Here is a 115,002-nt window from a genome sequence, read left to right on the forward strand (position 1 = left end):
GCGATCGCCTCGGCCACGGTCGGGTCGTCGGCGAGCACGCGCAGCACGTGCAGCGCGTCGAGCTCCCGCTGGCCGCGCCGCAGCGCATAGCGCCCCGCCCTCTGCAGCAGCTCCTGGGTACGGGCGCTGAGGTAGCGGGTGAGGTCGACGGACCGTGCGGCGCGTGCGCGCTCGCCCTGCAGGTAGCGGGCGAGGAACTCGTCGAACGCGCTGGGGCCGTCCTGGCCGAATCCGAAGGGAGTGCTGTCAGGCATCGCCGGATCTCCTCCTGAAAGTTGCGTGGAGTGCCATCAAGTTCCGAACTTGAGTCACACGATATCAACTTCAACGCGGTCTCGGCGAGGTTATTCCCGCCCGTGGCGACTACCTCGCGGTGCGAGGTATGGGTTACCTTGAACTGCAAGGTATTCCCAGGAGGCTCCATGCGCATCGACAAAGACCTCGTCGCGGCATCCGCGACCCCTCTCGTGCTCGGCATCCTGGCCGAAGGCGAGCTGTACGGCTACGCGATCCTCAAGCGCGTCACCGAGCTTTCCGGCGGCCGCATGTCGTGGAACGACGGCATGCTGTATCCGCTGCTGCACCGCCTCGAGCGCCACGGACAGGTCTCCTCGTCGTGGGGCGTCTCCCCCACCGGGCGGCGCCGCAAGCACTACGCCATCACCGCCGAGGGCCGCGCGGCGCTCGCCGACCGCCAGGCGCAGTGGTCGGTGGTGGTCGACGCCCTGCGCGGAGCCTGGCACGGGGGCGACACGGGCCTGCGCGTGGCGGGAGCCCCGGCATGAGCGGCGCCGCGTCCGAGGCCCTCGAAGCCCGCATCGCCGACTGGCGGCGCTACCTGCTCGCGCGTCGCACCATCTCCGCCCGCGACGTCGACGAGCTCGAGGACCACCTGCGCGAGCGGATCGCGGATCTGCGTCAGCGCGGGCTGGACGACGACGAGGCGTTCCTGATCGGGATCCGCCGGATGGGCGACGCCGACGCACTGTCGGGCGAGTACGCCCGCGAGCACTCGGACCGGCTGTGGAAGCAGCTGCTCGTCGCACCGGCGAGCGAGCCCGCGGCAGCATCCGGCTGGCGCGACGCCGCCGTGGCGATCGCCGTCGGCGCCGCAGCCGGCCTCGCGTTCAAGCTCGCCCTCACGCTGTTCGGGTTCGCGTCTGACGACGTACCGAGCGAGGGCGCCGCCGGCGCGCTGATGCGCACCCTCACGCTGTACGTCGCCCCGTTCCTGGTCGGCTATCTGAGCTGGAAGCGACGCCTCAGCTGGGCCTGGATCGCGGGGCTGGGCGCCGGCCTCGCCCTGCTCGCTGCGCTGGTCGCGATACCGCCGTTCTCACCGTTCGGACAGACATCCGTGCTCGCCGCGCTCCACGGCCCGGTGGTCGCGTGGGGTCTCGTCGGCGTCGCCTATACGGGCGGCCGAGTCCGCTCCAGCGACCGGCGGATGGACTTCGTGCGCTTCACGGGCGAGTTCGTCGTGTACTACGTGCTGATGGCGCTCGGCGGCGGCGTGCTGCTCGGCCTGACGTACGCCGTGTTCGCGATGGTCGGGGTGGATCCCAGCCCCGTCGTGATCGACTGGATCCTGCCTGTCGGCATCCCGGGAGCGGTGCTCGTCGCCGCCTGGCTCGTGGAGACAAAACAGGCGGTGGTCGAGAACATCGCCCCCGTGCTGACGCGCATCTTCACGCCGCTCACGCTCATCATGCTGGTCGCACTGCTCGCCGTCGTCTCCACCGCCGGCACGCTGCTGACCGTGGACCGCGAGCTGCTGATCCTGATGGACGCGATCCTTGTGCTGGTGGTGTGCCTGGCGCTCTACGAGATCTCGGCGCGGGATGCCCTCGACCGCCCGGGGTGGTTCGACGGCCTGCAGCTCGCCACCGTCCTGGCCGCGCTGGCGGTCGACGCCATCATGCTGGCCGCGATGCTGGCCCGCATCGCCGAGTTCGGCTTCAGCGCCAACAAGACCGCGGCGCTGGGCCTCAATCTGCTGCTGCTCGCGCATCTGGCCGGTCATGTGTGGCTGACGGCTCGGGCGTTCCGCGCACGCCGCGGCCTCGCGCGCATCGTGCGCTGGCACACGGCCTTCGTGCCGCTGTACGCGGTGTGGGGGCTCGTAGTGGTCGCGGTGTTCCCCGCGCTGTTCGCGTTCGCCTAGCGTGGACGCGTGCGCGAGTTCTGGCGGGGTGCCGGCACCCTGATCGACGGCTTCCGTTGGTGGCGGCGTCGCCCCGGCGTGATGGCGGCGGGTCTCGCGCCCGCGGCGATCGTCGGAGCGGTGCTCACCGGCGCCCTGATCGCACTGGGCTTCGCCCTGCCGGGGCTCGTGGAGCTGCTCACCCCTTTCGCCGACGGGTGGGGCGAGCTCGCCGCGAGCGCGCTGCGCTGGGCGATCGGACTCGCCCTCATGGGCGGCGCCGTCGTGCTGGCGATCGTGACGTTCACGGCGCTGACGCTGGTGGTCGGCGAGCCCTTCTACGACCGGATCTGGCGCTCGGTCGAACAGGATCTCGGAGGCCGGGTGCCCGATGTCGCGTACGGCATCGGGCACTCCGTCCGCGACGCCGTGGGGCTGTTCGGCAAGGGGCTGCTCGCGGCCCTCGCCGCGGGCGCCGTCGCGCTCGTCCCCGTCGCGGGAGGCGCGGCGGGCGCGGTCGTCGGCGCGCTGCTCAACGGGCGCGTGATCGCCGACGAGCTGTCGTCGCGCGGGCTGACCGCGCGTGGCCTCGACGCGCAGCAGCGGGCCGCGCTGCTGCGCCGCAGTCGTGCGCGCGTGCTCGGCTTCGGGGTGGCCGTGCACGTCTGCTTCCTCGTGCCGTTCGCCGCCATCGCCGTCATGCCGGCTGCCGTCGCCGGCGCCGCTCTGCTCAGCCGGCACCTCGCCGGCGAGGTCGGCACCCCTCCGCGTCGCGCGCAGCCCTGACCCCGCTTCGGCCCAGTGCACACCAATGTGCGTGTGCACTCGGCGCCCCGCCCGGGAACAAGCGGGCGATCAGTCCTCGCGCGGTGCCTCGCTGTTCGCCTCGCGCGCCGCGAGCACGATGAGCACCAGCACAACCGCTGCCGGCACTCCCAGCGCCAGCGCGACACCCAGGTGCGGATACGCGCCGGTCACGGCCCCGACCGCCACGGCCAGGATGAGCAGCTGTGTCACCACGCCGCCCGAGCGGCCCCACGAGCGGCCCGCCCATGTCGCTCCGGCGAAGGCGGCCACGGCCACGGCGCCCACGACCGTGAGCACGATCAGCGCGATCGCGCTCACGGGCGAGGCGGTGTCGGCTCCCATCAGCGCCACCACCTGCCACGCCGCGAGAGCCAGGATGCCCAACGCCTCGACTGCGATCACGACGGCGGCGATGCGGGCGATCCTGCGGCGCATGAAAGCTGCTCTCCTCGCCGCCACGGCGGCTGACGCGTCGACCGGTATCCCGAGCGGGCAAGAAAACCCTTGCGTTCAGAACCCGACTGTACGACCATTGTTAACGGCATGTTTCCCACAGCGTGGTGGGTCGCGAGCACAAACTCGCACCATGACCAGCGTATCCGACCCGAACGGATGCGCTTCTCACCTCGAATCCCGGGCGCCATGCGCTCGCTCGAACCCACCACATCTGCGAGGAGCATCAGCATGGATTGGCGCGACAAGGCGGCCTGCCTGACAGTCGACCCCGAACTCTTCTTCCCGGTCGGCAACACCGGCCCGGCAGTCGACCAGATCGAGAAGGCCAAGTCGGTCTGCGCCCGGTGCACCGTCACCGAGGTCTGCCTGCAGTACGCCCTCGAGACCGGACAGGACTCGGGCGTCTGGGGTGGCCTGAGCGAGGACGAGCGTCGCGCTCTCAAGCGCCGCGCGGCCCGCGCCCGCCGCGCCGGCTGACCGCCGCACCGCAGCAGCACCACAGCAGCACCACAGCAGCACCACAGCAGCACCACAGCCAAGAGGCGCCTTCCCCGCGGGGAAGGCGCCTCTTGGCATGTGCGTGCGCGGAGCGCGCTACCGCTTGATCCACCGCAGCGGGATCTCGATGACCACCTCGGTGCCCGTCGCGATCTCGCCGCCCGCCGACGGCTCGTCCCCGCCCAGCGTGCGCCAGTCGATCGATCCGCTCAGCTCGCCCTGGATGAGCGTGCGCACGATCTGCGTGCCGAGGCCCCGCCCCACCGTGCCCTCCGGCAGGCCGCTGCCCGAGTCGCGCACGCGCACCAGCAGCTTCTCGTCATCGCGCTCGGCGATGATCTCGACCTTGCCCTCCTGACCCTTCAGCCCGTGCTCGACCGCATTGGTCACGAGCTCGGTCAGGGCGAGCGCGAGCGGCGTGGCGTACTCGCTCGGCAGCACGCCGAACTTGCCGATCGAATGCGTATGCGCCAGGGTGTTCGGCGCCGCGGCGACCTCGGCCACGAGTCGCAGCACGCGGTCGAACACCTCGTCGAAGTCGACGTTCTGCGACAGCCCGCTCGCGAGGGTGTCATGCACCACCGCGATCGCGGCGACGCGCTGCATGGCCTGCGTCAGCGACTCGCGCGCCTCCTCCGACTTGGTGCGCCGGGCCTGGATGCGCAGCAGCGACGCCACGGTCTGCAGGTTGTTCTTGACGCGGTGATGGATCTCGCGGATCGTCGCGTCCTTGGTCAGCAGCTCCTGCTCCTGGTGGCGGAGCTCGGTCACGTCACGGCACAGCACGATCGCTCCCGTGCGGTGGCCGTGGTCGCGCAGCGGGATCGCGCGCAGCGACACCGTCACCCCGCGGGCCTCGATGTCGGTGCGCCAGGGAGCGCGCCCCGTCACGACCACGGGCAGCGACTCGTCGGTGTCGCGCGACGCCGGCAGGATGCGACTGGTCACCTCGGCGAGCGACTCGCCCTCGAGCTCATCCGCGAACCCGACGCGGTTGAAGGCCGACAGCGCGTTGGGGCTCGCGAACGTCACAACCCCGTCGACGTCCAGCCGGATCAGGCCGTCGGCCGCGCGAGGGGCACCGCGACGGGGGCCCGTCGGCGCCGACAGGTCGGGGAAGTCACTGGTGGAGATCATCCGGAAGATGTCGTCGGCGCAGTCGTTGAACGTGATCTGCTGACGCGAGGGCGCGCGCACGTCCCCCAGGTTCGTGTGCCGCGTGAGCACGCCGAGCACCGCGGTCTCGCCGTCGAGGGCGCGCACGATGGGCACCGCACGCACGCGCGTGGGCGTCTCCTCGAACCACTCGGGGCTCGACGAGTCGATGATCTTCGCCGTGCCGAACGCCTCGCGCACCTGCGCCTGCCACTGCGGCCGGATGCGCTCGCCCACGATGTCGCGGTAGAACAGCGTGGCAGCACCGCCGGGGCGGGTGTGCGCGACGGCGACGAACGAGTCGTCCGACGTGGGCACCCACATCACGATGTCGGCGAAGGAGAGATCCGCGAGCAGCTGTCCGTCGCCGGCCACACGATGCAGCCACTCGACGTCTGCCTCGCTCGCGATGCCCTGGGCGTAGACGAGGTCACTGAGAGTCGACACGCGTCAAGCTTATGGGGCTGGGCTCACGCCGATCGGCGCCGCAGGACCGGACGACGATCCTCCTGGCGGTCTGCGCGCCGGCCCGGGCGACCCCGCAGCTCGGCCGCCAGCCGACGCATGGCCTGCGCCAGCGGCGAGCGCGGTGCGACCTCCCCCACGGGCCGGGCGGCGAGCAGCGCCGCGTCGGCGGCACGCCGATCCTCGGGCACGAACGACACGTCGACGATGCCCGAGAAGCGCTCGAGCGCCCGCCGCACCTGTCCGCGCGGATCGATGCCCACCGGGCCCGAGCGCAGCCGGTTGACCACGACGCGCACGGGCGTCGTCGTGCCGATCACCTGCCGCAGCTCGGCGTGACCGCGCACGAGCCGGGAGAGGCCGACCGGGTCGCCGGCGCCGACGGCGACGACCTGATCGGCGACGCGCAGAGCGGCGAGCGTCGCGGCGTTGCGGCGCGGGCCCTCCAGGTCGCTCACGATCTCCTCGTCGGCTTCCAACGACGCCGCGACGTCGACGACTGCGACGTCCGCCCAATCCCGGATGACCGCGAGCGCGGTCTCGACGCGCTTCGCCGAGAGCTCGGGCCAGCGCGCGGGGCGATTGATTCCGGTGAGCACGTCCACGCGACCATCGAGGTCTCCCAGCGGCACGCTCACCCGCAGCAGCTCCCCGGCGTCGAGCAGGCCGAACTCCGCCTGCCGACACGCCGCCGCGAAGCCCGGGGTCTCGTCCGCCAGGCCGAGCGCGACCGCGAGGGAGGGCGCCCGGCTGTCCGCCTCGACCAGCGCGACGTGCTCACCAGCCCGGGCGAACTCGAGCGCGAGCTCCGCGGCCACGGTCGAGCGACCGGGTGCTCCCTCCGGCCCCCACACGACGACGATCCGCCCGCCCTCCTCGGCCGGATCGGGCTCCGCCGTCGCGGCGCCCGGGCCATCCGCCGCGGCGACGATGCGCCATGCCGGGGCATCCGACGGCAGCGGATCGCCCAGTCCGAAGGCGCGCGCGGCCCGCACGTCCGCCTCGCGCTCGGCGAGCGTCACGATGCGCACGCCCCGCCGGTCGCATTCCGCGACGAGCTCCGACGACAACGCGCCCGCGGCCGCGAGCACGAGCGTGTCGACCTCCTGGAACAGCGCTGCGATCCTCGACGCGGGGTCGTCGACATCGGCCAGCCCGTCCACCCCGATCGCGGCCCGCACCTCCACGCCTTCATCCCGCAGCTCGTCGGAGATCCGCTCCGCCTCGGCCGGCCCGGCCACCACGAGAGCGATCATTCCGCGTCCCCTTCGCCGGGTTCCTGCGCGTCCTCCGCGGGCGCCGATTCCGGTGCCTCGCCGACGCCCGGAACGGCCGACAGCACCGAGCCCGCCGCCACCGCCGCGAGCACGGCGGACACGTGCGCCCGGTCGATCACGAGCTCCAGCGACGCACCGCCCGCGGCCATGACGCCTTCCTCGCTCACCACGCGGGCCACGACGGCATCGGCGACCAGCACGCGCGGCGCCTCGTATGCGCCCGGCTCGCCGGCAGGGGGTGTCTCCCACAGCTCCACCACCGCGCCGCGCTCGACGCCCGCGGGGACGTCGACCGAGCTGCGCACGACCACGGACGTGCGGTCGCTGAGGGCGGCGGGTCCGGCGGCCGCCGCCGGCAGCAGCTCGCCCGCGCCGACGACGCGCAGCGCCACGACGCCCTCGTCGAGCGCGCCCGGCGCCACGTACGCGTCGCCGGCCTGGCCGAGAGCGACATCGACGACCGTCACGTCGCTGGCCGTGATGGTCTGTCCGGGCACCAGGGCGTGGGCAGCGGCCAGCACCGGCACGGTCTGCCGCGCGGCCGCCACGACGAACCAGACCGCCGCGATCGATGCGGCCACGAGGACGATGCCGATCACGAAGCGCGCATCGGCCCAGAACGCGGGGCGCGCCGCACGGGTCGGTGAAGTCGCGGCGCGGCCGGCACGGCCGCCGCTTGCTGTGCCGCGGGAGGCGGTCGTCATGCTGGTCATGCTTGCATCGTGGCAAACCGCGCCGACGCGTCTGCTCTGTTGTCCACAGGGGGGCGGCCTCCCCCGATTCGGGCGCATGCCCGGGCACCATAATGGGGGCATGGTCGAGGATGTCGCACGCCGCCACGTGCCGCCCGCTCACGTCGCGGAGCTGCTCGACATCTCGGTCGACGAGGTCATCGAGCTCGTCCATCAGGGCCGCCTCCGCGGCGCGCGCGTCGGCTCACCGGCCCGGTGGCGCATCGAGCGCGACAGCATCGCCGAATATCTCGATGCGCAGGTGGAGGAGGCCCGCCGCATGGCCCTGTGGCGCCAGTCCCACACCGCGAGCTTCCCCGAGCTCTGGGGCAACGGCCGCTGAGGGCACCCGCGCGTCCGCTCAGACCACGGGCGCCCCGGCCCCCGCATCGACGCGCACCCACGCGACTCCGGCGAGGGGCAGCATCCGGTATCCCCGCACGTCCGCGGCGCGACGAGGAGCACCGGCGTCGTGCATCGCCAGATCCAGATGGTCGGCGCCCACGCGGTCGATCGTGCCGGTGAGCGTGCGTGCCGCGCCGGCTTCGCCTGCGGCCGCGACGCCCACCGCGACGCCCACGCGCCGGCGGGAGAGGTCTCGCAGGGCGAGGGCGAACGTCACGCGCTCGGCCAGCCGGTCCCGAGTCTCGGCGGGGCGTGCGCTGCGCAGCAGGTCGCCATGACCGACCTGGATCCCGCGGATCGCCCCGATCGGCACCAGCAGCATCCGCCGCGCGTCCGCCGCCTCCGGCGCCGCGATCCAGTCGGCCCCGACCGCCGAGATGCGCACGTCGCGGACGAACCCGTCGAGGAGTTCGAGGGCGACGGGCCCCTCCGCCTCTCCGGCCAGGCCGGCCAGACGCGAGCGCAGGTCGAGCCGTGCCACGCGCAGCCGCTCGGCCTCCGACTCCAGGGCCGCGCGTTCGGCCTCCCACTCGGCGGCGAGCTGATCCTCCAGGTCGTCGAAGAAGCGCTCCCATCGCACGGGGCGAGCGTAGAGCACCGTGCGATGTGTCCTGTTCGGCTCTCCACAGGCGGCGGATGCCGCTATCCCCTCGGATCTCCCCAGACATAGGTGCCGACTCGGGGCGGTCGAGACGCGGTGTTGGACTGACGTCTTGTCCCGCACACCGAGAACAGGGGGATCTCGATGTCCCAGCCCATGTCGTCCGCGCAAGGGGTCGCCCGCCGGCCGCTCCGCAAGCTCGCCGACGTCGAAGAGCACTTCGCACGGCAGCGCACATCGTCGGAGAGCCTGCCCGATCCCGAGCCGCTGCTGACGGCCCTCACCCGCGGCGTGCTGGAGGTGCTCGCCGGGGTACGCGAGCCTGAGCAGCTGGCGCGCTGGCTCACCGACGAGCCGTACCGGTCGCTGGTCACCCGGGCGGGCATGGCCGTCCGCGCCCGCAGCGCTCGCCGCACGCCGGCGAAACGGCCCGTCTACGCCATCCGCTCCATCCGCCACTCCTCCCCCGCCGACGGAGTGGTCGAGGGCGTGGTGGTGGTCGAGACACCGCAGCGCACGCGCGCCGTCGCCATGCGCCTCGAGGGCATCGACCGCCGCTGGCGCGCGACGAGCCTCGCCATCCTCTGACTCCGCCCGCCGCGGGCCGCGCCCGCTACTGCCTGTAGGAGCTGAGGAAGTTGCCCAGGCGCTCGATCGCCTCGCTCAGCACGCGCGCCTCCGGCAGCGTCACGATGCGCAGGTGGTCGGGCGTCTTCCAGTTGAATCCGGTGCCCTGCACAAGCAGGATGCGCTCGGCCACCAGCAGGTCGTACACCAGCTTCGCGTCGTCTCGGATCTCGTGCACCTCGGGATCGAGCCGGGGGAACGCGTACAGCGCTCCCTCGGGCTTCACGCACGAGACGCCGGGGATGGCGCTGAGCTTCTCCCACGCCACGTCACGCTGCTCGTGCAGGCGCCCTGACGGCGCGATCAGCCCCTCGATCGACTGCACGCCCGTGAGCGCGGCGAGCACCGCGTGCTGGGCCGGCACGTTGGGGCACAGACGCGTGGAGGCCAGCAGGGTGATGCCCTCGATGAACCCCCGGGCGTGCTCCTGGGGCCCCGTGATGACGAGCCAGCCTGAGCGGTAGCCCGCCACGCGGTACGTCTTCGACAGTCCGTTGAACGTCAGGCACAGCAGGTCGGGCGCGACGGAGGCCGTCGGGATGTGCTGCGCATCGTCGAACAGGATGCGGTCGTAGATCTCATCGCTCAGCAGCAGCAGCGAGTGCTCGCGGGCGATGTCCGCGATGCCCTCGAGCACCTCGCGCGAGTACACGGCCCCGGTGGGGTTGTTGGGGTTGATGATCACGATCGCCTTCGTGCGGTCGGTGATCTTCGAGCGGATGTCCTCGAGATCCGGCTGCCAGCCGTTCTGCTCGTCGCACAGATAGTGCACCGGCGTGCCGCCCGACAGGCTGGTCATGGCCGTCCAGAGCGGATAGTCGGGCGCGGGGATCAGCACCTCGTCGCCCTGGTCCAGAAGGGCCTGCATGGTCATGGTGATGAGCTCGGACACGCCGTTGCCCAGGTAGACGTTCTCGGGGTCGACCGCGGGGAATCCGGGCGTCTCCTCATAGCGGCTCACGATCGCGCGCCGCGCCGCCAGGATGCCGCGGCTCTCGCTGTAGCCGTGCGCCGTCGGAACCGCGGCGATCATGTCGCGGACGATCTGGTACGGCGCCTCGAAGCCGAACACGGCCGGGTTGCCGGTGTTGAGCTTGAGCACCGTGTGCCCCGCCGCCTCGAGCCGCGCCGCCTCGTCCAGAGCCGCGCCGCGGATCTCGTAGAGGACGTTCTTGAGCTTCGAGGACTGGTCCAGCGTGCGCAGCCGGGCCGTGCCGGTGCCGCTGGAGGGAACAGGGGTGGTCATCGCCCCAGGATATGCCGGGCCCCATCGGTCCACGCGCGCATGCGTGGACCGATGGGGCCCGGGTGCATCACTTCTTCTTGGCGGCTCGGCGCTGCTCGCGGTTGAGCGGCGCGTCCTGCGCGGCGTCCGCGGCCTGGCCGAACGCGCTCGCGCCGGGAGCCTGCGCAGCCGCGGCCTGCGTGCCGCTGCGGCGCACGCGATCCGTGGCGGCCTTGTTGACCTGCCCGCGGTCGTTGCGCACCTCGACCTCGCCGGCGTCGTTGGGCGCCGAGTACTCGAGCTGCTGGTCGCCGGGCTGGTCCGAGAGGCCCTTGGCCTCGACCTCGGCCGGCGCGTCGTCGCCCTCGCCCACGCGGCGCACCTGCACCTCGAGGTTGAAGAGATAGCCGACGGCCTCCTCCTTGATCTGGCCCATCATCGCCTGGAACATCGAGTACCCCTCGCGCTGGTACTCGATCAGCGGATCGCGCTGCGCCATCGCGCGCAGGCCGATGCCGTCCTTCAGGTAGTCCATCTCGTACAGGTGGTCGCGCCAGCGGCGGTCGAGCACCTGCAGCACCACTCGGCGCTCGAGCTCTCGCATCGCGGCCGTTCCCAGAGACTCCTCGCGCTTGGCATAGGCGATCTTGGCGTCGCTCAGCAGCTCGCGCTTGAGGCCCTCGGCTGTGATGCCGCCCTTGCGACCGCCCGCCTCGGCCACGACCTCGTCGATCGTGACCCCTACGGGGTACAGGGTCTTCAGCTCGGTCCAGAGCGCGTCGAAGTCCCAGCTCTCGTTGTGGCCGCCCGCGGTGTGCTCGTCGATGACCGCCGTGATGGCGTCCTCGATGAAGTGCTGGACGCGATCCTCGATGTCGTCGCCCTGCAGGATGTGCCGACGGTCGGAGTAGATCGCCTCGCGCTGACGGTTGAGCACGTCGTCGTACTTCAGGACGTTCTTGCGCGCCTCCGCGTTGCGCGACTCGATCGCCGCCTGCGCGTTCTTGATCAGATTCGACACCAGGCGCGACTCGATGGCGACGTCATCGGGGAGGTCGCTGCGCGCGAGCAGCGCGTCGGCGGCGCCCGACTGGAAGCGGCGCATCAGGTCGTCCTCGAGCGACAGGTAGAAGCGGCTCTCGCCGGGGTCGCCCTGACGGCCCGCACGGCCGCGCAGCTGGTTGTCGATACGGCGCGACTCGTGGCGCTCGGTTCCGAGCACGTACAGGCCGCCCGCCTCGACGACCTTCGCAGCCTCCTCGGCCACCTCAGCCTTGACGCGCTCGAACACGACGGCCCACTCGGCCTCGTACTCCTCCGGGTCGGTGCCGGAGGGGTCCATGCCCTTCGCCTTCATCTCCTGCACGGCGAGGAACTCGGCGTTGCCGCCGAGCATGATGTCGGTGCCACGGCCGGCCATGTTGGTCGCCACCGTGACCGCGCCACGGCGGCCGGCCCGCGCCACGATCTCGGCCTCACGCGCGTGGTTCTTCGCATTGAGCACCTCGTGGCGGATGCCCTTCTTGGAGAGCAGGCGCGAGAGGTACTCGCTCTTCTCGACGCTCACCGTGCCGACCAGCACCGGCTGCCCGGCCTCGTGGCGCTCGGCGATGTCCTCGACCACCTGCGCGAACTTCCCCGCCTCGTTGCGGTAGACGAGGTCGCGCTGGTCCTTGCGGACCATCGGCTTGTTCGTCGGGATGGGGATGACGCCGAGCTTGTAGGTCGCCATGAACTCGCCGGCCTCGGTCTCGGCCGTGCCGGTCATGCCCGACAGCTTGTCGTACAGGCGGAAGTAGTTCTGCAGCGTCACGGTGGCCAGCGTCTGGTTCTCGGCCTTGACCGGCACGCCCTCCTTGGCCTCGATGGCCTGGTGGATGCCCTCGTTGTAGCGGCGGCCCACCAGGATGCGGCCCGTGTGCTCGTCGACGATCATGACCTCGTCGTTCATGACGACGTAGTCGGTGTCGCGCTTGAACAGCGCGAGCGCCTTGATCGAGTTGTTCAGGAAGGAGATCAGCGGGGTGTTCGCCGACTCGTACAGGTTGTCGATGCCGAGGTAGTCCTCGACCTTCTCGATGCCCGCTTCGAGCACGCCGACCGTGCGCTTCTTGATGTCGACCTCGTAGTCGACGCCCTCCTCGAGCGTGCGGGCGATCTTGGCGAACTCCACGAACCAGCGGTTCGCCTCACCCGACGACGGTCCCGAGATGATGAGCGGCGTGCGCGCCTCGTCGATCAGGATCGAGTCGACCTCGTCGACGATCGCGAAGAAGTGGCCGCGCTGAACGAGGTCCTCCTTGCGCCAGGCCATGTTGTCGCGCAGGTAGTCGAAGCCGAACTCGTTGTTCGTGCCGTACGTGATGTCGGCGGCGTACTGCTCGCGACGCACGGCGGGCGTCTGGCCCGACACGATCACGCCCGTCGTCATGCCGAGCGCACGGAACACGCGGCCCATCAGCTCCGCCTGGTAGGACGCGAGGAAGTCGTTCACGGTGATGACGTGCACGCCCTTGCCGGCGATGGCGTTCAGGTACGCCGGCAGCGTCGCGACGAGCGTCTTGCCCTCACCCGTCTTCATCTCGGCGATGTTGCCGAGGTGCAGAGCCGCGCCACCCATGATCTGCACGTCGTACGGGCGCATGCCGAGCGTGCGCTTGGCCGCCTCGCGCACCGCCGCAAACGCCTCGGGCATGAGGTGGTCGAGCGTCTCGCCGGCCTCGTAGCGCGCGCGCAGCTCGGCGGTCTCGCCGCGCAGCTCCTCGTCGCTCAGCTGCGTGTAGTCCTCCTCGAGCGCGCCGACGGCGGCGACCACCTGCTGGAGCCGCCGGCGGACGCGTCCCTCTCCGGCGCGGAGCAGCTTCTCGAAGGGATTGGCCACGTGATATCTCCTCGTTCGATCGGCGCCGCGCCCGGTGTGGACGGCGCCGCATGCCGCCGCCTCGGGCGGCGGGCACACGGACTCATGTTATCCGCCCGTGACCTCTGAGTCCTCTGGGCCCGGTGGGAGCGTCACCGCGGGACCGCATACGGGGCGCCGCTAGTCGCGACATGTGACGCGACGGAAACAACAGGACCCTACAATCTGGGAACCGGCTTCTCCCGCCGGCTGCACTCCCGCCGCTCGCCTCGCTCCCCCCGGGCCCCCGCCCATCTCCGCGAGCGGCCCGCCGGTCTGCCGACCAGGCGGCTCGCGCATTCCTGAACAGAGGTGATCGATGACGCTGCTCTCCCCGTCCGCGGCCATGCCCGCCGGCTCGTCCTCGGCTGCTGCTGCCGCCGCCGCTCCTCTCGCCGCATCTCCCGCGGCCCCGCTCGCGCACGCGGGCCTTCCCCACCTGATCGACGACGCGACGCCCGCCGAGGCCGAGGAGCGCGACCTGGTCGCCCTGGCCGAGGTGCTCGCGCACGCCGGCGTCGAGCCATGGCTCCTGCGCCGCTCGAGCGGCCGCCCCGCGCTCGCCGTGCCTGCCACAGCCCGCGACGCCGTCCTGGCGGCGCTGGACGAGGCGGCCGCGACGGAGCCATGGGCCGCCGCCCGTCGCGAGAAGAGCGTGGCCCGCCCGCTCCGCGCCGGCGCCGCGCGAGCCTTCGGCGGCGGCGACGTGGCCATCCTGTTCCGTCCCCGCACCGTGCCGTCCGGCACGCTGCGGTACGGCGCGGAGCGCGGCATCCGCCTCGAGTTCTGGCGCCGCGAGGGCCGCACGCTGCACGCCCCTCGCCCCAACGCGCTCACGCGCCGCACGATCGCGGCCGACGATCTGGCGTTCGACACGGTGCGCCGTCACGGCCGCTCGTGGCGCACGATCGCCGGCATGTGGGAGCCGCGCGCGAACGACTTCACCGAGGAGGTCGACATCGTCTTCTCCTGGGTCGACGGCGCGTCCAACGACTTCCAGCGCGAGCGCGCCAAGCGCATGAACGCGTATGTCGTGGGCGACGGCGACGACCACGCCGCCCGCTACCGCCAGGTGGACGAGCTGCGCTACGCGCTGCGCAGCGTGCACATGTTCGCGCCGTGGATCCGGACGATCTGGATCGCGACCGACAGCCCCGCGCCCTGGTGGCTGCGTGAGCACCCCCGCGTGCGGATCGTGCGCAGCGAGGAGTTCTTCGCCGACCCATCGGTCCTGCCCACGCACAACTCGCATGCCGTCGAGGCGCAGCTGCACCGCATCCCCGGCATCGCGGAGCACTTCCTCTACTCGAACGACGACATGTTCTTCGGCCGCCCCGTGCGGCCCGAGCTCTTCTTCACATCCGCCGGCATCAGCCAGTTCGTCGAGTGCGACGTGCGCATCGGCGTCGGCGCCGCGAACCCGTCGCGCAGCGGGCACGACAACGCGGCGCGCGTGAACCGGGAGGTGCTGCAGCGCCGCTTCGGGCGCGTCATCACCCGCGACCTGGAGCACTGTGCGACGCCGCACCGGCGCAGCGTCATGTTCGAGCTCGAGCGCGAGTTCCCCGAGGAGTTCGCTCGCACGGCGGCCGCCCGCTTCCGCAGCGCGACCGATGTGTCGGTGACCAACTCGCTCTACCACTACTACGCGCTGATGACGGGGCGCGCGTTGCCCACCACGGCACCGCGCACCGCGTACATCCAGACCACGATGCAGGAGTCGCTGCATCGGATGGAGCGGCTCCTGGCCCGCCGCGACGCCGACATGTTCTGCCTCAACGACGGCAGCGTGCCGGAGATCCCTGAGGACCTGCGAGAGCGAGCGGTGCGCGAGATGCTGGAGGCGTACTTCCCCATCGCCGCCCCCTGGGAGCGGACGTCGCCCGACGAGGAGTGACCGATGCGCGGCGGCGGGCCGCTCAGCGCATCAGCGGCAGCCGCGACGAGAGCGGCGAGATGCGGTCGACCCGGGCCCGCGCGGCCGAGCCCGGGATCACCACGCCGGCCGCCGCGAGCCGCCGGCGCGACTCCTCGGCGCTCGTCACCTCGGCAGGCGGGGCGGACGTGAGCGGCACCACGGAGTGGACCACCGTCTCGTCGTAGACGTGCACGAGGTTGTACGACTGGGCGGCATCGCGCGGCCGCATGCCGCCGTCGAGGACGCCCGGGTCCTGCGTGTAGCAGGTCGCCGAGGCGACCGAGACGGGGATGCCCGCGAACGTGGCCGATGTGGAGAAGTGCACGTGACCGGCCAGGATGGCGCGTACGTCGCTGTCGCGCAGCACGGGCGCCAGCCGCTTCTGGTCGCGCAGCTCGACCAGCGTCGCCAGGTCGAGCACGCAGGGCACGGGCGGATGATGCATCGCGAGGATGGTGCCGTGGGGCGCGGCGACGGCCAGCTCCAGCGCCAGCCAGTCGAGCTGGGCGTCGCTGATCTCGCCGTGGTGCTCCCCGGGCACCGTGGTGTCGAGCACGATGACGCGGAGGCCGTCGATGTCGTGGACCGCGTCGACGGGGCCGTCCCCGTCGTCGTCGAGCAGCTCCCGGCGGAAGACGCCGCGGGAGTCGTGGTTTCCCATGACCCAGATGACACGCGCGCCGAGCCGCTCGGCGGCGGGCTCCACGATGTCGCGCAGCCGCCCGTAGGCGTCCTGCTCGCCGAGGTCGGCGAGGTCGCCCGTGAAGACGAGGGCGTCGGGATGCCCTCCCGCCCCCGCGAGGTCGGACAGCACCCGCTCCACATTGTCGGCGGCGTCGATGCCGAAGACACCCCCGTGTGCGCGCAGATGCGTGTCGCTCAGGTGGACCAGGGTGTGGCTGGGGCGTGCGTACTCGGCGATCCGGACCTCGGGCGCGTCGGACATGGCCGCGATGCTACTCCGCCGGGCCGGACACGCCGTGAACACACGCGTGAACCGCGGATGAACGCGACTCGCCGCCCGGTTCGCCGCGGCGCACACCATTCCCGGTATGCATATACCCGGAAAGCAGATACGCACCTCGGTGCGGAACGGAGACACCGGATGAGCGTGCGCCAGAGTCTGCTCGCGATCCTCGACCAGGGCCCCTGCTACGGCTATCAGCTGCGCACGGAGTTCGAGCGTCGCACGGGCGGCACATGGCCCCTCAACGTGGGGCAGATCTACAACACCCTCGAGCGCCTCGAACGCGATGGGCTCGTGGTGCGGGGGGAGCCGGACGCGCACGGCCACGTCTACTGGCAGATCGCCGACGCCGGCAGGGCCGAGGTGCGCGACTGGCTCGTCTCGGCGGTCGAGCGCGGTCAGGCGGCACGCGACGAGCTCGCCGTGAAGCTCGCGCTCGCCGCCACGCTGCCCGGCGCGGACGTGACCAGCCTCATCCGCGCTCAGCGCTCGGCCACGCTGGCCCGCTTGGAGGAGCTGCGGCGCACCGAGCAGCCCGACCCGGATGGCCCGGAGTCGATCGCCCGGTCGCTCGTCGTGGACGCGATGATCTTCGCCGCGGAGGCCGAGGTGCGCTGGCTCGAGCACAGCGAGACGCGACTCGCGGCGCATCCGGATCACGCGCTGGCGCTGGACCTGTCGACCGAGCGTCCCCGTCGCGGCCGCCCGGCACGGATCGCAGCACGGGCGGTGGCATAGAAGCGGGCGAGAGCGCCCCGCCCCCGCGGCGGAGGGGCGGCGCGCGAGACGCGCTCGCGTGGTGCGCAGCACGGGTCGCGGCCCCGCACCCGCGCACAGCACGCGCGCATAGGATCGACCCATGGCCGGATTCTGGGGCAGGCGCAGGCGCGAGGAAGAGCAGGCACGGCAGGCGCAGGACGACGACCTGGCACGGCGCGCGCGGGCCGCACTGGTCGAGGCCGATGAGCGCATCCGGTCGACCGCGGACGAACTGGAGTTCGCCGTCGCCGAGCTCGGGGAGGCGGCCACCAAGGATCTGCGCGAGGGCCTGAACGCGGTGCGCACCCATCTGGGAGAGGCGTTCCACCTGCATCAGCTCAACCACGACGAGATACCCGACACGGCCGAGGAGCTGCGCACGCGCAACGCCCGCATCGTGCAGCTGTGCGACTGGGCGCAGGATGTGCTCGACGAGCGCACCGAGGCGCTGCGCGAGAAGATCGCGATGGTGCGGCAGGCGCCGCAGATCATCGAGGGGATCCGCACCGACGTCGAGCGGCTGCGCGCCCGCCTCCCGCAGACCCGCGAGACCGTGCAGCGCCTCGCAGGCCGCTACAGCGAGGCGGCGCTGCACCGCGTGGCCGCGAACCCCGACGAGGCCGAGCAGCTGCTCGACTTCGCCCTGCACAGCGCCGACGTCTCGGTGCGACGGCGCGAGGCCCGCCGGCCCGAGGAGGCGAACGTCGCGCTGGAGACCGCAACGGAGGCCGTGCGACGCGCGGGCACGATCATCGACGGCGTCGAGGACTTCGAGATCGAGGCGCTGCGCGCGCAGTCGACGCTCGCCGACGTCATCGCCGACTCGCGGGGCGACATCGTCGCGGCTCGGCCGCTGATGCAGGCCGGTGCGCCGCACGCGGCCGAGGTGACCGCCGCCGTGGCGGCTCTCGAGAACGCCCTGGCCGCACTCCCCGGCCCCGGCACCCCGAGCGACCCGTTCGCCGATCTCGCGCAGCTGCGCGATGCCAACGCGGCGCTCGACGCGGCCGTCGAGAAGGCGCGCGCGCGGGCCGCGCGGCCGGTGCCCGCCCTGGAGCAGGTGCGGCACGCCGTCGACGCCGCCGACCACGCCGTCGCGGTGGCACAGAGCGTGATCGCCGGGCACCGCGGGTGGATCGGCGCCGATGCGCGCACCCGGCTCGCCGAGGCCCAGCGCCTGCGCCCCGAGGTCGACCCGCTCGTCATGCCCGAGGACACCCGCGACCAGGCGCTCGCGATCGCCCGCCGCGTGCAGCAGCTCGCGACGGAGGCCTTGCAGGCCGCGCAGCGCGACATCGACTCCGGGCGCCCCGACGGGGACGACTGGGGCGGCTACGGCGGCTACGGCGGACGCGGGCGACCGCGCTCCGGCTTCGGCGGCGGTGGCGACATCCTCGGCCCCGTGATGGGCGGCCTGCTGCTGGGCGGCCTGATGGGCGACCTGTTCGATTGACAGCGCACGGCGACGGCAGCGCCCGCGACCGACGGCAGTCGGAGCCGCAGTCATGACAGAGGGGCCGGTCCGGGACCGGCCCCTCTGTGTGCGGGTTACGAGGCGAGCTTCTCGGCCTCGGGCGGCGCGGTCGCGGTGAGCGAGATCACGCCGTAGTCCCAGCCGCGGCGACGGTACACGACACTCGGGTGGTCGGTGCGGGCATCGATGAACAGGAAGAAGTCGTGCCCGACCAGCTCCATACGGTCGACGGCTTCCTCGACGGTCATCCACTCGGGTTCGAAGGTCTTGGTGCGGATGACGACGGGCGAGTAGTCCTCCTCGTCCTCGCCCTCGGCGACGATCGGCACCTCGCCGGTCGCCACGGCGCGGATGACATCGGCCGGAGCGGGCTGCACGTCGATGCCTTCCAGCGCACCGGAGCCCTTCTCGTAGTGGGCGCCGCGCGGGTGCAGCCGCCCCGTGACGCGCTTGTCCTTCGCGCGGCGCAGCTGCTCGGCGAGCTTGTCGAGCGCCATGTCGAGCGCCGCGAACTTGTCCCCCGCACATGCTTCCGCGCGCACGACGGGCCCCTTGCCGATGACGGTGAGCTCGACGACGTCATCCTCGATGCGCCCGTTGCGGTGAGCCTGGTGAGTGACCTTGACCTCGAGACGGAGCGCGCGGGGGGCCAGGCCCGCGATGCGCACGCTCTTCTCCTCGACCACGGATCGGAAACGGTCGGTGATCCCGACGCCGACTCCCGAGATGTTCGTTTCCATCGTGCCTCCCTGTCCGGTCCGCCCGGTCCCCGGCACCTTGTCCGGACGTGCGGACCTCGGTCGCGATCCCCCGGAGAGCCCGGGGCTGTGTGATGCCCTACCGTAGACCCGGCCGCCGCCGGTGTCACGCGGAATCGACCGGTATGACGCACAGCGTGGCGGTGAGGCCGGACAGATCCCGCTCACCGCGAGGGAAGAAGCCGCCGGAGCGGTCATCTATGCCGACGCGCAGCCGTCCGGGGGCGATCTCGCAGCGGTGTCGCCGCCACGACGGCTGCGCCGATCACGTGCGCGCCCTCGCGCTCGAGGGCGCGCCGCGCCTCCTCGAGGGTCGCACCCGTGGTCACCACGTCGTCGACCAGCACCACGGCGAGGCCCGCCGCCTCCGCGCGGGCCCGCATGCTGCCGGCGACGTTGCGCGCACGCTCCTCCCGTCCGAGCACTCGCTGATCGGATGTCGCGCGGGCCGGGGCCAGCAGCCGCATCGTGCGCACACCGGCGCGACGAGCGAGCAGCTCCGGCACCCGGTACCCCCTCCGCCGCATCGCGGTGCGGGAGGTCGGCACCGCGACCGCGACGACGGGCGGCTCGGCCCCGGCGACCGCGGCCCTCACCGCAGCGCGCAGGGCCGGGGCCAGCGCGGTGGCCACGTCGGTGCGACCCGCCTGCTTGAGCGCCCGCACGGTCCGCGCACAGGGCCCCTCGAACGACAGTCCGCTCCAGACGACGAGCGACCCGATCGAGTGCGCCTCAGGCCGCGGCGCGAGCAGCGCTCGGCACGGCGCGCACAGGGCCACGCCCTGCAGCCCGCACCCGGCGCAGGCGACGGGCAGCAGCAGCGCGAGAGCCTGCGCGCACGCACGGCGTATGACATCGCGCGCGGGAGCCCATCGGTCGTCCATGGCGCCATGCTCGTCGACGACGACCGCGCGGGTGCGTACCGCGGCCGGCGACGGGGCCTTTCGGTCGCGGCGGGCCGCTGTGGACGAGCCTCAGCCGTCGGCGTTCTGCGGAGCGCCCATCTGCGTCGCCAGCACGGAGACCTCCGAGCCCGTCTGCTGCCACGACGACCCGCGCCGCATGTACAGCAGCCCCTCCGCGCCGAGCAGCCGCACCGACGAGTCCTGCGTGCCGAACTCGATGGCACGGGTCCCGTTCGGAGCGTTCGAGCGCTCGGCCTGACCGCCGACCTGCTGCTCGATGACACTCGCCTCGTCGCCCTCGCTCGTGACGATGCCGAGCCGGGCGTCCTCGATCCAGGCGATCGACACGCCCGGCTGTGCGAGCTCGGCGGTGCGCATGGCGTCGCCCAGCCCGGTGGGCCGTCCGGCACGATCTCGGCGGACGCTCGCGACCATCGCGAACTGCTCGCCGCCCACCGTGACGAGCGCCGCGACGCGCGAGCCGTCGCGCGACATCGCCATGGCGTGCACACGCGACGCCTCGGACCAGCCGCCGGCAAGAGGGAACGGCTCCAGATCGGGATCCCACGCCACGACGGCGCCGGGATCGTCGGCCGGCACGGTCCAGACGTACCCGAACGGGTCGATCACCGGCGCGATCAGGTCGTCGCGCTCGTCGACTCGATCCGGACTGTCGGCGGTCACGCGGTAGACGAGCCCGGTCGACTGCTGCACGGCGGCCACCTGCCGGTCGGGGGCCACCGCGATGGAGTCGATCTGCCCCTCCATGTCCTCGATCGCGTCGCTGAGACCCTCGAGCGGCGTCAGCTCGGATCCCGACAGGAACCCCAGCTCGCCGTTGCGCAGCACCAGCGCCCGCGAGTCGGGCCGCGTCTGCGCGGGCTGCACGGGGTCGACCTGGACCGGACTGCTCTCGCCCGCGATCGTGAGACGCACGCTCTGCACGCCGGTATTGGCGAGGCTCGCGTCGAGCTGAGCCGCCATCCGGCTGAGGGCGGTGGTGTCGGCACCGGCGGCCACCGCGTTCAGCTCGATGTGCGCGACCTGGTCGGTGTCCACCGGCACCGCGCCCGTCGACAGGTCGATGTCCTGCGCGAACGCGCTTGCCACCGAGCCGGCCAGCCACGGGCTCGGCGCCCCGTCGACCAGCTCCCGCACGATGTACGTCGCGGTGTTGCCGCTCGTGGGGAACCAGCGCACGTCCGGCACCAGGTAGGTCCAGGTCGGGTCGAAGTACGCCAGGCGATGGTCGCTGTAGACGTCGGGGAAGTTCTGCCGGTCGAGCACGATCCCGTCGGGCGCCTCGACGATGCGCCACTCGCCGTCCTCCCGCTGCGTCAGCCGGAACCCGAGCTCGACCGACCCGGAGGCGGCCGTCGTATACGTGCCGTGCTCGTCGACCGTCGCGGTCGGGGTCAGGTTCAGCGTGACCGAGTCATCGCCCGTCACCTCATAGCGCCGGTCGTCGGCCACGTCCACGATCACGCCGGCCTCCGGACGCCATGATTCGGCGAGCGAGTCGGCCAGGAACAGGCGTGCGGTCTCCCAGCTGCTCAGCGGCGAGATCGCCGCCTCGACGAAGCCCGTGACGATCTCCTCGGGCGTCGCACCGCGCGCCGGAGCGTATGCGAAGAACTGGGTGGGCGGGTCCTCGGCCGCCTCGCCCGGTACGCGACCCGCCGTCACGGGGCCGGATGTCGGCAGCCCCGTGCACCCGGCGAGCGCCAGCACGAGCGCGAGCAGCACCGCGATGGCGCGGCTCCGGTGCACGGTCGCGGGCCTCATCGCGCCTCCCCCTTCTCGCCGGCGTTCGCGGGAGCGTCCTGGTCGACGCTGTCGACACCGTCGACGTCGCGCAGCTCGCGCACCTCGCCGACGTCGTCGAGTCCCTCGGCCTGCGCCACGTCCATTGTCAGGATGGGCTGCGTCGGCCCCAGCTCGCCCTGCAGCGGCTCGTCCGACGGCTCGAGCGGCACGGGCGACTGGACGTCGGGCGTCGCCCGCTCCCCCATGGCGGCCTGCGCGCGGAGATTGCGCGGGAGGGTGAGCACGAAGTTCGTGCCGCCGCCGAGCTGCGACCACACCTCGAGAGTGCCCCCGTGCAGCTTCGCGTCCCCGAGCGCGATGGACAGTCCGAGACCGGTGCCGCCGAGCGTGCGCTTGCGCGACGGATCGGCGCGCCAGAACCGGTCGAAGACGCGCTCGGCGTCCCCGGGCGACATGCCCATGCCGTAATCCCGCACGCCGACCGCCACGGCCTGCGGGCTGCTGTCGACCGTCACGACGATGGGCCGGCCCTCGCCGTGCTCGATGGCGTTGCCCAGCAGATTTCGCAGGATGCGCCGCACGCGCCGGGGGTCCATGTCGACCGGCGAGTAGCCGCCGGGCGCCACGAACCGCAGCTCGGTGCCGTGCTGCTCGGCGAGGTGCCGCATCGACTCGATGACGTCCTCGGCCAGGTGGGCGAGGCTCGTCGCCTCGAGCTCGAGCTGCACCGATCCGGCGTCGTAGCGGCTGATCTCCAGCAGGTCGGTCAGCAGCTCCTCGAAGCGGGCGACCTGCGCGTGCAGCAGCTCGGCCGCGCGCGCCGTGGCCGGATCGAACGCCTCGCGCCGGTCGTTGATCATGTCGGCCGCGAGCCGGATCGTCGTGAGCGGCGTGCGCAGCTCGTGCGAGACATCGGACACGAACCGCTGCTGCACGAGCGACAGCTCGGCGAGCTCGTGGATCTGCGACTCGATGCTGTCGGCCATCGCGTTGAACGAGCGGCCGAGCGTCGCGAGCTCGTCCTCGCCGTGCACGGGGATGCGCACCTTGAGGTCGCCCGCGGCCAGACGCGCACTCGTCGCGGACGCCTCGATGATGGGCGTCGACAGCCCCCGCATCACGAGCCACAGGATGGCCACGACGATGAGCACCATGGAGACACCCGACGCCCACAGCGTGCGCTGCACGAACAGCAGCGTCTCCGCCTCGTCGGCGAGATCGTAGGCGAGGTAGATCTCGTACGGACCCACGGTGGGCACCTGCAGCTGCTGCCCCACGATGATGCCCGGCACCTGGTCGCCGTCGGCGTCACGCAGGGCGATCGACTGCCACCACTGCGACTCGGGCTGCGACCGCACGCGCTCGCGCAGACCGGCCGAGACCGCCTCAGCCGTCAGCCCTCCTTGCCCGAAGTCCGACGGCGCCAGCGGCACGGGCTGCTGGTCGATGCGGAAGCCCGCGATCTGGTCGGTCGACGAGAGCTCGGTGATGTCGTCGCGCACCGACGTCCAGAGCACCTGCATCTGGGCACGGCTGCCGGCGACCTCGGAGGCGTCGAGCGTCTCGCGCGCGGCCTGCACGGCCCGCGACGCGTCGGCGAGCACCTCGTCGCGCCGCGTCTGGAACAGGTCGTTCTGGATGGCGAGCGCCATCCAGAGACACGCGACCGTGATCGTGATCGCGGTGAGAGCGGTCGTCACGAGGATCGTGCGGAACTGCAGTGAGCGATTCCACAGCGACAGCGCGGCCCCCGGCCACGTGCGCGGCGAGTGCCACGCGAAGAGGGTCGGCGCCGCCGCGGAGGGCATGGCTAGGACGCGGCGGTGCCGGAGACGGCGCCCGCGCGGTAGCCGACACCGCGCACGGTGGTGACGATGCGCGGGTTGTCGGGATCGAGCTCGATCTTGGCCCGCAGCCGCTGCACGTGCACGTTCACGAGGCGGGTGTCGGCCTTGTAGTGGTAGCCCCACACCTGCTCGAGCAGCTCCTCGCGCGAGAACACCTGCTGCGGCTTCGAGGCGAGCGCCACGAGCAGCTCGAACTCGAGCGGCGTGAGCGCGATGGGGGTCTGCCCACGGCGCACCTCGTGAGCCGCGACATCGACCGTGAGGTCGCCGATGCGCAGCACGTCGTTCGACGCCTCGGAGGTCGGCCGCAGTCTCGTGCGGATGCGGGCGACCAGCTCCTTGGGGTTGAACGGCTTGACGATGTAGTCGTCGGCCCCGGCCTCCAGCCCGCCCACCACATCGTTCGTGTCGGCGCGCGCCGTGAGCATGATGATGGGCACGCCCGACTCGGCCCGGATCTCGGTGCAGATCTCGATGCCGTCCTTGCCCGGCAGCATCAGGTCCAGCAGCACGAGGTCGGGTCGCTCCTGTCGCCACATGTCGACGGCGAGCTCGCCGTCGGCGCAGAAGACGGTGTCGAAGCCTTCGGTGCGCAGGACGATGCCGATCATCTCGGCGAGGGCGGTGTCATCATCGACGACCAGGATGCGGGCGGTCATACGGGGCGGAGATCCTTTGCTTGGAATCCTGGCGGGGATCAGATCCCGATCAGCCTAGACGACCGGCCGGGTTCTGTAACGTTGGTGCCATCCTGCGTCGCAGCCGGCTCACGAGGGGAATCGATGTCTCACGCACCGACATGGCGACCGGCCCCCCGCCCCGGGCTCGTGCCTCTGTACCCGTTCGGCTTCGGCACGGCGCTCGGTCGCTCGTTCGCCGTGCTGCGCGGCAACCCGCGGGTGCTGCTGGGCTTCGCGGTGGGCGTGCAGGCGGTTGCCTCGCTCGTCGGTGTCGCGATCATCGGCGCGGCGGCCGGACTGACCTTCTCGCGGCTCGACACGGTGCCGGAGTTCACCGACGAGTTCGATGCCATCATGGCGGGATCCATCGCGATCACGGCAGTCGTGACCCTCGTCGTCACCCTCGCGCTCAGCGCGCTGAACGTGGTCGTGCAGGGCGTCGTCGTCGCCGAGGTGTCGCGCGCCGTGGTCGGGGAACGCGCGACTCTGGGGCAGCTCTGGTCGCTCGTCAAGCCGGCCTTCTGGCGGCTGGCCGGCTACTTCCTGCTGCAGCTCGCGGTCGTGCTGGTGCTCGTGGTCGTCGTGCTCGCCCCGCTGTTCATCGGAGCGGTGACCGAGCAGTGGGGGGTCGCCCTGATCTCCTTTCCGCTGATGCTCGCCATGATCCCGCTGTGGGCGTGGCTCGGCACCAAGCTCTACCTCGTCCCGAGCGCGATCGTGCTCGAGCGCCTCGGGGCCTTCGGCGGCATCCGGCGCTCCTGGCAGCTGACGCGCGGGCGCTTCTGGCCGACGTTCGGGGTCATGGTGCTGATCTCGGTGATCGTGAGCGTGGCGGCCGGCGTGGTGTCCACGCCGTTGCAGCTGCTGACGACGTTCCTGCCGACGATCCTGATGCCGCTCGGCGAGAGCGAGTCCGATCCCGGTCCGGCGATCGGCGTGGCCGTGGCTGTCTCGCTGGCGAGCGCCGCGCTGCAGGTGCTCGTGTCGGCGATCGGCACGATCGTCACGGGCGCCGGCGGCGCGCTCATGTACGTGGACGCGCGGATGCGCCGTGAGGGCCTCGACCTGCGGCTGCAGTCGTACATCGAGCAGCGCGAGCTGGGTGCCGTGGCGCTCCCGGACCCGTGGGCCTTCGATCCGTCGCAGCTCGCGCCCCCTCGCCCCGAGTTCATGCCCGTCGCTCACGCGCCGTATCCGGCACCGTATCCCGCGTCATATCCCGCGCCGCCGCCCGGGCACCCGCCGTACGGACAGCCGCCGTACGGGCAGCCGCCGTACGGGCAGCCGCCGTACGGGCAGCAGCCGTACGGGCAGCAGCCGTACGGGCAGCAGCCGTTCGCCGCACCGTACCCGCCGTATCCGCCCGCTCCCCCGGCTCCCCCGGCAGGCGGATCGTGATCCCGGGCCGCCTCGTCGGTCTCATCGCGAGCGGACTCGCGCCCGACCGCGACGAGGCGCGCGAGTGGGCTGAGCGCGAACTGTCCGATCCCGTGTACGCCGAGGCCCAGCCGACGCCGCTCGACCGGCTGGCCCAGGCGATCGGCGAGTTCCTCGGCGACCTGCTCACCCCGCGCGGCGACGTCGAGTGGAGTCCCGTGCTCGCCGTGGCCGCCGTCGCGGTGGCCGTGGGCCTCGTGGTCGCGGCCGTGCTGATCTGGGGGCGGCCCCGCCTCGCGCACCGCGCGGACGAGCGGTCATCGCCGCTGTTCGGGGAGACCGAGACCCGATCGGCCGCCGAGCTGCGCGCGGCGGCCGCCGCGCACGCCGCGGCGAGCGAATGGGATGACGCCATCGTGGTGCGCTTCCGTGCCCTCGCGCGCGGGCTCGAGGAGCGCGGCGTCGTCGAGGCGCCTCCGGGCACCACGGCGCACGGACTGGCCCGCCGATCGGCTCATCCGTTCCCCGCGCACGGCGGCGCCCTGGAGTCGGCCGCACGCGCGTTCGACGACGTGCGCTACCTGCGCCGGCACGGCACGGCCGACCTGTACGCCGCGATCTCCCGGCTCGACGAGGACCTCGTCCGCACGACGCCCGCACGCGCCCCGGAGGCCGTGAGCGCATGAGCGACCCCACAGCGACATCGACCACAGCGACATCGACCACAGCGACATCGACGCCCCGCGTGAGCGATGTCGCCGCGCGAACTCGCCCCGCGGACCCGGCCTTGCCCGACTCCTTCGCCGGTCCCTCCTTCGCCGATCCCTTCGCCGCCGATCCCTTCGCCGCCGAAGCCGCCGAGCAGAGGTCACGCCGCCGCTCAGGTCTCGGATGGCTCGCTCTGGCGGCGGCCGTGATCGCGATCGGCGCGCTGGTCGCGATGCTCGCCGCCGGAGACTGGATGGCCCGCCCTCCCTTCGACCCGGACGGGCCGGGCGAGGACGGCGCGCGGGCCATCGTGAGCATCCTGCGCGAGCAGGGCGTCGAGGTCGTCGCCGCGACGGGGAGCGACGCAGCGCTCGCCGTTCTCGACGACGAGACCACGCTGGTGCTCACCGACACGCGCTCGCTGACGGACGCGGCCATCCGCGAGCTCGTCGCCGCCGCCGGCGACACGGTCGTTCTCGATCCGTCGGGCGCGATCGCCGACCTGCTGGTGCCGGGAGCCGCGCACGCGGGATACGGCACGGGCCCCGTCGCACCGGGGTGCTCGCTGCCCGTCGCACAGCGAGCCGGCGAGATCGAGCCCGGCCGCGCGTTCACCGCACCCGCGGGCGCGACGGGCTGCTATCCGGTCGACGACGGGTTCGCACTCGTGCGCGCGCCGGGTGTCGGCGCCGGCGCCGTGACCCTGATCGATGGCACCGTGCTGTTCGACAACGCCGACCTCGCCACCGAGGGCAACGCCGCCCTGGGCCTCGGTCTGATCGGCGGCACCGGCCGCGTCGTCTGGCACATGCCCTCGCCTGACGACGCCGCGGCGGGCCGCAGCGTCGAGCCCACGCTGGGCGATCTCGTGCCGCCCTGGCTCACCCCCGCCATCGTGCTGCTGCTGACGGCCGGCGTCGCCGCCGCGCTGTGGCGGGGACGCCGCTTCGGGCCGCTCATTGCCGAGCGCCTGCCGGTGACGGTGCGCGGCAGCGAGACGCTCGAGGGCCGGGCCCGGCTGTACGCGCGCGCGACGGATCCGGCGCATGCCGCGGACCTGCTGCGCGCCGGCGCCGCTGCCCGTATGGCCCGCGCCCTTGGCCTGCCGGCCGGCGCGACTGCGCGCGAGGTCGCCGACGCCGCGGCCGCGCGTCTCGGCGCACCGTCCGAGGTGACGCGCGCGATCCTGACCCACGTCCCATCCACAGACACCGAGCTCGCCTCGTTCGGCCGCAGGCTGCGCGACCTCGAGCGCGCCGTCGACGCCGCACGCGCCGCGGGCCCCCGCTGACCCGTCCCACCCGAGAGGATCACCGCATGGACAACACCGCGATAGACCAGGCCGGGACGCCCGGTGCCCCCGACGCCGACCGGCGACCGGCCACCGCAGACGCCGACGCGCTGCGCGCGGCCATGCACCGCGTGCGCCTCGAGGTCGGCAAGGCCGTGGTGGGCCAGGAGGGTGCCGTGAGCGGCCTGCTGATCGCGCTGCTCGCGCGGGGCCACGTGCTGCTCGAGGGAGTTCCCGGAGTCGCGAAGACGCTGCTCGTGCGCACGTTCAGCCGCACCCTCGGCCTCGACACCAAGCGCATCCAGTTCACGCCCGACCTCATGCCGGGCGACGTCTCCGGCTCGCTCATCTACGACGCCAAGGCCGGCGAGTTCGAGTTCCGCGAGGGACCGGTGTTCACCAACATCGTGCTGGCCGACGAGATCAACCGCACGCCGCCCAAGACGCAGGCGGCGCTGCTCGAGGCCATGGAGGAACGCCAGGTGTCGGCCGACGGCGTGACCCGCCCGCTACCCGATCCGTTCCTCGTCTGCGCGACGCAGAACCCCGTCGAGCACGAGGGCACGTACACGCTGCCCGAGGCGCAGCTCGACCGCTTCCTCATCAAGCTCGTGATCGACGTGCCGCCGCGCGAGGCCGAGGTCGCCGTGCTGCGTCGCCACGCCGACGGCTTCTCGCCGCGCGAGCTGGCGGGCGTCGCGCCCGTGGTGACGCCCGACGACATCCGCGCGGCGCAGCGCTCGGCGGCCGCGGTGACCGTCACGGACGACGTGCTGGCGTACGTGGTCGACCTTGCGCGGGCGACGCGGCAGAGCCCCTCGGTTCAGCTCGGGGCGAGCCCCCGCGCCTCGACCGCGCTGCTCGCGGCCGCGAAGGCATGGGCATGGCTCGGCGGCTACCCCGCCATCACGCCCGATCACGTGCAGGCCATGCTCGTGCCGGTGTGGCGTCACCGCATCCGGCTGCGACCGGACGCGGAGATCGAGGGCGTGTCGGTCGACGCGGTGCTGAACTCGGTCGTGCAGCAGACCCCCGTGCCGCTCTGAGCCGGCCCGCCGAGACATCCGGATGTACGTCACCGCCCTCCTCCCCTGGGTCGTCGCCGCGGGCCTGATCCCGCTCGTGCCGCTGAGCGCGATGGGCGCGGACCCGTGGCTCGTGCTGGCCGCGTGGCTTGTGCTGTGCGCCGCGGCGGTCGCCGTCGACGTGCTGGCCGCGCCCGACCCGCGCTCGGTCGCGCTGGAGCGTCTCTTCCCGGGTGGCGCCCGCCCCCCGCGCGTGCGGCTGGGGGATGCGGTCGACCTGCGGCTGCGCCTCGTCAACCGCGGCCGTCGGCGCATCCGGGCCACCGTGCGCGATGCGTGGCAGCCGACGGCGGGCGCGCGGACCGTCCGGCTGCGGTTCGACGTGCCGCCTCACGAGGCCCGCACCGCTCGCCTGACGCTGCGACCGCGGCGGCGCGGCGAGCCGCGCTCGGAGTTCGCGGTGATCCGGTCCGCGGGGCCGCTGGGCCTGGCCGGGGTGCAGCGGCGCATGGACGTGCCGGGTGCGATCCGGGTGCTCCCGCCGTTCCACGCGCGCCGCCACCTGCCCTCGCGCATCGCCCGGCTGCGCGAGCTCGACGGCAGCACCAGCGTGCAGGTGCGGGGCCAGGGCACAGAGTTCGACTCGCTGCGCGAGTACGTGCGAGGCGACGACGTGCGCTCGATCGACTGGCGTGCCACGGCACGGGCCGGCACCACCATGCTGCGCACCTGGCGTCCCGAGCGCGACCGTCACGTCGTGATCGTGATCGACACCGGCCGGACGGCGGCCACGCGCGTGGGCGACGGCACGCGTCTCGACGCGGCGTTCGAGGCCGCGCTGCTGCTGGCCGCGCTCGCTGCGCGGGCCGGAGACCACGTGCACCTCGTGGCGTTCGACCGCGTGGTGCGGGCCCGCGTCACGGGGGCCGAGGGCTCTGGGGTGCTGCCCGCGCTGGTCGACGCGCTCGCGCCGGTGGAGGCGCAGCTGATCGACACCGACTGGGATGCCGCGTTCGCCCAGGCCCGCGCGCTCGCCCCGCATCCCTCGCTGCTGGTCGTGCTCACCGCCCAGGAGGCTCCGGACGCCGCGCGCGGCTTCCTGGGCACCCTGCCCCACAGCGTGCGCGCCGGGACGGTCGTGCTCGTCGGCACGGCGACGGACGCCGACCTGGAGCGCACGGCGCGTGCGGGCGGCTCGGTCGACGACCTCTACCGCGCCGCGGCCGCCGAGGCCGCGCTGCGCTCGGCCGGCGGAGTCGCCCGCGCCGTCGTGCGCGCCGGAGCCGAGGCCCTGACCGCCTCCCCTGACGAGCTGCCCCCGCGCATCGCGGACCGCTACCTGGCCCTGAAGGCGGCCGGGCGCCTCTGAGCCGGCCGCGGAGGCCTGCCCGCGTCCCGGCGACACGAACCGGAATACCTGCGTGACACTCCTTGCAGGGGCACGGACGCCCCTGGCACCATGCGGAGCAAGACGATGACGAGAGGAACGCGCATGTCCGATCCGAATCCCGAGGCCCCCGTCGAGCCCACGGAGCTGGCCCACACCCCTCCCGCCGCCCCCTCGACGACCGCCAAGCTCGTCGCCGAGGCGTTCGGCACGCTTCTGCTCGTGTTCGGCGGCGTCGGCACCGCCGTGTTCGCGTCCAACCACTTCACCGACACCCCCGCCGCCGTCTACACGGCGGTCGCCCTGGCCTTCGGGCTCACGGTCGTCGCCGGCGCCTACGCGTTCGGTCCCGTCTCGGGCGGTCACTTCAACCCCGCGGTCACGCTGGGTCTCGCGGCCGCCGGACGGTTCCCGTGGCGCGAGACCGGCGGATACATCGCCGCGCAGGTCGTCGGCGGCGCGATCGCCACGACGCTGCTCGTGCTCATCGGCCTGTTCGGACCGGCCGGATGGCTGCAGACCGCTCAGGACGGCGGCTTCGCCAGCAACGGGTGGGACGCCCTCTCCCCCGCGGGGTTCGGCATGGTGGCCGCGATGATCGCCGAGGTGGTGCTCACGGCACTGTTCGTGCTGATCATCCTGGGGGTGACGCACCCCACGCGCGGCACGCCGCTCGCCGGTCTCGCGATCGGCCTGAGCCTCACCCTGATCCACCTCATCAGCATCCCGGTCGACAACACGTCGGTGAACCCGGCGCGCTCGATCGCCGCGGCGATCTACGGCGGCGGCGAGGCGCTCGCGCAGCTGTGGGTGTTCATCGTGTTCCCCATCGTGGGCGCGCTCATCGCCGGCTTCGCCTACAAGGCCCTGTTCGACACCACGAAGCCGACCGGACCCGTGGGCCGCTAACCGGCGACCAGGCGGGGCGTGCCCGACTCGTACTCCGTGAGGTCGCCCGTCTCGCCCGCGCGCGCCGCGCGACGCCCCAGCACCAGCATCCAGAACAGCAGCACGCCCAGCGCAAGCGCGCCGATGCCGATCTTGAGCCACCAGGGCCACGGCTGCCCCGTGACGAAGCCCTCGACCGCGCCGGCGAGCGCGAGCGCGAACACCAGCCCGATCGCGACCGCGGCGAGCGCCCGCCCCTCGGCGGCCAGCGCAGCCCCGCGCGTGCGCGGCCCGGGGGCCACCCACGCCCAGAACGTGTGCAGACCCGCGGCCCCCGCGACGAAGATGCATGTCATCTCGAGCAGCCCGTGGGGCAGGATGTACAGGATCATGACGTCGAGCCGGTCGTACGCCGTCATCACGGCGGCCGCCGTGCCGAGCCCCACCGCGTTCTGCACGAGGGCGTAGAGGGGGAACACGCCGGTCACCCCGAACAGCACGCACTGCACGGCGATCCAGGCGTTGTTGGTCCACACCATGCCGGCGAACACCGCGGCGGGGTTCTCGGTGTAGTAGTCGGTGAACTCGTGCTCGGCATAGCGCTCGAGCGCGGCCTCGGGGCCGAGGGTGGCGATCAGCGCAGGGTCTCCGGCGATCCAGGCGCCCGACACCGCGACCACCAGGATGAACGACAGCGCGATCGCGAGCGTCGTCCACCGCACCCGGTACAGCGCCGCCGGAAGCTGGTGCAGGAAGAAGCGCGGCAGCTGCCGCAGCACGTTGTCCGATGCCCCCGTCAGCGCGAGCCGCGCACGCGACAGGATGGTCGACACATGGTCGCCCTGCGGCGACCGTCCCGCCGAGGTCTTGATGTCTGCGAGGTCGGCTGACGCCGCCTGATAGCGAGCGATCAGCTCGTCGACCTCATCCCCTCTCAGCCGGCGGCGCTTCGACAGCTCGTCGAGGCGCGCCCATTCGGCCTGTCGCGCAGTCGCCAGGGCATCGAGGTCCACAGTGATTTACTGTACGCATGTCGACCGCCGCCGTCCCGGATCGGGGAACGACGCCTGCCCGGCGCACGCCGCGAGCCGTGGTGGTGGAGCACGACGAGGTGCTGACCGGTGAGGCCGTCGCGCTGGACGTGCAGCCGATCGGCCTCATCCTGCGGGTCGCGGGTGCCGCGATCGACATCGCCGTCACCGTCGTCGTGTACCTGCTGCTCCTGCTGGCGCTCGTGGGTCTGCTGAACGCCGGCGTGATGCCCGAGAGCGTGATGCGGATCCTGTCCATCGTGCTGCTGGTGCTGCTGCTCGTGGTCGTGCCCACCGCGGTCGAGACGATCACCCGTGGTCGCAGCCTGGGCAAGCTGGCGGTCGGGGGCCGCGTCGTGCGCCTCGACGGAGGGGCCATCTCGTTCCGCCACGCGTTCATCCGCGCCGTGACCGGCGTGCTCGAGGTGTACATGACGCTCGGCGGGCTGGCGCTGCTGGTGGGCATCTTCACCCCGCGCTCGCAGCGCCTCGGCGATCTCGTGGCGGGCACGTACGCCGAGCGCACGCGGACCCCCCGCCTCGTGCGGCACGACGTCCCGGTGCCCCCCGGACTCGAGGCCTGGGCGGGCATCGCCGACGTCGCGCGGCTTCCCGACCAGCTCGCGCGCCGCGTGGCGCAGTTCGTCACGGGCGCCGCGACCATGCATCCCGCCGCCCGGCAGCGGGTCGCGGCAGAGCTCGCCGCCGAGGTTCGTCCGCATGTGTCGCCGGTGCCGCCGGTCGATGCCGAGACGCTGCTGGGCGCGGTCGTCGCTGTGCGCCGCGAGCGCGAGCTGCACGCGCTCACGGCCCGCGCCGAGCGGGTGGCCCACCTGTCTCGCTGAGCGCGCGGCTCAGCGACGCCGAAGGGGAGGAATCGGCAGCGGCGTCAGGATGCGCGGAGAGTCTCGTGCCGCACGACGGTCCAGCCCTGCGGCACCGACAGGCGGTCGGTGTGGATGGCGCAGAGATCGTGGGCATGGGGGTCGTTCGCCGCCCCGAGCGGGCCCACGGCCGCCATCTGGTCGCGGTAGTCGTAGGTCAGGGTGGTCACGGCCTCACGGGCGCAACCCACCTTCGAGCACACTCTCTCACGCATCGCCCCCACCCTACGGCCCGGCTGCGGGGGCTCCCGGCAGCCGCGCCGTGGCCCGCCCGCTCCGACACGGATTCGGACGTCCGCACGGTTCAGGACGGCGCAGGCCCGGACCATCCTGAGCCGTGCAGAACTCCGGAACCGTCCAGAACTCCGGAACCGTCCAGAACTCCGGAACCGCAGAACTCCGGAACGTGCCGACCTGCCCAGTCGTGCGACCGCGGCGGACCCTCGTCGCAAGCATGCCTGCGTAGGCTGGTCGCATGGCTCTCTTCGGGCGTTCGCGCCGTTCCACCCCGCGCGGGCGCGCAGCCCGGCACGGGCGTCACGGCCGAGTGGGCCGCAGCCCCGTCGTCCGGCCGCCGCTGCCGCCCATCGACACGCGCGTCGAGCGCTTCGACGTCGCGGTCGGCGGCGCGGCCGAGTACCTGCGGAGCGCGTGGCCCGAGCTGCGCGAGGTGAGCTTCGAGATCGGCCGGCTGCCCCGGCAGGCGGACGAGGACGGCATCCCCCGGTGGACCGTCGACCGCGACGCGCGGCGCATCGTGCTGTACCGCGTGCCGATCGAGCGCCTCGGGCGCCTGCACCGGGTGGACGACACGCACCGCCGCATGATGATCGAGGGCGAGGTGTTCCGCGCCGCGGCCGACTACCTCGACCGCGACCCGTGGGATCTCGGGCCCGACCGCTTCCGGTTCCTCTGAACCACACCGGCGGCCCGCACCGCCGGTGCGCCTCACGGGTAGACGGTCACGGGCTCCGGGCGCGCCGCGTCGGGCCAGACCGCGACCGAGGCGAGGGCTGACTCGTTCGCGAAGCCGACCGACACATGGACCGCCGAGCCGCGCGGGTCGATCGAGTAGAGCTTGTCGTCGCGCACGTCGATCACGACCGTGTCGCCCGCGGCGATGTCGACATCCTGCGGGTCGTCCCCTTGACCGGCGACGGACACGGTGACGTCCTGCGCCGCCGGGTTCGCGATGTTCAGGCTCGCGTCGTCTCCGTCGGGCACCGCGACGAGAGTGGTGTCGGAGATCGGCGGCGCGGCGGTGTGCCACGCGTAGTCCGACCCCGCCCCGAAGCCCGTGGTGTGCCAGACCGCCGCGACCAGCGGCGCCTCGCTCGTGACCGTCACGGTGTACTCGCCCTTGTCGAGAGCGCCGAGGTCGACGTCGAGCGGTGCGCCCGCCGTGAGCGCGACGGACTCGGGGGCGCGAGCCGGCTCCGCACCGTCCCCCGCCTTCGTGACCGTGATGGTGGCCCGCGTATCGCTCTCGGACAGCAGTCGCGCGATGGAAGACGCGCCCTGGGCGCCGTCGGCGTCCGTCACGACGCGCAGCCCGGGGATGACCTGCACGGTCGCCGGCCGCACGGCCGACTGGGTGTCGATGCCGCCCGGCTCCAGGGTGCGGACGATGCTCGACTGCAGGCTCGCGCGCACGGGAGCACCCGTCGCCGTGACGCGGAGGCTCGGACGGCTCTCGCCGCCCGCCAGACCTGCGAGCGGCAGCGCCACCTGGGTGCGCGGCGGGATGGGCACGGCCTCGGCGCCCGGCGGCGTCACCGCCCCGGCGACGCCGTACACCGTGACCTGGACGGTCGCCGAGACGTCCCCGGGATTGGCGAGCAGCAGGATGCCCGTCGAGCCCGTCTCGGTGTCGCCGCCCACGATCCACGACTCCATCTGCGGCGGGCGGCACGCGGACGCCGAGTAGCCGCCCAGGTCGTCTTCGTCCACGCGCACGGACGACGCGGCCGCGACCGACACCGGCTCTCGCCCGTCGGGCTTCTGCACGAAGCGTGCCGCGGCGGCCTCGCCGGCGACCGCGGGCTGCGCGAGCGCGTCGGACGCCGGCTGCTCGCCGCGGTCGTTGCCGGCGGTCTGGCGGCTGGGAGCCGCGGCCGAGAGCCCGCCGGCATCCTCGACCGTGCGGCCGAGCGCGAGCACCGGACCGTCGCAGGCGAGGATCGTCTCCGCGGGCACGGGCGTGACCTCCAGCGCGGGCGGCGGCGTGGCGACCGCAGGCCAGGGCAGCGCGGCTGCCGCGGTGACGGCGACGACCGAGCCGGCCGCCACCAGCCCGCCCATGATCAGGCGCGTCCCGAGGGTGCGCTGGGCCGCCGTGATCCTCATGAGTCGCTCCCCTCGTAGCCCCGGCCGACCACGCGCGGCATCCGACGCGCCTCGCGCCGCGAGGCGAAGGTCGGCACGGCCAGCAGCAGCGCCACCAGCAGCGCGAGCGCCTGCGCCGTCGCGATCCACCGGGCGGTCGACTGCTCGTGGTCGTCGAGGGACGCGCGCGGCTGCGGGTCGGCCTCGAGGCGCCAGAGCACACCCTTCGCGGTCTCACCCACGCGCACGAATCCCGAGCGCTGGTCGATGGCCGCCACCGCGTCCAGTCGCCGCGTGCGCGAGGCGTCGGTCTCGGCGTCGTCGCCCGACTCGAGCAGCACGAAGCGCACGCCGAGCTCGCCGAGGCGCTCCTGCACCTGCCCGGAGCTGGCGCTCACGAGATCGCCCGCCACCTCGGCCAGCAGCCGGTCGCTCTCGTCCGGCCGCGGGTCGGTCGACTGCAGCGTCGACTGCCCGCCGAGTGTGTCGCCCGCGCCCCACACGAGCCGGGCGGCGACCGCTCCGTCCTGCTGCGCGGTCAGCACGACCGTGCCCACGTCGCGCTCGTCGGCGGCGCGCGCGGTCACGTACGCCGGCAGCGTCGACTCCGGGCCGTTCGTCAGCAGCGCCTCTCCGCGCGCCAGCGCCGTGAGCGACGGCACCGCGACGATGGCGACGCACAGCGCCGCGACGACCGCGGCGAGCCGCGCGAGAGCGGGTCGTCGGATGCCCGCGTCGAGCGTGACCGCCGCCGCTGCCACGACGCCGAGCCAGGCCAGACTCAGGGCCGTGCCGGGCCACACCGGAACCGGGTGCGACTGCGTGAACGACACCTGCACGCCCGCGACCAGATGCGCGGACACGAGCCCCGTCACCGCGATGGCCACGGCGCCGATGCCCGCCCGCCAGCGCGGCGTGAGGGGGGCGGCGAGTGCGAGGAGGGCGACAGGCGCGAGCAGCAGCGGCACCCAGGCCGTCTGCGGCTCGGATGCGCCCATCCACGTGAGCAGACCGCCCCATCCGGCCGGGTCGGCGCCGGGCAGACCGAGCGCTAGCAGCAAGGAGCCCGCGGGCTCGGGGCCGACCCACGGACGTCCCGGGTCGGCGAGCAGGGCCCACGGCGTGCCGCGCTCGAGCTGCGCCCGGACGAGCGGCAGGAAGAACACGATGCTCGGCACCACGATCCACAGCACGCGCGCCAGACCGCGGCGCACGCGGAAGAGCACGGTCAGCAGCACGGCCAGCGCCCAGAGCAGCGCGAGCGCCGGCGCGAGCGAGGGCGCGCACGCCAGCACCGCGATCAGCAGGATCGACGCGGAGCCGGATGCCCCCCACGAGCGGTGCGCGACCGCGGCCGCGAAGAAGAGCCACGGCAGCAGCACGTGAAGCAGCACGGCGGCCGGGCGCCCCTCGACGAGCGCCGTCAGGAAGGAGGGCGCCAGGCTCCACAGCCCCGCCAACGCGGCGCGCACGCCGGAGCGATCCGTCACGCGCGTGGCGGCGAACCAGCCACCGAGCACGGACAGGGGCAGCGCGAGCACCCACAGCAGCACGAGCGCGAACGACGGCTGCGCGGGCCACAGCGAGCCCACCACCGCGAGCAGCGACGCGAAGGGGTCGGCGGGCGAGACGACGTCCGCGCCCGTCGCGCGGAGCCCGTACGCGGCGTCGGCCCACAGCGCGTCGACCGTGTCGCGCAGCGGCAGCAGACCGCCCCCGCCGATCACGGGCCAGGCCAGCAGCGGCAGGAAGCCTGCCACCGAGACGACGAGCGCCGCGAGCACGGCCCATGCGCCGCCGCCCGAGAAGAAGCGCAGCTCGCGGCGCACGGTGGGTTCGCCGCCGCCCGGGTCGTGCCGTTCACGCAGCTGCGCCTGGGTCGCTCGCAGCGGTGCGATCTGCGCCCACGAGCCGGTGCGCGCGGCGCGGATCGCTGCGCGCGACCGGGCGATCGCGGCGATGCGCGCCATGACGGTGACCGCCGCGGCCCACTCCGCGGGGACACGTGCCGGCGCCTTGGCCACCAGGTGCAGGAACGAGCGCCACAGTGCCAGGGGCAGCAGCGAGAGCCAGTGCAGCGGCACCGCCCATGTCGGCGCGTACGCGAGGCGACGGTGCAGCTGCGCGACGCGCACGGCGAACGCGCGGGCCATGGGACGGCGCGGCAGCCCCGCCGCCGCACCCACGAGGACGCGGGCGCCAGGCGCGAGCGCGACACGCCGTCCGCCGAGACGGGCTCGCACGCCCATGTCGAGGCCCTCGTCGGCGCCCGCCAGCGCGGGATCCGGCAGCAGCTGCCGGCGCGCGTCGCTGCGCAGCAGCAGTCCGCGCACGTCCGCGCCGAGCACGTCGTCGTCGCCGTCGTGCTGGCCCTGGTCGAACTCGCCGCCCGCCAGGGGCACCGTCCGGCCGAAGCGCGTCATGCTGACACCGAGCGACACGATGACCGACGGGTCCCGCTGGTCGACCAGCTTCGGCGCCGCGATCGCCACCGAGGGCGCACGCTCGAGCGCGGCGGACAGCGCCGCAAGGGCGCCGGGCTCCGGCTCCGTGTCGTGCGCGAGCAGCCACACCGCCCGACCCGCGGGCACGCGCGCCGCGCCGAGGCGCACCGCCGTGGCGAAGGAGGTGGCGGCAGGCGCCTCGATCGCGCCCTCCGCTCCGGACGCGTCGATCTGGGCTCGCAGCTTCTCGGCCGAGCCGCAGACCACGACGGTCAGTGCGTCGACGGGACGGTGCTGCGCGCGCAGGGCGGCGAGGGTGCGCTCGAGCTGGACCGCGGCTTCCGGTGTGGCGCGCGCGACGAGAATGGCGTGGACGGCGGGGGGCATGTCGCGGTCAGCCTAGGTCGGCGTCGCGCAGCTCACTGCGGCACGCGCCGAGGAAGCGAAGATTCCCGGAGCGATCCCGACGCAGGGGCCGGATCTCATCCGTTCCGCAGCCGACATCCGTTCCGCGGGCGACACCCGTTCGGCTGGATCGGAAGGGCCAAGGATCTCCCGCGGAGGGTTATCGCCGACGCTGCGGTGTCGGGCCAGGACGGTCTCAGCCCGCGGCGCGCTTGAGCTTGCGGCGTTCGCGCTCGCTGAGCCCGCCCCAGATGCCGAAGCGCTCGTCGTTCTGCAGCGCGTACTCGAGGCACTGAGCCCGCACGTCGCACGAGGTGCAGATGCGCTTGGCGTCGCGCGTGGAGCCGCCCTTCTCGGGGAAGAAGGCCTCCGGGTCGGTCTGCGCGCACAGGGCGTCGCTCTGCCAGGCGAGCGCGCTGTCCTCGTCGCTCTGCGGGGTGCGGACGCCGGGGACGCCGAGGTTCACCGGGTCGACGAACCAGTTGTCCGGAACGCCGGAACGGTACTGCGATGAGGACATTTCGCTCTCCCACTCCTTCTCGGCCCCGGAGGGCGACGTCGTGGAAGTAATTACACCCGTGTCATTCGCAAAGATCAAGTCGCAGATCGTAAAGCCTCAACCGGCGCATGAACGTTCATTGACGCGCATCGGCGTGTCGCCCGCCTCCGGGAGGCCGCGCAGCGGCACCCCCACCTCAGCCGTGGTCGCCGCGCACGCAGCCCGGCTGCGCGACGAACGCCTCGCCGTCGCCCGAGATGCGCACCTCGGTCTCGTCGGGCGTCACGAACACGGCACGCCCGGGTGTGACCGCCAGCGTCCCGCTCTCCGTCTCGACCGACACGCTGCCCGCGGTCGCCAGCACGATGAGCGGGCCCGTCGGACGGATGACGGCGCCGGACCCCGCGGAGACGCGCGCACGCAGCAGCTGGAAGTCGGGCACGTCGGACGGAAACGCCTCGACGCCGCGCGTGCCGTTGTCGGCCGCCACCGGCAGCACCACGGGGACCGGCCCGGGAGTGGGATCCAGGATCGCGAGCAGCTCGTCCACGTCGATGCGCTTGGGCGTCAGGCCGCCGCGCAGCACGTTGTCGCTCGCCGCCATGAGCTCGACGCCCAGCCCGGACACGTAGGCGTGCAGCATGCCGGCGCGCAGGAACACGCTCTCGCCCCGGCGCAGCACGACGAAGTTCATCAGCAGCGCGACGACCACGCCCGGGTCGTGCGGGTACCACACCGCGATCCGGCGCGCGTTGGCGAGCTCCGCCGCGAACTCGGTCGAGCGGGCATCCGCCAGAGCCGCGATGATGGCGTCGACGACCGGCCTCGCGTCGCCCGACAGCAGCCAGCCGATCGCGGCGCGCAGACCGGCCTCATCCGCGAGGCGCTCGCGAAGCGGGTCGGCAGCCTGGCCCAGCGCCTCGAGAAGGCGCCGCGACTGGTCGAGGTCGCGCAGCCCGCACAGCGCCTCGAACCGGTCCGAGAGGGCCACGATCATCTCGGGCTTGTGGTTGTCGTCCGCGTACGCGCGCACGGCATCGGCAGGCAGCGACGCCTCCCGCGCGAAGCCCTCCTCGGCCTGCCGCTTCGACGGATGCACCTGGATCGAGAGCACCGACGCGGCCGCAAGCAGCTTGAGCAGGTACGGCAGGCGCCCCGCGACGCCGTGGGCGGCACCCTCCTCCGCGATCCAGCGGTCGAGCGTGCGTCCGCTGCCGTCCCCCACCTCGGAGGGGTCGGACGGGTGGTCGCCGAACCAGAGCTCGGCCTCCGGCTCCGCGGACGGCGGGCGGCCTTCCAGGGCGGCGATGAGCGAGCGGGATCCCCACGCGTAGCCGCGCGGAGCGTTGGTCAGCGGTACGAGCACGCACCCAGGGTATTCCGCGCCGCCGCTGTAGCCTGGAAGGCACCATGGCGCAGATCACGCGATACACGGTCCACACCCCTCCGGAGGCCCCGGTCAGGGAGGGCACGGCGCACCAGCTGCTTCGGGCGTATGCCGCATTCGTGATCTTCTCGGGCCTCGCCCACTCGACGTGGTGGAACCTGCTGGGGCAGGGCGGCGCGGCCGTCGTGCTGGCCCTCACGACCGCTGCCACCATCGCCATCTGGGTGCCGCTCATCCGCCGGGAGGGCATCCGCTGGCGTCGCCTGCCGTGGCTCGCGCTCGCCTACGTCGGCTGGGCGCTCGCGTCGGCCATGTGGTCCGGGTGGCCGGGCGCCACGCTGCTGACCTGGACGCTGCTGGCGGCCGGCACGCTGCAGGGCCTCTTCTTCGCGCACGTGCTGACCTGGCACGAGATCCTCCGAGCCCTGGATGTCGCGCTCAAGTGGGTGATGGGGCTCTCCCTCGCGATCGAGCTGTGGGTGGCGCTGATCCGCCGCGCTCCCCTGCTGCCCAACTTCGTCTCTCCGCCTGAGGGCTTCGACCCGCACTGGTACTGGGTGCGCGGGCAGCTGTTCGACGCGATCATCGGCGAGCGCATCCAGGGCGTCGTCGGCAACTCCAACTACCTCGGCATCCTGTGCGTGCTCGCGTTCGCGGTGTTCGCGATCCGGATGGCCACCCAGCCGCCTCACGCGGCCATGCAGACCGTGTGGCTCGCCCTGACGGCGGTGCTGTTCGTGCGGTCGGGCTCCGCCACGGCGCTCGGCGCGTTCTGCGCGGCGTTCCTCGTGCTGCTGGGGGTGCTCGTGATGCGGCGAGCGCGGACGCCCGGCGAGCGCACGCGCCGCTACCTGCTGTTCGCCGGCATCGGCGTGCTGGGAGCGGTCGTGGTGATCCAGCTGTGGGATCGCGTGCTGGGCATGCTGGGCCGCGACGACTCCCTGACCGGGCGCGACGAGATCTGGGCCGCCGTCTGGGAGCGTGCGGCGCAGCACCCGGTGCACGGCAACGGCTTCTCGAGCCCATGGGTTCCGTGGGAACCGGCGTTCGACGGCTGGATCGTCGACCACGGGCTCTCGGTCTTCCACGCGCACAACATGTGGCTGGACGTCTTCTTCCAGGTGGGCGCGGTCGGCCTCATCCTGATGTTCGGCGTCTACGCGGCGCTGGTCTGGCGTGCCTGGTTCTTCGCGGTCGACCGCCCGCGCTGGGACCTCGCGTCCGACCGTCCCTACTCGCCGGTGTCCATCCTGGCCCCCCTCACGGTCGCCATGCTCCTCGCCCAGGGGCTGACCGAGTCGGGCCCGATCATGCTGTGGGGCTGGACGCTGGCCGTGCTGCTGTCGTTCAAGATCAAGCTCGCGCCGATCGTCGGCGTGGGCGCGGATGCGCCGGCCCTGGGGAAGCGAGCGCGATGACGGCCGGGGGCGACGCCCCGCCGGGATCGCTCGTGCGGCTGCTGCAGTCGGCCGACTTCGCGCGCGCGTTCACGCTCACCGCCCTGGGCACCGGCTTCGCCGCGCTCCTGATCGGCCGGACCGCCGGGGACGTCACGCTCATCACGATCGTCGCGGCGCTGGACGCGATCGGCGTGGCCATCCTCATCGCCCGTCGCGACGAGCTCAGCCTGCTGCGCTTCGCCCCCACGAGCCTGCTGGCCTTCCTGCTGTGGACGCTCGCGAGCGTCGTGTGGTCGTTCGACGAGACATCCACGGTCTCCGGCTGGCTCGGGCTGCTCGGCTGGGGCTTGCTGGCGCTCGTCATCGCGCATGTGCGCGACACGATGCAGACGGTGCGGGCGCTGGGCGACGTGCTGCGGTGGATGCTCGGCCTCTCTCTCGCGGTCGAGATCCTGTCGGGCGTGCTGCTCGACATCCCGTTCCCGTTCCTGGGGGTGGCGGGAGACATCGCTCAGGGCGGCCCCGTGCAGGGGATCTTCGGCACCCGCAACATGCTCGGCTTCGTGGCGGTGATGGCGCTGATCACGTTCGCGATCGAGTGGCTCTCGCAGTCGATCTCGCTGCGGCTGTCGATCTTCTCCCTGACGCTCGCTGGTCTGCTCGCCGTGCTGTCGGCGTCTCCGACGGTGCTCGTGCTGGCCGTCGCGGTGTCGGTCGCCACGGTCGCGCTGGTCATCGTGCGGCGCGCGCAGCCCTCGCGCCGCCGAGCCACGCAGCTGACGATCGCCGGCATCGTGGCGGTCGCCCTCGGCGCCTGCTACCTGCTGCGGCACCGCATCATCGCCCTGCTCGACGCCGCGTCCGACTTCTCCACACGCGCCGACCTGTGGAACGAGATCCTCGACTGGGTGCGTCCGCGACCGGTGCAGGGCTGGGGATGGCACGGCGCCTGGCGCGAACGCGGGAGCACGGACGAGCCCTACCCGCTCAACGTCATCAACTTCACCCTCGACGACAACCATGCCTCGGCGTTGAACGCATACTTCGACGTGCTGATCCAGGTCGGCTGGGCGGGACTGCTGCTGTTCGGCGCACTCGGCGCCGTCGCCCTCGTGCGCTCGTGGCTCGTCGCCGGCCAGCGCCGCTCGGTCGTGCACGCCTGGACGCCGCTCATGCTGGTGGCGCTGCTCGTCGACTCGATGTTCGAGAGCTTCACGCTGTCGAGCCTGGGCTGGATGATGCTCGTCGTCTGCGCGGTGCGCGCGGGACAGTCGCGCTCGTGGCGCGAGCGCATCCGCGACATGGCCGACGGCGACGCGTCCCAGGATCCGTTTACCCGCCCGGGGTAGGCTCGTCTACGGTCCATCGCCGCCTGATCGTTCGGAGAATACCGGTGCCGCACGTCCTCCAGAACGTGGTCTTTCCCCTCGACCGCGACCCCGACCTGATCCCGCTCTACTTCGACGCGGACACCTGGTCGGTCATCGACGACGAGGCGGTCAGGGTCACGGAGCACGCGCGTCTCGGAGACATCCTGGACCGCGGATCCATGCGGGTGAAGTCGGGCCGACGGGTGTCGTTCGCGTCGTACTTCAACGCCTTCCCCGCCTCGTACTGGCAGCACTGGACCAGCGTGCGCAGCGTGCGCCTGACGGTGCGCACCGCGGGCTCGGGCACGGTGCTGGTGTACCGGTCGAACGGCTCCGGCGTCTCCCAGCGGGTCGACACCCGGGAGGTGTCGGGCTCGGCCGAGTCGACCTTCGACCTGCCCCTCACCCAGTTCAGCGACGGCGGGTGGATCTGGTTCGACCTGGTCGCCGACGAGTCGCCCATCACGCTCGAGAGCGGCACCTGGACCACCGAGCACGAGCCGGCGCGCTCCGGCAAGGCGTCGCTCGGGATCACGACCTTCAACAAGCCGTCCTACTGCGTAGACACGCTGGCCGCCCTCGGCCAGGCGCGCGAGCTGCTCGACCTGATCGACCGCGTGTTCCTCGTGGACCAGGGCACGCGCAAGGTGTCCGACGAGCCGGGCTTCGCGGAGGCCGCCGCGGCGCTCGGCGAGCAGCTCGCGGTCATCGAGCAGCCCAACCTCGGCGGCTCGGGCGGCTTCTCCCGCGCGATGCTGGAGACGCTCGACCGGCCCGAGAGCGACTTCGTCCAGCTCCTCGACGACGACGTGCGCATCGAGCCCGAGTCCATCCGCCGCTCGATCGTGTTCGGCCGCTACGCGACGACGCCGATGCTCGTGGGCGCGCACATGTTCGATCTGCTCGACCGGCCGCGCCTGCACGCCTGGGCCGAGGTCGTCGACGAGGCCCCGTTCATGTGGCGCAACCTGTTCCAGGAGCGGATGCCCCACGACTTCCGGCGAGCCAATCTGCGCCAGTCGCCCCTGCTCCACATGCGGATGGACGCCGACTACAACGGCTGGTGGATGTGTCTCATCCCCGTCGCTGCGCTGCGCGCTGTCGGCCTGTCCCTGCCCGCCTTCATCAAGTGGGACGACGCGGAGTTCTGCCTGCGTGCCCGCGAGGCGGGCTTCGCGACCGTCTCCCTGCCGGGCGTCGCGCTGTGGCACGTGTCGTGGGTCGGCAAGGACGACTCGATCGACTGGCAGGCGTACTTCCATGCCCGCAACCGCATCGTCGCCGGCCTGCTGCACTCGCGGGCTCCCCGCGGCGGCACGCTGATCCGTCACAGCCGCAGGGTCGACCTGAAGCACCTGATGATGATGCAGTACTACCCCGTCGAGCTGCGGCTGCGCGCGCTGCGCGACGTGCTGAGCGGTCCCGCGCACATGTGGCGCACGCTCCCCACGGCGATGCCGGAGGCGCGCGAGATCGCCGCGCGCTACCCGGAGACGGTGGTGCACACCGATCCCGAGACCGTGCTGCACTCGCGCCGCGGACGCCAGGTCTTCCCCCCGGGCGAGCCCACCGACATGCCGCGCGGCATGCGTCTTCGCCTGTTCACCGCCCGCACCCTGCTGAGCCACTTCCTGCGGGGCGCCGACGCCGAGGCGGCCGCCCGCCCGGAGGTCGAGTTCGGCAAGGGCGACGCCCTCTGGTGGCGCCTGCCGCACTTCGGCAGCGCTCTGGTCAGCGCGGCCGACGGCTCCGGCAAGAACATCTACATCCGAGATCGCAGCCGCTTCCGCAGCATGCTCGCCGAGTCGGTGCGGCTGCACCGCCGACTGCAGCGCGAATGGCCGCGCCTCGCCCGCCAGTACCGGGACGCCCTGCCCGATCTCGTCGCCGCCGAGAGCTGGCGCCGCATCCTGAAGGACGACAAGTGAGCATCACCCAGAATCGCGCCGCCGCGGCGCCCGCCCCCGCGCCCGACGCGGCCCTGCCCGAGAGCTTCGACCCCGCGTCCGCCGCGATCGTGGTCGTGACCTACAACCGCTCCCACCTGCTGCGCGGCCTGCTCGACTCGATCATCCGGATGGACCCGAAGCCCGGGCGCGTGGTGGTCGTCGACAACGCGTCGACGGACGACACCACCGACGTCGTCGAGTCGTACCGCACCCGTCTGGGCAGCGAGCTGGTGTACCGCCGCCTCGACGAGAACACGGGCGGCGCGGGAGGCTTCAGCGAGGGCATGCGCGTCGCCCATGAGCTGGGCTCCGAGTGGATCTGGCTCATGGACGACGACGTCGAGGTGCTGCCCGACGGCCTCGCCCGCATGGGCGTGTGGACGCCGCGCTTCCGCAGCATCCAGGGCCGCCGGTACGACTACGACGGCAGCGAGTTCTACTGGCAGTACCGGGTCTCGGTTCCCCTGGGCATCCCGATCCCCTTCGCCCCCGCGGGGTTCGACGCGAGCGGCTACCGCGAGATGAACTCGGGCTGCTTCGAGGGCATGTTCATCCACCGCGACGTGGTCGCGCAGATCGGGCTGCCCGATCCGCGCTTCTTCATCTACTGGGACGACACGATCTACGGATGGCTCGCCTCCCGCGTGACCGAGTCGGCGATCGTGAACGAGTTCGTGCTGCGCCGCACGCGCGAGATCAAGCAGTGGGACATGGGAGTGCGGCACTTCAACGCCTCGAGCGACATGTACCGCTATTACATCCTGCGAAATCGCGGCATCATGAAGCACTACTACGCCGCCCACGGCGCGTATCGTCCCGTGCGCTTCGCGATCGGGACCGCCGCGACGTTCGCGAAGGAGATCCTGCGGCTGCTGTTCGTCGAGCGACGGATCACGCGACAGGGCTGGACCAACCTGTGGCGCGGCGTGCACGATGGGCGCGCGATCGCCCGTGACCGCTCGTGGAAGCCGATGCCCGCCCTCACCGAGGAGGTCGCGCGGGAGGACGCTCGGTGAGGATCCTCGCGATCGTCGCGCACTGGGATCCCCGGGGCGCGGCGGCGCCGCACTTCCTGCGACAGCTCGACCAGCTGCGCGCCATCGCCGACGACGTGGTCGTCGCCTCGCCGAGTCCGCTCACCGAGGAGGCCGCGGCCGCGATCGGCGAGCGCGCGACGCTGCTGCGTCGGCAGAACTACGGGCACGACTTCGGCTCGTGGCGCGACGCGCTCGAGCAGTGCGACTGGGCGCAGGACTACGACGAGCTGCTGCTCACGAACGACTCGTACGCCGGCTACTTCCGCCCCATCGACCGCATCGTCGACGAGATGTCGGCACGCGCGTGCGAGGTGTGGGGCATCACGAAGTCGTGGCGGCACGGCGAGCACATCCAGAGCTACTTCCTGTACTTCACCGCGCCGGCCCTCCGCTCCCAAGCGTTCCGGCGGTTCTGGAGCGACGCCAAGCCCGCCGCCGATCGCACCGCGGCGATCCACGGCCAGGAGGTCGGGATCAGCCTCGCCATGCGCGACGCGGGCTTCGCGCTCGGAGCGTTCTTCGAACCCACACGGGCCGAGCGGCTGCGCGCCACGCGGCGCGGCGCGCACTGGCTGTGGCGCCGGCAGAACGCCTTCCCGGCGCACTTCGACTCGCTGACCGACAAGTACTTCCGCGGCCGCGACGCGTTCGACCCGGCCAAGGCCGACTACCTCAACTGGTCGACGGCGTTCGCGGACGCGACGCTCGACGACGGGCGGCTGCCCCTGATCAAGTTCGACACGTTCCGGTTCGATCCATACTGGCTCGGCGCCGGCGAGCTGCTCACCGCCCTCGAGCGGACCTATCCCGCTCACCTGGAGGGCGTGCGTGGGTACCTCGACGAGACGAACCGGTTCTACTCCGCCCGGCCTCTCGAGAACTTCGGCTTCGCGAAGCTGAACCCGCTCGAACGCCTGCTGTTCGGCTATTCGACGCGCGCACCGAGAGGACACCGACATGTCGCGGATGCGTGACGCCGCCCGCATCGCCCGCCGCCTCCCGGGCGTGCGCCGTGCCGTCGAGGCCGGCGACCCCCGGCGCCGAGCGCGCCGGCTGGCCGAGAGCGGCATCATCGACACCCGCCTCTACGCGGCGCAGCTGGGCCGCGACGAGATCACGGTCGAGGACGCCGCGACGCACTATGTGCGCTATGGGCACCATGCGGGCCTCACGCTCAACGCGCTGCTCGACCCGTTCGTGATCCAGCGACGCACCGGCGTCACCGGACGGCCGCCGCTGTACGACTATCTGAACGCGCGCGACTGGCACCACGAGGTGAGCGCGGTCTGGAGCGCCCCGGAGTACCTCGCCGCGCATCCCGAGGCCGCACAGCACCCCGCCGGCCCCGCGGGCCACCTGTGGCAGCGGATCCAGCACGACCCCGCCACGCCGCTGCGGGTGCGCCCCGGCGGAGAGCGCGAGCTGCCGTGGGCCGAGATCGGCCCCGTGCTGTCGGCGGCGACCGTCGACTGGGCGAAAGAGGTCGAGGACGAGCGCGCTCGCCACTCGCGGCGCGTGCTGCGGCACCCGCGATACCTGATCGATCCGCCTGCGCCCGCCACGCCGCCCGTCGTGAGCATCGTCATGCCCGTGTGGAACCGTGCGGCCAGCATGCGCCGTGCGGTCGAGTCGGTGCTCGCGCAGGACTGGCCGCACTGGGAGCTGCTCATCGTCGACGACGGTTCGTGGGATGACACCGCGGTGGTCGCGCAGGTGCTCGCCGCCCGCGATCCGCGCATCCGCTTCCTGCCACGCCCCCATGCGGGGGTGTGCGCCGCCCGCAACGCCGGCATCGACGCCGCGACGGGCGAGTACATCGCGTTCCTCGACAGCGACAACACGTGGGATCGCCACTACCTGCGCGACGTCGTCGGCACGATGGCCACGCAGGGCATCGAGACCGCGTACGCGACCATCGAGCTGATCCAGCACGTGGATCCGGACAACGGCGACCGCGAGTCGCCCGATGGCCTTGTGCGACGCTACCGGCACGGGGCGCCCAGCCTCCGCAGCCTGCTGCAGGGCAACTCGATCGACCTCAACGCGCTGGTCTCGCGCAGCGAGGCCGTGCGCGCGGTCGGCGGGTTCGACCCGTCTCTGCGCCGGGCGGTCGACTACGACCTCATCCTCAAGCTGGCCGAGCGCTCCGACATCGTGCACGTGCCCACGGTGGGCGTGGAATACGACAACCTCGAGACCGCGGACGACCGCATCTCGACCACCGAGCCGCTCGGATGGAACACGCTCGTGCGCCTGCGCCACCTCGGTGCCGCACAGGAGCAGCTGCGCCCCGGCACGACCATCCTGAGCATCGTGCAGGCGGGCGACGCGCACCTGCCCGAGAAGCTGCGCGAGCTCTCCGCCGCCGACGCGCAGACCGACGTGATGGTGGCGGCGGTCGGCGTCGAACCCGACGAGTGGCGTGCGATCTCCGCCGCGGCGCACGGGCGCGCCGGTGTCGAGGCCCGACTGTTCCACGCGAGCGAGCCCTACGCCTACGTGGTGGACGTGATGGCGCGCGCGGCGCGCCGGTCCACGCTGACGGTGGTCGATCCGCGCACCCGCTTCGCCCTGACCGCTCTCGAGCGCCTCGCCGCGGCGGCGGCCGACCTGACGTCGGCCTGCATCCCCGTGACCGCGGCTGCCGACGGCAGCGTCGAGAGCGCCGGCTCGCTATTCGTCACGCCGCGCCGCCTCCCCGGTCGCCTGTTCGCGGGCCAGCCGCTCGAAGACGTGCAGGCTCTGGGCCAGGTCCACGACATCCCGGCGATGTCAGGACGCACCTTCGCAGTGCCGACCCGCGCGTTCCATGAGGCCGGGGGGCTCGACCCGCTGCTCTACAACGGCTTCGAGCTCGAGGGGCTGAGCCTGCGTCTGGCGTCGCTGCCCGCGCCCGTCGAGGCTCGCGTGTGCACGGACATCGTGCTGCCGCAGCAGGCGCCGGTCCGTGCGTTCCGCCATGTCGACCGCCGGGGGAACCTCGCCGTGATGCGGGACCTGACCCGATCCGTGCCGGCGAGCGATGCGCAGCGCTGGTACGGCGCGGTGGATCAGCGGGTCGCGTCGTGGAGCATGTCGCCCGACGGCGAGCTCGCACCCGTCGTCGTGCGCAGCCGGCGTCAGGTGACGCTGGACGACGGCCGAGTGGTGCCGCGCCTGCGCTGGGCCATCCGCACGGCCGCCCCTGCGGGGCCGACCGGAGAGACGTGGGGCGACACGCACTTCGCCCGCGCGATCGCCGCTGCGCTGGCGACCCTCGGCCAGGAGGCGGTCGTCCTGGCGCGCGACGCCGTCGACCCCCGGCCCCGCGGCCTGGACGACGTGCACCTCGTGCTGCGCGGGCTCGACCGCATCGCCCCCGATCCGGGCGCTCTCAGCATCCTGTGGGTGATCAGCCACCCGGACATGGTCACGCGCGGCGAGGCCGCGGCGTTCGATCGGGTCTTCGCCGCCTCCATCTCCTGGGCCGAGAAGATGACCGCGCGCTGGGACCTGCCGATCGCGCCGCTGCTGCAGTGCACCGATCCCGCGCGCTTCGCCCCGCGCGGCGTGCCCCGCAGCGGCGAAGTGCTGTTCGTCGGCAATAGCCGCGGGGTGCCACGGCCGACCGTCATGGAGGCGGTCAAGGCGGGCGTCGACCTCGCGCTGTACGGCGGCGAGTGGGAGCGGTTCGTGCCCCGCGACCGGATCACGGCGCAGAGCGTCGACAACGCCGCGCTGGGCGCGCTCTACGAACGCGCGTCCCTCGTGCTGAACGACCACTGGGGCGACATGAAGCGCGAGGGCTTCGTCGCGAACCGCCTGTTCGACGTGGTGGCGGCGGGCGGACGCGCGCTGAGCGACGACGTCGAGGGGATCTCCGAGCTGTTCGGCGGCGCCGTGCGGACGTTCTCGAGTGTGTCGGAGATCGTGCCGCTGCTGCGCGGCGACCACGACGCCCTGTTCGCCGACGAGGCCGAGAGGGCGCGCGTCGCCGAGCGCGTGCGCACCGAGCACACCTTCATCGCCCGCGCACGGGTGCTGCTCGACGCCGCGCTCGCTCAGCTGGACGGAGCCTGCCCGTGACATCCATCTCCCCCGTGCCGCCCACCCCGCCGACCCCGGCGAGCCGGCGTCTGCACGCGCTCGACGGCCTGCGTGGCCTCGCCGCGTTCGCCGTGCTGCTGCACCACACCGCCCTCACGGTCCCCACCTTCGCCGCGGCGTACTTCGGCGCCACGAGCGACGCCACCTGGGAGCCGGGCACCCTCGCCTGGTGGGCCGCGCACACCCCGCTCCACTCGCTGTGGGACGGCGAGGCCGCCGTGATGATCTTCTTCGTGCTCAGCGGTTTCGTGCTCACTCTGCCCGTGCTGCACTCGCGGTCGTTCCGCTGGGACGCCTACCTGCCGCAGCGGTTCACGCGCCTGTACCTGCCCGTCTGGGCAGCGCTGGCGTTCGCGATCCTGATGATCCTGATCACGCCGCGGGGCACCAACGACGACACGGAGTGGCTGCGCCGTCGACCGGACCATGTCACGCTCGAGTGGGTGCTCCAGGGGCTGGTGCAGATCGGGGGCGGGTCCGAGATCCTGAGCCCGCTGTGGACGATCCGCTGGGAGATCCTGTTCTCGCTGCTGCTCGGGCTCTTCGTGTGGGCCGCGCTGCGGACGAACCCCGCCGTGATGCTCGTTGCATCGCTCGTGCTCATCGGGATGGGGGAGGTCACGGACGTCAAGCCGCTGAAGTACCTCCCGATGTTCCTGATCGGCGTCGTGCTGGCGGTGCACCGCGACGCGTTCTCGACGCGGCTCGGCGCGGTCTCGCGGCGCGGCTGGATCACCGCCCTCGCGATCACGCCCGTGCTGGTGGCATCGCCCTGGATGCTGCCGCCCATCGTGCCCGAGGCGGTGCGCGAGTCGGCCATCGTGCTGCAGGTGGCCGGTGCCGTGCTCATCGTCGCCGCGTGCGCGTTCGGCTTCCCCGATTCACGGTTCCTCGGATCGCGCGCCGTGCAGTGGCTCGGGCGGGTCTCGTTCAGCCTCTACCTGGTGCACGAGACGATCGTGATCACCTGCGCCGACCTGCTCGGTCCCGACCGCCACGTGCTGATGGCGCTGATCGTCATCCCGGTCTCGCTGCTGGTCGCGCAGCTGTTCTTCGTCGCGATCGAGCGCCCGTGCCACCGGCTCGCCCGTCGCGTGCACGCCGGGTTCGCCGACGCGCGCTGAGCGCCGGCACCGCCCGGGGCCGGCACCGCCCCGGTCCCCTCAGCGGCGGAACAGCCAGTCGACGCGAGGCTCGACAAGCCAGCGCGTGGCCCACCGCACGGGGCGCGAGGTGAGCGCGAAGGTCAGGGCGACGCACAGCGCGCAGATCACCGGCAGCCAGATCCAGATCGGGTCCTCGGGGTACACGATGACGCCCTCGGCCTCGAGCAGCCGGATCGGGTAGACCACCACGATGTGCAGCAGGTACGCGTACATCGTGTACTCGCCGAGCCTCGTCCACGCCACCTCGCGGGTGGGCAGCAGGGCGAAGAAGCAGGCGGCCAGCAGCACCGCTGCGGCGATCACGCCCAGCCGCACGAGCGCCCCCCACCACGCCTCGTGGGCCATGGTGTTGTTGTATGAGTTGAACCAGATCCACTGGTTGAAGTGATGGGCATTCAGCCAGTCGAGCTGCCACCACAGCAGCACTCCGGTGCCGAGCAGGATGGCGCCGGCCGCACCCCGCACCCATGCGGGGCGCCGCACGTCCAGCGAGAAGCGCTGCACGTAGCCGCGCTCCTTGAGCCACCATCCCAGGATGAAGAAGGGCAGGAAGCCCAGGGTGCGCCGCAGCGCGAAGGTCGTGTTCACGTCGGGCAGGAACCCGACGCCGAGCGAGATGAGCACGGCGAACACCAGCGGGAACCGCAGCATGGCCAGATAGGGCAGCACGATGCGCCAGATCGCCAGCGCGATCAGGAACCACGTCGCCCAGGTGGAGGCGGTGAGCTTGGTGAGCGGCGCATCGGTGAGCAGCACCGTCAGCACGCGCGCGATGGCCTCGAAGATCACGTAGGGAACGACGAGATCGGTGAACACCCGGATGCGGTGCCGCCCCGTCTGCTCCGCGCGCGAGAAGTAGCCCGACACGAGGGCGAACGCCGGCATGTGGAAGGCGTTGACCAGGTAGTAGAAGGCCTCCGCGATGTCCGAACCGGCCTTGAGCGGGACGATCGCGTGGCCCACGATCACGAGCGCGATGGCGGCGAACTTGGCGTTGTCCCAGAACGGGATGCGGGTGGTGGCGGGCGACGACACTGCTACGGGTTCCTTTCAGACTCGACGTCGGCGAGCAGCCGGGCGAGCTCGCGGTCGAGGTACGGCGTGAGGGTGCGCGCGAACGTGGCGGTCAGGTGGCTGCCGTCGCGCACGAGGATGGCGCCGCCGACCACGAGGGGGCATGCGTCGGCGGTGCACATCAGGTGGGTCAGGTCGATGAGGTGGGCGTGCGGATCGCGCGAGACCGCCTCGGCGAGCCCGTCGGGTCGCAGTGCCTCGGCCCGGGGCAGGGCACACTCCCCTGCCGCCACGCGCTCGGCGTGCTGCAGACACGACATCCGCTCCAGCGGGAAGACGGGATTGTCGCGGATCGCGATGACGGGTGTCGCGGGATCCGTCCGCGTGGCCCATGCCGAGACGAGCCCCTCGACGGCGTGATCGTCCTCCGAGATGCCCGCCGGCGGCGTGTACCGCGCGCGGCTGGAATGGGTCACGAGGATCGCGTCGTAGTCGTGCGCGGCGACATGCGCGTCGAGCGCATCGTTCCAGCGCGCGCACGCGGCGACGTCGGCGGGTTCGTTCTGACGCCGCTCGGCGTGCGTCCAGTGACAGCCGGCGCGCCCGGCGGCCTCGATGCGCCATCCGCGCTCGTGCGCGATGCGCTCGTAGACGCCCAGCAGCGTGTTGCTGTGCGAGTCGCCCACGGCCAGGATCCGCAGGGTCGCGTCGTCGGGACCGAGCGGGCAGATCCTCAGCTCGCTCTCGCCCAGCCCGGTCCAGCACTCGGGCCTGTTGTCGTCATCCGCGGTGAGCTCGTCGAGGGCCGGGATGGGCGCGTGACCGGCCGCGAGCTCGGCTGCGACGGCATCGGCGCACTCGGGACGCTCGGGATCGAGCGCCGCCGCTCCCTGGCACGAGCCGGCGGCGACGCTCGGGCGCGACGCATCGGAGGCGGTCATGCCCACCACGAGCGCCGGCACCAGCAGCGTCGCCGTCAGCACCGCAGGCGCGCGGCGCAGCGGCCGACCGCCGCGCAGCCACGCCCCGACCGGGCGCTCGACGAGACGCTGCGTCGCGACCGCGAGCACGCCCGAGGCGACGAGCACGACCGCGGCGCCCAGAGCGTCGGCGACGGTCTGACCGCTCAGCGCGAGGAACAGGATGAGCACGGGCCAGTGCCACAGGTACAGCGCATACGAATGCCTGTTGAGCGCCCCGAGAGGCCGGGAGCGCAGCAGCCGCCGCACGATGCTCGGCGCGGGCGAGGCCGCGGCACCCCCCGCAACCGGGCCCGGGGCGCATGCCAGCACGATGAGCGCCGCGCCGGCCACGGGCAGCAGCGCCGCCGGCCCGGGATACGCGGCGGCGCCGTCGATGACGAAGCCGCTGCCGAGCACCGCGACGATCCCCGCCCCGGCGGCGAGCGATGCCCACGGTCCGGACACGCGGATGCCGCGCAGGATCGCGCCGGCGACCAGCACCCCGGCGCCGAGCTCCCACGCGCGGGCGAGAGTGTCGAAGTACGCCGCCTGCGGATGGGTGTGGTTCTGCGCGGCGGCGTAGCCGAACGAGGCGACCGTCGCGACCACCGCGAGCGTCCACAGCACCCCTCCGGGACGGCGCAGCACCCGGCGTGCACCGTAGGCGATGGCGACCAGCAGCGGGGCGGCCAGGAGGAACTGCCCCTGGATGGACAGCGACCAGAAGTGCTGCACGGGGCTCGTCAGCGGGCCCGCGGCCCCGTAGGCGAGCTGCGAGCGGATCAGCTGCCAGTTCTCCAGGTAGAGGGCGGCCGATGCGGCCTCCACGAGGGTCTGCGCGCGGGTCCAGGGCGGCAGCACCGTCACAGCCATGGCCACGATCGCCAGCAGCACGATCGCGGCGGGCGGTGCCAGGCGCCCGAAGCCGCGCGTCCATCGCTCCAGCACCCGCCCCTGAGTGCCGCGTCGCACATCGCCCGCCAGAGACAGCGTGAGCACGACGCCCGTGACGAACAGGAAGACGTCGACTCCGCCCGAGACCCGCCCCTGTCCGAACAGGTGGAACAGCACGACGAGGGTGAGCGCGATCCCGCGCAGCCCGTCGATCTCGGCGATGCGCAGGCTCCGCGTCGCGGGAAGGCCGCGCGCCGCGCCGGTCCGGAGGTCCTGCGACGTCACCGTCTCAGCTGAGCTGGTTGTTCCACATCGACAGTGCCGACCCGATGGCCATATGCATGTCGAGGTACTGGTACGTGCCCAGGCGCCCGCCGAAGAACACGTCCTTCTCGCCCTTCTGCAGCTCGCGGTAGGCCAGCAGCCCCGCGCGGTCGTCCGTGGAGTTGACCGGGTAGTACGGCTCGTCGTCGCGCGTGGCGAAGCGCGAGAACTCGCGCATGATGACGGTCTTGTCGGTCGGGTAGACGTCCTTGCGCTCCGGGTGGAAGTGCTTGAACTCGTGGATGCGCGTGTACGGCACGTCGGCATCCGGGTAGTTCATGACGGAGGTGCCCTGGAAGTCGCCGACCTCCAGCACCTCCTCCTCGAAGTCCAGCGTGCGCCAGGCGAGCTCGCCCTCGGCGTAGTCGAAGTAGCGGTCGACGGGTCCGGTGTAGACGATCGGCACCTGGCCGACGAGCGCCTTCTTGTTGAGGGGCTGCGACTCGTCGAAGAAGTCGACCTCGAGCTTGACCTCGATGTTGGGGTGGTCGGCCATCCGCTCGATCCACGCGGTGTACCCGTCGGTAGGCAGCCCTTCCCACGTGTCGTTGAAGTAGCGGTTGTCGTAGTTGTAGCGCACGGGCAGGCGGCTGATGATGTCGCCCGACAGCTTCTCGGGCGAGGTCTGCCACTGCTTGGCCGTGTAGTGCGCGAAGAACGCCTCGAACAGCGGGCGGCCGACGAGGGCGATGCCCTTCTCCTCGAAGTTGGCCGCGGTCTTCACGTCGAATTCGCCGGCCTGCTCGCGCACCAGCGCGCGGGCCTCGTCGGGCGTGTAGGCGGCGCCGAAGAACTGGTTGATCGTGTGCAGGTTGACCGGCAGCGCGTAGACCTGGCCCTTGTGCGTCGAGTACACGCGGTGCACGTAGTTCGTGAAGGTCGTGAACCTGTTGACGTACTCCCACACGGTCGCGTTGGAGGTGTGGAAGAGGTGGGCGCCGTAGCGGTGCACCTCGATCCCGGTGGTCGGCTCGTTCTCGCTGTACGCGTTGCCGCCGATGTGGTGACGGCGGTCGATGACGGTGACCTTGCGTCCCGCGTCGGCCGCGCGCTCGGCGATGGTGAGGCCGAAGAAGCCCGATCCGACCACAAGCAGGTCCATGGCGCGATCTCTCTCTGTCGAAGCGTCGTGGGCCCGCGAGCGAGCCTCCAGGCGCGAGAGCCGCGCCGACGTCCGATCCTAGCCGCCGCCGTCTGAGCGCCCGCGGAGCGCCACATGGGCACAGATCCCCTGGCATCGATCGGCATGGCGTCTCGACGTTCAGCCTCTCTCGAGCCTGCCCTCCCAGCGTGGCCCCTGTAGCGTTGAGGGGATGAGCGTGCCCGACGAGACGACCGCTGAGGGCGGTGATGCGGCGGCGGCGGCGATCGGTGGCACGAGCGCTCCCGACGGCCCGCTGCTGCGGCTGATCAAGGATCGCCGCGTCGCGTTCCTCATCGTGGGCGCCGTGAACACCGGGGTCGGCTTCGTCTGGTTCATCCTGTTCTCGCTGCTGTCGCGGCTGTGGTGGCCGGATGCCGACTGGACGGTGTTCGCCGTCATCGTGTGCGCGCAGATCACCAGCACGATCAGCGCCTTCGTGTTCTATCGCAAGCTGGTGTTCCGCGTGAAGGGTCATCTCTGGCTCGACTTCGCGCGCTTCCAGCTGGTGTACCTGGGGGCCTTCCTGCTCAACCTCGTCGTGGTGCCGCCCCTGAAGATCTGGCTGGGCTGGCATGAGATCGTGGCGCAGCTGCTGTTCACGATCGTGATCGCCGTGATCAGCTGGTTCGGCCACAGCCGCTTCTCGTTCCGGCGGAAGGAGAGCTCGTGACCGACGCTCGCCAGCCGGCCACGGCCCGCATCAGCGTCGTCGTGCCGGCGTACAACAACGGGCGCACGCTGCGCGAGACGCTGCGCTCGATCCTGGACCAGGAGGTCGACGGGCTCGAGCTGATCGTCGCAGACCACTCGTCGGCCGACGACACAGCCGCCGTGATGGCCGACTTCGCGGCCGACCCTCGCGTCACGCTGCTGACCACCGAGGCGGGCGGGGGCGCCGGCCGCAACTGGAACCGCGTCACGGAAGCCGCCACGGGGCGGTACCTCAAGCTCGTGTGCGGCGACGACGTGCTGCGCCCGGGCGTGCTGGCCCGGCAGGCCGCTCTGCTCGACGCGACGGGAGCAGTGCTCACCGCCTGCCGCCGCGATGTCGTCGATGCCGACGGCCGGGTGCTGATGGCCGGCTGGGGCCTGCGGGGCCTTCGCCGCCCGATGCCCGGCCGTGACGCCGTCCGCCGCGCCGTTCGCGCGGGCTCCAACCTGTTCGGCGAGCCCGCGTCGGTCATGATGCGACGCGACCTGCTCGTGAGCGAGGGAGGCTGGTTCGACCGCTTCCCCTACCTGATCGATCAGGCCACCTACAGCCGGGTGCTGATGCACGGCGACTTCGCGCCCGACGCCGAGGTCGGCGCGACGTTCCGGATGAGCGACACCCAGTGGAGCGTGGCGCTCGTCTCGGAGCAGGCGGGACAGGCGCACGCATTCCACGCCTGGCTGCGCGAGACCCATCCCGAGGCGCTGTCGGAGCTCGATCGCCGGTACGGCGACGTGCGGGCCTCGCTCATGGCCCGCGCCCGGCGCCTCTCGTATCGTGTGCTGAAGAGGAGGATGGGATGAGCCAGGTGGAGCCCGGCGGAGGCCCCGAGCCCTACGTGCACCGCATCAGTGTCGTCATCCCCGTCTACCAGGGCGAGAAGACGCTGCACGGCGTGATCGACGAGCTGCGCCCCCTGACCGCGCCCTTCGCGACGCCCGACGGCCATCTCGCCCGCGTGGACGAGGTGGTGCTGGCCTACGACCGCGGCCCCGACGCATCGGATCGCGTCATCCGCGAGCTGGCGGAGGAGAACGCGTGGATCTCGCCGGTGTGGCTGAGCCGCAACTTCGGCCAGCACGCCGCGACCCTCGCCGGGATGGCGAGCTCGGGCGGCGAGTGGATCGTCACGATCGACGAGGACGGGCAGCACGATCCCGCCCAGATCGGCGTGATGCTCGATGCCGCTCTCACGCAGCGAGCCGACCTCGTCTACGCCGCTCCCCTGAACGCGCCCCCGCACGGCTTTGTGCGCAACGTGGCGTCGAAGGCCTCGAAGCGCGTGCTCGAGACGATCTTCGGCGGCGGTGAGGCGTCGCGCTTCCACAGCTTCCGCCTGGTGCTGGGCGAGATCGGGCGCAGCGTCGCCGCCTACGCCGGCACGGGCGTCTACCTCGACGTGGCGCTCAGCTGGGTCGCCGCGCGCACCGTGACCGCGCCGATCACGCTGCGCGAGGAGGGCGACCGTCGGTCGGGCTATTCGTTCCGCCGCCTGTTCGGGCACTTCTGGCGGATGGTGCTCACCTCGGGCACGCGCGGCCTGCGCCTGGTGACCGCGACCGGTGGCGTCGTGTTCGCCGGCGGCGTCGTGTTCGCGCTGTACCTGGCCATCGCCCGGCTGGTCAGCGGCGATGCCATCGAGCCGGGCTGGACCTCGCTCATGGTGGTGCTGCTGCTCGGCATCGGCACCGTGCTCGTCGCGCTGGGCATCATCGCCGAGTACCTCGGCGTGGCGGTGAACATGGCGCTCGGCAAGCCCAGCTATCTCATCGTGCGCGACCCGGCACTGGGCCCGCTCGGGCGCGTTCCCGCGTCGCCGCCGCATCCCCCGCGGCGATGAGCGCGCCGCGCCGCTGGATCATCGGCCGAGGCCTGCTCGGTCGCGCGCTCGAGCGGGCGTCGTCCGCGCCGATCCACGCCGTCTCGGTGCCGTGGGGCGATGCCGCCGCGACCCTCGACGCGCTGCGCGAGGGGCTGCGCGTCTTCGTCGCGTCCGGCGGTGACGGGGCCCTCGAGATCCACTGGTGCGCGGGCCGCGCCGTCACCTCCACGCCGCGCGAGACGGTGTTCGCCGAGGTCGATGTGTTCCGCGGCTTCCTCGCTGCGGTGGCGGAGCTTCCCGACCACGTGCGGGGGCGGCTCACGATGACCCTCGCCTCGTCGGTGGGCGGCGCGTACGCCGGTTCGGATGCCGCCCCCTTCAGCGAGAGCACCCCGGCCGCGCCGGCGTCGGCGTACGGCGAGGGCAAGCTCGCCATGGAGGCCGCGCTGGCCGAGTGCGCGGCGCGCGCCGGCTTCCGCGCCTTCATCGCGCGGCTCACGAATCTGTACGGCCCCGGACAGGACCTCACCAAGGCACAGGGGCTGATCTCGGTGCTGACGCGCGCGCAGCTGACGGGCCGGCCGGCGTCGGTGTACGTGCCGCTCGACACCCTGCGCGACTACATCTATGAGGACGACGCCGCCGCCTTGGTCTCCGCGGGCGCGGCGCGCGCGGCGCAGACCCCGCGCGGCACCTGCACGCTGAAGATCGTCGGCAGCGGACGCGCCGTCTCGATCGGCGCGCTGATCAGCGCCCTGCAGCGCCAGCGCCGACGGCAGAGCGCGATCATGCTCGGCGGCGGCGACAGCCGCGGGCAGGCGCTCGACCTGCGCGTGCGCTCGCGGGTGTGGACCGACCTGGACGCACTCGCGCGCACGTCGCTGCCCGAGGGCCTGCACCGCGTGTACTCCGCTCAGCTGCGCGCCGTCGCCCAGCTCTGAGCCGGCGCCCGCGCGAGTCCGGCGGCGATCACCGACCGGAGTGCCGACGCGCGCGGAGCGTCTCGCGAACCGACGCGACGATCCAGCCGCCCGCGGCGAGCGCCGCCAGCACTGCGGCCGCGATCAGCAGCGGGGTGCCGGGAGGCGCGAACCGCACGGTCACCGTCTCCCCGGCAGCGACGTCCGAGACGTCCGCCGTCAGCAGCCAGCCGCGGATGGGCTCCGCCAGCGCCGCGCCGCCGGTGGCCGTGTAGCCCGGGTAGTCGAGCCGGCTCAGTGCGACGCGGGGGTCGGCGCCGATCGCGTCCACGCGGAATGTCACGCTGGTGTCGTCCTGCGCCTGGACCGTCACGCGCGTCCCGTCGCCCTGCCAGACGACCCCGCCCGCGTCGGGCAGCACCTCGTCTCGCTGCAGCACCCAGGTGTACTCCCCCTGCTCCGCGAGATGCCACCCCTCCGGCGGCTCCGGCGGATCCGGGAACGTGTGCTTCATCGCGACGACCGTGCTGAGCGACATCAGGTCGCTCACGCGCCGGCCGGTCTCGGCGTCGATCGACCAGAGCGTGTCGAGCCCTCCCTCGTCGACGCACGTGCGCAGATGCTCCGTGGTGGTGGCGCACAGGTCGCCGATGAACGCGGTGTACGGCAGCACCGTGTACATGTTCATCACCTCGGTGTCGCTGAGATACCAGAGGTTCTCGCGCAGGCGCTCGTGCCAGCTCGCCGGATCGTCCTGGTCGGCGCCGGTGTCGCCGACGACGACCGCATTGCCGCGCGTCTCCCCGCCGGCAGGCGCCGGAAGCACCGAGCGCATGGTGGCCACGTCGGGCGCTTCGCTGTCGGGCAGCGGCGAACGGGGCATCGACGCCATCTGCGCGGCGGCCGCCACGGCCGTCGCCAGCACGGCGCCCGCCACGGCGAGCGCCGCCCCTCTCGTCGCGGCCCCCGTGCCGCGCCGCAGCGGAAGAGCGGCCCACGGACGCCGCGCGATCCACAGCAGCGCGCCCAGCGCCGCGAGCTGCAAGGCCCCGGCCGCGCCGACGCTCTGCCATGCGCGGGGCGTGTCCACCCAGGCCAGCGCGGCGAGCGCCGCGATCGCACCCGCGCTCCACCAGGCACCGCGGCGGGTGATCCGGCGTGGGAACGCGTACGAGGCTGCGACGGCGAACAGGATGACGACCGCGAGCGCGAGCTCGGGGATGAACCGCAGGGGCCACCGGATGGGCCCCAGGTGGCTCGGTGCCATGACGGCGAGCAGCGCCACGGCCCCCAGCACCAGGAGCGGCAGCACCCGACGCACGGCCGAGCGGCGCATCGGAAGCATGAGCGGGAGCAGGGGCAGCAGCCACGCGATGTAGACGAGCGGCGCCAGGGTGACGTCGCCGTCCCACGAGCGGATGGTGCCGGTCAGCGTCGGCGCCGAGGCGGCCGCCAGGTCGGTGAGGTCGGCGTTCAGGAACCGGAGATTGTCGAAGGGGGCGTCGCCTCGCTCCGACACCGAGGCCGTGAGGATGCCCGGCAGGTAGACGATCACCGTGAGCGCGCCGCCCCAGACGGAGGCCAGCAGCGTCCGCACCGCACGGCGGGCGTCGCGGCGCACGGCGTGACGCACCAGCGACTCGCACAGCACACCCACCAGGGCCATCACGCCGAACACGTAGCCGAACGTGATCAGGAGGTACGACGTCACCAGGTACGGCACGGGAGAGCGGCGCCCCTCGACGGACCTCCGCAGGCCCCACCAGACCCATGGCAGCAGAGCCGTGTTGAACAGTCCGCTGGACCACGAGGCGGCGTCCATGTAGAGGGTGAAGCCCACCTGCGGCAGCAGCACGCCCGCGAGAGCCGCCCAGGGCCGGTGCGCGCCGAACGAGCGCGCCAGCAGGTACGCGCCGACCGCCAGCACGGCGAGGAACGCGATCTTGACGGTCGTCGCGAGCACGACGGGATCGGCGCTGGCGCGCGCCGCGAGCGCGATCAGCCACACCAGCGGGTTCAGCAGCCCCCACTGCCCCTCCGCGAGGTAGTTGCCGGCCTGCCACGCCGAGGGCTCGAGCAGCGACACGTGTCCCCTCAGCAGCATGTCGCCCAGCTGCCACCACTGTCCGAACGAGCCGCGCTCGGTGTCGTCGGTGAAGTAGAACCGCGGCTCGCGGATGACCCGCGCCACCGACAGGACGACCGTCACCGCCGTCGCGACGGCGGGCCAGAGGACGCTCGCGACGCGGGGGCTCACGATCGTCGATGCTAACAACCGCGGGCGTCGGGAGCAGTTCCCCGGCATGTGACACGATGGACGGGTGAAGGGCATCATCCTCGCCGGCGGTTCCGGCACGCGTCTGCACCCGATCACCCTCGGCGTCTCCAAGCAGCTCGTCCCGGTCTACGACAAGCCGATGGTGTACTACCCGCTGTCGACCCTGATGCTGGCGGGGATCCGCGACATCCTGGTGATCACGACGCCGCACGACGCCGAGGCGTTCGAGCGGCTGCTCGGCGACGGGTCGCAGTTCGGCGTGAGCATCACGTTCGCGCAGCAGCCGTCGCCGGACGGGCTGGCGCAGGCCTTCACGATCGGCGCCGACTTCATCGGCGACGACAAGGTCGCGCTCGTGCTCGGCGACAACCTCCTCTACGGCCCCGGTCTGGGCTCGCAGCTCGCCCGGTACACCGACGTCGAGGGCGGCGCGGTGTTCGCGTACTGGGTCGCCGAGCCGTCGGCGTACGGCGTGGTGGAGTTCGACGAGGCCGGCAAGGCGATCTCTCTGGAGGAGAAGCCGGCGCAGCCCAAGAGCAACTACGCGGTGCCGGGGCTGTACTTCTACGACAACGACGTCGTCGAGATCGCCCGCACGCTCAAGCCCTCGGCGCGCGGCGAGTACGAGATCACCGACGTCAACGCCGCCTATCTCGAGCGCGGAGCGCTGAGCGTCGAGGTTCTCCCCCGCGGCACCGCCTGGCTCGACACGGGCACGTTCGACCAGATGACGGACGCGTCCGAGTACGTGCGCACGATCGAGCGCCGCACGGGCCTCAAGATCGGCGCGCCGGAGGAGGTCGCCTGGAGGGCGGGCTTCCTCACGGACGACGAGCTGCGCGAACGGGCCGAGAAGCTGCTCAAGTCCGGCTACGGCCGGTACCTGCTCGACGTGATGGAAAGGGGACGCTGATGCGTCTGCTCGTGACCGGCGGCGCCGGCTTCATCGGATCCAACTTCGTGCACCACGTCGTGGCGCACACCGACCACCTGGTCACGGTGCTCGACAAGCTGACGTACGCCGGCAACCGCGAGTCGCTGGCGGGACTGCCCGACGACCGCGTGACGTTCGTGCAGGGCGACATCGCCGACGCGCAGCTGATCGACTCGCTGCTGCGCGATGTCGACGCGGTCGTGCACTTCGCCGCCGAGTCGCACAACGACAACTCGCTCAACGACCCGCGCCCGTTCCTGGACACGAACATCGTCGGCACCTACACGCTGCTGGAGGCTGCCCGCCGCCACGATGTGCGCTTCCACCACATCTCGACCGATGAGGTCTACGGCGATCTCGAGCTCGACGACCCGCAGCGGTTCACGGAGTCCACGCCGTACAACCCGTCGTCCCCGTACTCGTCGACGAAGGCCGGTTCCGACCTGCTCGTGCGCGCGTGGGTGCGCTCGTTCGGGGTGCGCGCCACGATCTCGAACTGCTCCAACAACTACGGGCCGTTCCAGCACGTCGAGAAGTTCATCCCGCGCCAGATCACCAACGTGATCCGGGGCATCCGGCCCAAGCTGTACGGCACGGGCGAGAACGTGCGCGACTGGATCCACGCCGACGACCACTCTTCGGCCGTGCTCACGATCCTCGAGAAGGGCGAGATCGGGCAGACCTACCTGATCGGCGCCGACGGCGAGCAGAACAACAAGGACGTCGTCGAGCTCATCCTGGAGCTGATGGGTCAGGAGCGCGACGCGTACGACCTCGTGACCGACCGTCCCGGTCACGACCTGCGCTACGCGATCGACTCGACGAAGCTGCGCACCGAGCTCGGCTGGCAGCCGCGCTATCGCGACTTCCGTGCGGGCCTGGCCGCCACGATCGAGTGGTACCGCGACAACGAGGCCTGGTGGGCGCCCGCCAAGGACGCCACCGAGGCGTTCTACGCGTCGAAGGGCCAGTGACCGGATGACCGAACTCGGCAAGCAGCTGCAGGGCGTGCCGACTCCGATCGACGGCATGGTGCTGTTCGATCTGCCGGTGCACGGCGATGCCCGCGGCTGGTTCAAGGAGAACTGGCAGCGCGAGAAGATGACCGCGCTGGGCCTGCCCGACTTCGGCCCGGTGCAGAACAACATCTCCTTCAACGCCGAGGTCGGCGTCACCCGCGGCCTGCACGCCGAGCCCTGGGACAAGTGGGTGTCGGTCGCCACCGGGCGGGTCTTCGGCGCGTGGGTCGATCTGCGCGAGGGTCCGGGCTTCGGCACCGTCTTCACCGCGGAGCTCGACCCGTCGCGGGCGATCTTCGTGCCGCGCGGCGTGGCCAACGGCTTCCAGACGCTCGAGCCGGCGACCGCGTACACCTACCTCGTCAACGACCACTGGTCGCCCGACGCGACGTACTCGTTCGTCAACCTCGCCGACGACACGGTCGCGATCCCGTGGCCCATCCCGCTGGAGAACGCGGAGATCTCCGACAAGGACCGGGCGCACCCGCTCCTCGCACACGCCCTGCCGGTGCTGCCGCGGCGGACGCTGGTGCTGGGCGCGAACGGTCAGCTCGGCCGCGCGCTGCGTGCCCGGCTCGGCGACGCCCCGCACATCGAATACGCCACGCGCGCGGATCTCGATCTCACCTCGCCCGACCTCGGCACCGCACGCCGCTGGCGTGACTACGGCGTGATCGTCAACGCCGCCGCGCACACCGCCGTCGACGCCGCGGAGACCCCCGAGGGCCGCGCCGCCGCGTGGGCGGCGAACGTCACGGGCGTCGCGGCGCTCGCGCGCGTGGCCGCCGCGCACGGCGTGACCCTCGTGCACGTCTCGAGCGACTACGTCTTCGACGGCTCGTCCGAGCGCCCCTACCGGGAGGACGACCCGGTCGCACCGCTCGGCGTGTACGGGCAGACCAAGGCCGCCGGCGACGCGATCGTGGCCTCCACGCCCCGCCACTACATCGTGCGCACCTCCTGGGTGATCGGCGACGGCTCCAACTTCGTCGACACCATGGCCTCGCTGGCCACGCGCGGGGTCGACCCGCGCGTGGTCGACGATCAGGTGGGGCGTCTCACCTTCACGGACGACCTCGCCCGCGGCATCGCCCACCTGCTCGACACGCGCGCGCCATACGGCACCTACAACCTCACCGGAGCGGGCGAGCCGCGCTCGTGGGCCGAGATCGCCCGCCGGGTGTTCGAGCTCACCGGGCACGATCCCGCGCGCGTCACGCCGGTCAGCACGGCCGAGTACTTCGCGGGGGCCGACGCGCCGGTCGCGCCCCGGCCCCGCCGCAGCGTGCTCGACCTCTCGAAGATCGAGCAGACCGGCTTCACGCCGCACGACGCCGACACGGCGCTCGCGCACCACATCGCGCACTGATCCGCGAGGCCCCGCGACAGGCCCGCTCCGCCGACCTACCATCGACAGAGAGGGCACCGCTCCCCATGGGCGCAGATGCCTGCGCCTGTTGCACTGGGACGGTGGCATAGCGGCGCCGATCCCCCCGGCGCCCACGATCGAAAGCGAGCACATGCGGACACATCGACGTGGAAGAGGCGGCGCCTGGCTCGCCGTGGCGACGACGGCCCTGCTGCTCGGAGGTCTGGCAGCCCCCGCATCGGCGGCCGAGCTGATCGCCGGGTCCGGCATCCCCACTCCCGAGCCCTCGGCCGTCTCCGACACGACGGTTCCGGTCGACGCTCCCCCCGCGTCGCCCGACCCGACCCCGAGCGCCACAGCCGAGCCGGTCCCGGTCCCCGAGTCGCCGGCCGCCCCACCGCCGAGCGCCGATCCGGAGCCGACGCCCAGCGCGACCGCCACACCGGAGCCCGACGCCCCGCCCGCCCCGGCGCCGAGCGAGACCGCGCCTGCCAAGGCCCCCGCCACACGCGCCGCGCCCGAGGCCGCCGAGCCCCGCATCGTGTACGAGGCGCACCTCCAGGGACAGGGCTGGCAGGGCGTCAAGCAGGCGGGCGAGGAGGCCGGCACCGCGACGACGGCCCGCCTGGAGGCGCTCCGGATGCGCCTGGAGGGCGCCCCGGCCGGATCGACCATCACGTACCAGACCGCGGTGCGCACGCTCGGATGGACATCGGTTGTCGCCGACTGGGCCACGTCGGGCACGACCGGCCGCTCGCTGCCGGTCGAGGCCACGCGCATCCTGCTTCGCGGTCCGATCGCGCAGACCCACGACATCTGGTACCGGATGTACGTCACCGACAAGGGCTGGATGGGCTGGGTCAAGGGCAACGGCAAGTCGGGCACCGTCAACTCCAACCTGTACGCGACCTCGTTCCAGGCTCTCCTGCTGCCCAAGGGCGCGGAGGCGCCCGGCAGCACGACCCTCGGATTCGCCCAGCCGGTCATCCATTACCGCGCGCACGTGCAGCGCGTCGGCTGGCAGAGCGCCGTGGCCAACGGCGGCGTCGCCGGCACGACCGGGCGCTCACTGCGGGTCGAGGGCCTCTCGTCGTCGGTCTCGGGTGCGCCCTTCGCGGGCTCGGTGCAGTACACCGCGCACGTGCAGCGCGTCGGCTGGCAGAGCTGGTACAACGCCGGCACGAACGCCGGCACCACGGGCAAGTCGCTGCGCGTCGAGGCGCTGAAGTTCCGCCTGACCGGGGATCTCGCCGCGCGGTTCGACGTGTACTACCGCGCACACGTGCAGAGCCACGGGTGGCTCGCGTGGACCAAGAACGGCGAGCCGGCAGGATCGGCCGGGCGCTCCTTGCGCGTGGAGGCGTATCAGGTTCTGCTGCGTCCCAAGGGCGTCGCCGGGCCGGCCACCGGCACCGCCTACCTGCCGCCGCCGAAGTACCAGACGCCGGGATCCTTCGCGAAGATCTCGTGGACGGGCATTCCCGCTCCTGCGGGAGCCGGCTTCACGCTCGGCGCCGGCCGGGAGGGCGCGAAGGTCAAGGTGCTCGCCGACCGCTTCGGACAGGCGCGTCCGACCCAGTGGGTCGACGACGCCTTCATGGCGAGCGTGCGCAGCTGGCAGGGCTCGCACGGGCTGCCGAAGACCGGCGTCGTCGACAAGCGGACGTGGACCTCGATGGGGCTGTCCGCCAGCTCGTGGACCGCGCTGGACAGCTACCGCTATCCGCTCAAGGCGAAGGCCACCATGACGCGCTCGCAGCTGATCGAGGCGATGATCGCGACCGCGCTCGACTACCGCGGCTCCCGTTACGTCTGGGGCGGGGCGAACGACCCCGGCTTCGGAGCCGACTGCGTCGGCATGGTGATGCAGGCGCTGTACTCCGTCGGGCTCAACCCCACGCCGAGCACGACCGTCACGCACACCACGCCCGGCAACACCACCCCGCGCGAGATCTACAAGAACCCCAAGTTCAAGCACGTGCCGTACTCGCAGCGCCAGCGCGGTGACCTGATCTTCCAGGCCAACAACCCGCGCGACCCGAACACCGTGCGGCACGTGCAGATGTATCTGGGCAACGGCCAGGTCATGGAGATCGTGCACATCGGCGGTGTCGCGCGCGCGGAGAACATCACGTACCCGGCCAGCATGAACATGCCGACCGTGGTGCGTCCGCTCCCCTGAGAGAACCGTCCGGGAACCCCGCTCGTCCGTGCAAGGATGGGCGGGGTTCCCGCCTGCAGGGCGGAGGAGAGGAGTCCGGTCAGGATGAAGCTGAGCGTCTTCGGGTGCGGGTACCTCGGAGCGGTCCACGCCGCGGCGATGGCGTCGCTGGGGCATGAGGTCGTCGGCATCGACCCCGACGCGACGAAGATCGCGAAGCTGTCGGCCGGACAGACGCCGTTCTTCGAGCCCGGGCTGCCGGAGATCCTCGCCTCCAGCCTCGGGTCCGGACGCCTGACCTTCACCACCGACCCGGCGGCCGCGGCGGGCGCCGACGTGCACTTCATCGGCGTGGGCACCCCGCAGCGCAGAGACGGCGCCGGTGCGGACATGACCTATGTCAACCAGGCCGTCGCCGACCTGCTGCCGCACCTGCGGCCCGGCGCGCTGGTCGTCGGCAAGTCGACCGTGCCCGTGGGCACCGCCGCGCGGCTCGCCGCGACGGTCGCCCCCACCGGAGCCCGGCTCGCGTGGAACCCCGAGTTCCTGCGCGAGGGCTTCGCGATCAAGGACACGATCGAGCCCGACCGCCTGGTCTACGGCGTCGCCCCCGACACCAAGGACGAGGACACCGCGATCCTCGACGCCGTCTACGCCGCGGCGATCGGCGCGGGCACGCCCCGCATCGTCACGGACTACGCCACCGCGGAGCTCGTCAAGGTGGCCGCCAACTCCTTCCTGGCCACCAAGATCAGCTTCATCAACGCGATGGCCGAGATCGCGGAGGTCACCGGTGCCGACGTCACCCAGCTCGCCGACGCCATCGGACACGATGCGCGCATCGGTCGCCGCTTCCTCAACGCCGGGGTGGGGTTCGGCGGCGGCTGCCTGCCGAAGGACATCCGCGCCTTCACGGCGCGAGCCGAGGAGCTCGGCCGGGGCGAGTCGGTCGCGTTCCTGAAGCAGGTCGACGAGATCAACCTGCGCCGTCGCCAGCACGTGGTCGACCTGGTGGTCAGCTCGTTCGGCGGTCAGGTGTTCGGCCACCGCGTCGCGGTGCTGGGGCTCGCCTTCAAGCCCGACTCGGACGACATCCGCGACTCCCCCGCCCTCGACGTCGCCGTGCGTCTGAAGGGCCTCGGCGCCGAGGTGATCTCGCACGACCCCGAGGCGATGGACAACGCCCGCCGCATGCACCCGCAGCTGGCCTACGCCGACACCGTCGACGCGGCGCTCGACGGGGCCGAGGCCGTGGTCGTCGTCACCGAGTGGAAGCAGTACCGCCAGCTCGACCCGCGGGAGACGGCGGCGAAGGTGGCGCGCCCGGTGATCTTCGACGGCCGCAACGTGCTCGACCCGGCGGCCTGGCGCGCGGAGGGCTGGACCTACACGGGCATGGGCCGCTGACGGCTCCCCCGGTGCGGCTCGCTTGGGAGACCACCCGCTTCGGTGAACATTCGCTGACGAGCGGTTGACGGCTTGGCGCAGGAGCCCGATTCGGCCGCGTGGGCTGAGCACCCGGTGGAACGATGGAGGGCATGTCCGATGCCCGCGTCGCGATCGTCGTCCGCACCCAGGACCGCCCCGCGTTCCTCTCTCGCGCGCTGCGCAGCATCCTGCGCCAGACGTTCGAGGCGTGGGAGTGCGTGATCGTCAACGACGGCGGCGATGCCGATGCCGTCGCCGCCGTGCTCGACGCGCTGCCCGAGGACGGGCGCGACCGCTTCCGCGTGGTGTCGGCCGACGCCCCCCGCGGGCGGTGGGTCAGCGCCAACACGGGCGTGCTGGCGACCTCGGCGCCGCTCCTCGTGCTGCACGACGACGACGACACATGGCACCCGGAGTTCCTGCGCCGCGCCGTCGCCCACCTGGACGCCGATCCGCGCCGGGACGCCGCGCTGTCGCGCATCGAGATCGTGTGGGAGGAGAAGCGGGACGGCGAGTACGTGCCGGTGCGCCGCGAGGTGTTCCAGCCGGAGCTGGGCGACGCGCTGCTCAGCGACGCCCTGCTGTTCAACCGCTTCGTTCCGATCGGGTTCGTCTATCGGCGGACACTGCACGAGGAGCTCGGGCTGTACGACGCCGAGCTTCCGGTCGTCGGCGACTGGGCGTTCAACCTGCGCGTGCTCGCGCGCGGCCCGATCCCTTACTTCGCGGAGGAGCCCTACGCCTATTGGCATCAGCGTGCGGACGGCACCGGCGCCGACGGCAACAGCGTGATCAGCGCGCGCGACGCGCATGCCCGCACCGACGCGCTGGTACGAGACCGTGCACTGCGCGAGTACGTCGACGAGCACGGCATGGGGCTCGTGCTCTATCTGACGAAGTTCATCGACCGCCGCTTCGTCGAGGTCGAAGCCGGCATCCGCCGCGAGATCGCGGCGACCCGCGACGAGATCGCGCGCGGAGGGCTGGCGCGGCGCGGACTGCGGCGCCTGCGGCGCACGCTTCTGACGCGTCGCGCGTGATGATCGGCACCCACGTCGTTGCAGGGCCCGCACAGTCGGCTCTGAGATGATGAATGGATGGTGAACTCACCGAAGACCGCTCTCATCGGATACACGGGCTTCGTGGGCTCGAACATCCTCGACGCCCATCCGTTCGACGACCTGTACAACAGCTCGAACATCGCCGACATCGAGGGCCGCGAATACGACCTCGTGGTGTCGGCGGGAAACCGTGCCGATTCGTTCCGCATCAACTCGCACGGCGAGGAGGACCGGGCCGAGATCGACCAGCTCGTGGACCGCATCCTGTCGGCCCGCATCCGCAAGCTGGTGCTGATCTCCACCGTCTGCGTGTATCCGGGCGAGACCACGCCCGACGAGTCCACGCCCCTGTCGGAGGACGGGCTGACCCCGTACGGCGCCAATCGGCTGCACCAGGAGCGCCGCCTGGCCGGCGCGATCGACACGACGATCATCCGTCTGCCCCAGCTGTACGGCGCGCGACTGAAGAAGGGCGTCGTGTACGACCTCGCCAACGATTACCGGGTGGAGCACATCCGGCCCCAGACACGGTTCCAGCACTATGACGTGCGTCGCCTGTGGAGCGACATCGGAATCGCGCTGGACAACGGGCTCGACGCGCTCAACATCGCCACGCCCCCCATCACGAACGCCGATCTCGCGGCGGAGGTCTTCGGGCGCGACATCCGCGACCAGGTTCCCGCCGAGCCCGAGTCGCCGTTCGCTCAGATGTACACGCGCGACATGCGCACACGACACGCGGCGCTGTTCGACGCGCCGGGACCGTACCTGCACGACCTGCAGCACGAGCTGGCGGGGCTGCGAGCCTTCGCGGCGTCGCTGCGCGAGGAAGGAGACGCCCGTGCGTGACGGACATCGCATCTCCGCCATCGTGACCTGCGCGGGCAAGGGCACCCGCTTCGGCAGCAACAAGCTGCTCGTCGAGCTGGACGGCGTGACCGTGCTCGAGCGCACGGTGCGCGCGATGTGCGTGCCGGCGATCGACGAGGTGATCGTGACGATCAGCCCCGAGAACGAAGAGGTGTACCGGCGCATCCTGATCGACGAGGCCCAGCTGCCGGTCACCCTCGTGCACGGCGGCGCGGAGCGCCACATCAGCGCCACCAACGGCCTCGCGGCCACCACCGGCGACATCGTCGTGACGCACGACGGCGTGCGCCCGTTCGTGACCGAGCAGCGCATCCTGGAGGTGATCGACGCGGCGATCGCCCATGGCGCGGCGATGCTCGGCACCCCCTCGACCGTGCAGGTGAAGCTCGTGACCGACGACGGGTTCATCGAGGGTTCCCTCGATCGCCAGCACTCCTGGCTGGGTCAGACGCCGCAGGGCTTCCACCGCCCGCTGCTCGAGGAGGCCTACCGCCGAGCCGCCGAGGACGCGTATCAGCGCGTGAGCGACGACGCGGATCTCGTGCACGAGTACACCGGCACCCCCGCGCGCATCCTGCAGGGCGATCCCGAGAACATCAAGATCACCACCCCGCAGGACCTCGGGACGGCCCAGCTGATCGTCGAGGCCCGCATCGCGCGCGAGGAGGACGTGTGACCGCCGCCCCCGACACCCTCAAGGCCAGCGTCGTCGTCGCGACCTACCGCTCCGGCAAGGGCCTCGACCGCCTCATGCGGTCGCTCGACGCGCAGACGCTCCCGCGCGACGAGTGGGAGGTCATCTTCGTCGACGACGGCTCGCCCGACGACACGCACGCGCGGCTGCTGAAGCTCGCCGAGACGCGCCCGCACATGCGCGTCGAGCGCATCGAGAACTCGGGATGGCCCTGCCGCCCCCGCAACATCGGCACGGACCTCGCGCGGGGCGAGTACGTGGTCTACATGGATCACGACGACGAGCTCTACCCCGACGCGCTGCGCGCGGGCTACGAGTTCGCCAAGGCCGCGGGCGCCGACGCGCTCAACGGCAAGGAGGCGCGCACGCACACCCCCGCGTGGGCGATCGACACGTACCGCGCCGACGCGCCGCAGGTGCTCGACGACGCCACGCAGTTCGCGCTCTCCCCCACCAACCCGCACAAGATGTATCGGCGGGCGCTGCTCGTCGAGCACGGCATCCGGTTCCGCGAGGGCGGCCGCGTGCTGTGGGAGGACATCTTCTTCAACGTGCTGGTCGCCAAGCACGCGAAGGTCGTGGCCACGCTCACGAGCGTGCCGTTCTACCACTGGTTCGCGACCACCGGCAGCGGGTCGACCACGTTCGTGCGCTCATCGCGCGAGTGGTGGTACTGGCTCGAGGAGGTGCTCGAGGCGATCACGACGGACCTCGCCGACGACCGGCTCGAAGCGCAGCGCCTGCGGCTGCTGGAGCACCAGTACCGGTCGCGCGTCATGGACGCGTTCAACAACCTCTACGCCGGGCGCCCGGCGTCCGAGAAGAAGCTCATCTTCGAGAGCGCGCAGGAGCTCCAGCAGCGCTACCTGCCGGAGTCGCTCGACGGCTGCCTGAACCGCACGCTGCGCATGCGCGCGCAGCTGCTGCGGCGCGGCTACCGGCACCTCCTCGAGCGCCTCACGGTGGATGATCCGAACATCCCGGGCGAGACCACCGCCCGAGCGATGCGCTGGGAGGACGGCGTGCTCGTTCTCGAGCTCGACGGGCGCTGGGTCGACAGCACCGGCCGCCGGCACCGGGTGCGCGCCCAGGGCGATCGCGTGGTCAAGGCGCTGCCGCCGCAGTACGACGGCGAGTTCGACCCCGAGCTGCTGGACGTCACGGACGACCTCACGGGCGCGACCGTGGAGGCCGGCATCCGCGACAAGAAGACGCGCATCACCTGGATGGTGCCCACCGAAAGCGAGTCATGGCTGCGCACCGGCGGCGCGAGCGTCGACTTCGGCGTGCGTGCCACGGCGCGCATCGACCCGCGAACGGCCGCGTTCGGCGCGCCGCTGGCCCGCCGCACGTGGGAGGTCAGCGGGCGCACGACGCTGGCCGGCACGGTGCAGCAGCGGATGACCCGCAGCCGCCTCACGCCCGCCATCCACATCGATCAGGATGGCGTCGTCGCGGCATTCGCCCGGCCGAACGACCTGCTCGTCATCGACTTCGACCAATCGGAGCGCCCTCTGACCGACCTGGTGCGCCCCGCCGGACCGGCGGTGCACCGCCACGGGCGCCTCGAGATCGAGGTGACGGGCCTGCCCACGCATCAGGACGGGGCGTTCGACACGACCGTCTGGCTCAACGTCAGCCCTGTGGGATGGCGCGCGGTGCGTGCCGTGCGCCGCGCTGCGGACCGCGTGCTCCGTCGCCGCGCCGAGCGCTCGGCGTGGAAGAAGGTGCCCGCTACCATCCGCATCTCGCAGGGCCGGGCTCAGCTCGAGGTCGCTGCGTCGACCGACCGGGCGCTCATCCGCCTCGCCGCGCTCGTGCCCGGGGCCCCCGGCACCTACACGGTCGGCGATGGCCGGGTCGTGCCCCGCACGGGACGGCTCCAGCACCTGATCGGGCACTGAGCCGGCAGCGGGCCCTCAGCCGAATCGGGCACCCTCCGAAAGAGAAGGCGGCGCGCTCCCTCCAGGAGCGCGCCGCCTTCTCACGTGCGAGCGTCAGTCGGCCTGCGTCGTCGTGGGCCGGTCGTCGGCGCCGCGCAGCGGGTTGTCGTCGCGCAGGCGGTCGAAGATCAGGTCGTACAGCTCCGCGACGCGACGATTGTCCTGACGCATCTCGTGGATCTGCCGGCTCAGCTGGTCGATCTCGGCGCGCAGCTGCTGGGCCTCGGCGCTCTCGATGCGACCCCCGGTCAGCGTGGCGGTGTTGAGCGCCTCGAGCTTGCCGTAGGCCGTCGGGGCGATCTTGCGCGCCAGCCGGCGCAGAAGCTCTCTCATCAGTTCTCTTCTTCCTCTCGCTGTGCGCGCGCCGCGGTGGCGGCCGCCAGACTGCCCGGGCGTCGGCGCAGCCGCACCGTCGCGGTGGGCCGCCGTCGACCGTTGTCGCGCCGCATCCCGCGGGCCACCACCTCGAGGTCGAGATGGCGCTCCGCGGTCTCGCGCCGCAGCCAGTCGACCGGCAGGTGCCACGTCGACGGCTTGCCGTGCTCGTAGAACGGGCTCAGCTCGGTGTCGTCGATCAGCTCGGCGAACCCGCGGCCGCGCAGCACCAGCTCGAAGAACCGGTACAGCCCGCCGCGATTCACCTTCGTCAGCGACTGCACCGAGTGGTGTGCGAACACGTACCACTCCTCGCCCGTCGCCAGCATCCGTGCCCCGAGCTCATACAGCGCCGCGCGGTCATTGATGTTCACGCGGTGGAAGTCGACCAGCCCGTCGACGTCGTGCGCGCGGGCGAGCCTGAGCGCTTCGAGGCTGTAGTCGACACCCGTGACGCGCCGGCCCGTGCGCGCGATCTCCACAGCCCACCGGCCGTCGCCGCACCCGAGGTCGAGCACGCGCGCGCCCTCCGGCACATCGCGCAGGAAGCGCTCGATCGCCGCGGTGGCGTCGGCGAAGCCCTCCGAGCGCTCCTGCTCGATGTAGCTCTTGTCCCAGTAGACCCGGCCACGGTTGTACACGCCGAACCACGATTCGAAGCGCCACCGCGTCGCTCGGGGCGTGATGAACTTGAACGTGGGGTCCGGCACCATCCAGCGCGGGCCGTACGCGTATTCGAGCCACGCCTCGGGGTTGGCAGGCTCCGGGAGCTCCACGCCCTCGACGAGGCGGGGCCGGGTCGGCAGCAGGTCTTCGGGGCTGACCTCGGGCCCCTTGAGGGCGAACGGCTGGCAGTACTCGCCATCGCGGAAGAAGCCCGTGAAGATGTCCACGTAGTAGTCGGGAGCGCCCTCGTCCGAGAAGAAGGTGATCTCGAGGTGCGCCAGGCTGTGCCGGATCACCGTGTAGCCGTGGGCGCGCAGCAGGCGCTCCATCCGGTAGCTCGTCAGACCGATGTCGGCGGGGTTGTCCTCGCGGCACAGGAACGCCAGGTCGACGTCGTCGTCGTGCGGCATCATGCCGCCGTCACGGATCACACCGAGCAGCGTGCCGCCGACGATGTACACCGGGTAGTCGGCGCCCTCCAGCAGCTCCACGAGCTTCTTCGAGCTGTCGAGCAGCCGCCCGCGCATGTCGTCCTCGCGCCCCTCGAGCACGGGCCCCAGGCGATCCCACTTGGTCATCGCGAGCCACCGCCCCCGCGCGTCGACCACCTCGATGCGCGTGCCCGCCGTGCCGAACTGGACGTCGGCCGACGAGATCTCGCGCCCCGTCGCCGAGTCGTGCACGCTCAGCCGGGTGCGGCCGTCGAGCCACGGACGCAGGGCCTTCGGCCACCGCAACGAGATCACGCCGTCCTCGGCGTACGGGATGGTCACCGACCAGACGCGGTGGCCGTCGAAGCGCACGTCGGCCGTGATCGCGTCACGGATCGCGTAGGGGTCGAGCTCGATCGACTCTTCGGTCACTCGCATTCGTCGGCGCCCGTCCTCACTTGGCCTGCAGCAGCTCTACGGCGTCCGCGACCGGCCCGTCGAAGACGATCTTGCCCTTCTTGATGACGATGCCCCGCGTGCACAGCTCCTTCACCATGTTGGCGCTGTGGCTGACCACGAGCATCGTCACTCCCCGCTCGGTGAGCTCCTTGATCTTCGCCGAGCACTTCGCGCGGAACGGCGCGTCGCCCACCGAGAGCACCTCGTCGACGAGGAGCACGTCGAGCTCGACGTGGATGGCGACCGAGAACGCCAGGCGCATGAACATGCCCGACGAGTAGTGCTTGACCTCCTGGTCGATGTGCTCGCCGATCTCGGAGAACGCGACGATCTCGTCGAAGCGCTCGTCGATCTCCTTCTTCGACATGCCCAGGATGGCGGCGTTCAGGTAGACGTTCTCGCGCCCCGACAGATCGGGGTGGAATCCCGCGCCGACCTCGATCAGCCCCGCGACGCGGCCTCGCGTGAAGACGCGTCCCTCGTCCGGCTCGAGCACGCCCGAGACGAGCTTGAGCGTGGTCGACTTGCCCGAGCCGTTCAGGCCCATGATCGCCACGGACTCGCCCTCGCCCACCTGGAACGAGATGCCGTCGAGCGCCGTGAACATGTCGGCGCGCACCTTCTTGCCCTTGATCCAGGACACGAAGGCCTCCTTGAAGGAGTGCGTGTTGCGCTTGAGGAACCGCTTCGAGACGCCGTCGATGATGATGCTCGGCTTCTGAGCGGTTTGCTGAATGAGAGTGTCGGCCATCACAGATCCTGAGCGAAGGTGCGTTCGAAGCGGCGGAAGACCGTCTGCCCCACGATGAGCAGCACGAGGCAGAACGCGAGGGCCACGAGCAGCGCCGTGCCGAAGTGCGGGATCATCGAGCTGCCGTGCGCGAGAGACGTGGTGGGCTCCCAGAACCCGGCGTGGAACAGCTCGACGGCGATCGTGAGGGGATTCGCGGAGTAGGCGAAGAAGGCCCAGTCAGGCATCGCGTCCTTGACGAGCATCCAGGTGTAGAGCACGGGCGACGTCCAGGTCGAGAACATGCGGATGAGCTCGACGAAGTTCTGCGCGTCGCGGAAGCGCACGTTGAGCCCGGCGAAGAACAGCCCCAGGCCCAGCGCGAAGAACATCACGAGCAGGAAGGCGCCGAGCACTCCGGCCAGCGCGAGCAGAGACGGCGCCCAGCCCAGCAGGATGCACACCAGCAGCAGGATCGCGAGCTGCGGCAGGAAGTGGATGAAGGCACCGACGATCGCGGCGACGGGGAACAGCTCGCGCGGCAGGTAAATCTTGCGCACGAGCGCGCGGTTGTCGGTGATCGAGCTGGTCGCGTTTCCGAAGGCCTCGTTGAAGAGGTTCACGATCACGACGCCCGAGAACAGGTAGACCGCGAAGTTCTCCACGTCGCGGTGGAACTGCAGGATGACGCCCATCACGAAGTAGTAGATGACGAACTGCATGCCGGGCTTGACATACGACCAGACCCAGCCGAGCACCGAGTTGCGGTAGCGCGTCGCGGTGCCCTTCCGGATCAGCACCGACAGCAGATAGCGCCACCGGAATACGTCGAGGATGCCGTTGCCGCGGCCGGGGACGTCATACTCTGACAGATCCACGGGAGAGCCAAGTGACAAGATTCTGCCTCACTGAACGGTCGGGTGATGGGGCGTGGGCCCCGCAGAAGTCTAGTCGAGCCGCTTCTGCGAGCCTGGGAGCGGGCCTCGCGAGCGCGTCGAGCGCATCACGCCCGGTACGGGGCTCCCATCCGCAGCTGCCCCAGACCGGCCGGGGTGATCTTGACGATCGTCGGAGTGCGGCCGCCGCCGAGCTGTGCGAGCTGCGTCGGGTTGGCCACGTGCCGCAGAACTCCCCCGGTGAGGTGGTAGACCTCCGGACGGCCGTTCACCTGCACGAAGACGTCCTTCTGGATCTTCGCGCCGTCGAGCCGCAGGGCCGCGCAGTTCGCGGCGCCGAGCGCCACGGATCGGAACCCGCTCGGCACGCCGCCCGTGAGCTCGTGCAGCCGGCCGCCGCCGGCGAAGTAGTTCCGGCCGCCGCACGACGCCACCCACCCGAGCGATCCGACGCGGGCCCACGAGCCCACCTCGGACGCGGCGGCGCGCACGCCCACGCTGCCGGGCAGCCCGTACTCGGCCGCCATGGACCAGTGGGGAAGGTGCAGGAGGCCGCGGCTCTCCTGAAGGGGCAGGTACACCTCGGGGCCACCCGCCGTCAGGAACTGGCCAGGCACCACGGGGTGGTACGGCTGCCCCATGCGGAACTGCGCGAGGGTCTGCGGCTGCACGGTCAGGATGAGCGGCTTCGCGCCGCCGCCGAACTGCACCAGCTGCGCGGGCGAGCGCACGTGGCGCAGCGCGCCGCTTTCGGCGCGGTACACCGCGGAGGCGCCGGCGGCCTTCAGGAAGATGCCCTTCGTCATCGACGCCCCCGACAGGTCGAGCGTGCCGCAGGTCGCGCCGTCGAGGCCCGTCGCCGGCAGCCCCCCGGTGCCGACCGCGCTCGCGTGCAGCGTGCCGCCCGCGCCGACGTACGACCGCCCCGCGCACGTCACCATCGGACTGAGCGTGCCCTGCTTGACGTAGCCGCTCAGGTCGGCGCTGCGGGTCCGCGACGTCACGGTTCGCGGCATTCCGAGATCGGCGGCCACCTGCCAGCTGGGGAGGTGGAACAGCACGCCGCTGGGCGTCGCGAGCCACACCTCGGGCTGCCCTTCGACGAGCAGGAACTCGCCGGGTGCGAACCGGTTGCGGGTGCTGCGCTGGTAGGTCGCGGCAGCCGCATCCGGCATCGTCGCGGCGTAGGCGGTCTTGCCGGCGTTGTACGCGCGGATCGCGGCGTCGTCGAACATCGGCACGAGCGTGCTGCCCTCGATGCGGTGCACGCGTGTGCTGCCGGCGACCCGTGCGAACGCGCTCATCTCAGCGCCAGCGGCGAAGCGCGTGAACTCCCGGGGCTCCAGCTGCACGAGCCCCGCGCCGCAGCTGCCGCCCCACTGCCCCACGAGGCCGCATGACGGGAAGCGATGGGTCTGCCCGCCGTCCAGGAAGGCCACGACGCCGGTCGACGTGTTGCGCACGTAGCGGTCGGCCCGGCCCGAGGCGGTGTACGTGCCGAGCTGGGCGCTGGTGACCACGGTCGGCGCGCCGAAGACCCGCTTGTACTCGGGATACGCCTCGGGCGTGAGGTGGTAGCGGCGCGAGCCGGTGACGATCCAGACCTCGCTGCCCAGCTTCACCAGCGGCTGGGTGACCGCGGCCGTGCCGCCGCCCGTGGAGCCGAACCACGTCTGGAAGTAGAGGAAGAAGTTGCGGTTGCCGTACGCCGAGCAGGAGTCGCCGGTCCCGAAGCCGGCCGCGAGCGCCGCTGCGTTCGGCTGGTAGGGCGTGTACGTGTAGAGGTTGGCCGTGGCCTGGTTCTGCACGTAGACGCCCGACGAGCCGCAGGAGCTCTTCGGGTTGTACAGGATGCTGCGCGTGCCCCCCGGCGCGTAGCGGGTGAAGTAGCCGCTCTTCGCGTAGATGTTCATCTGCCGGGCAGCGCCGAAGACCTGGTTGAAGAACCCGTAGTAGGTCTTGTCGCAGTCGGCGGTGTCGGGGCAGCCCATGCCCATCGCGATCGTGAAGCGCCACTCGCTCGGCCACGTGTGGGTCACGAGCCCCTGCTCCTTCTGGAGCATCACGAGCAGGACCTGCGGATTGACGCCGCAGGCCTGGGCGACCTTGTAGATGATGCGCGCGGCGCTCTCGCGCGTGCCCCCGGTGTACGTGGCGCAATAGGCGTCGCCGGCGCGCGTGGGCGTGGTCTCGACGTAGTTCTCGAGACAGGTGTAGCCGCTCTGGCACTTCGCGACCTTGCCGTCGATGAAGCTCGCGATCTGCGCCTGTGTCATCGTCGAGCGGTTGCTGAACACGGCGTTGCTGATGATGTTCCCGGGCGCGAAGCCCGCGACGGCGGCCGCCGACACGATCGACTCGCGGGGGCGCACCAGCTCGAACGGCGAGCCCGCGACGCCGTCGCCCGTGCCGGAGGAGGCGCCGGACGCGGGATAGGGCACGTTGCCGGGGTCGGCGACATCGGGCGTGACATCGCCCGCGGCGTCCTCCTCCTGCACCGGCGTGCTGTCCACGACCACCGACAGGTCCTCGCGCTCGATGGTCGCGACCGGAGGCGTTGCATACTCCGTGTCGGGGCTGGGCTCCTGCTGCGCGGCCGCGTCCTGAACCGGCGCGGGCTCCGGCGTCGACTCCGCGGAGGTCGGCGTGGGCGTGGGGGTCGGCGCGACCGCGGCCGCGGCCGCTTCGGGAGTCATGGCCTGCGCCGGCAGCGCGCCGGCGACCAGCGCCACGCTCGCAGCGAGCGTCAGGGCGATACGCCCGGCACGCCGAGCAGCACGGCGAACGGGCGCCGTCGACGGGATCCGGGACAAGGCACGCATGTGAACAGTGTGACAGATGTGAATTGCCACGGCACAGGGACCACCGCTCGCCGGGATCCCCGCGCGTCACAGGTCGGCGTGCACCTGCCACACGCGTTCGGCGGCGCCCGCCCACGAGAACGCGCGCGAGCGGTCGCGCCCGAGCACACGCAGCCTGCCGGCTCCGTCTCCCACGGCCTCCACGGTGGCGTCCTCGAGGTCCGCCTCCGCGACGACCAGGCCGCCGTCGAGCACCACCTCGCGGTGCACGTCGCTGTCGATCGCGACCACCGGGGTCCCCAGAGCCATGGCCTCCACGACGCGCCACGGCCAGGCGCCGCGCGTCGACGACGCGACGAACACCGCCGCCGCCGACAGAATCGCGGCGCGATCGCCGCGATCCAGCCCCGAACGCGCGTGCACGCGCTGCTCGCTCACGCCCGACGCCGCCGCGAGCTCCGCGACCGCGGGCTTCTGCCCCTCCGGCACGTCCACGACCACCACGTCGAGTCCCGTGGGCGCGGCGGCGCGCAGCCCTGCGGCGAGCCCGTCCGACGCCCCGACACCGCCCGCGAGAGCCACGAAGCTCGCCGGGAGCCCCAGATCGCGGCGACGAGCGTCGGCATCGCTCGGCACGGCGAACCCGTCCGGATGCGCGCCCGCGATCACACGTACCCGCTCGCCGAGCCTCGCGTGCGCCTCCAGCCGCTGCGCCATGGCGTGGGTGGGCACGATGAGCGCGTCGGCGTGCCGCACGGCGCGTCGCAGCATCGCACGCTCCCACATCGCGGCCGGACGCGGCAGCTCGTCCGGCGCCTCCCAGGCGCGCAGATCCCACAGGGTCACGACCGTCTGGTCGTGATCGTTGACGCGATCGTGCCGCACGAGCGGCGCCATCAGCGTCGGCGAGTGGATCATCCCGCCGCCCACGCCCGCGACCACGCCCAGCTGCCAGGCGGCCGCCGTCTCGCGCCGGCCGAGGGGCAGCCGCCGCACCTGGCGCACCCCATCGAGCGGAGGCAGTTCGCCCGCCGGCGCCAACGCCTCCACCTCGCACCCGTTCGGGGCGGTCTCCACGAGTGCGTCGGCGAGGCAGCGCGATGCCTGCGCGAGATCGGGATGCGTGGCGGACACCAGCTGATCGAGCACGACGCGGAGTCTGACCGTCATGTGCCGAGCGTATCCAGCCAGGCTCCGAGGACGCCTACTGCGTCGGCTCCGCAGACGGCGTGGCGGGATGCAGCGTCTCGGCGATCATCTCGCGGATCGCCGAGTAGTCCGGCTGCTCGGGATCCACGAGCGGCGGCACGAGCTCGACGGGCGTCACCGGCTGCTCCTTCGCCTTGAGGCCCAGCTCCACGAAGTACGACAGCATCGACTGCGGCACATCCGTCTCGACCAGGTCCGTACCGGCGCGGGCGACATCCTGGAACCGCGTCAGCACGGTCGCCGGCGTGAACTGCGCGAGAATCGCCTGCTGCAGCTGGCGCTGGCGCTGCATGCGGTCCCAGTCGCTCGTCGTGTAGCGCGAGCGGGCGTACCACTGGGCGGTGTCGCCGTCCATGCGCTGCACGCCGGGCTCGATCCATCCGATCGCCCACTCCTCGGCGGGCTGACCCTCCCAGGCCGGGCCCCCACCCTTGGGCAGGCGCTCGGTGACCTCGATCTCGACCCCGCCCAGCGCGTCGATCAGAGCGGCGAAGCCGTGCATGTCGACGAAGACGTAATACGGGATCTCGATCCCCAGGATGCCCTCGGCCGCGTCCTTGGTCGCCTCGACGCCGGGCGACGAGCCGCGTGCCTCCGCGTCGGGATACAGGGCGGCTCCGTCGCGGCACAGCTCGACCTCGGTGCGCAGCTGGTTGATGCCCGAGCCCCAGCCGCACGTCGGGTCGGCGTGACCCTCGTGGCCGTCGGGGTACAGGTCCTGCATCGGACCGGGGCTGAAGGGGAAGTGCGGCATGTCGCGCGGGATGCCCGTGATCGTCGTCGCCCCTGTGGAGGCGTTGATCGAGACCACCGAGATGCTGTCGAAGCGCATGGAGTCCCGGCCCTCGCCGCTGTCGGCCCCGAGCAGCAGGATGTTGTAGTAGCCGTCGCTGGGCGGCATGCTCGGTCCGCTCTGGCCGAAGATCGACCCCAGCGTGTCGCGCGCCGTGCCGATCGAGCCCGCCGCGTACGCCGCGGATCCCCCGGAGACCACGAGCAGCAGCACGGAGAGCACCGCGATCCCGTAACGCGCAGGGGTGCGGGTCTTCACCAGCCGCGTGAGCCGCAGCGTGTCGATACCGAGCACGATCCACAGCAGGCCGTACGCCGCGGCGAGCACCTGCGCGATCGTGAGCAGGATGGGCCCGATCACCGGCGCGAACATCGCCGATGTGACGCCCTGCCGCCACAGCACGAGCCCGAGGCCGAGCAGGATGGCGATGATCCAGGCGGCGAGCGTCGCGCGCAGGCCGAAGCGTCCGAGACGTCGGTCGCCGGCGAGCACCTGGGCCGATCCCGGGATGAGCCATCCGATGATCACGAGCCACCACGCCCGACGCGTCATCATGGCGGGCGAGCCGTCGGGATGACGCAGCGGCCGCTGCTCGATCAGCGCGCGCCGCGGCTGCGGGTCGCGGGCACTCCGAGCCGCCCGCACATCGGCTGCCGTCACGCCACCGGTCCCCTCGCGGGGCTCACGGTCGCGCGGCGGTTCACAGCGAGTCCTTGAGCCGGCGGTTCTTCTCCTCGACCTGGCGCTCGAGGTCGCGCGCGTACTCCTCGATCCGGTCGGCGACGCCCGGGTCGGCGGCGCCCAGGATGCGGGCCGCGAGCAGCCCGGCGTTGCGCGCGCCGTTGATCGACACGGTCGCCACGGGGATGCCGGCGGGCATCTGCACGATCGAGAGCAGCGAGTCGAGACCGTCGAGGGTCTTCAGCTGCACCGGCACGCCGATCACCGGCAGCGGCGTCATGGAGGCGAGCATGCCGGGCAGGTGCGCGGCCCCGCCGGCGCCCGCGATGATCGCGCGCAGCCCGCGACCCCGCGCCTCCCGCGCATAGCGCATGAGCTTGTCGGGCGTGCGGTGCGCCGAGACGACCTCGACCTCGTGGGCGATCCCGAACTCGGTCAGGGCGGCCGAGGCGTCGACCATCACCCGCCAGTCGGAGTCGGAACCCATCACGACGCCGATCAGCGGCGCGGCGGAATCGAGGGCATCGGTCGAGTGCAGCACGCCCACCAGGCTAGGCCGCCAGCCTGAGGTTTCCCGGATGCGACCCGGGAACCCGCGCAGATCCGCCCCCTCCCCGCGCGGGCAGAACGCCCCTACGCGAAGAAACCGGCCGCGGCACGAGCCTCGTACACCGCGTCCTCGAGGTCGTCGCCCACGGTGTTGACGTGGCCGACCTTGCGGCCGGGCCGCGGCTCCTTGCCGTACGTGTGGATCTTCGCAGTGGGGTGCTCGGACATGGCCGCGGCGAACCGGTCCGTGAGGCCCGCGTCGACGGGTCCGCCGAGGATGTTCACCATGACGGCCCAGTCGCACAGCGGGTCGGTGGCGCCCAGCGGCAGGTCGAGCACCGCACGCAGGTGCTGCTCGAACTGGCTCGTGACGGCGCCGTCCTGGGTCCAATGGCCGCTGTTGTGCGGACGCATCGCCAGCTCGTTGACCAGGATGCGCTCATCCGCCGTCTCGAACAGCTCCACCGCCAGCATGCCGGTGACGCCCAGCCCTTCGGCGATCGTCACACCCAGCTGCGCCGCGACCTCCATGAGCCTCTCGCTCGCCCGGGGTGCGGGCGCGATGACCTCGGCGCAGACGCCGTCGCGCTGCACGGTCTCGGCCACGGGATAGGCGACGACCTCGCCGCTCGCGCGACGCGCGACCTGCTGGGCGAGCTCGCGCGTGAACGGCACGAGCTCCTCGACCAGCAGCGGGCCGTCCCAGCTCTCGAACCAGTCGGCGGCCTCCGCCGCATCGGACACGACGCGCACGCCCTTGCCGTCGTAGCCGCCACGCGGCGTCTTCACCACGGCGCGGCCGCCGTGATCGTCCAGGAACGCCCGAAGCTCGTCCTCGCCCTCGACGGCGGCCCAGTCGGGCTGCGGCGCTCCGAGCTCGGCGAGACGGCGGCGCATGACGAGCTTGTCCTGGGCGTACTGCAGCGCGTCCGGGCCCGGATGCACCGCGACGCCCGCCTCGACGAGCGCTCGCAGCACGGGCTGCGGCACGTGCTCATGGTCGAACGTGATCACGTCGACCTCGCGGGCGAACGCCCGTACCGTGTCGACGTCCCGATAGTCGCCGACCGCGGTGGCCGCGAGCGACGCGGCCATGCCCTCGCTCTCCGCGAGGACGCGCACCTCGACGCCCAGCTCGACCGCCGGGGCGATCATCATCCGCGCGAGCTGTCCCCCGCCGATCACGCCGACCCGCATTCCCATGGCACCTCCGCTTCGCCGTGCCGCGCATGTGCGGCCCGATCCATCTTCGCTCATCCCGAGGTGCGCGACGAAGCCGCGGTCGCCGGAGGATCAGCTCCCGAAGGCGAGCCCCTGCGAATCGCGGTGCGCGAGGATCTGGTTGACCTCGACCTGGTCGGCGAGCACCTCGCCCACGAGCGCGGCGCCCGGCACGTCCCTGAGCTCGATGTGCCCGTCCACCCCGTCCGACAGCGTGAGCGTGCCGGTGCCCCGCATGCGCTGCAGCACGCTGCGACGCGTGGCCACCGTGTAGCCGCGCGCGTGTGACAGCTCGGTGCGCGATCGCGAGAGCAGGCCGCGGCGCGCGATCACGCGACGTGTCGTGATGGTGTACGTGCGCGACAGCCACGTGAGGAACGGCAGCACCGCCCCGAGCAGCACGAGCAGCGCCGCGCCCACCAGCAGCATCCAGTCCTCGAACGGCGGCGTGAGGTTGCCGAAGAGGAAGCCGACCGCGCCCGCGACCCCGATCAGCAGCAGCGCCGACCAGAACAGGTGCCCCGCGTGCCCGCGCAGCGACGCGATCAGCAGCTCGGGCGGCTTGGTGCCCGGGGGCGGCGTCGCCGGTCGCGCAGCGGGGGTCGGAAGGCTCACGCCTCCATTGTGCCCGTGGCCGCCGACACGTCCCCTGCGACACACGCGCCGCCGGCCATGGGCTCGAGCACGGCCTCCGGCGGAGTCCCGTGCTCAGCGCACGTGCACGACGTCGCCCGCCGACACCCCGCGTCCGGCCACCATCAGCCGCCCCTCCGCGTCGAGGTCGCTCGCGAGGCCGCGCAGCGACGAGCCATCCGGCAAGGACACGGTCACCTCCCGCCCGAGCGTCAGGCACCGCCGTCGCACCGCGTCGCGCACCTGCGCCGTTCGCCCCGCGCCGAGCGCGGCGAGCAGCCGGTCGAGCTCGCCGAGATAGTCCGCGAGCAGCGCATCCTCGTCGCACGCGGCGCCGAGCGCCGCGAACGACGTCGCGGTCGGCACGGGCAGATCCTCCGTGCGCATGGACGTGTTCACTCCCGAACCGATCACCACGGCTCCCGGGTCGAGGGTGCCCTCCGCGAGGATGCCGCAGATCTTGCGTCCGTCGACGAGCACGTCGTTCGGCCATTTCACCCCGACCTCGTGCGCGTCCAGCTGCGCCGACACGGCCCGCGCCATGGCCGCTCCCGCGACCAGCGGGATCCAGCCCCGCGCGGCGAGCGGCACCTCCGGCACGCGCACCAGCACCGACACCGCGAGCGCCGCCCCCGCGGGCGCCCGCCACACGCGATCAAGCCGCCCGCGCCCCGCGCGCTGATCGCGCGTCAGCAGCACGGTGAGGTGCGGCAGGCCCGGGTCGGTCCGGGCGGCCGCGACCAGATCCGCGTTCGTCGAGCCGGTCGCCTCGACCTGCGTCCATCCCCCGGCCGCGCGACGCGCTCGCTCGAACTCCACCTCGCCACCCTATGCCGCCACCCGCCGCCGCCACCCGACAGTGGACCCCATCGACGGTGCGCAGGACGAGGACGCCGTCGTGCCCACTGGCGACACACGACACAGCTTTCGCCCGGTGATTGTGCCTGCCCGCCAAGGCCGCGACGGATGCCGTCAGTAGGGTGGAACGCGTGACCGAACCCGCAGAGTCCTCGACCGACGCGCCCATCGACGTCTCGACCACGGCCGGCAAGATCGCCGACCTGCGCGCCCGCTACGCCGAGGCCGTCGTCGAGTCGGAGGAGAGGGCGCGCGAGAAGCAGCACGCCAAGGGCAAGCTGACCGCACGCGAGCGCATCGAGCTGCTCGTCGACCCGGGCAGCTTCGTCGAGCTCGACGAGTACGCGCGCCACCGCACCACGGCGTTCGGCATGGACAAGTCGCGCCCGTACGGCGACTCGGTCATCACGGGCGTCGGCACGATCCACGGCCGCACCGTCGCCGTCTACGCGCAGGACTTCACGACGTTCGGCGGCTCGCTGGGCGAGGTGGCGGGCGACAAGATCGTCAAGGTCATGGAGTTCGCGCTGCGCGGCGGCATGCCCATCATCGGCATCCTCGACTCGGGCGGCGCCCGCATCCAGGAGGGCGTGGTCGCGCTCGGCAAGTACGGCGAGATCTTCCGCCTGAACACCGCCGCATCCGGTGTCATCCCGCAGATCTCGATCATCATGGGCCCCGCCGCCGGTGGCGCGGTGTACTCCCCCGCCCTCACGGACTTCGTGATCATGGTCGACAAGACGAGCCAGATGTTCGTCACCGGCCCCGACGTCATCAAGACCGTCACGGGCGAGGACGTCGGCATGGAGGAGCTCGGCGGCGCATACACGCACAACACCCGCTCGGGCGTCGCGCACTACCTCGCCGAGGACGAGGACGACGCGATCGACTACGCGCGCACGATGCTCGGCTTCCTGCCCGACAACAACATGGCCGAGCTGCCGGTCTACGAGACCGACTTCGAGTTCGAGACGACCGATCCCGATCGCGCGCTCGACGCCATCATCCCCGACTCCCCGAACCAGCCCTATGACATCCACGAGGTCATCGCGCACCTGGTCGACCGCGGCGACTTCCTCGAGGTGCAGCCGCTGTTCGCCCCCAACATCGTGATCGGCTTCGGTCGCATCGAGGGCCGCACGGTCGGCATCATCGCGAACCAGCCGTCGCAGATGGCCGGCACGCTCAACATCGAGGCCGGCGAGAAGGCGGCGCGCTTCGTGCGGTTCTGCGACGCCTTCTCGGTGCCGATCGTCACGCTCGTGGACGTTCCCGGGTACCTGCCCGGCACCGATCAGGAGTGGACGGGCGTCATCCGCCGCGGCGCGAAGCTGCTCTACGCGTACGCCGAGGCGACCGTGCCGCTTGTCACCGTCATCCTGCGCAAGGCATACGGCGGCGCCTACATCGTGATGGGCTCCAAGCAGCTGGGCGCCGACGTCAACCTGGCCTGGCCGACCGCCGAGATCGCGGTGATGGGCGGCCAGGGCGCCGTCAACATCCTGTACCGGGGCGAGCTCAAGCGGGCCGAAGAGGCGGGCGAGGACGTCGCCGCCGTGCGCACGCGGCTCGCCAACGAGTACACGTACAACGTGGCGTCCCCCTTCCTGGCGGCTGAGCGCGGCGAGCTCGACGGCATCATCGAGCCGTCCGCGACGCGCGTGGCGCTCGCCAAGGCGCTGCGCGCCCTGCGTGGCAAGCGTGCCGAGCTGCCGCCCAAGAAGCACGGGAACATCCCCCTGTGACGCCGGACGGGATGGCGGCCGCCGACGGCGCCCGCCCCGCGCCCCGCGTGGAGGTCGTGCGCGGCGCGCCGACCGAGGAGGAGCTCGCCGCGCTGCTGGCCGTGGTGGGCGAGGAGTACACGCGCGAGAGCGAGGAGGCCGTCGCCGAGGAGCCGCGACCCTCGGCGTGGCAGCAGACGCAGCGACGACTGCGCAAGCCGCTGCGACGGGACGTTCCCTGGGGCCGGTTCACGGGCTGAACCGCGGGGCGACGCGTGCGCTCCGACGCCGCATAAATGTCCCCCAAAGTACCTACAGACGGCCGAGTTGTCCAGACCGGATACTTGAGACGGAAACGCTTAGCGTTGGCCGACCATCCGCTCCAGGGTAGGTGGATGAGTTCTCGGCCCTTCGCGGACGGTTTTCGGGTAACCGTTCCGCACCCGGTGGGGGTGGCATCGCCACCCCCACCCTTCTTTGTGCCGCGTGGCCCCGGCCGAGGCACGGTCGCCGGCGAATCACCCGCCGAGGTCCGCTCACTCCGAGGCGCGGGGGCGCGGGATCTCGCGCCACAGCTGCAGGTCGTCCTCGTCCGTGAGGCCCTCGCCGCCGGCTGAGCGCCCCACGATCGTGATCGCGACATCCGGGTCCGGGGCCGAGCGGATGATGATGCGCGGCGCGTCGGTGTGCCACAGCGTCTGGGCGAGCTCTCGCCGCACCTCGTCGAGCCCCTCGGGCGAGACGTCGTCGAGGCCTCCCTCGTCGAACACCGTGACCGTCGCCCCGCGCAGTCGTGCGGCGGCGATGGCGTCTCGCACGTCGTCGTCGAGCAGGCGCGCTCCGCGCAGCTCGTCACGCAGCCGGCCTTCGGCCAGCCGAGCGGTCGTGCGCTCCTCATCCGTGAGCACGCCGCCCGATGCGATCACCCGTGAGAGCGTCGGACCGGCCACGGCCAGGGCGTACTGCACGCGTCGGCGCCTCTCGAGGCGCCGCACGGCCTGGCTGGCCTGCCATGCCGACGTGGCCTGCTGCAGCGCCGCCAGACGAGCCGTGTCGCGATAGGCACGATCCGTGAACACCATGAGCAGCTGCGCGATCGCGACCCACAGAGCCGAGCCGACGAAGCCGAGCGACATCGTCGGCAGCACGCCGATGGCCCAGGATGACTCGATGCCCAGGATCGCGATGCCGATCCACGCCGAGATCGGACGGTGCCGCACGCACATGATGGTGAGCACGGCGCCGACCGCGCCCAGATACCACGTCGCGTGCGAAGCGGTGCGCTCGGCCGGCGGCGTGTACGCCGCGACGAACACGGGGATCACCGCGACGCCCACGAGCACCACGAGTGCGGCCCAGCGCGGCAGAACCGTGCCGGCGCGATCGCGCGGCGGCCCGGAGCCGGCCGCGGCGGAGTCGGAACCCGGCTTCTCGATGTACAGGGCCAGCAGCGTCAGCACGAGATAGAGCCCGACCGCGATGGCCGGGAAGAGCAGGTTCCCGGCGCCCTCGGGGCGCACGAGCCCGCGCACGGCGTAGTACGCCGTCAGTGCGAGGGCGATCGTGTCGAGAACGCCGCGGACGCTTCTCATGCCTGACCCTCCCCCGGCCACGTCAGCGCGACCGTCGTGCCGTGTCCGCCCGAGGAGATGGTCGCCTCGCCCCCGACGGCGGCGATGCGGGCGAAGATCGACGCCCGGATGCCGAGCCGATCGGAGGGAATGGCGGCGACATCCACACCGGGGCCGGTGTCGGACACCTCGACTCGGACGCCTTCGCCCTCACGCATCACCGACACCGCCAGGCCGGCACCGTCGGCGTGCTGGACCGCGTTCGCGATCGCCTGCGTCGCCGCGAGCACGAGCGCGCGCGCCACGCGTCCCGGCACCATCACGCCCTCACGGTCGTCGCCGTCGGCGTCGGCACGCGATACCGCGAGGGGCACCCCGAGCTCGTGAGCGGAGCGCTCGATGCCCTCGGCGATCCATCCGGGTGGCACCGGCTCGTCGCTGCCCTCGGGGTCGTCCGACTCGGCGTTCGCGAGGCGGGTCAGCGCCTCACGCGCCATCGAGACGGCGAGCTGGTGCTCGCGCGGCGACTGCGCCCGCTCGGCGGCGATGAGCGCGGCCAGCACGCTGTCGTGCATGAGCGCAGCGACGGCCACCCGCTCCTGCTCGCCGGCATCGGCCGACGCCGCGCGGGCGTAGGAGAGCACGGCCTGCGCACGAGCGGCATCCACTCCGCTCGCCAAACTCCGCAGCACCCATGCCACGGTGACGAACACGAGCCCCTGGATGAGCGCGACCGACACGTCGTACCCGATGCCCACCCAGAACTCCGGCTGGAACGAGCCGCGCACGAGACGCACGATCGCGTAGAGCACCGACATGCCGATGGCCCAGCCGAACTGCCACCCCAGCGGGAAGGACAGCATCGCGCCGACGGTCGCGAGATTGATCAGATAGAACATCCACGGCTGCGCCGACGGGTCGGGCGCCGTGCCCGCGGTCACGAACGGCCACACCAGCAGGGCCAGCGGGTATACGCACGCGAAGGTCGCCCCGGCGACCCGCACGCCCCAGCCCACGAGTCCCAGCACCGCCAGAACCGCGAGCGACAGGAACACCACGGCGTGGAGCGCCGCATGCGCCGCGCCCGCGTCGCGAAGGCCCCACGAGACCAGGAACGCCTGGCCGCCGATGGCGAAGCATCCGACCGCGCAGACGATCTGGATGATGCGCTCCATGCGCTTGGACGTATAGCTGCCGGCGGTCTCGACGGTGCGTCCCGCCGGCGGCAACGTCCCCCAGGCGGCGTCGATGGCGGCCTGGGCACTCATCCGGTCACTCCTCGGCGGACCCGTCGACGATGCCGTCCTCCATCGCGCGCCGCAGGAGGTCGACCTTCGTGGGCGCCGGGCGCCCCACCTCGATGTACTTCATGCGAACGCGCGTGATGTTCTCCTTGGCGGTCGAGTACGCCACGCCCAGCCGGTCGGCCACGACCTTGAGCGGCAGTCCCGCGGCGTACAGGCGCAGCACCTCCCGCTCGCGCGCCGACAGCTGCGCATCGGCGAACTCGCGGTCGCCTTCCACCGCGCTCGCCCACTCGACATTGTTGAGGGGCTCCCCGCGGGCCGCGGTGCGCACGGCCCCGAGCACGTCGTCGAGCGGCGAGGCCTTGCTCACCACGCCGATCGCGCCCGCCGCGAGCGCCTCGCGCACCGCGGCCGGACGGTCGGCCACCGAGTGGATGATCACGGCCGACTCCCCCGCGAGGCTCGTGACGTTCTCGGTGACGGTCGTGCCGTCGCCGAGCGTCAGGTCGAGCAGCACGACGTCGGCCGGTGCCGCCTGGCTCATGCGCCGCCATGCGCGGTACTCCGCCACGCTTGCGCCCGCGAAGATCACCTCCTCGCCCTCGCGATCGAGTGCGGCGACGAGCCCCAGTCGCACGGATTCGTGGTCGTCGATCAGGGCTACGCGCGTCATGAGGAGAGCCTATCGGGCACCCGCATCGCGTTCCGGGCCGAGGGCAGGCCGCTCACGGCCAGCCGCGCGAGCGCCCGGTCCCACCCGATCACGAGCGCTGCGATCCCCCCGACGAGCGCGATCATCGGCAGCAGCGACACGATGACGCCCATCCAGCCGTCGTCGCCCGGTTCCATGAACGGATACGGGATGCGATTGACCACCTCGGGGAACCAGATCGCCCGCAGGATCGTCAGCACGCCGTAGGCGAGCGGGAACAGCGGCCACCACACGACGTCGATCCAGGCCGTCCGGCCGCGCGGGCCGAACGCGATCCAGTCGAGCAGGATCGCGGCCGGGAGCACGTAGTGGGCGATCAGCAGGGCGGTCCCCGGCAGCGCGAGCGCCGGATCGGGGTCGAAGGCCGCCTCGAAGGGGTTCATGCCGTCGGTCAGCACGGTGTGCGCGATCACGGCGACGAACACCATCCAGGTCACGATCGCCCCCCGCAGCCGCGGGGCGGGCAGATCCGGCGTGCGCCGGGTCCACATCGTCCACAGACCGACCACGAGATAGCCGAGCAGGATGGCGTTGGTGACCGTCGTGAGGAACGAGACCGAATGCGATCCGACCAGGAAGCCGTAGATCGAGACGACGACCATCAGGCAGCGGTACCAGAACTGGGGTGCTGCCAGAAGTCGTCTCACGGAGCGATGATATGCGGCCCCGATGACGCTCAGCGCACGAGAACCGCGACTGCTTCCACGTGGTGGGAGTTCGGGAACAGATCGAACGCCGAGACCCCCTGCAGGTCGTATCCCACGCCGCGGAAGTAGCCCACATCGCGGGCGAGCGCGACCGGGTCGCAGGCCACGTAGACCACGCGCGACGGGCCGAGATCGCCGATGCCCTCGACCACCTCGCGACCGGCGCCCGAGCGCGGCGGGTCGAGCAGGGTGACGCCCCGGGTGAGCATCTCGCGGTCGAACAGGCTCGCCTGGTGCGACAGCCGTGAGAGGAAGCGGTCGACGCGCGCGGTGACGGCCTCGGCCCCGAACTCGGCGAGGTTGTGCTCGGCGTGCGCGGTGGCGCGCTCATCCGACTCGACGGTCGTGAGGCGCGCGTGGCCTGCCAGGTCTCCCAGCGCCGCGGCGAACAGCCCGACGCCGCCGTACAGGTCGAGGTGCCAGGCGTCGCTCGACAGCTCGCCGAGCGCGTTGCGCACCGCGCGGTCCAGCGTGGCCGCCGCGGCGCGGTGCACCTGCCAGAAGCCGCCCGCGTCGAGCTGGAACTCGCGCTCGCCCACGCGCTGCGTGACGATCTCGGGCTCGGGCTGCGGCGTGCGGGGCTGCGGCCGGCGCCCCCGGCCGCGCGGCGGCTTCGCGGGGCGGCGGATGGTGCGCATCCCGCCGTCCTCGGGCTGCACGAGGTCGACGCGCCCCTCCGGCGCGCTGCGCAGCGCGAGCGCCACGGCCTCGATCTCGGGGGTCGCCAGCGGGTGTGACGCGACCGGGATGACCGTGTGGCTGCGAGCGGCGAAGGGGCCGATGCGGCCCTCGGCATCGACGTGGAGGCTCACGCGCGTGCGGTAGCCGGTGCCCTCGACCGTGCCGCGCACGTCAGGGTGATCCGCGCCGAGGACCTCCTCCGGCCCGAGCACGTCCACATCGACCGGCCCGCCCGCGAACCGCTCGAACGCCTCGCGCAGCACCCGTGCCTTGAGCGCGCGCTGGGCGGGCAGGGCGATGTACCCGAAGTCCGCACCGCCGGGGCGCTGCTCGGGGGCCACGGAGATGTCGGCCTGCGACCAGACGTGCGCGCGGCGATCGGACGCCGCATCGAGCACCTCGAGCGCCTCGGCGCGCGCGAACGACTTCTTCACCTCGGTGACCCGGGCGCGGATGCGCTCGCCCGGCAGCGCGTCCGGCACGAAGACGACCCGCCCCTCATGGCGCGCCACGAACACTCCGCCGTGCGCGACCCCGGTCACGTCCAGATCGATGACATCCCCGCTCTGCATCCGTCCATCGTGACAGAGCGCACCTGACCGACGCCTGTTCCGTCTTCTGCTTCCTCGCTCGCGCCGCGGCCGCTCCCCTTCTCGCACGCTTCGCGGCCGCGAGGGGCATCTTGCGAGACAGACCGGCCCGGACGACACCAGGGGATACTTTCCACATGCAGGTGTGTCTCGCTTCGACGTCCCCCGCCCGTCTGATGCTGCTGCGGCAGGCCGGAATCGAGCCGCTCACCCTCGCGCCGGATGTGGACGAGGAGGCGGTGATCGCCGAGACCGAGGCGCGCGAGGATCGCATCCTGCCGCCGCACGACCACGTGCTGCTCCTCGCCCGCCGCAAGGCCGCGGATGTCGCCGCCCGCGTGCGTGCGGAGCTGCCCGGATTCGCCGGCATCGTGATCGGGGGCGACTCGATGTTCGAGCTCGACGGCACGGTGTACGGCAAGCCCTACACCCCCGAGGCGGCCACGGAGCGGTGGCGGGGCATGCGGGGGCGCACAGGCGTGCTGCACTCCGGGCACAGCGTCTTCCTGGTTCCGGCCGACGGCGAGCCGCGCGAGGCTCACGCGGTCGCCGAGGCCGCCGTGACGTTCGCCGCGGACATGGACGACGACGAGATCGCGGCATACGTCGCCACGGGCGAGCCGCTGCATGTCGCGGGCGCGTTCACCGTCGACAGCCTCGGCGGCGCGTTCATCGAGCGCGTCGACGGCGACCCCTCCACGGTGGTCGGCATGTCGCTGTCGACCGTGCGACGACTGGTGCGCGAGCTCGGCGTCGCGTGGCCCACCCTGTGGCACCGGAGCGACGAGCCGTCGTAGACCATCCGACACGTTCTCGCGGTTTTCTTGTCGAGGCTCCGCAAAGCCCGCGCGGCCCCCGTCGGTAGGCTCGAATCCATGCCTGACATCGCCAAGGTGCTCATCGCGAACCGCGGCGAGATCGCCGTACGCATCATCCGCGCGGCCCGAGACTCGGGGATCTCGTCCGTCGCCGTCTACGCCGACCCCGACCGCGACGCTCTGCACGCTCGCCTGGCGGACGAGGCCTATGCGCTCGACGGCGCCACGAGCGCCGAGAGCTACCTCGTGATCGACAAGATCCTCTCGGTCGCCCGCCGCTCGGGTGCCGACGCCGTGCACCCCGGGTACGGCTTCCTCGCCGAGAACGCCGATTTCGCGCGCGCCGTCATCGCCGCGGGCCTGACCTGGATCGGCCCGTCGCCCGAGGCGATCGAGGCGCTCGGCGACAAGGTCACCGCGCGCCACGTGGCCGAGAAGGTCGGCGCTCCCCTGGCTCCCGGGACCCCGGGCCCGGTCGACACGGCCGACGAGGTCGTCGCATTCGCCCGCGAGGTGGGACTGCCGATCGCGATCAAGGCCGCGTACGGCGGCGGCGGTCGCGGCCTCAAGGTGGCGCGCACGCTCGACGAGATCCCCGAGCTGTTCGAATCGGCCACGCGCGAGGCGATCGCGGCGTTCGGGCGCGGCGAGTGCTTCGTCGAGAAGTACCTCGACAAGCCGCGCCACGTCGAGACCCAGTGCCTCGCCGACGCCGACGGCAACGTCGTCGTCATCTCCACGCGCGACTGCTCGCTGCAGCGCCGTCACCAGAAGCTCGTCGAGGAGGCCCCCGCGCCGTTCCTGACCGACGAGCAGAACGCCACGCTGTACGCGGCCTCCAAGGCCATCCTGCGCGAGGTGGGCTATACGGGGGCCGGCACGTGCGAGTTCCTGATCGGCGCCGACGGCACGATCTCGTTCCTCGAGGTCAACACCCGGCTGCAGGTCGAGCATCCGGTCTCCGAGGAGGTCACGGGCATCGACCTGGTGCGCGAGCAGTTCCGCATCGCCGCGGGCGGCACGATCGACTACGACGACCCCGCCCCGGTGGGCCACTCGATCGAGTTCCGCATCAACGGCGAGGACCCGGGGCGCGGATTCCTGCCGCAGCCCGGCCCCATCCACGTCTTCAAGACGTTCGGGGGGCCCGGCGTGCGCCTCGACTCGGGCGTCACCGCCGGCGACGTCGTGGGCGGCGCGTTCGACTCGCTGCTGGCGAAGATCATCGTGACGGGCCGCGATCGCGCCGAGGCGCTCGAGCGCTCGCGTCGCGCGCTCGAGGAGTTCGAGGTGGCGGGTCTGCCGACCGTCCTGCCGTTCCACCGCAAGGTCGTGCGCGACCCGGCCTTCACGGCCGAGGACGGCGAGTTCGGCGTCTACACCCGCTGGATCGAGACCGAGTTCGTGAACGACATCCCCGCGTGGGACGGCGAGCTCGAGGCCCCGAAGCCCGCAGAGAGCCGCCACACGGTCGTCGTGGAGGTCGCGGGCAAGCGCCTCGAGGTGAGCCTGCCCGACCGCATCGCGCAGGCGCCGGGCACGCAGGGACGCCCCGCGATCGTGCCGCCCTCGCGCCGCAGCCACGCCGCGACGTCCGTGTCGAGCGGCGCGTCGGGCGACGCTCTGAAGTCGCCGATGCAGGCCACGGTCGTCAAGGTCGCGGTCGAGGAGGGGCAGTCGGTCGTCAAGGGCGACCTCGTCGTCGTGCTCGAGGCCATGAAGATGGAGCAGCCGCTGCAGGCGCACAAGGACGGCATCGTCCGCTCGATCGACGCGACGCCGGGCACCACGGTGCCCGCGGGTCACCAGCTGCTGCAGATCAGCTGACCCGAGCGGCGACAGCGAAGGGCCCGGATCCGATCGGATCCGGGCCCTTCGCTCGTCCTGTGGTCAGCTGGCGACGTGGTGCATCGCCCGCGCGACGTCGGTGATCGACCCGGTCAGCGACGGGTAGGCGGCGAAGGCGCGGGCGAGCTGGTCGACCGTGAGGCGGCGCTCGACCGCCAGCGAGAGCGGGAAGATCAGCTCCGACGCCTTCGGCCCGACGATCACGCCGCCGATCACGGTGCCCGACCCTGTGCGGGCGAAGAGCTTCACGAAACCGTCCTTGACGCCCATCATCTTGGCGCGCGGGTTGGCCGACAGCGGCAGCGAGTAGACCTCGCCGTCGACGACGCGCTCGTCGATCTGCTTCTCGGTCCATCCCACCGTGGCGATCTCGGGGTTGGTGAAGATGTTCGACGCGATCTTGCGCTCCTCGAGCGGGAACGCGGTGTCGCCCATGGCGTGGAACACGGCGGTGCGGCCCTGCATCGACGCCACGGACGCCAGGGGCATCAGCGTCGTGCAGTCGCCCGCCGCGTAGATGTTCGGCACGGAGGTGCGGCTGACCTTGTTGACGCGGATGTGCCCCGACTCGGTCATCTGCACGCCGGCCTCCTCCAGGCCGATGCCCTTGGTGTTCGGGATGGCGCCGACCGCCATGAGGCAGTGGGACCCCTCGACCGTGCGGCCGTCGGCGAGCGTCACCCGCACGCCGTCGCCGGTGTTCTCGACCTTGTCGGCGCGGGCCTTCGACAGCAGCGTCATGCCGCCGCGCTGGAAGACCTTCTCGAGCACCTTGGCGGCGTCGGCGTCCTCACCCGGCAGCACCTGCTCGCGGCTCGAGACGAGGGTGACCTTGGCGCCCAGGTGCATGTACGCCGACGCGAACTCCGCTCCCGTGACACCAGAGCCGACGACCACGAGATGCTCGGGCACGGCGGTGAGGTTGTAGAGCTGCTTCCAGGTCAGGATGCGGTCGCCGTCGGGACGGGCGGCCGGCAGCTCGCGCGGCGTGGCGCCGGTGGAGATCACGATCGTGTCGGCCTCGATGCGGTCGAAGTCGGTGCCGTCGGGACCGGTCGCCACGACCACCGCGTCCTCGCCCTCGAGGCGCCCGTGCCCCGCGATGATGCGCACGCCCGCCTCGAGCAGGCGGCTGCGCATGTCCTCGGACTGCTGCCCGGCCAGCGCGAGCAGGCGCTTGTTGATCGCGAGCAGATTGATCGCGATCTCGGGCTTGAGCGGCTTCCCGTTCTGACCCTTGGCGTAGAACTGCACGCCGAGATCGCCCGCCTCCGCCACCGACAGCGCCGCGTCGGCCGTGGCGATCAGCGTCTTCGACGGCACGACATCGGTGATGACCGCCGAGCCTCCGATGCCCGCCCGCTCGACGACCGTGACGTCGGCCCCCAGCTGGGCCCCGGCGAGCGCCGCCTCGTAGCCGCCCGGGCCGCCGCCCAGGATCGCGATCCGCTGCCTGCGTTCGAAGTCGAAGACCATGCCCCCATTGTTCCCCACGGGCGCCCGCCGGAGCGAACGCGCGAGAGGGGGCTTGTGCACGGCGTGCGAGGAGCATTTGAAAAGTACTCTGGTGCCATGACCGATGCTCATCCGCTGGACGCCCCCGCCGACCCGTTCGAGGTCGCCCAGACCGCCGCCGCCGACATCGCGCGCCTGTCGGGCGTCGCCCGTCACGACATCGCCGTCACGCTGGGAAGCGGATGGGGCAAGGCCGCCGAGCTCATCGGCGAGACGGTCGCCACGATCCCGGCGACCGAGATCACCGGCTTCTCGAAGCCCGCCGTCGAGGGCCACGTGGGCACCATCCGGTCGGTGCGCACGCCGGGCGGCAGGAACGTGCTCGTGATCGGCGCCCGCACCCACCTTTTCGAGGGCCACGGGGTGCGCCGCGTGGTCCACAGCGTGCGCACCGCCGCCGCGACCGGTGCGAAGATCATGGTGCTGACCAACGGCGCAGGTGGCGTGAAGCCCGGCTGGAAGCCGGGGCAGCCGGTGCTGATCAGCGACCACATCAACCTCACCGGCCGCTCGCCGCTCGAGGGCGCGACGTTCATCGACATGACCGACCTCTACGCCCAGCGGCTGCGCGACATCGCGCTCGAGGTCGACCCGTCGCTCGACAGCGGCGTGTACTGCCAGTTCCCCGGCCCCCAGTACGAGACCCCCGCCGAGGTGCGCATGGCGGGCATCCTGGGTGGCGACCTGGTCGGCATGTCGACCTCGCTGGAGGCGATCGCCGCCCGGCAGGCGGGCATGGAGCTGCTCGGGTTCTCGCTCGTGACCAACCTGGCGGCGGGCATCTCGCCCACCCCGCTCGACCACCAGGAGGTCATCGACGCGGGCCGCCAGGCCGAGGCCGTGATCTCGGGCCTGCTCGCGAAGGTGATCGAGCGCCTGTGAGCGCTGTGGACTCCGGGCTGCTCGACCAGGCGCGCGCCTGGCTCGCCCAGGACCCCGACGACGAGACGCGCGCCGAGCTGGCCGAGCTGATCCGGCGCAGCGAGGCCGGCGACGACGACGCGGCCGACGACCTGGCCGCCCGCTTCGACGGCCGCCTGCAGTTCGGCACCGCCGGCCTGCGCGGCCGGCTGGGCGCGGGCAGCAACCGGATGAACCGGGTGCTGGTGGCGCAGGCGGCCGCCGGCTTCGCGGCGTTCCTGCGCGAGCGCGATGCCGAGGGCACGCCCACGGTCGTGATCGGCTATGACGGCCGCCGCAACTCCGACGTGTTCGCGCGCGACTCTGCCGAGCTGTTCGCGGGCGCGGGGCTGCGCGCCATCCTGCTCCCCCGTCGTCTGCCGACGCCGGTGCTCGCGTTCGCGGTGCGGCATCTCGACGCTGACGCGGGCGTCATGGTCACGGCGAGCCACAACCCTCCGGACGACAACGGCTACAAGGTGTATCTCGGCGGGCGCGACGCGGGGTCGCAGATCGTGGCGCCGTCGGACGCGGCGATCGCGGCCAGCATCCGGCGCGTCGCCGACACGCTCTCCGTGCCCGACCTGCCCCGCTCGAGCGGCTACGAGATCGCCGACGAGGCGGTCGTCGAGGCGTACGTGGCGGCGACCGCCGCCGTCGGTCCCGCCCCCGAGGGCGCGGCGGGCACCCGCTGGGTTTACACCGCGATGCACGGCGTGGGCGGGGAGACCTTCGCGCGCGTGCTGGAGGCCGCCGGGTACCCCGCGCCCACCGCCGTGCCCGAGCAGATCGAGCCCGACGGCACGTTCCCCACCGTGGCGTTCCCCAACCCCGAGGAACCGGGGGCGATGGATCTCGCGTTCGCCACGGCCCGCGCGGCCGACGCCGAGTTCGTGATCGCGCACGATCCGGATGCCGATCGCCTCGCGGTCGCGATCCCGGTCGCGGAGGGCACGGGCGAGGGCGGCTGGCGGCGCCTCACCGGCAATGAGGTGGGCCTGCTGCTCGGTCGCCGCGCCGCGCGCGCCGCCGCCGGAACCCCGGGCGCCTCGCTGGCGTGCTCACTGGTGTCCTCGCCCGGGCTCGGCGCGATCGCCGAGCGACACGGGCTCGACTTCCACGAGACCCTCACGGGCTTCAAGTGGATCTCGCGCGCGCCCGGGCTGGTGTTCGGCTTCGAGGAGGCCCTCGGCTACCTCGTCAACCCCGATACCGTGCGCGACAAGGACGGCATCTCGGCCGCCATCGCCTTGCTGGAGCTGGCCGGGGAGGCGCGCGGACGGGGCGCGACGATCGCCGATCTGCTCGATGAGCTCACAGGCGAGATCGGCTTCTACGCGAGCGGCCAGGTGTCGGTGCGGGTCGACGATCTGTCGGTCATCGGCCGGATCATGGCCGCCCTGCGAGCGGATCCGCCCGCGTCCTTCGGCGAGCACGCGGTCGCGCGCGCCGACGACCTGCTGCAGGATCCCGCCCGCCTCGGTGGGGATGTGCTGCGCTACGCGCTCGACGACGGGTCGCGCATCATCTTCCGCCCCAGCGGCACCGAGCCCAAGCTCAAGGTGTACCTCGACGTGCGCGGAGACTCCCCCGAGGACTCCGCGGCACGTCTGGTGTCGCTGGAGGCGGCGGTGCGGACCCTGCTCGACGGCATGTCCTGACCCGCGTCGGAAGGGGCTGACACGGGAAGGGGGATGCGGTCATCCCCCTTCCCGCGCATCCGGCCGGCGACGTACCATGCCCGCACACCCACAGGACAGCGCCTCAGGCGCCCGCATGAGAGGACAGTGCAGATGAGCATGATGATGGACATGATGCAGGCCATGCCGAAGGCGTCGACCAGCGGGATGGACATGGCGATGATGCAGGACTGCATCGAGGCGTGCTCGGCGGTGGGCATGGCCGCGACCATGTGCGCCGACGCCGACGCGTCCGAGCAGATGGAGGGCATGGCCCGCTGCGCGGCGATGTGCGCGAACATGGCCGACGTCGCGACCGCGAACATGCGGATGATGATGCGACCGATGGGCTACGAGCCCGGCGTGATGCGCGCCATGATGACCGCGTGCCTCACGATGGCCGAGGCGTGTGCGGCCGAGTGCCGCTCGCACGCCGAGATGAGCGAGCACTGCCGGGTGTGCGCCATGGCGTGCGAGGCCATGGTCGAGACGTGCCGCAAGACCCTGGATGCGATGTCCATGGCCTGACCCGTCGCGTCAGGCGGGGGCTCGCGTCAGCGGCGGCGAGCGCGCACGAGCGTGCCGCCGACCGCGAGCACCTCGGCGACCGGGTGGAAGGCCACCGGCTCCCCCGGCGCCAGGCTCACGATCGCGTCGACCGCGAGATCGTCGCCCGCGAGGGTGGCGAGCGCGATGCCGGATGCGTCCGAGCACATGACGAGCGCGTCGATCCACGCGCTCGGCCATGCCGAGGCCACGGCGCGCTGCACCGGCAGCACTTCCTGCGTCGCCCTGTTGCTCATGCCCCCACGGTACGAAGGCGCCGCATCCCGTGTCACGCGCGCCGTCACACGCCGTCACATCGCCGTCACGCAGGTGAGGGGCCCCTCGAGGGTTCCGCGCCGGTAGGTTGGGCGGCATGAGCCAGCGGAGGGTCGTGATCGGCGTGGCGACGGGCCTGCATGCGCGCCCGGCGGCCGAGCTGGCGCGCCTGGCGCAGGGCGTGCCAGGCGGGCTGCGGATCCGCGTCGGAGCGGACGTGGTCGACGCCTCTAGTGTGCTCGCCGTGATGGACCTCGCCCTCTCGGCGGGCGATCCGGTCGTGCTCGAGGCGGATGGTCCCGGCGCGGGCGCCGCGCTCGACGCCGCGGAGGCCTTGCTCGCCCCCGCACGGACGACGAAAGACACGCACGATCTCCCCCTGTGAGGGGAGGCGACCGACGCGCTCGCGCCGTAGCTTCATATCCATGAGCACCACTGCATTCGCGCCGGGCGACGACGTCGTCACGACGCGCGCCCGCGGCACCGTCATCGATGTGCGGGCGACGCCGTCCGGCGCGTGGGTGTTCGGCGTCGAGGACGAGGTCGGCGAGGTGACCTACTTCACCGCGCGAGCGCTCCGACGCGCCTAACGCAGAGGTCGCCGACCGGTCAGCCGTCGATCACGGCGGCCAGCTCGTCGAGGAACGACGACTGGTCCACGCCGCGGCGCACGAGTCGCATGGCGCTCTCCGGCTCGCCGAACACCTCGACGAACTGCTCGAACACGGTCTGGAACGCCTCGCGGTCGCTGCCGCTGAACGCCACGAGCGCCACGGCATGCACGCGCGCGTCGCCCCAGGGCACGGGCTGGTCGCCGATGCCGATCGCGATCGCCGTTCGGGCGGCGGTCATCCTCAGCGCATGCGGCACGGCCAGCGTCTCGGTGAAGGCAGTCGACGACAGCCGCTCGCGCTCGATCGTGCTCTCGACGTAGTCGTCCCCGATGACCCCCTGATCCTGAAGCAGCGCTCCGAGGTCGCGGATCATCCCCTCCACTCCGCGCGTGGCGTCGAGCCCTCGCACGAAGGCGCCGGTCGGGAAGTAGCGCTCGAGCTCGGCGCGCAGGCGCCCGAGACGCCGGGTCCGGCGCACGCGGCTGGCTGCGGCGGCCACGCGTTCGACGTCGGCGTCGGTCAGGAACGGCTGGATGCGCACGATCCGCTCCGACGGACCCTTGGCCTCCTTCCGCACGGGCGGCTCGATCGTCGTGAGCACGAGGTCGGTGTCGATCGCGTCCCAGTCGGGGTCGACCCGCGTCTCGACCCCGGTCACCTCGATGGACCGGCCGAGCGATCGGTCGACGCTCGATCTCAGCAGCTCGTGCAGCTCGTAGTAGCCCGGGCACACGATCGTCGCCGTGAGCATCGTGTCCGACCGACGGCTGCGCTCCAGGCGCCCGCCGACATGCATCGCGATGTAGGCGATCTCGTCGTCGCGGATGGGGACCGCGAGCGTCTCGGACAGCTCGCTCGCGATCGACACCGCGACGTCGAAGATCATCGGATACGTCGACTTCAGGCTGCGCGTGAGGGGGTTGCGCGACCACGCCTGCTCACGCGCGCGGTGCACGAGGTTCTGCACATGCAGCGCCAGCCGCTCCACGAAGTCGTCGTGCGCGATGTCCACGAGGTACGCGTCCGCGGCCCGCCGCACCGCGGCGCGCACAGCCGACTCGATGGCGGGATCCGGCGTCACGGCGGGCTCATCGCGCGAGCCCGGCACGACGATGCGGGTGAGGACCAGGGCGGCCAGGTGCAGGCGGTCGCCCTCGCCGAGCTCGACTCCGAAGTGCCGACGCGTCAGCTCGCCGATCACGTGGGCGAACCGGGCGCGAGCGGGCTCGGGGTCGCCGTGCACCGCGGCGAGCGCTCTGCCCTGCGCGACGCGGTCGGCGGCGATCGCGACATGCAGCACGACGTCGGCCGCGGCGTACTCGTTGACGAAGAACCCCTCGGCTCCCAGCCGCGCGACCAGGTCGCTCTTGAACGCGCCGAGCGCGTCCGACGGGATGGCCATGGCGTCGGCCGCGCGCCGCAGGGCGCCCAGATCGAACGCTCCCTCGTCCATCTCGTCATGCGCCAGGCGGCTCACGAAGCGGCGCTGCGCGAGCTCGGAGCCGGCAAGACGCACGCGCGATCCGGACCGCTCGAGCGTCAGGTCGGAGCCGCTGAGCATCGCCCGCACGCGCCCCAGGTCTGATTCCAGCGTGGCCGAGCTGACGTGCATCCGGTCGGCCGTCTCGTGCACGTCGATGCCCTCGTCGGCGTCGAGCAGGGCGCGTACCACCGCGTGCAGCCGCTCGCGGGGGGTGCCCGGATCGGCCTCCGCCCCAGCCCGCAGCGCCGCGGCGGCGCCGGGGGCGGCCCGGTAGCCCGCGGGGCCGGACTCGACGGCATCGCCCGCGGGCACGCGTGCGTTGACGGCCGTGACATACGACCGGACGCTGCGCGGCGTCACCCCGAGCTGATCGGCGAGCGTCGAGGCCGTGACCCAGTCGCCGCGGCGCATCAGGATGCCCAGCATCCGGTCCTGCCGCCGCCTGGTCATGCCCGCCAGTCAACCACGCGCGCGCCCGTGAGCCGCCTGTTCGCGCCGGCGGAGGCGCCACGGCCTCTTCCCGCCGCGCGACACGAATTTCCGCCCGGGCGGAAAGAACCTTCGTTGCCGTGCTCGGGACGAGGAGTCAGGATCGATCGGAAGGGAAGAGACAGATCGATGAGGATCCTCGTGGTGTGCGGTGCCGGTGCGTCCAGCACGTTCGTCGCCCTTCGCGTGCGCCGGGCCGCTGCGGCCGCCGGTGTGCCGCTGACCGCCTTCGCCGGTGCCGAGCCCTCGCTGCCGATCGACCTCGACTCGGCCGACGTCGTGCTGGTCGGCCCCCACCTCGGCCGCTCGCTCGATGAGATCCGCGCCCTCGCGACGCCGCGCGGCGTCAAGGTCGCACAGCTGCCGGACGACATCTTCACCGACCTCGACGGCAGCCGCGCCCTCGCGCTGGCGTGTGCCGTCGCCGCACCGGGGCCCGCCTCGCCGGACCCGCACGACCCGGATGCCGCATCCGCGGCGTCCGCCTGACGAAGGGATCACCATGGCCACTCGCACCGTTCAGATCGGCTCGTCGCACGGGCTGCACGCGCGCCCCGCGAAGCTGTTCGCGCAGGCGGCGAAGGACGCCGGTCTTCCCGTCACCGTCGCGAAGGGCGACGGCAAGCCCGTCAACGCCGCGAGCATCCTGGGGGTGATCGCGCTCGGCGTCGAGCAGGGCGACGAGGTCACGCTGACGGCAGAGGGCGAGGGCGCCGAGGGCGTACTCGACCGCCTCGCGGAGCTGCTCACCACCGACCACGACGCCGAGTGAGCGCCATGACGGACACGATCGAGGGCGTCGGCATCGGGCTCGGGGTCGCCCACGGCCCCGTGGCCCGCATGGCCGAGCGCGCGCCCGCCCCGAAGGACGCGCGCAGCGAGCGCGCGCCGGAGGAGGAGACCGCGCGCGTGCGCGAGGCCCTGGCGGCCGTCGCGGCCGAGCTGACCCGCCGTGCCGAGGCGGCCGGCGGCGCCGCGCGCGACGTGCTCGAGGCGCAGGCCATGATGGCCGAGGACCCGAGCCTCGAGGAGGCCGTGGACGCGCGCCTGAGCGATGGCAAGACGGCGGAGTGGGCGGTGTTCGACGCGTTCGCGGAGTTCCGGGCCACGCTCGAGGCCGTGGGCGGCTACCTCGGCGAGCGCGCCGCCGATCTGGACGACGTCGCGGCCCGCGTGATCGCCCATCTGCGCGGCGAGCCGGCGCCCGGTGTGCCGTCGCCCGGACATCCGTTCGTGCTGGTCGCGCCCGATCTGGCGCCCGCCGACACCGCGCTGCTCGACCTCGACCCCGCGTCGCCCAACCGCGTGCTCGCGCTCGTCACCACCGACGGCGGTCCCACCTCGCACACCGCGATCCTCGCCCGCGAGAAGGGCATCGTGGCGGTCGTCGGCGCCGCGGGCGCCGCCGGTCTGGCCGACGGCGACACCGTGATCGTCGACGCCGCGGGCGGCGCGGTGATCGCCTCGCCCAGCGAAGAGCAGCTGTCCGAGGCCCGCCGACGCGCCGATGAGCGCGCAGCCGCGGAGCAGGCACCGGTGGTGCCGGGGGCTCTGGCCGACGGCACCGCCGTGCCGCTGCTGGCCAACCTCGGCTCCCCCCAGGGCGCGGCGGAGGCGCTGGAACGGGGAGCGGAGGGCGTGGGCCTGTTCCGCACCGAGTTCCTGTTCCTCAGCGCCACCGAGGCGCCGACCGTCGAGGAGCAGCGCGCCGTATACGCCACCCTGCTCACGGCGTTCGCGGGCAGGAAGGTCGTCGTGCGGGTGCTCGACGCGGGGGCCGACAAACCGCTGCCGTTCCTGAACGACGCTCCGGAAGACAACCCCGCCCTCGGCCTGCGGGGGCTGCGAGCCCTGCGCGCGAGCGAGCACATCCTGCGCGACCAGCTGACCGCTCTGGCGGAGGCGAACGCCGAGGCCGGTGCCGACCTGTGGGTCATGGCGCCGATGGTCGCGACGGTCGAGGAGACGATCTACTTCACCGAGCTCGCCCGCGAGCTCGGCCTGAAGACGGCGGGCGTCATGGTCGAGGTGCCCTCGATCGCGCTCCTGGCCGACCGTGTGCTGGCCCACACCGACTTCGCGTCGATCGGCACCAACGACCTCACCCAGTACACGATGGCCGCGGATCGCCTCCTCGGCTCTGTCGCGACGCTGCAGGATCCGTGGCATCCGGCCGTCCTGCGCCTCGTCGCCCAGGTGGGCGAGGCCGGCGCGACACACGGCAAGCCTGTCGGCATCTGCGGGGAGGCCGCCGCCGATCCGCTGCTCGCCGTGGTGCTGGTCGGGCTGGGCGCCACGACGCTGTCGATGGCCCCCGCCGCGCTGGCCGACGTGCGGTACGCGCTCGGGCGCTTCACCCTCGACGACGCGCGCCGCATCGCACAGGCGGCGCTCGGCGCCGACGACGCATCGGGCGCTCGCGCGGCGGCGCAGGCCGCGGCCGGGTCCTGATCCTCTCCTCCCCGACAACGACCCCCGACAACCACCCCTGAAGAACTCCCCCTGAAGAACTCCCCCTGAAGAAAGACGGTCACCATGACTGACACCGCAGCTCCGGCGAAGTCGCCGGGCGCCGTCCGGGTGGGCGTGCAGAAGTTCGGCACGTTCCTCTCGGGCATGATCATGCCCAACATCGCGGCCTTCATCGCGTGGGGCCTCATCACGGCCCTGTTCATCGACACCGGCTGGCTCGGCAACACCGGCCCCGTCGAAGCCTGGCGCTGGGCCGACTCGGCCATGCTGGGCGGCGGTACGACGCCGGACGGCACCGAGTGGATCGGCCTCGTCTCGCCGATCATCACGTACCTCCTCCCGCTGCTCATCGCGTTCACCGGCGGACACATGGTGTACGGCCACCGCGGCGGCGTCGTGGGCGCCGTGGCGGCATTCGGCGTGATCGTCGGAGCAGCCGGCACCGTGATGTTCCTCGGCGCGATGATCGCCGGGCCGCTCGGGGCCTGGATCCTGAAGCAGGTCGAGCGCCTGTGGGAGGGCAGGATCAAGGCCGGCTTCGAGATGCTGGTCAACAACTTCTCGGCGGGCTTCGTCGGCTTCTTCGCGGCGCTCGCGGCCTTCTTCTGGCTCGCGCCCGTGATGAAGTGGCTGACCGAGCTGCTGGGAGGCGCGGTCGGATGGCTGGTCGACAACCGCCTCATCCCGCTCGCGAGCATCATCGTGGAGCCCGCGAAGGTGCTGTTCCTCAACAACGCCATCAACCACGGCGTGTTCACGCCGATCGGCTCCGAGCAGTCGCAGGAGGTGGGTCGCAGCCTGCTGTTCCTCGTCGAGGCCAACCCTGGCCCCGGCGCCGGTCTGCTGCTCGCCATCGCCGTGTTCGGCGTCGGCGCGGCCCGTGCGACCGCGCCCGGCGCCTGGATCATCCAGTTCCTCGGCGGCATCCACGAGGTCTACTTCCCCTACGTGCTGGCCAAGCCGATCCTGATCATCGGCCTCATCGCGGGCGGTGCCACGGGCGTGCTGACCAACGTCATCTTCCAGTCGGGTCTCGTGGCTCCCGCCTCGCCGGGATCCATCTTCGCGGTGCTGATCCAGACGGCACCCGGCAGCCACCTCGGCGTCATCCTGTCGGTGCTGCTCTCGGCGGCCGTGACGTTCCTCGTGAGCGCCGTGTTCCTGCTCGCCAGCCGCAAGCGCGACCTCGCGGCCGACGCGGCCGGCTCCGACGGCTTCGCCGATGCCGTCGCCCGCACCGAGGCCAACAAGGGCAAGTCGTCGGCGGCGCTGAGCGGACTCGCCGGCGCAGCGGGCAGCACGGCGGCCGGCGCCACCGTGGCCCCGCCGCAGACCATCGAGCGCGTCGTGTTCGCCTGCGACGCGGGCATGGGCTCGTCGGCCATGGGCGCCAGCGTGCTGCGCAACAAGTTCAAGGCCGCGGGCATCGAGGGCGTGAACGTGACCAACAAGGCCATCGCGGGCCTCGACGGCACCGCCGACCTCGTGATCACGCAGGCGCAGCTGACCGATCGCGCCCGGCAGCGCGAGCAGTCGGCCGTGCACGTGTCGGTCGACAACTTCATGAACTCGCCGCGCTACGACGAGATCGTGCAGATGCTGCTCGTGCAGCAGTCGGCCGACGAGGTCAAGGCCGCGCACGGCCAGCCGACCGATGCGGGTGCGGGCTTCATGCCCACGCCCACCCCGGCCGGGACCGCCCCGGGCGACGCGACGCCGGCCGGCTCTACGCCGGCGACGCGGGCTGAGGCGCGGGCCGCGGCGACCGTGGAGGCCGACGACGACCGCGTGCTGGCGCCGGGCAACGTGCGCATCCACGCCGGCTCGGTCACCCGCGACGAGGCGATCCGCGAGGCAGCCGACCTGCTCGAGTCGGCGGGTGCCGTCACGGGCGCGTACTACGACGCCATGCTCGCCCGCGAGCAGACCGTGTCCACGTTCATGGGCAACGAGCTGGCGATCCCGCACGGCACCAACGACGCCAAGGACGCCGTCCTGTCGTCGGCGCTCACGGTCGTCCGCTACGACGGCGGGGTCGACTGGGACGGCGACGAGGTGTCGTTCGTGGTCGGCATCGCCGGTCGCGGCGACGAGCACCTCGGCCTGCTGCAGAACGTCGCCCTCCTGTTCTCGGACGAGGACCAGGTGGCACGGCTCAAGGCGGCTGAGACGCCCGAGGAGCTGTACACGCTCCTGCAGGCCGTGAACGACGGCGGGACCGAGGGCTGAGCTGAGAGTTGATCTGAGAGCTGATCTGAGAGGCGGATGATGACTGACACGACCCGGAAGGCCGTCCACTTCGGCGCGGGCAACATCGGGCGCGGCTTCGTGGGACTGCTGCTGCACGAGGGCGGGTACGAGGTGGTGTTCTCGGATGTCGCGACCGCGCTGGTGGATGCGATCAACGGAGCCCACGAGTACACCGTGCACGAGGTCGGCGAGGGCGGCCGGGACCGTGTCGTCACGGGGTTCCGCGCGATCGACAGCGCGGCCGACCCCGATCGGGTGGCGGCGGAGGTGGCGACGGCAGACGTCGTCACCACCGCCGTCGGGCCCACCGTGCTGCGCTTCATCGCGCCGCACATCGTGGCCGGCCTCGCCCTGCGCGATCCGGATGCCCCTCCCCTGCAGGTGATGGCGTGCGAGAACGCCATCGGCGCGACCGACACGCTGAAGGCGCACATGCAGCAGTCCGCTGGGGCGGGGTGGGACGCCCTCGCCGCGCGAGCGGTGTTCGCCAACACGGCCGTGGACCGCATCGTTCCGGGTCAGCCGGAGGGCGGGGGCATCGACGTGACGGTCGAGCCCTTCTTCGAGTGGGCGATCGAGCGTCTCCCGTTCGGCGAGCACCCGCCCCGCATCCCCGGCGCGCACTTCGTCGACGACCTGGGCCCGTACATCGAGCGCAAGCTGTTCACCGTGAACACCGGGCACGCCACGGCGGCGTATCTCGGCGCGCGAGCGGGCCTCGAGAAGATCTCGGACGCCCTGGCGGACGAGTCGGTCGCCGCAGGCGTGGCGGCGGCGCTGGAGGAGACCTCGGCACTGCTCGCGGCCAAGCACGGATTCTCAGCCGAGGACCTTGCCGAGTACCGCACCACGATCCTCGGCCGCTTCCGCAACCCGGCCCTGCCCGACACGGTGCGGCGCGTCGGGCGTCAGCCTCTCCGGAAGCTGTCGCGCCACGAGCGCTTCGTGGGCCCCGCGGCGGAAGCGGCCGAGCGCGGCCTGGCTGTCGACGGCCTCCTGGCCGCGATCGGCGCCGCGCTCGTGTTCGACGACGCCGAGGACCAGCAGTCGGTCGAGCTCAAGCGCTACCTTCAGGCGCTCGACGCCACCGCGTTCACCGAGCAGATCATGGGCCTGGAGTCCGAGCACCCGCTCTTCCCCCGGCTCACGCGGGTGGTGGAGGCCGCGAAGCCGGCCTGAGCCTGGCGAGAACACACGCCCGCGCCGAGTCGACATGCATCCGCATGTCGACTCGGCGCCGGCGTATCGGCTCGGCGAGCGCGTGGGTCGGCACCACGACGCCGCGGACGAGCACCGATGTCCGACCCGCTAGGATCGTGCCGTCCGGCCTGCGGCAGTCACGACGATGCGACCCGGGGCCGGTGCTCGAAAAAGGGGCACGAAGCACGCGCTGCGAGACACATACGGGAATCGATCGTCCGCCCGTCTCGAAAGGCACCCACATGCCCACTGTCTCCGCGCACGTCGCCGCCGCCCTCGCCCGCCACATCGACCAGGTGTTCGGCCTCATGGGCAACGGCAACGCCTATCTGCTGGACGCGCTGCTGCGTGACACCGACGCGACCTTCACCGCCGTGCGCCACGAGGTCGGCGCGGTCGTGGCCGCCGACGCGCACTTCCGCGTCTCAGGCCGGATCGCCGCCGCGACGACGACGTACGGCGCCGGCTTCACGAACACCCTGACCGCCTTGGCCGAGTCGGCGCAGGCGCGCATCCCGCTCGTGCTCGTCGTCGGCGACCAGCCCACGCCCGGTCCGCGGCCGTGGGACGTCGATCAGATCGCCCTGGCCTCCGCCGTCGGCGTGCGGACGTACACGGTCGGACGCCTCGACGCCGCAGCCACGACGGTGATCGCGATCGAGCACGCGCTCGCCAACCGCACTCCCGTCGTGCTCGCGCTCCCCTACGACACCCCGACGCTCGATGCCGGGCCCCTGCCCGAGCTGCCCGAGCCGCGCCTTCCTCAGCCGGTCGCCCCCTCGGCCGACGCCCGTGCCGCCATCTCGCGCGCGGCGCAGGCGCTGGCCGACGCCGAGCGTCCCGTGCTCCTCGCCGGACGCGGCGCCTGGCTCGCGGGAGCCGGCGACGCGCTGGGCCGGCTGGCCGACGCGGCCGGCGCGGTCACCGCGAGCACCGCCCTGGGCCGCGGGGTGTTCCCCGACGCGTCGCACGATCTCGGCGTCACGGGCGGGTTCGGCGCGCCGGGCGCCATGGAGCTCGTGCACGGCGCCGACGTCGTCGTGGCCATCGGCGCCAGTCTGAGCCCGTTCACGATGCGCTTCGGCGAGCTGCTCGACCCGTCGGCGCGTCTCATCCAGGTCGACATCGCCCCCACGGCCACGCACCCGCGCGTGGGCGAGTACATCCGCGGCGACGCCCGCGTGGTGGCGGAGCTGCTCGCCGACGAGGTCGCCGCCCTGCGCGACGCCCCCGGCACCTGGCGCGACAGCCTGGACATGGCCGCCTTGCGCCGCCAGGAGGTCGACGGCGAGCTCGCGCCCGACGGGCGGCTCGACCCGCGCGCCGTGGCCGCCCGCATCGGCGAGCTGCTGCCCGAGAACCGCGTCGTGGTGAGCGACGGCGGCCACTTCATCGCCTGGGCCAACATGTTCTGGCCGGTCGCCTCCCCCGGCCGGATGGTCATGGTCGGCACCGCGTTCCAGTCGATCGGCCTCGGCTGGCCGAGCGTCGCGGGCGCCGCGCAGGCCGATCCCGACGCGACCATCGTGCTCACCACCGGCGACGGCGGCGGCCTGATGGCCATCGCCGACCTCGAGACCGCCGTGCGCTCGGCCGGCGGGCGCGGTCTCGCCGTCGTCTGGAACGACGCCGCGTACGGCGCAGAAGTGAACCTTTACGGTCTCAAGGGCCTGCACGACGGCCCCATGCGCATCCCCCAGGTCGACTTCGCCGCGTTCGGCCGCGCCGTCGGCGCCGAGGGAGTCGTGGTCGAGCGCCTCGCCGACCTCGAGCGCCTGGCCTCGTGGGCCGCCGAGCCGGTCGACCAGCGGCCGTTCCTCGTGCTCGACCTGCGCATCTCCGGCGACGTGATCGCGCCCTACCAGCACGAGGTCATCCGCGTGAACTCCTGACCCGGATGCCGCTGGAGCGGCACCCGCCACCTGACCCGGATGCCGCTGGAGCGGCACCCGCCACCCGACCCGGATGCCGCTGGAGCGGCACCCGCCACCTGACCCGGATGCCGCTGGACCGGCACCCGCCACCCGGCCTCGCGTCGACCGGCAGGATTCGCACGGCCGCTGACCGCCACGGCGGCAGCGATCAGGCGACGATGGACTCATGACCACCGCGCTCATCGTGATCGACATGCAGCAGGGCTTCCTCGACCCGTTCTGGGGGGCCACCACGAACCATCCGGGATGCGACGACAACGTCGTCCGGCTCATCGACGCCTGGCACTCGGCGGGCGATCCGATCGTCGTCGTGCGCCACGACAGCGTGAACCCCGACTCTCCGCTGCACCCGGCGAATCCGGGGAACGCGCTGATCGAGCCCGTCGCCGAGGCCGACCGCGCGCTCCTCGTGACCAAGAGCGTGAACTCGGCGTTCTACGGCGAACCCGATCTGGAGTCGTGGCTGCGATCGTGTGACATCCGACGCATCGTCGTCTGCGGCATCCAGACCAACATGTGCGTCGAGACGACCGCCCGCATGGGCGGCAATCTCGGGTTCGAGGTGGTCGTGCCCCTCGATGCCACCCGCACGTTCGACCTCGCGGGCCCCGACGGTCAGACGACCGACGCCGCCACGCTCATGGCGACGACCGCGGTCAACCTGCATGGCGGCGGCTTCGCGTCTGTGACCACCACGGACGCCGTGCTCGCCGATGCCCGGCAGGGCGCCCGCGCATGAGCGGCGTCCGGCAGCTGCGCGTGGTGGTCGAGGCCGCCGACTTCGACGACGCCCTGCGGTTCTACCGCGACGTGCTGGGGCTGACCGAGCAGGAGTCGTTCCACGGTGACGCAGGTGCCCGGGTCACGATCCTGAACGCCGGTTCGGCGACCCTGGAGCTGTCGAACCCGGCCCAGGTGGAGCTGATCGACCGGGTGGAGACCGACGGCGACCGCAGCGACCGCATCCGGCTCGCGTTCGAGGGGGACGACTCGGCGGCGATCACCACCCGCCTCGCGGAGGCCGGCGCGACGGTCACCGCGACCCCGCGCGAAACGCCCTGGCGCTCGCTCAACGCGCGCCTCCGCGCGCCCGCCGACCTCCAGATCACACTGTTCCAGGAGCTCGAGGACCACAGCGCTCGCGTCGCGGACGACGGATTCCGCACCGAGCCGGCGCCGGATGTCGACGCGGTGCTCGCGCTCGAACGCGAACTGCAGACGCCGCAGGCGCGCCGCGATCCGGCCCGTCTCGAGCGGCTGCTCGCCCCGGACTTCACCGAGATCGGCGCATCCGGTCAGGTGTGGGATCGCGCGGCCATCGGCGAGCTCCTCGCCCACGACGACGGCGACGGCGACGGCGACGAGGAGCCCATCGAGGTGCTCGATCTGGCGGGCCGCAACCTGACCGATGGGTTGGTCCTCGTCACGTGGCGATCGCAGCGGAGCGGACGCTCGGCACGGCGCAGCTCGCTCTGGCGTCACGACCCGGATGGCTGGCGCCTGGTGCACCACCAGGGCACCCCGCTGCCCTCGGAGTGACCCCGACGGAACAGGCCGCCCCGGACTCCCGGAGCGGCCTGTTCGCGTCAGAGGTCGAAGGTCACACCTTCTCCCAGATGTAGATGCCGCGCTCCTGCTCGGCCTCGTTCGAGGGGCTCAGGTCGATGCCCTTACGGTCGCGCAGCAGCAGCGTCGCGACGAGCGACACGGCCGTGACGATCAGCAGGTACCACATGACGTTCGTCGAGTCGCCCGTCGACGTCTGGATCCACTGCGCGATCGTGGGGGCGAACGCGCCACCCAGGATGGAGCCGATCGCGTAGGCGATGGAGACGCCCGAGTACCGCACGGAGGCCGGGAACAGCTCGGCGTACCACGACGACTGGGCGCCGTACGTGAACCCGAGGCCGATGCCGAGCAGCACCAGACCGAGGGTCAGCAGGCCCAGGCTGCCCGAGTTCACCAGCGGGAACAGCGTCACGACGAAGATGCCCTGCACGATCCAGCCGAAGATGAACGTGTTGCGGCGCCCGATCCGGTCGGACAGCACGCCCGCGGCGAAGGTCGCGACGAGCCAGCTGACCGACGATGCCGCCACGGCCCACAGCACGGGGCCGCGCTCGAAGCCCAGCGGGCCCTCCGGGTTGGTGGCGTAGCCCTGGATGTATCCGCCGGTGGTCATGTAGCCCACGGCATTGTCGCCCACGAACACCAGCGCGGCGAGGAACACCAGCGGGGTGAAGCGCGCGAACAGCTTGGCGACAGGCACGTTGACCTGCTCCTTGCGCTCGGCGATCTCCTCGAACACGGGGCTCTCCTCGACACGGCGACGCACCCAGTAGCCGACGATGATCAGCACGATGCTGAGGAAGAACGGCACGCGCCATCCCCACTCGATGAAGGCATCGCCCGGGGCGATCGCGGCCATGATCGCGTTGACGCCGCTGGCGAGCAGCAGGCCGATCGGCACGCCGATCTGCGGCATCGCGCCGAACAGGCCGCGACGCTGCTTGGGGGCGTGCTCCACGGCCATCAGCACCGCGCCGCCCCACTCGCCGCCCGCCGAGATGCCCTGCAGCACGCGCAGCAGGATCAGCAGGATGGGCGCCGCGACGCCGATCTGCGCGTAGGTGGGCAGGAAGCCGACGAGCGTGGTGGCCGCGCCCATCAGGATGAGCGTCAGCACCAGCATGGGGCGGCGGCCGATCTTGTCGCCGAAGTGGCCGGCCAGGAACGCGCCGAGCGGGCGGAACAGGAAGCTGATGCCGACCGTGACGAACGAGATGATCTGGGCCAGGCCCGGGTACTCCTCGTTCAGCGGGCCGAAGAACAGCGTGGCGAACACGAGGCCGGCGGCCTGGGCGTAGATGAAGAAGTCGTACCACTCGACGGTCGTGCCGACGACGGTCGCCACGGCGACGCGGCGGCGGTCGGTGGTGCTGGAGATGGTCCCGGTGGGCGTGAGCCCGCCGGTGGTGTCTCGGGCAGACATCTGACCTCCTTTGGTCAGGGTGCGGGGCGCCACAGTGCGCCCGGAAACGGGTATTCAGGAAGAACCGCGAACGGCACCGGCGTCGGTACCGCCGCACCGAAGATACCACCAAGCGAACGTTCGGTCAGTAATGACCTCTTCGACCAGGCGAGGCAGCTCCGGGTCAGGCGTCGAAGCCCTCGCCGATCAGCTGGATGAGCTCCTCGCGCTCCTCCACCGGCAGGAAGGCGCCCGCCGCGGCGTTGAGCTGGAAGGCCTCGAGGTCCTCGAGCCCGTAGCCGAAGGTGGCCGCGAGCTGCGCGAGCTCCCGCGTCAGCGAGGTGCGGCTCATCAGCCGGTTGTCGGTGTTCACGGTCACCGCGAAGCCGAGCTGGTACAGCAGGTCGAACGGATGGTCTTCGAGCGTCTTGCCCCACGCGGCGACGGCGCCGGTCTGCAGGTTCGACGACGGCGACAGCTCGAGCGGGATCTCGCGGTCGCGCACCCAGCGCGCGAGGTCGCCGAAGCGCACGCGCACCTCCTCGCCCTCGCGGCCGACGACGTCGAGGTCCTCGGCGATGCGCACGCCGTGCCCCAGGCGCAGGGCACGCCCGTCGAGCAGTGCCGAGCGGATGGACTCCAGCCCGGCGCCCTCACCCGCGTGGATCGTGGTCGGCAGGAACGCCTGCCCCACGATGTCAATGGCTTCGCGGTGACCCGAGGCCGGGAAGCCCTCCTCGGGCCCCGCGAGGTCGAAGCCCACCACGCCCTCGTCGCGGAACTCCACCGCCAGCCGCGCGATGTCGGCCGATCGGCGGTTCTGGCGCATCGCGGTCAGCAGCTGACCGACCCGGATGCTGCGGCCGGCGTCGTCCGCCGCATCCTCGCCCTCCTCGATGCCCTCCTGAACCGCCTCGACGGCCTCCTCGAGCGACAGCCCGCCGGCCAGGTGCTGCTCGGGGGCCCAGCGCACCTCGCCGTAGATCACGCCGTCCGCGGCGAGATCCTGCACGAACTCGCGAGCGACGCGCGTGAGCCCCTCCCGCGTCTGCATCACGGCCGTCGTCACGGCGAACGTCTCGAGGTACTTCTCCAGCGATCCCGAGTCGCTCTGCCGTGCGAACCACGACGCCAGGCGCGCCGGATCGGTCTCGGGCAGGTCGATGCCCGCCGCGTCGGCCAGCTCCACGATCGTGTCGGGGCGCACTCCCCCGTCCAGGTGGTCGTGCAGCGAAACCTTCGGCAGGCTCCGGATCGACACACCCTCCACGCGGGCGTCTCCGAACGGATCGATCATGGCGTCTCCTCGGGAAGGGATGGTCGTCGGACAGGACGTGCGGAGTTCAGGATGTCGCGCCGATGCGCTCTCGCACCAGCGGGCCGCGGTCGGGCGCGTCGTCGCCGACCTCCCACGCGCCCTCGAGCGACGCGAGGGCGCGTGCGAAGCGACTGTCGTCGGGACCGCCGATCGTGAACAGCGGCTGCCCGGCCGTGACGCGGTCGCCCGGCTTGGCGTGCAGGTCGATGCCGGCGGAGTGCAGCACGGGATCCTCGGCGCGCGCCCGACCGGCGCCCAGTCGCCACGCGCCCACGCCGAACCCGTACGCGTCCAGTCGCGTCACGAACCCGTCGCGCGGCGCCACCACCGTGTGCGTCTCCGCGGGAACGGGCAGAGCCGCATCCGGGTCGCCGTCCTGCGCACGGATCATCCGACGCCAGGCGTCCATCGCGCGGCCGTCCCGCAGGGCCGCCTCGACGTCGGCGTCGGGCCGGCCCGCGAGCGCGAGCATCTCCCGCGCCAGCGAGACCGTGAGCTCGACCACGTCGGCCGGTCCCCCGCCCGCAAGGACCTCGACCGACTCGCGCACCTCGTTGGCGTTGCCGATCGCGAGGCCGAGCGG

At 72.2% G+C, this 115,002-nt stretch carries 100 protein-coding genes (2 of these 100 running past the window's edge); 54 read left to right on the forward strand and 46 right to left on the reverse strand.

Features of this window, described 5'->3' with window-relative positions; all coding sequences use genetic code 11:
• Window positions 1-254: the 5' end (the start) of an ATP-dependent Clp protease ATP-binding subunit gene (locus ABTW64_RS06010; protein WP_350620268.1), read on the reverse strand. It extends 2,272 nt beyond the left edge of the window; only the first 254 of its 2,526 coding nucleotides appear in the window; its start codon is at window positions 252-254; its stop codon lies off the left edge, out of view.
• 168 nt (window positions 255-422) lie between these two features.
• Here ABTW64_RS06010 and ABTW64_RS06015 point away from each other — a divergent pair, with 168 nt between their 5' ends.
• The 3 genes from ABTW64_RS06015 to ABTW64_RS06025 are packed head-to-tail and all read left to right on the forward strand — an operon-like array spanning window position 423 to window position 2,929.
• Window positions 423-785, forward strand: a complete 363-nt coding sequence (locus ABTW64_RS06015; protein WP_350620270.1) for a PadR family transcriptional regulator — start codon at window positions 423-425, stop codon at window positions 783-785.
• On the forward strand, window positions 782-2,164 hold the full coding sequence (locus tag ABTW64_RS06020; RefSeq protein ID WP_350620272.1) for a permease prefix domain 1-containing protein: 1,383 nt from the start codon (window positions 782-784) through the stop codon (window positions 2,162-2,164). Before ABTW64_RS06015 ends, ABTW64_RS06020 begins: the two co-directional genes overlap by 4 nt.
• Before the next feature lie 9 nt (window positions 2,165-2,173).
• Window positions 2,174-2,929 carry an EI24 domain-containing protein gene (locus ABTW64_RS06025; RefSeq protein WP_350620274.1) on the forward strand — a complete coding sequence of 252 codons (756 nt, stop codon included), beginning with the start codon at window positions 2,174-2,176 and terminating at the stop codon, window positions 2,927-2,929.
• A 69-nt stretch (window positions 2,930-2,998) separates the two neighbouring features.
• On the opposite strand, the gene ABTW64_RS06030 is transcribed toward ABTW64_RS06025, so the two are convergent.
• Window positions 2,999-3,385: a histidine kinase gene (locus tag ABTW64_RS06030; protein ID WP_350620276.1), complete on the reverse strand. Its 387-nt coding sequence runs from the start codon at window positions 3,383-3,385 to the stop codon at window positions 2,999-3,001.
• 249 nt (window positions 3,386-3,634) lie between these two features.
• Between ABTW64_RS06030 and ABTW64_RS06035 the strand changes: the two genes are divergently transcribed.
• Entirely contained in the window at window positions 3,635-3,883 is a 249-nt protein-coding gene (locus tag ABTW64_RS06035) for a WhiB family transcriptional regulator (RefSeq protein ID WP_029152980.1), read from the forward strand.
• A gap of 117 nt (window positions 3,884-4,000) precedes the next feature.
• Here ABTW64_RS06035 and ABTW64_RS06040 read toward each other — a convergent pair whose 3' ends face one another.
• Genes ABTW64_RS06040 through ABTW64_RS06050 form a run of 3 tightly spaced genes read right to left on the reverse strand, consistent with a single transcriptional unit; the run spans window position 4,001 to window position 7,514 of the window.
• Window positions 4,001-5,506, reverse strand: a complete 1,506-nt coding sequence (locus ABTW64_RS06040; RefSeq protein ID WP_350620279.1) for a sensor histidine kinase — start codon at window positions 5,504-5,506, stop codon at window positions 4,001-4,003.
• A gap of 23 nt (window positions 5,507-5,529) precedes the next feature.
• Window positions 5,530-6,780, reverse strand: coding sequence for a CpaE/TadZ family protein (locus ABTW64_RS06045; protein ID WP_350620281.1), 1,251 nt, complete (start codon window positions 6,778-6,780; stop codon window positions 5,530-5,532).
• Entirely contained in the window at window positions 6,777-7,514 is a 738-nt protein-coding gene (locus tag ABTW64_RS06050) for an SAF domain-containing protein (RefSeq protein WP_350620283.1), read from the reverse strand. The genes ABTW64_RS06045 and ABTW64_RS06050 overlap by 4 nt, the downstream gene beginning before the upstream one ends.
• 100 nt (window positions 7,515-7,614) lie before the next feature.
• On the opposite strand from ABTW64_RS06050, the gene ABTW64_RS06055 reads away from it, so the two are divergent.
• The gene (locus ABTW64_RS06055) at window positions 7,615-7,875 is read left to right on the forward strand and encodes a helix-turn-helix domain-containing protein (protein WP_350620285.1); all 261 of its coding nucleotides are present in this window, start codon (window positions 7,615-7,617) and stop codon (window positions 7,873-7,875) included.
• Between the two features lie 18 nt (window positions 7,876-7,893).
• Here ABTW64_RS06055 and ABTW64_RS06060 read toward each other — a convergent pair whose 3' ends face one another.
• The gene (locus tag ABTW64_RS06060) at window positions 7,894-8,517 is read right to left on the reverse strand and encodes a hypothetical protein (RefSeq protein ID WP_350620287.1); all 624 of its coding nucleotides are present in this window, start codon (window positions 8,515-8,517) and stop codon (window positions 7,894-7,896) included.
• 165 nt (window positions 8,518-8,682) lie between these two features.
• On the opposite strand from ABTW64_RS06060, the gene ABTW64_RS06065 reads away from it, so the two are divergent.
• Complete coding sequence (locus ABTW64_RS06065) at window positions 8,683-9,126, forward strand: Rv3235 family protein (protein ID WP_350620289.1); 444 nt, start codon at window positions 8,683-8,685, stop codon at window positions 9,124-9,126.
• A 25-nt stretch (window positions 9,127-9,151) separates the two neighbouring features.
• Here the strand turns inward: ABTW64_RS06065 and ABTW64_RS06070 are convergent, their stop codons facing one another.
• Both ABTW64_RS06070 and secA read right to left on the reverse strand, forming a co-directional pair.
• Entirely contained in the window at window positions 9,152-10,411 is a 1,260-nt protein-coding gene (locus ABTW64_RS06070; protein WP_350620291.1) for a pyridoxal phosphate-dependent aminotransferase, read from the reverse strand.
• Window positions 10,412-10,478: 67 nt separating this feature from the next.
• Window positions 10,479-13,271 (reverse strand): preprotein translocase subunit SecA, encoded by a 2,793-nt coding sequence (gene secA / locus ABTW64_RS06075; RefSeq protein WP_350620294.1) that lies wholly within the window; start codon window positions 13,269-13,271, stop codon window positions 10,479-10,481.
• Between the two features lie 337 nt (window positions 13,272-13,608).
• Here secA and ABTW64_RS06080 point away from each other — a divergent pair, with 337 nt between their 5' ends.
• On the forward strand, window positions 13,609-15,186 hold the full coding sequence (locus tag ABTW64_RS06080; RefSeq protein WP_350620297.1) for a stealth family protein: 1,578 nt from the start codon (window positions 13,609-13,611) through the stop codon (window positions 15,184-15,186).
• Window positions 15,187-15,208: 22 nt separating this feature from the next.
• Here ABTW64_RS06080 and ABTW64_RS06085 read toward each other — a convergent pair whose 3' ends face one another.
• Window positions 15,209-16,153 (reverse strand): phosphodiesterase, encoded by a 945-nt coding sequence (locus tag ABTW64_RS06085; protein ID WP_350620299.1) that lies wholly within the window; start codon window positions 16,151-16,153, stop codon window positions 15,209-15,211.
• A 159-nt stretch (window positions 16,154-16,312) separates the two neighbouring features.
• On the opposite strand from ABTW64_RS06085, the gene ABTW64_RS06090 reads away from it, so the two are divergent.
• The gene (locus ABTW64_RS06090) at window positions 16,313-16,912 is read left to right on the forward strand and encodes a PadR family transcriptional regulator (protein ID WP_350620301.1); all 600 of its coding nucleotides are present in this window, start codon (window positions 16,313-16,315) and stop codon (window positions 16,910-16,912) included.
• 121 nt (window positions 16,913-17,033) lie between these two features.
• On the forward strand, window positions 17,034-18,386 hold the full coding sequence (locus ABTW64_RS06095; RefSeq protein WP_350620303.1) for a hypothetical protein: 1,353 nt from the start codon (window positions 17,034-17,036) through the stop codon (window positions 18,384-18,386).
• 95 nt (window positions 18,387-18,481) lie between these two features.
• Here the strand turns inward: ABTW64_RS06095 and hpf are convergent, their stop codons facing one another.
• From hpf to mtrA, 5 genes are all read right to left on the reverse strand, one after another.
• A complete protein-coding gene (gene hpf, locus ABTW64_RS06100) occupies window positions 18,482-19,147 on the reverse strand; it encodes a ribosome hibernation-promoting factor, HPF/YfiA family (protein WP_350620305.1) in 666 nt (221 codons plus the stop codon).
• Window positions 19,148-19,359: 212 nt separating this feature from the next.
• On the reverse strand, window positions 19,360-20,049 hold the full coding sequence (locus ABTW64_RS06105) for a ComF family protein (RefSeq protein ID WP_350620307.1): 690 nt from the start codon (window positions 20,047-20,049) through the stop codon (window positions 19,360-19,362).
• Window positions 20,050-20,139: 90 nt separating this feature from the next.
• A complete protein-coding gene (locus ABTW64_RS06110) occupies window positions 20,140-21,855 on the reverse strand; it encodes an LpqB family beta-propeller domain-containing protein (protein ID WP_350620309.1) in 1,716 nt (571 codons plus the stop codon).
• On the reverse strand, window positions 21,852-23,645 hold the full coding sequence (gene mtrB / locus ABTW64_RS06115) for an MtrAB system histidine kinase MtrB (RefSeq protein WP_350620311.1): 1,794 nt from the start codon (window positions 23,643-23,645) through the stop codon (window positions 21,852-21,854). Before mtrB ends, ABTW64_RS06110 begins: the two co-directional genes overlap by 4 nt.
• 2 nt (window positions 23,646-23,647) lie before the next feature.
• Window positions 23,648-24,343 carry an MtrAB system response regulator MtrA gene (gene mtrA, locus ABTW64_RS06120; RefSeq protein ID WP_350620314.1) on the reverse strand — a complete coding sequence of 232 codons (696 nt, stop codon included), beginning with the start codon at window positions 24,341-24,343 and terminating at the stop codon, window positions 23,648-23,650.
• Window positions 24,344-24,466: 123 nt separating this feature from the next.
• Between mtrA and ABTW64_RS06125 the strand changes: the two genes are divergently transcribed.
• The 6 genes from ABTW64_RS06125 to aqpZ all read left to right on the forward strand — a co-directional run bounded on the left by ABTW64_RS06125 (window position 24,467) and on the right by aqpZ (window position 31,061).
• Complete coding sequence (locus ABTW64_RS06125) at window positions 24,467-25,762, forward strand: DUF7847 domain-containing protein (RefSeq protein ID WP_350620316.1); 1,296 nt, start codon at window positions 24,467-24,469, stop codon at window positions 25,760-25,762.
• Window positions 25,759-26,427 carry a DUF4129 domain-containing protein gene (locus ABTW64_RS06130; protein ID WP_350620318.1) on the forward strand — a complete coding sequence of 223 codons (669 nt, stop codon included), beginning with the start codon at window positions 25,759-25,761 and terminating at the stop codon, window positions 26,425-26,427. Before ABTW64_RS06125 ends, ABTW64_RS06130 begins: the two co-directional genes overlap by 4 nt.
• A 101-nt stretch (window positions 26,428-26,528) precedes the next feature.
• Window positions 26,529-27,740, forward strand: coding sequence for a DUF4350 domain-containing protein (locus ABTW64_RS06135; protein WP_350620320.1), 1,212 nt, complete (start codon window positions 26,529-26,531; stop codon window positions 27,738-27,740).
• 122 nt (window positions 27,741-27,862) lie between these two features.
• Window positions 27,863-28,786: an AAA family ATPase gene (locus ABTW64_RS06140; RefSeq protein WP_350620521.1), complete on the forward strand. Its 924-nt coding sequence runs from the start codon at window positions 27,863-27,865 to the stop codon at window positions 28,784-28,786.
• A gap of 22 nt (window positions 28,787-28,808) precedes the next feature.
• Window positions 28,809-30,134, forward strand: coding sequence for a DUF58 domain-containing protein (locus tag ABTW64_RS06145; RefSeq protein ID WP_350620322.1), 1,326 nt, complete (start codon window positions 28,809-28,811; stop codon window positions 30,132-30,134).
• 123 nt (window positions 30,135-30,257) lie between these two features.
• Window positions 30,258-31,061, forward strand: coding sequence for an aquaporin Z (gene aqpZ, locus ABTW64_RS06150; RefSeq protein ID WP_350620324.1), 804 nt, complete (start codon window positions 30,258-30,260; stop codon window positions 31,059-31,061).
• On the opposite strand, the gene ABTW64_RS06155 is transcribed toward aqpZ, so the two are convergent.
• Window positions 31,058-32,053 (reverse strand): stage II sporulation protein M, encoded by a 996-nt coding sequence (locus tag ABTW64_RS06155; protein ID WP_350620326.1) that lies wholly within the window; start codon window positions 32,051-32,053, stop codon window positions 31,058-31,060. The genes aqpZ and ABTW64_RS06155 overlap by 4 nt on opposite strands.
• Window positions 32,054-32,070: 17 nt before the next feature.
• Here ABTW64_RS06155 and ABTW64_RS06160 point away from each other — a divergent pair, with 17 nt between their 5' ends.
• Window positions 32,071-32,916 (forward strand): RDD family protein, encoded by an 846-nt coding sequence (locus ABTW64_RS06160; RefSeq protein ID WP_350620328.1) that lies wholly within the window; start codon window positions 32,071-32,073, stop codon window positions 32,914-32,916.
• A 44-nt stretch (window positions 32,917-32,960) separates the two neighbouring features.
• On the opposite strand, the gene ABTW64_RS06165 is transcribed toward ABTW64_RS06160, so the two are convergent.
• Window positions 32,961-33,170: a DUF3499 family protein gene (locus ABTW64_RS06165; protein ID WP_203137806.1), complete on the reverse strand. Its 210-nt coding sequence runs from the start codon at window positions 33,168-33,170 to the stop codon at window positions 32,961-32,963.
• A 260-nt stretch (window positions 33,171-33,430) separates the two neighbouring features.
• On the opposite strand from ABTW64_RS06165, the gene ABTW64_RS06170 reads away from it, so the two are divergent.
• Window positions 33,431-33,871, forward strand: a complete 441-nt coding sequence (locus tag ABTW64_RS06170) for a hypothetical protein (RefSeq protein ID WP_350620330.1) — start codon at window positions 33,431-33,433, stop codon at window positions 33,869-33,871.
• A 32-nt stretch (window positions 33,872-33,903) separates the two neighbouring features.
• Here the strand turns inward: ABTW64_RS06170 and ABTW64_RS06175 are convergent, their stop codons facing one another.
• The 4 genes from ABTW64_RS06175 to manA all read right to left on the reverse strand — a co-directional run bounded on the left by ABTW64_RS06175 (window position 33,904) and on the right by manA (window position 39,994).
• The gene (locus ABTW64_RS06175; protein ID WP_350620332.1) at window positions 33,904-35,301 is read right to left on the reverse strand and encodes a DUF5719 family protein; all 1,398 of its coding nucleotides are present in this window, start codon (window positions 35,299-35,301) and stop codon (window positions 33,904-33,906) included.
• Window positions 35,298-38,111, reverse strand: a complete 2,814-nt coding sequence (locus ABTW64_RS06180) for a glycosyltransferase (protein WP_350620334.1) — start codon at window positions 38,109-38,111, stop codon at window positions 35,298-35,300. Before ABTW64_RS06180 ends, ABTW64_RS06175 begins: the two co-directional genes overlap by 4 nt.
• Before the next feature lie 214 nt (window positions 38,112-38,325).
• Window positions 38,326-38,649 carry a WhiB family transcriptional regulator gene (locus ABTW64_RS06185; RefSeq protein ID WP_350620336.1) on the reverse strand — a complete coding sequence of 108 codons (324 nt, stop codon included), beginning with the start codon at window positions 38,647-38,649 and terminating at the stop codon, window positions 38,326-38,328.
• Between the two features lie 175 nt (window positions 38,650-38,824).
• Window positions 38,825-39,994, reverse strand: a complete 1,170-nt coding sequence (gene manA / locus ABTW64_RS06190) for a mannose-6-phosphate isomerase, class I (RefSeq protein ID WP_350620338.1) — start codon at window positions 39,992-39,994, stop codon at window positions 38,825-38,827.
• Between the two features lie 44 nt (window positions 39,995-40,038).
• On the opposite strand from manA, the gene ABTW64_RS06195 reads away from it, so the two are divergent.
• The 7 genes from ABTW64_RS06195 to ABTW64_RS06225 are packed head-to-tail and all read left to right on the forward strand — an operon-like array spanning window position 40,039 to window position 50,981.
• Complete coding sequence (locus ABTW64_RS06195; protein ID WP_350620340.1) at window positions 40,039-41,433, forward strand: O-antigen ligase family protein; 1,395 nt, start codon at window positions 40,039-40,041, stop codon at window positions 41,431-41,433.
• On the forward strand, window positions 41,430-42,764 hold the full coding sequence (locus ABTW64_RS06200) for an O-antigen ligase family protein (protein ID WP_350620342.1): 1,335 nt from the start codon (window positions 41,430-41,432) through the stop codon (window positions 42,762-42,764). Before ABTW64_RS06195 ends, ABTW64_RS06200 begins: the two co-directional genes overlap by 4 nt.
• A gap of 44 nt (window positions 42,765-42,808) precedes the next feature.
• Window positions 42,809-44,713, forward strand: coding sequence for a glycosyltransferase (locus tag ABTW64_RS06205; RefSeq protein ID WP_350620344.1), 1,905 nt, complete (start codon window positions 42,809-42,811; stop codon window positions 44,711-44,713).
• A gap of 2 nt (window positions 44,714-44,715) precedes the next feature.
• Window positions 44,716-45,750 (forward strand): glycosyltransferase family 2 protein, encoded by a 1,035-nt coding sequence (locus ABTW64_RS06210; RefSeq protein ID WP_350620523.1) that lies wholly within the window; start codon window positions 44,716-44,718, stop codon window positions 45,748-45,750.
• Window positions 45,747-46,745: a rhamnan synthesis F family protein gene (locus tag ABTW64_RS06215; protein ID WP_350620346.1), complete on the forward strand. Its 999-nt coding sequence runs from the start codon at window positions 45,747-45,749 to the stop codon at window positions 46,743-46,745. Before ABTW64_RS06210 ends, ABTW64_RS06215 begins: the two co-directional genes overlap by 4 nt.
• Window positions 46,729-49,836, forward strand: a complete 3,108-nt coding sequence (locus tag ABTW64_RS06220; protein WP_350620349.1) for a glycosyltransferase — start codon at window positions 46,729-46,731, stop codon at window positions 49,834-49,836. The genes ABTW64_RS06215 and ABTW64_RS06220 overlap by 17 nt, the downstream gene beginning before the upstream one ends.
• Window positions 49,833-50,981: an acyltransferase family protein gene (locus ABTW64_RS06225; RefSeq protein WP_350620351.1), complete on the forward strand. Its 1,149-nt coding sequence runs from the start codon at window positions 49,833-49,835 to the stop codon at window positions 50,979-50,981. The genes ABTW64_RS06220 and ABTW64_RS06225 overlap by 4 nt, the downstream gene beginning before the upstream one ends.
• Before the next feature lie 39 nt (window positions 50,982-51,020).
• On the opposite strand, the gene ABTW64_RS06230 is transcribed toward ABTW64_RS06225, so the two are convergent.
• Genes ABTW64_RS06230 through glf form a run of 3 tightly spaced genes read right to left on the reverse strand, consistent with a single transcriptional unit; the run spans window position 51,021 to window position 55,319 of the window.
• On the reverse strand, window positions 51,021-52,058 hold the full coding sequence (locus tag ABTW64_RS06230; protein WP_350620353.1) for an acyltransferase family protein: 1,038 nt from the start codon (window positions 52,056-52,058) through the stop codon (window positions 51,021-51,023).
• 2 nt (window positions 52,059-52,060) lie between these two features.
• Window positions 52,061-54,178: an acyltransferase family protein gene (locus tag ABTW64_RS06235; protein ID WP_350620355.1), complete on the reverse strand. Its 2,118-nt coding sequence runs from the start codon at window positions 54,176-54,178 to the stop codon at window positions 52,061-52,063.
• Window positions 54,179-54,182: 4 nt separating this feature from the next.
• Window positions 54,183-55,319, reverse strand: coding sequence for a UDP-galactopyranose mutase (glf, locus tag ABTW64_RS06240; RefSeq protein WP_350620357.1), 1,137 nt, complete (start codon window positions 55,317-55,319; stop codon window positions 54,183-54,185).
• A gap of 211 nt (window positions 55,320-55,530) precedes the next feature.
• Here glf and ABTW64_RS06245 point away from each other — a divergent pair, with 211 nt between their 5' ends.
• From ABTW64_RS06245 to ABTW64_RS06260, 4 genes are read left to right on the forward strand one after another with little or no spacing between them, the layout of a single operon-like run.
• Window positions 55,531-56,031: a GtrA family protein gene (locus tag ABTW64_RS06245; protein ID WP_350620359.1), complete on the forward strand. Its 501-nt coding sequence runs from the start codon at window positions 55,531-55,533 to the stop codon at window positions 56,029-56,031.
• On the forward strand, window positions 56,028-56,876 hold the full coding sequence (locus ABTW64_RS06250) for a glycosyltransferase family 2 protein (protein ID WP_350620361.1): 849 nt from the start codon (window positions 56,028-56,030) through the stop codon (window positions 56,874-56,876). The genes ABTW64_RS06245 and ABTW64_RS06250 overlap by 4 nt, the downstream gene beginning before the upstream one ends.
• A complete protein-coding gene (locus ABTW64_RS06255; RefSeq protein ID WP_350620363.1) occupies window positions 56,873-57,913 on the forward strand; it encodes a glycosyltransferase in 1,041 nt (346 codons plus the stop codon). The genes ABTW64_RS06250 and ABTW64_RS06255 overlap by 4 nt, the downstream gene beginning before the upstream one ends.
• On the forward strand, window positions 57,910-58,836 hold the full coding sequence (locus ABTW64_RS06260) for an NAD-dependent epimerase/dehydratase family protein (RefSeq protein WP_350620365.1): 927 nt from the start codon (window positions 57,910-57,912) through the stop codon (window positions 58,834-58,836). The genes ABTW64_RS06255 and ABTW64_RS06260 overlap by 4 nt, the downstream gene beginning before the upstream one ends.
• A gap of 28 nt (window positions 58,837-58,864) precedes the next feature.
• On the opposite strand, the gene ABTW64_RS06265 is transcribed toward ABTW64_RS06260, so the two are convergent.
• Complete coding sequence (locus ABTW64_RS06265) at window positions 58,865-61,072, reverse strand: YfhO family protein (protein ID WP_350620367.1); 2,208 nt, start codon at window positions 61,070-61,072, stop codon at window positions 58,865-58,867.
• Between the two features lie 64 nt (window positions 61,073-61,136).
• On the opposite strand from ABTW64_RS06265, the gene rfbA reads away from it, so the two are divergent.
• The 9 genes from rfbA (at window position 61,137) to ABTW64_RS06310 (ending at window position 72,533) form a co-directional block, all read left to right on the forward strand.
• Window positions 61,137-62,006: a glucose-1-phosphate thymidylyltransferase RfbA gene (gene rfbA / locus ABTW64_RS06270; RefSeq protein ID WP_350620369.1), complete on the forward strand. Its 870-nt coding sequence runs from the start codon at window positions 61,137-61,139 to the stop codon at window positions 62,004-62,006.
• Window positions 62,003-63,001 carry a dTDP-glucose 4,6-dehydratase gene (rfbB, locus tag ABTW64_RS06275; protein WP_350620526.1) on the forward strand — a complete coding sequence of 333 codons (999 nt, stop codon included), beginning with the start codon at window positions 62,003-62,005 and terminating at the stop codon, window positions 62,999-63,001. Before rfbA ends, rfbB begins: the two co-directional genes overlap by 4 nt.
• A gap of 4 nt (window positions 63,002-63,005) precedes the next feature.
• On the forward strand, window positions 63,006-64,415 hold the full coding sequence (gene rfbD / locus ABTW64_RS06280) for a dTDP-4-dehydrorhamnose reductase (RefSeq protein ID WP_350620371.1): 1,410 nt from the start codon (window positions 63,006-63,008) through the stop codon (window positions 64,413-64,415).
• Between the two features lie 193 nt (window positions 64,416-64,608).
• Window positions 64,609-66,597, forward strand: a complete 1,989-nt coding sequence (locus ABTW64_RS06285) for an NlpC/P60 family protein (protein ID WP_350620373.1) — start codon at window positions 64,609-64,611, stop codon at window positions 66,595-66,597.
• Window positions 66,598-66,681: 84 nt separating this feature from the next.
• Entirely contained in the window at window positions 66,682-67,983 is a 1,302-nt protein-coding gene (locus ABTW64_RS06290; RefSeq protein WP_350620375.1) for a UDP-glucose dehydrogenase family protein, read from the forward strand.
• Between the two features lie 131 nt (window positions 67,984-68,114).
• On the forward strand, window positions 68,115-69,044 hold the full coding sequence (locus tag ABTW64_RS06295) for a glycosyltransferase family 2 protein (protein ID WP_350620377.1): 930 nt from the start codon (window positions 68,115-68,117) through the stop codon (window positions 69,042-69,044).
• A 57-nt stretch (window positions 69,045-69,101) separates the two neighbouring features.
• Window positions 69,102-69,914: an NAD-dependent epimerase/dehydratase family protein gene (locus tag ABTW64_RS06300; protein ID WP_350620379.1), complete on the forward strand. Its 813-nt coding sequence runs from the start codon at window positions 69,102-69,104 to the stop codon at window positions 69,912-69,914.
• Window positions 69,907-70,611, forward strand: coding sequence for an IspD/TarI family cytidylyltransferase (locus ABTW64_RS06305; protein WP_350620381.1), 705 nt, complete (start codon window positions 69,907-69,909; stop codon window positions 70,609-70,611). The genes ABTW64_RS06300 and ABTW64_RS06305 overlap by 8 nt, the downstream gene beginning before the upstream one ends.
• A complete protein-coding gene (locus ABTW64_RS06310) occupies window positions 70,608-72,533 on the forward strand; it encodes a glycosyltransferase family 2 protein (protein WP_350620383.1) in 1,926 nt (641 codons plus the stop codon). The genes ABTW64_RS06305 and ABTW64_RS06310 overlap by 4 nt, the downstream gene beginning before the upstream one ends.
• A 93-nt stretch (window positions 72,534-72,626) precedes the next feature.
• Here the strand turns inward: ABTW64_RS06310 and ABTW64_RS06315 are convergent, their stop codons facing one another.
• The 11 genes from ABTW64_RS06315 to ABTW64_RS06365 all read right to left on the reverse strand — a co-directional run bounded on the left by ABTW64_RS06315 (window position 72,627) and on the right by ABTW64_RS06365 (window position 84,835).
• Complete coding sequence (locus ABTW64_RS06315) at window positions 72,627-72,905, reverse strand: DUF6752 domain-containing protein (RefSeq protein WP_350620385.1); 279 nt, start codon at window positions 72,903-72,905, stop codon at window positions 72,627-72,629.
• Entirely contained in the window at window positions 72,905-74,476 is a 1,572-nt protein-coding gene (locus tag ABTW64_RS06320; protein WP_350620387.1) for a LicD family protein, read from the reverse strand. Before ABTW64_RS06320 ends, ABTW64_RS06315 begins: the two co-directional genes overlap by 1 nt.
• A 22-nt stretch (window positions 74,477-74,498) precedes the next feature.
• Entirely contained in the window at window positions 74,499-75,254 is a 756-nt protein-coding gene (locus tag ABTW64_RS06325; protein ID WP_350620389.1) for an ABC transporter ATP-binding protein, read from the reverse strand.
• Complete coding sequence (locus ABTW64_RS06330) at window positions 75,254-76,111, reverse strand: ABC transporter permease (RefSeq protein WP_350620391.1); 858 nt, start codon at window positions 76,109-76,111, stop codon at window positions 75,254-75,256. The genes ABTW64_RS06325 and ABTW64_RS06330 overlap by 1 nt, the downstream gene beginning before the upstream one ends.
• Before the next feature lie 125 nt (window positions 76,112-76,236).
• Complete coding sequence (locus ABTW64_RS06335; RefSeq protein ID WP_350620393.1) at window positions 76,237-78,951, reverse strand: hypothetical protein; 2,715 nt, start codon at window positions 78,949-78,951, stop codon at window positions 76,237-76,239.
• A 66-nt stretch (window positions 78,952-79,017) separates the two neighbouring features.
• Entirely contained in the window at window positions 79,018-80,100 is a 1,083-nt protein-coding gene (locus ABTW64_RS06340) for a glycosyltransferase (protein ID WP_350620395.1), read from the reverse strand.
• A 34-nt stretch (window positions 80,101-80,134) separates the two neighbouring features.
• Complete coding sequence (locus tag ABTW64_RS06345; RefSeq protein WP_350620528.1) at window positions 80,135-81,487, reverse strand: LCP family protein; 1,353 nt, start codon at window positions 81,485-81,487, stop codon at window positions 80,135-80,137.
• A gap of 145 nt (window positions 81,488-81,632) precedes the next feature.
• Window positions 81,633-82,100, reverse strand: coding sequence for a 5-(carboxyamino)imidazole ribonucleotide mutase (gene purE / locus ABTW64_RS06350; RefSeq protein ID WP_350620530.1), 468 nt, complete (start codon window positions 82,098-82,100; stop codon window positions 81,633-81,635).
• A gap of 146 nt (window positions 82,101-82,246) precedes the next feature.
• Window positions 82,247-83,365 (reverse strand): 5-(carboxyamino)imidazole ribonucleotide synthase, encoded by a 1,119-nt coding sequence (locus ABTW64_RS06355; RefSeq protein ID WP_350620397.1) that lies wholly within the window; start codon window positions 83,363-83,365, stop codon window positions 82,247-82,249.
• Window positions 83,366-83,455: 90 nt separating this feature from the next.
• Window positions 83,456-83,998: a PH domain-containing protein gene (locus ABTW64_RS06360; RefSeq protein WP_350620400.1), complete on the reverse strand. Its 543-nt coding sequence runs from the start codon at window positions 83,996-83,998 to the stop codon at window positions 83,456-83,458.
• Window positions 83,999-84,091: 93 nt separating this feature from the next.
• Window positions 84,092-84,835, reverse strand: a complete 744-nt coding sequence (locus ABTW64_RS06365) for a biotin--[acetyl-CoA-carboxylase] ligase (RefSeq protein ID WP_350620402.1) — start codon at window positions 84,833-84,835, stop codon at window positions 84,092-84,094.
• A 170-nt stretch (window positions 84,836-85,005) separates the two neighbouring features.
• On the opposite strand from ABTW64_RS06365, the gene ABTW64_RS06370 reads away from it, so the two are divergent.
• Together ABTW64_RS06370 and ABTW64_RS06375 are read left to right on the forward strand one after the other, a co-directional pair.
• On the forward strand, window positions 85,006-86,619 hold the full coding sequence (locus ABTW64_RS06370; protein WP_350620404.1) for an acyl-CoA carboxylase subunit beta: 1,614 nt from the start codon (window positions 85,006-85,008) through the stop codon (window positions 86,617-86,619).
• Window positions 86,616-86,858: an acyl-CoA carboxylase subunit epsilon gene (locus tag ABTW64_RS06375; protein WP_350620406.1), complete on the forward strand. Its 243-nt coding sequence runs from the start codon at window positions 86,616-86,618 to the stop codon at window positions 86,856-86,858. Before ABTW64_RS06370 ends, ABTW64_RS06375 begins: the two co-directional genes overlap by 4 nt.
• A gap of 276 nt (window positions 86,859-87,134) precedes the next feature.
• On the opposite strand, the gene ABTW64_RS06380 is transcribed toward ABTW64_RS06375, so the two are convergent.
• The 5 genes from ABTW64_RS06380 to ABTW64_RS06400 are packed head-to-tail and all read right to left on the reverse strand — an operon-like array spanning window position 87,135 to window position 92,088.
• Window positions 87,135-88,190, reverse strand: a complete 1,056-nt coding sequence (locus tag ABTW64_RS06380) for a DUF8320 family protein (protein ID WP_350620408.1) — start codon at window positions 88,188-88,190, stop codon at window positions 87,135-87,137.
• Window positions 88,187-89,437, reverse strand: coding sequence for an ATP-binding protein (locus tag ABTW64_RS06385; protein WP_350620410.1), 1,251 nt, complete (start codon window positions 89,435-89,437; stop codon window positions 88,187-88,189). The genes ABTW64_RS06380 and ABTW64_RS06385 overlap by 4 nt, the downstream gene beginning before the upstream one ends.
• A 4-nt stretch (window positions 89,438-89,441) precedes the next feature.
• The gene (locus tag ABTW64_RS06390; protein ID WP_350620412.1) at window positions 89,442-90,089 is read right to left on the reverse strand and encodes a response regulator transcription factor; all 648 of its coding nucleotides are present in this window, start codon (window positions 90,087-90,089) and stop codon (window positions 89,442-89,444) included.
• Entirely contained in the window at window positions 90,086-90,775 is a 690-nt protein-coding gene (locus tag ABTW64_RS06395; RefSeq protein ID WP_350620414.1) for a Pr6Pr family membrane protein, read from the reverse strand. Before ABTW64_RS06395 ends, ABTW64_RS06390 begins: the two co-directional genes overlap by 4 nt.
• A 29-nt stretch (window positions 90,776-90,804) precedes the next feature.
• On the reverse strand, window positions 90,805-92,088 hold the full coding sequence (locus ABTW64_RS06400; RefSeq protein ID WP_350620416.1) for a class I SAM-dependent RNA methyltransferase: 1,284 nt from the start codon (window positions 92,086-92,088) through the stop codon (window positions 90,805-90,807).
• Window positions 92,089-92,243: 155 nt separating this feature from the next.
• Here ABTW64_RS06400 and ABTW64_RS06405 point away from each other — a divergent pair, with 155 nt between their 5' ends.
• On the forward strand, window positions 92,244-92,903 hold the full coding sequence (locus tag ABTW64_RS06405) for a Maf family protein (protein ID WP_350620418.1): 660 nt from the start codon (window positions 92,244-92,246) through the stop codon (window positions 92,901-92,903).
• A 78-nt stretch (window positions 92,904-92,981) separates the two neighbouring features.
• On the forward strand, window positions 92,982-94,751 hold the full coding sequence (locus ABTW64_RS06410) for an acetyl/propionyl/methylcrotonyl-CoA carboxylase subunit alpha (protein WP_350620420.1): 1,770 nt from the start codon (window positions 92,982-92,984) through the stop codon (window positions 94,749-94,751).
• Between the two features lie 63 nt (window positions 94,752-94,814).
• Here ABTW64_RS06410 and ABTW64_RS06415 read toward each other — a convergent pair whose 3' ends face one another.
• Window positions 94,815-96,248 carry an NAD(P)H-quinone dehydrogenase gene (locus ABTW64_RS06415; protein WP_350620422.1) on the reverse strand — a complete coding sequence of 478 codons (1,434 nt, stop codon included), beginning with the start codon at window positions 96,246-96,248 and terminating at the stop codon, window positions 94,815-94,817.
• A 96-nt stretch (window positions 96,249-96,344) separates the two neighbouring features.
• Between ABTW64_RS06415 and ABTW64_RS06420 the strand changes: the two genes are divergently transcribed.
• From ABTW64_RS06420 to ABTW64_RS06430, 3 genes are all read left to right on the forward strand, one after another.
• Complete coding sequence (locus tag ABTW64_RS06420) at window positions 96,345-97,169, forward strand: purine-nucleoside phosphorylase (RefSeq protein WP_350620424.1); 825 nt, start codon at window positions 96,345-96,347, stop codon at window positions 97,167-97,169.
• A complete protein-coding gene (locus tag ABTW64_RS06425; protein WP_502892305.1) occupies window positions 97,166-98,848 on the forward strand; it encodes a phospho-sugar mutase in 1,683 nt (560 codons plus the stop codon). Before ABTW64_RS06420 ends, ABTW64_RS06425 begins: the two co-directional genes overlap by 4 nt.
• 132 nt (window positions 98,849-98,980) lie before the next feature.
• Window positions 98,981-99,394 carry a four-helix bundle copper-binding protein gene (locus tag ABTW64_RS06430; protein ID WP_350620426.1) on the forward strand — a complete coding sequence of 138 codons (414 nt, stop codon included), beginning with the start codon at window positions 98,981-98,983 and terminating at the stop codon, window positions 99,392-99,394.
• A 26-nt stretch (window positions 99,395-99,420) separates the two neighbouring features.
• Here the strand turns inward: ABTW64_RS06430 and ABTW64_RS06435 are convergent, their stop codons facing one another.
• The gene (locus ABTW64_RS06435; protein WP_350620428.1) at window positions 99,421-99,669 is read right to left on the reverse strand and encodes a nuclease; all 249 of its coding nucleotides are present in this window, start codon (window positions 99,667-99,669) and stop codon (window positions 99,421-99,423) included.
• A gap of 116 nt (window positions 99,670-99,785) precedes the next feature.
• On the opposite strand from ABTW64_RS06435, the gene ABTW64_RS06440 reads away from it, so the two are divergent.
• Window positions 99,786-100,073: an HPr family phosphocarrier protein gene (locus ABTW64_RS06440; RefSeq protein WP_350620430.1), complete on the forward strand. Its 288-nt coding sequence runs from the start codon at window positions 99,786-99,788 to the stop codon at window positions 100,071-100,073.
• Window positions 100,074-100,113: 40 nt separating this feature from the next.
• A complete protein-coding gene (locus ABTW64_RS06445; RefSeq protein ID WP_350620432.1) occupies window positions 100,114-100,278 on the forward strand; it encodes a hypothetical protein in 165 nt (54 codons plus the stop codon).
• 19 nt (window positions 100,279-100,297) lie between these two features.
• On the opposite strand, the gene ABTW64_RS06450 is transcribed toward ABTW64_RS06445, so the two are convergent.
• Window positions 100,298-102,235, reverse strand: coding sequence for a BglG family transcription antiterminator (locus ABTW64_RS06450; protein WP_350620434.1), 1,938 nt, complete (start codon window positions 102,233-102,235; stop codon window positions 100,298-100,300).
• Window positions 102,236-102,403: 168 nt separating this feature from the next.
• On the opposite strand from ABTW64_RS06450, the gene ABTW64_RS06455 reads away from it, so the two are divergent.
• The 8 genes from ABTW64_RS06455 to ABTW64_RS06490 all read left to right on the forward strand — a co-directional run bounded on the left by ABTW64_RS06455 (window position 102,404) and on the right by ABTW64_RS06490 (window position 111,669).
• Entirely contained in the window at window positions 102,404-102,763 is a 360-nt protein-coding gene (locus ABTW64_RS06455) for a PTS sugar transporter subunit IIB (RefSeq protein WP_350620436.1), read from the forward strand.
• Between the two features lie 13 nt (window positions 102,764-102,776).
• Window positions 102,777-103,046, forward strand: a complete 270-nt coding sequence (locus ABTW64_RS06460; RefSeq protein WP_350620438.1) for an HPr family phosphocarrier protein — start codon at window positions 102,777-102,779, stop codon at window positions 103,044-103,046.
• Between the two features lie 5 nt (window positions 103,047-103,051).
• A complete protein-coding gene (gene ptsP / locus ABTW64_RS06465; protein WP_350620440.1) occupies window positions 103,052-104,725 on the forward strand; it encodes a phosphoenolpyruvate--protein phosphotransferase in 1,674 nt (557 codons plus the stop codon).
• Between the two features lie 84 nt (window positions 104,726-104,809).
• Window positions 104,810-106,975, forward strand: coding sequence for a PTS sugar transporter subunit IIA (locus tag ABTW64_RS06470; RefSeq protein WP_350620442.1), 2,166 nt, complete (start codon window positions 104,810-104,812; stop codon window positions 106,973-106,975).
• A 39-nt stretch (window positions 106,976-107,014) separates the two neighbouring features.
• Window positions 107,015-108,175 carry a mannitol-1-phosphate 5-dehydrogenase gene (locus tag ABTW64_RS06475; protein WP_350620444.1) on the forward strand — a complete coding sequence of 387 codons (1,161 nt, stop codon included), beginning with the start codon at window positions 107,015-107,017 and terminating at the stop codon, window positions 108,173-108,175.
• 263 nt (window positions 108,176-108,438) lie between these two features.
• Window positions 108,439-110,088 (forward strand): thiamine pyrophosphate-binding protein, encoded by a 1,650-nt coding sequence (locus tag ABTW64_RS06480; protein ID WP_350620446.1) that lies wholly within the window; start codon window positions 108,439-108,441, stop codon window positions 110,086-110,088.
• A 208-nt stretch (window positions 110,089-110,296) separates the two neighbouring features.
• A complete protein-coding gene (locus ABTW64_RS06485; RefSeq protein WP_350620448.1) occupies window positions 110,297-110,869 on the forward strand; it encodes a cysteine hydrolase family protein in 573 nt (190 codons plus the stop codon).
• Complete coding sequence (locus ABTW64_RS06490) at window positions 110,866-111,669, forward strand: DUF4440 domain-containing protein (protein ID WP_350620450.1); 804 nt, start codon at window positions 110,866-110,868, stop codon at window positions 111,667-111,669. The genes ABTW64_RS06485 and ABTW64_RS06490 overlap by 4 nt, the downstream gene beginning before the upstream one ends.
• Before the next feature lie 61 nt (window positions 111,670-111,730).
• Here ABTW64_RS06490 and ABTW64_RS06495 read toward each other — a convergent pair whose 3' ends face one another.
• The 3 genes from ABTW64_RS06495 to ABTW64_RS06505 form a co-directional block, all read right to left on the reverse strand.
• Complete coding sequence (locus ABTW64_RS06495; RefSeq protein WP_350620451.1) at window positions 111,731-113,122, reverse strand: MFS transporter; 1,392 nt, start codon at window positions 113,120-113,122, stop codon at window positions 111,731-111,733.
• A gap of 163 nt (window positions 113,123-113,285) precedes the next feature.
• Window positions 113,286-114,398: an adenosine deaminase gene (locus ABTW64_RS06500; protein ID WP_350620452.1), complete on the reverse strand. Its 1,113-nt coding sequence runs from the start codon at window positions 114,396-114,398 to the stop codon at window positions 113,286-113,288.
• Between the two features lie 46 nt (window positions 114,399-114,444).
• A protein-coding gene (locus ABTW64_RS06505) for a thymidine phosphorylase (protein WP_350620453.1) crosses the window boundary here: on the reverse strand, window positions 114,445-115,002 show its final stretch. Its footprint extends 747 nt past the window's final position; only the last 558 of its 1,305 coding nucleotides appear in the window; the start codon falls outside the window, past its right edge; it ends in the stop codon at window positions 114,445-114,447.

Source organism: Microbacterium sp. NPDC096154, from assembly GCF_040302945.1.
In the GTDB taxonomy this organism is placed as follows: domain Bacteria; phylum Actinomycetota; class Actinomycetes; order Actinomycetales; family Microbacteriaceae; genus Microbacterium.

Excerpts from the sequence above, each read along its gene's own strand:
- ABTW64_RS06015 (WP_350620270.1), top strand. The coding sequence starts at position 423 with ATGCGCATCGACAAAGACCTCGTCGCGGCATCCGCGACCCCTCTCGTG.
- ABTW64_RS06020 (WP_350620272.1), top strand. The coding sequence starts at position 782 with ATGAGCGGCGCCGCGTCCGAGGCCCTCGAAGCCCGCATCGCCGACTGG.
- ABTW64_RS06030 (WP_350620276.1), bottom strand. The coding sequence starts at position 3,385 with ATGCGCCGCAGGATCGCCCGCATCGCCGCCGTCGTGATCGCAGTCGAG.
- ABTW64_RS06035 (WP_029152980.1), top strand. The coding sequence starts at position 3,635 with ATGGATTGGCGCGACAAGGCGGCCTGCCTGACAGTCGACCCCGAACTC.
- ABTW64_RS06045 (WP_350620281.1), bottom strand. The coding sequence starts at position 6,780 with ATGATCGCTCTCGTGGTGGCCGGGCCGGCCGAGGCGGAGCGGATCTCC.
- ABTW64_RS06050 (WP_350620283.1), bottom strand. The coding sequence starts at position 7,514 with ATGACCAGCATGACGACCGCCTCCCGCGGCACAGCAAGCGGCGGCCGT.
- ABTW64_RS06055 (WP_350620285.1), top strand. The coding sequence starts at position 7,615 with ATGGTCGAGGATGTCGCACGCCGCCACGTGCCGCCCGCTCACGTCGCG.
- ABTW64_RS06065 (WP_350620289.1), top strand. The coding sequence starts at position 8,683 with ATGTCCCAGCCCATGTCGTCCGCGCAAGGGGTCGCCCGCCGGCCGCTC.
- ABTW64_RS06070 (WP_350620291.1), bottom strand. The coding sequence starts at position 10,411 with ATGACCACCCCTGTTCCCTCCAGCGGCACCGGCACGGCCCGGCTGCGC.
- ABTW64_RS06080 (WP_350620297.1), top strand. The coding sequence starts at position 13,609 with ATGACGCTGCTCTCCCCGTCCGCGGCCATGCCCGCCGGCTCGTCCTCG.
- ABTW64_RS06085 (WP_350620299.1), bottom strand. The coding sequence starts at position 16,153 with ATGTCCGACGCGCCCGAGGTCCGGATCGCCGAGTACGCACGCCCCAGC.
- ABTW64_RS06090 (WP_350620301.1), top strand. The coding sequence starts at position 16,313 with ATGAGCGTGCGCCAGAGTCTGCTCGCGATCCTCGACCAGGGCCCCTGC.
- ABTW64_RS06095 (WP_350620303.1), top strand. The coding sequence starts at position 17,034 with ATGGCCGGATTCTGGGGCAGGCGCAGGCGCGAGGAAGAGCAGGCACGG.
- hpf (WP_350620305.1), bottom strand. The coding sequence starts at position 19,147 with ATGGAAACGAACATCTCGGGAGTCGGCGTCGGGATCACCGACCGTTTC.
- ABTW64_RS06105 (WP_350620307.1), bottom strand. The coding sequence starts at position 20,049 with ATGGACGACCGATGGGCTCCCGCGCGCGATGTCATACGCCGTGCGTGC.
- ABTW64_RS06110 (WP_350620309.1), bottom strand. The coding sequence starts at position 21,855 with ATGAGGCCCGCGACCGTGCACCGGAGCCGCGCCATCGCGGTGCTGCTC.
- mtrB (WP_350620311.1), bottom strand. The coding sequence starts at position 23,645 with ATGCCCTCCGCGGCGGCGCCGACCCTCTTCGCGTGGCACTCGCCGCGC.
- mtrA (WP_350620314.1), bottom strand. The coding sequence starts at position 24,343 with ATGACCGCCCGCATCCTGGTCGTCGATGATGACACCGCCCTCGCCGAG.
- ABTW64_RS06125 (WP_350620316.1), top strand. The coding sequence starts at position 24,467 with ATGTCTCACGCACCGACATGGCGACCGGCCCCCCGCCCCGGGCTCGTG.
- ABTW64_RS06140 (WP_350620521.1), top strand. The coding sequence starts at position 27,863 with ATGCACCGCGTGCGCCTCGAGGTCGGCAAGGCCGTGGTGGGCCAGGAG.
- ABTW64_RS06145 (WP_350620322.1), top strand. The coding sequence starts at position 28,809 with ATGTACGTCACCGCCCTCCTCCCCTGGGTCGTCGCCGCGGGCCTGATC.
- aqpZ (WP_350620324.1), top strand. The coding sequence starts at position 30,258 with ATGTCCGATCCGAATCCCGAGGCCCCCGTCGAGCCCACGGAGCTGGCC.
- ABTW64_RS06160 (WP_350620328.1), top strand. The coding sequence starts at position 32,071 with ATGTCGACCGCCGCCGTCCCGGATCGGGGAACGACGCCTGCCCGGCGC.
- ABTW64_RS06165 (WP_203137806.1), bottom strand. The coding sequence starts at position 33,170 with ATGCGTGAGAGAGTGTGCTCGAAGGTGGGTTGCGCCCGTGAGGCCGTG.
- ABTW64_RS06170 (WP_350620330.1), top strand. The coding sequence starts at position 33,431 with ATGGCTCTCTTCGGGCGTTCGCGCCGTTCCACCCCGCGCGGGCGCGCA.
- ABTW64_RS06175 (WP_350620332.1), bottom strand. The coding sequence starts at position 35,301 with ATGAGGATCACGGCGGCCCAGCGCACCCTCGGGACGCGCCTGATCATG.
- ABTW64_RS06180 (WP_350620334.1), bottom strand. The coding sequence starts at position 38,111 with ATGCCCCCCGCCGTCCACGCCATTCTCGTCGCGCGCGCCACACCGGAA.
- ABTW64_RS06185 (WP_350620336.1), bottom strand. The coding sequence starts at position 38,649 with ATGTCCTCATCGCAGTACCGTTCCGGCGTTCCGGACAACTGGTTCGTC.
- ABTW64_RS06195 (WP_350620340.1), top strand. The coding sequence starts at position 40,039 with ATGGCGCAGATCACGCGATACACGGTCCACACCCCTCCGGAGGCCCCG.
- ABTW64_RS06200 (WP_350620342.1), top strand. The coding sequence starts at position 41,430 with ATGACGGCCGGGGGCGACGCCCCGCCGGGATCGCTCGTGCGGCTGCTG.
- ABTW64_RS06220 (WP_350620349.1), top strand. The coding sequence starts at position 46,729 with ATGTCGCGGATGCGTGACGCCGCCCGCATCGCCCGCCGCCTCCCGGGC.
- glf (WP_350620357.1), bottom strand. The coding sequence starts at position 55,319 with ATGGACCTGCTTGTGGTCGGATCGGGCTTCTTCGGCCTCACCATCGCC.
- ABTW64_RS06245 (WP_350620359.1), top strand. The coding sequence starts at position 55,531 with ATGAGCGTGCCCGACGAGACGACCGCTGAGGGCGGTGATGCGGCGGCG.
- ABTW64_RS06255 (WP_350620363.1), top strand. The coding sequence starts at position 56,873 with ATGAGCCAGGTGGAGCCCGGCGGAGGCCCCGAGCCCTACGTGCACCGC.
- ABTW64_RS06260 (WP_350620365.1), top strand. The coding sequence starts at position 57,910 with ATGAGCGCGCCGCGCCGCTGGATCATCGGCCGAGGCCTGCTCGGTCGC.
- rfbD (WP_350620371.1), top strand. The coding sequence starts at position 63,006 with ATGACCGAACTCGGCAAGCAGCTGCAGGGCGTGCCGACTCCGATCGAC.
- ABTW64_RS06290 (WP_350620375.1), top strand. The coding sequence starts at position 66,682 with ATGAAGCTGAGCGTCTTCGGGTGCGGGTACCTCGGAGCGGTCCACGCC.
- ABTW64_RS06295 (WP_350620377.1), top strand. The coding sequence starts at position 68,115 with ATGTCCGATGCCCGCGTCGCGATCGTCGTCCGCACCCAGGACCGCCCC.
- ABTW64_RS06300 (WP_350620379.1), top strand. The coding sequence starts at position 69,102 with ATGGTGAACTCACCGAAGACCGCTCTCATCGGATACACGGGCTTCGTG.
- ABTW64_RS06315 (WP_350620385.1), bottom strand. The coding sequence starts at position 72,905 with ATGAGAGAGCTTCTGCGCCGGCTGGCGCGCAAGATCGCCCCGACGGCC.
- ABTW64_RS06325 (WP_350620389.1), bottom strand. The coding sequence starts at position 75,254 with ATGGCCGACACTCTCATTCAGCAAACCGCTCAGAAGCCGAGCATCATC.
- ABTW64_RS06335 (WP_350620393.1), bottom strand. The coding sequence starts at position 78,951 with ATGCGTGCCTTGTCCCGGATCCCGTCGACGGCGCCCGTTCGCCGTGCT.
- ABTW64_RS06340 (WP_350620395.1), bottom strand. The coding sequence starts at position 80,100 with ATGACGGTCAGACTCCGCGTCGTGCTCGATCAGCTGGTGTCCGCCACG.
- ABTW64_RS06345 (WP_350620528.1), bottom strand. The coding sequence starts at position 81,487 with ATGATGACGCGTCGGGCGTGGTGGCTCGTGATCATCGGATGGCTCATC.
- purE (WP_350620530.1), bottom strand. The coding sequence starts at position 82,100 with ATGGGTTCCGACTCCGACTGGCGGGTGATGGTCGACGCCTCGGCCGCC.
- ABTW64_RS06355 (WP_350620397.1), bottom strand. The coding sequence starts at position 83,365 with ATGGGAATGCGGGTCGGCGTGATCGGCGGGGGACAGCTCGCGCGGATG.
- ABTW64_RS06380 (WP_350620408.1), bottom strand. The coding sequence starts at position 88,190 with ATGAGAAGCGTCCGCGGCGTTCTCGACACGATCGCCCTCGCACTGACG.
- ABTW64_RS06385 (WP_350620410.1), bottom strand. The coding sequence starts at position 89,437 with ATGAGTGCCCAGGCCGCCATCGACGCCGCCTGGGGGACGTTGCCGCCG.
- ABTW64_RS06390 (WP_350620412.1), bottom strand. The coding sequence starts at position 90,089 with ATGACGCGCGTAGCCCTGATCGACGACCACGAATCCGTGCGACTGGGG.
- ABTW64_RS06400 (WP_350620416.1), bottom strand. The coding sequence starts at position 92,088 with ATGCAGAGCGGGGATGTCATCGATCTGGACGTGACCGGGGTCGCGCAC.
- ABTW64_RS06405 (WP_350620418.1), top strand. The coding sequence starts at position 92,244 with ATGCAGGTGTGTCTCGCTTCGACGTCCCCCGCCCGTCTGATGCTGCTG.
- ABTW64_RS06410 (WP_350620420.1), top strand. The coding sequence starts at position 92,982 with ATGCCTGACATCGCCAAGGTGCTCATCGCGAACCGCGGCGAGATCGCC.
- ABTW64_RS06415 (WP_350620422.1), bottom strand. The coding sequence starts at position 96,248 with ATGGTCTTCGACTTCGAACGCAGGCAGCGGATCGCGATCCTGGGCGGC.
- ABTW64_RS06420 (WP_350620424.1), top strand. The coding sequence starts at position 96,345 with ATGACCGATGCTCATCCGCTGGACGCCCCCGCCGACCCGTTCGAGGTC.
- ABTW64_RS06430 (WP_350620426.1), top strand. The coding sequence starts at position 98,981 with ATGAGCATGATGATGGACATGATGCAGGCCATGCCGAAGGCGTCGACC.
- ABTW64_RS06435 (WP_350620428.1), bottom strand. The coding sequence starts at position 99,669 with ATGAGCAACAGGGCGACGCAGGAAGTGCTGCCGGTGCAGCGCGCCGTG.
- ABTW64_RS06440 (WP_350620430.1), top strand. The coding sequence starts at position 99,786 with ATGAGCCAGCGGAGGGTCGTGATCGGCGTGGCGACGGGCCTGCATGCG.
- ABTW64_RS06445 (WP_350620432.1), top strand. The coding sequence starts at position 100,114 with ATGAGCACCACTGCATTCGCGCCGGGCGACGACGTCGTCACGACGCGC.
- ABTW64_RS06450 (WP_350620434.1), bottom strand. The coding sequence starts at position 102,235 with ATGACCAGGCGGCGGCAGGACCGGATGCTGGGCATCCTGATGCGCCGC.
- ABTW64_RS06455 (WP_350620436.1), top strand. The coding sequence starts at position 102,404 with ATGAGGATCCTCGTGGTGTGCGGTGCCGGTGCGTCCAGCACGTTCGTC.
- ABTW64_RS06460 (WP_350620438.1), top strand. The coding sequence starts at position 102,777 with ATGGCCACTCGCACCGTTCAGATCGGCTCGTCGCACGGGCTGCACGCG.
- ptsP (WP_350620440.1), top strand. The coding sequence starts at position 103,052 with ATGACGGACACGATCGAGGGCGTCGGCATCGGGCTCGGGGTCGCCCAC.
- ABTW64_RS06470 (WP_350620442.1), top strand. The coding sequence starts at position 104,810 with ATGACTGACACCGCAGCTCCGGCGAAGTCGCCGGGCGCCGTCCGGGTG.
- ABTW64_RS06475 (WP_350620444.1), top strand. The coding sequence starts at position 107,015 with ATGACTGACACGACCCGGAAGGCCGTCCACTTCGGCGCGGGCAACATC.
- ABTW64_RS06480 (WP_350620446.1), top strand. The coding sequence starts at position 108,439 with ATGCCCACTGTCTCCGCGCACGTCGCCGCCGCCCTCGCCCGCCACATC.
- ABTW64_RS06485 (WP_350620448.1), top strand. The coding sequence starts at position 110,297 with ATGACCACCGCGCTCATCGTGATCGACATGCAGCAGGGCTTCCTCGAC.
- ABTW64_RS06490 (WP_350620450.1), top strand. The coding sequence starts at position 110,866 with ATGAGCGGCGTCCGGCAGCTGCGCGTGGTGGTCGAGGCCGCCGACTTC.
- ABTW64_RS06495 (WP_350620451.1), bottom strand. The coding sequence starts at position 113,122 with ATGTCTGCCCGAGACACCACCGGCGGGCTCACGCCCACCGGGACCATC.
- ABTW64_RS06500 (WP_350620452.1), bottom strand. The coding sequence starts at position 114,398 with ATGATCGATCCGTTCGGAGACGCCCGCGTGGAGGGTGTGTCGATCCGG.